At 68.5% G+C, this 115,343-nt stretch carries 95 protein-coding genes and 4 pseudogenes; 48 read left to right on the top strand and 51 right to left on the bottom strand.

The features are described from left to right. The first annotated feature begins 418 nt into the window (after nt 1-418). The gene (locus WS64_RS29730; protein WP_060968680.1) at nt 419-685 is read left to right on the top strand and encodes a hypothetical protein; all 267 of its coding nucleotides are present in this window, start codon (nt 419-421) and stop codon (nt 683-685) included. Between the two features lie 85 nt (nt 686-770). Continuing rightward, nucleotides 771-2,258 carry a carbohydrate porin gene (locus tag WS64_RS29725; protein WP_060968679.1) on the top strand — a complete coding sequence of 496 codons (1,488 nt, stop codon included), beginning with the start codon at nt 771-773 and terminating at the stop codon, nt 2,256-2,258. Between the two features lie 103 nt (nt 2,259-2,361). On the opposite strand, the gene treA is transcribed toward WS64_RS29725, so the two are convergent. Further along, nucleotides 2,362-4,080: an alpha,alpha-trehalase TreA gene (gene treA, locus WS64_RS29720; protein WP_059584696.1), complete on the bottom strand. Its 1,719-nt coding sequence runs from the start codon at nt 4,078-4,080 to the stop codon at nt 2,362-2,364. Nucleotides 4,081-4,215: 135 nt separating this feature from the next. After that, nucleotides 4,216-4,845 carry a TetR/AcrR family transcriptional regulator gene (locus WS64_RS29715; RefSeq protein ID WP_060968678.1) on the bottom strand — a complete coding sequence of 210 codons (630 nt, stop codon included), beginning with the start codon at nt 4,843-4,845 and terminating at the stop codon, nt 4,216-4,218. A gap of 381 nt (nt 4,846-5,226) precedes the next feature. Here WS64_RS29715 and WS64_RS29710 point away from each other — a divergent pair, with 381 nt between their 5' ends. After that, nucleotides 5,227-6,615 carry an MFS transporter gene (locus tag WS64_RS29710; protein WP_059584688.1) on the top strand — a complete coding sequence of 463 codons (1,389 nt, stop codon included), beginning with the start codon at nt 5,227-5,229 and terminating at the stop codon, nt 6,613-6,615. 87 nt (nt 6,616-6,702) lie between these two features. Here WS64_RS29710 and WS64_RS34750 read toward each other — a convergent pair whose 3' ends face one another. Then, entirely contained in the window at nt 6,703-6,960 is a 258-nt protein-coding gene (locus tag WS64_RS34750; RefSeq protein WP_155720517.1) for a hypothetical protein, read from the bottom strand. 51 nt (nt 6,961-7,011) lie between these two features. On the opposite strand from WS64_RS34750, the gene uppS reads away from it, so the two are divergent. From uppS to WS64_RS29695, 3 genes are all read left to right on the top strand, one after another. Beyond that, nucleotides 7,012-7,782, top strand: a complete 771-nt coding sequence (gene uppS, locus WS64_RS29705; RefSeq protein ID WP_060968677.1) for a polyprenyl diphosphate synthase — start codon at nt 7,012-7,014, stop codon at nt 7,780-7,782. A gap of 53 nt (nt 7,783-7,835) precedes the next feature. Continuing rightward, nucleotides 7,836-8,915, top strand: a complete 1,080-nt coding sequence (locus WS64_RS29700) for a terpene synthase family protein (RefSeq protein WP_060968676.1) — start codon at nt 7,836-7,838, stop codon at nt 8,913-8,915. A gap of 335 nt (nt 8,916-9,250) precedes the next feature. Then, a complete protein-coding gene (locus WS64_RS29695) occupies nt 9,251-10,462 on the top strand; it encodes a winged helix-turn-helix domain-containing protein (RefSeq protein ID WP_060968675.1) in 1,212 nt (403 codons plus the stop codon). Between the two features lie 21 nt (nt 10,463-10,483). Here the strand turns inward: WS64_RS29695 and fabI are convergent, their stop codons facing one another. The 4 genes and pseudogenes from fabI to WS64_RS29675 form a co-directional block, all read right to left on the bottom strand. After that, a complete protein-coding gene (gene fabI, locus WS64_RS29690) occupies nt 10,484-11,245 on the bottom strand; it encodes an enoyl-ACP reductase FabI (RefSeq protein ID WP_060968674.1) in 762 nt (253 codons plus the stop codon). Between the two features lie 28 nt (nt 11,246-11,273). Continuing rightward, nucleotides 11,274-12,395, bottom strand: a complete 1,122-nt coding sequence (locus tag WS64_RS29685; protein WP_060968673.1) for an alpha/beta fold hydrolase — start codon at nt 12,393-12,395, stop codon at nt 11,274-11,276. A gap of 8 nt (nt 12,396-12,403) precedes the next feature. Next, nucleotides 12,404-13,612 carry an acetate/propionate family kinase gene (locus tag WS64_RS29680; RefSeq protein WP_060968942.1) on the bottom strand — a complete coding sequence of 403 codons (1,209 nt, stop codon included), beginning with the start codon at nt 13,610-13,612 and terminating at the stop codon, nt 12,404-12,406. Nucleotides 13,613-13,622: 10 nt separating this feature from the next. After that, a pseudogene (locus tag WS64_RS29675) lies at nt 13,623-14,621 on the bottom strand (phosphate acetyltransferase); the annotation flags it as partial. 119 nt (nt 14,622-14,740) lie between these two features. Between WS64_RS29675 and atpG the strand changes: the two are divergent. Both atpG and atpC read left to right on the top strand, forming a co-directional pair. Then, complete coding sequence (gene atpG, locus WS64_RS29670; RefSeq protein WP_060968672.1) at nt 14,741-15,610, top strand: ATP synthase F1 subunit gamma; 870 nt, start codon at nt 14,741-14,743, stop codon at nt 15,608-15,610. A 10-nt stretch (nt 15,611-15,620) separates the two neighbouring features. Then, nucleotides 15,621-16,079, top strand: a complete 459-nt coding sequence (gene atpC, locus WS64_RS29665) for an ATP synthase F1 subunit epsilon (RefSeq protein WP_060968671.1) — start codon at nt 15,621-15,623, stop codon at nt 16,077-16,079. Nucleotides 16,080-16,106: 27 nt separating this feature from the next. Here the strand turns inward: atpC and WS64_RS29660 are convergent, their stop codons facing one another. Further along, nucleotides 16,107-16,325, bottom strand: coding sequence for a DUF1653 domain-containing protein (locus WS64_RS29660; RefSeq protein WP_006480837.1), 219 nt, complete (start codon nt 16,323-16,325; stop codon nt 16,107-16,109). A gap of 57 nt (nt 16,326-16,382) precedes the next feature. Then, entirely contained in the window at nt 16,383-16,826 is a 444-nt protein-coding gene (locus WS64_RS29655; protein WP_060968670.1) for a GNAT family N-acetyltransferase, read from the bottom strand. Between the two features lie 201 nt (nt 16,827-17,027). Here WS64_RS29655 and WS64_RS29650 point away from each other — a divergent pair, with 201 nt between their 5' ends. The 4 genes from WS64_RS29650 (at nt 17,028) to WS64_RS29635 (ending at nt 19,187) form a co-directional block, all read left to right on the top strand. After that, a complete protein-coding gene (locus WS64_RS29650; protein WP_060968669.1) occupies nt 17,028-17,288 on the top strand; it encodes a type II toxin-antitoxin system Phd/YefM family antitoxin in 261 nt (86 codons plus the stop codon). Beyond that, complete coding sequence (locus WS64_RS29645) at nt 17,285-17,551, top strand: Txe/YoeB family addiction module toxin (RefSeq protein ID WP_060968668.1); 267 nt, start codon at nt 17,285-17,287, stop codon at nt 17,549-17,551. Before WS64_RS29650 ends, WS64_RS29645 begins: the two co-directional genes overlap by 4 nt. 48 nt (nt 17,552-17,599) lie before the next feature. Next, nucleotides 17,600-18,223, top strand: a complete 624-nt coding sequence (locus tag WS64_RS29640) for an HAD hydrolase-like protein (RefSeq protein WP_060968667.1) — start codon at nt 17,600-17,602, stop codon at nt 18,221-18,223. Between the two features lie 385 nt (nt 18,224-18,608). Beyond that, entirely contained in the window at nt 18,609-19,187 is a 579-nt protein-coding gene (locus WS64_RS29635; protein WP_060968666.1) for a DUF4142 domain-containing protein, read from the top strand. Nucleotides 19,188-19,298: 111 nt separating this feature from the next. Here the strand turns inward: WS64_RS29635 and WS64_RS29630 are convergent, their stop codons facing one another. Both WS64_RS29630 and WS64_RS29625 read right to left on the bottom strand, forming a co-directional pair. Further along, the gene (locus WS64_RS29630) at nt 19,299-19,898 is read right to left on the bottom strand and encodes a GNAT family N-acetyltransferase (RefSeq protein ID WP_060968665.1); all 600 of its coding nucleotides are present in this window, start codon (nt 19,896-19,898) and stop codon (nt 19,299-19,301) included. Nucleotides 19,899-19,958: 60 nt separating this feature from the next. Then, a complete protein-coding gene (locus WS64_RS29625; protein ID WP_059639790.1) occupies nt 19,959-20,873 on the bottom strand; it encodes a LysR family transcriptional regulator in 915 nt (304 codons plus the stop codon). A 108-nt stretch (nt 20,874-20,981) separates the two neighbouring features. Between WS64_RS29625 and lysA the strand changes: the two genes are divergently transcribed. After that, on the top strand, nt 20,982-22,235 hold the full coding sequence (gene lysA, locus WS64_RS29620; protein WP_060968664.1) for a diaminopimelate decarboxylase: 1,254 nt from the start codon (nt 20,982-20,984) through the stop codon (nt 22,233-22,235). 182 nt (nt 22,236-22,417) lie between these two features. Here the strand turns inward: lysA and WS64_RS29615 are convergent, their stop codons facing one another. Continuing rightward, nucleotides 22,418-23,305 (bottom strand): DMT family transporter, encoded by an 888-nt coding sequence (locus tag WS64_RS29615; protein WP_059639792.1) that lies wholly within the window; start codon nt 23,303-23,305, stop codon nt 22,418-22,420. 123 nt (nt 23,306-23,428) lie between these two features. On the opposite strand from WS64_RS29615, the gene WS64_RS29610 reads away from it, so the two are divergent. Continuing rightward, a complete protein-coding gene (locus tag WS64_RS29610) occupies nt 23,429-24,892 on the top strand; it encodes an aminotransferase-like domain-containing protein (RefSeq protein WP_060968663.1) in 1,464 nt (487 codons plus the stop codon). Between the two features lie 42 nt (nt 24,893-24,934). Here the strand turns inward: WS64_RS29610 and WS64_RS29605 are convergent, their stop codons facing one another. Both WS64_RS29605 and WS64_RS29600 read right to left on the bottom strand, forming a co-directional pair. Next, entirely contained in the window at nt 24,935-26,368 is a 1,434-nt protein-coding gene (locus tag WS64_RS29605; protein WP_060968662.1) for a nicotinate phosphoribosyltransferase, read from the bottom strand. Nucleotides 26,369-26,440: 72 nt separating this feature from the next. Further along, nucleotides 26,441-27,481, bottom strand: a complete 1,041-nt coding sequence (locus WS64_RS29600; protein ID WP_027789549.1) for a bifunctional nicotinamide-nucleotide adenylyltransferase/Nudix hydroxylase — start codon at nt 27,479-27,481, stop codon at nt 26,441-26,443. A gap of 191 nt (nt 27,482-27,672) precedes the next feature. On the opposite strand from WS64_RS29600, the gene WS64_RS29595 reads away from it, so the two are divergent. Next, entirely contained in the window at nt 27,673-28,125 is a 453-nt protein-coding gene (locus WS64_RS29595; RefSeq protein ID WP_059584660.1) for an SRPBCC family protein, read from the top strand. On the opposite strand, the gene speD is transcribed toward WS64_RS29595, so the two are convergent. The 5 genes from speD to WS64_RS29575 are packed head-to-tail and all read right to left on the bottom strand — an operon-like array spanning nt 28,088 to nt 31,625. After that, the gene (speD, locus tag WS64_RS29590) at nt 28,088-28,504 is read right to left on the bottom strand and encodes an adenosylmethionine decarboxylase (RefSeq protein WP_059639796.1); all 417 of its coding nucleotides are present in this window, start codon (nt 28,502-28,504) and stop codon (nt 28,088-28,090) included. The genes WS64_RS29595 and speD overlap by 38 nt on opposite strands. Next, entirely contained in the window at nt 28,501-28,650 is a 150-nt protein-coding gene (locus tag WS64_RS34745; protein ID WP_155634559.1) for a hypothetical protein, read from the bottom strand. The genes speD and WS64_RS34745 overlap by 4 nt, the downstream gene beginning before the upstream one ends. After that, on the bottom strand, nt 28,647-30,161 hold the full coding sequence (locus WS64_RS29585) for a DUF4178 domain-containing protein (protein WP_060968661.1): 1,515 nt from the start codon (nt 30,159-30,161) through the stop codon (nt 28,647-28,649). The genes WS64_RS34745 and WS64_RS29585 overlap by 4 nt, the downstream gene beginning before the upstream one ends. Before the next feature lie 9 nt (nt 30,162-30,170). Continuing rightward, on the bottom strand, nt 30,171-31,211 hold the full coding sequence (locus WS64_RS29580; protein ID WP_060968660.1) for an SPFH domain-containing protein: 1,041 nt from the start codon (nt 31,209-31,211) through the stop codon (nt 30,171-30,173). A 27-nt stretch (nt 31,212-31,238) separates the two neighbouring features. Further along, entirely contained in the window at nt 31,239-31,625 is a 387-nt protein-coding gene (locus WS64_RS29575; RefSeq protein WP_059584653.1) for a DUF350 domain-containing protein, read from the bottom strand. Nucleotides 31,626-31,746: 121 nt separating this feature from the next. Here WS64_RS29575 and WS64_RS29570 point away from each other — a divergent pair, with 121 nt between their 5' ends. From WS64_RS29570 to WS64_RS29555, 4 genes and pseudogenes are all read left to right on the top strand, one after another. Beyond that, nucleotides 31,747-33,261, top strand: coding sequence for a polyamine aminopropyltransferase (locus WS64_RS29570; protein ID WP_060968659.1), 1,515 nt, complete (start codon nt 31,747-31,749; stop codon nt 33,259-33,261). Continuing rightward, nucleotides 33,261-34,880, top strand: coding sequence for an FAD-dependent oxidoreductase (locus tag WS64_RS29565; RefSeq protein ID WP_059584649.1), 1,620 nt, complete (start codon nt 33,261-33,263; stop codon nt 34,878-34,880). Before WS64_RS29570 ends, WS64_RS29565 begins: the two co-directional genes overlap by 1 nt. Nucleotides 34,881-35,004: 124 nt before the next feature. After that, a pseudogene (locus WS64_RS29560) lies at nt 35,005-35,766 on the top strand (N-acetylmuramoyl-L-alanine amidase family protein); the annotation flags it as partial. Nucleotides 35,767-35,825: 59 nt separating this feature from the next. Further along, the gene (locus tag WS64_RS29555) at nt 35,826-36,215 is read left to right on the top strand and encodes a lysozyme inhibitor LprI family protein (protein ID WP_060968658.1); all 390 of its coding nucleotides are present in this window, start codon (nt 35,826-35,828) and stop codon (nt 36,213-36,215) included. Nucleotides 36,216-36,348: 133 nt separating this feature from the next. Here WS64_RS29555 and WS64_RS29550 read toward each other — a convergent pair whose 3' ends face one another. From WS64_RS29550 to WS64_RS29540, 3 genes are all read right to left on the bottom strand, one after another. Beyond that, nucleotides 36,349-37,695 (bottom strand): glutamine synthetase family protein, encoded by a 1,347-nt coding sequence (locus WS64_RS29550; RefSeq protein ID WP_060968657.1) that lies wholly within the window; start codon nt 37,693-37,695, stop codon nt 36,349-36,351. A gap of 157 nt (nt 37,696-37,852) precedes the next feature. Beyond that, nucleotides 37,853-38,410, bottom strand: coding sequence for a helix-turn-helix domain-containing protein (locus WS64_RS29545; RefSeq protein ID WP_059584641.1), 558 nt, complete (start codon nt 38,408-38,410; stop codon nt 37,853-37,855). 17 nt (nt 38,411-38,427) lie between these two features. Then, entirely contained in the window at nt 38,428-39,717 is a 1,290-nt protein-coding gene (locus WS64_RS29540; protein WP_060968940.1) for an NAD(P)/FAD-dependent oxidoreductase, read from the bottom strand. A gap of 154 nt (nt 39,718-39,871) precedes the next feature. Here WS64_RS29540 and WS64_RS35720 point away from each other — a divergent pair. The 5 genes and pseudogenes from WS64_RS35720 to WS64_RS34725 all read left to right on the top strand — a co-directional run. Continuing rightward, nucleotides 39,872-39,988: pseudogene (locus WS64_RS35720) on the top strand (IS5/IS1182 family transposase); the annotation flags it as partial. Between the two features lie 401 nt (nt 39,989-40,389). Beyond that, on the top strand, nt 40,390-40,713 hold the full coding sequence (locus WS64_RS34740) for a hypothetical protein (protein ID WP_155720516.1): 324 nt from the start codon (nt 40,390-40,392) through the stop codon (nt 40,711-40,713). A 224-nt stretch (nt 40,714-40,937) separates the two neighbouring features. Then, on the top strand, nt 40,938-41,606 hold the full coding sequence (locus WS64_RS34735; RefSeq protein WP_155720515.1) for a hypothetical protein: 669 nt from the start codon (nt 40,938-40,940) through the stop codon (nt 41,604-41,606). Next, nucleotides 41,603-42,250, top strand: coding sequence for a hypothetical protein (locus WS64_RS34730; protein WP_155720514.1), 648 nt, complete (start codon nt 41,603-41,605; stop codon nt 42,248-42,250). Before WS64_RS34735 ends, WS64_RS34730 begins: the two co-directional genes overlap by 4 nt. A 163-nt stretch (nt 42,251-42,413) precedes the next feature. After that, nucleotides 42,414-42,557, top strand: coding sequence for a hypothetical protein (locus tag WS64_RS34725; RefSeq protein ID WP_155720513.1), 144 nt, complete (start codon nt 42,414-42,416; stop codon nt 42,555-42,557). A gap of 16 nt (nt 42,558-42,573) precedes the next feature. Here the strand turns inward: WS64_RS34725 and WS64_RS29530 are convergent, their stop codons facing one another. After that, entirely contained in the window at nt 42,574-44,856 is a 2,283-nt protein-coding gene (locus tag WS64_RS29530; RefSeq protein WP_060968655.1) for a TonB-dependent siderophore receptor, read from the bottom strand. Nucleotides 44,857-45,361: 505 nt separating this feature from the next. Here WS64_RS29530 and WS64_RS29525 point away from each other — a divergent pair. The 5 genes from WS64_RS29525 to WS64_RS29510 all read left to right on the top strand — a co-directional run bounded on the left by WS64_RS29525 (nt 45,362) and on the right by WS64_RS29510 (nt 49,895). Further along, the gene (locus WS64_RS29525; protein WP_059640008.1) at nt 45,362-45,865 is read left to right on the top strand and encodes a sigma-70 family RNA polymerase sigma factor; all 504 of its coding nucleotides are present in this window, start codon (nt 45,362-45,364) and stop codon (nt 45,863-45,865) included. Beyond that, complete coding sequence (locus tag WS64_RS29520) at nt 45,862-46,845, top strand: FecR family protein (protein WP_081103978.1); 984 nt, start codon at nt 45,862-45,864, stop codon at nt 46,843-46,845. Before WS64_RS29525 ends, WS64_RS29520 begins: the two co-directional genes overlap by 4 nt. 277 nt (nt 46,846-47,122) lie before the next feature. Beyond that, the gene (locus WS64_RS29515) at nt 47,123-47,884 is read left to right on the top strand and encodes a response regulator transcription factor (protein WP_059639803.1); all 762 of its coding nucleotides are present in this window, start codon (nt 47,123-47,125) and stop codon (nt 47,882-47,884) included. 965 nt (nt 47,885-48,849) lie between these two features. Further along, nucleotides 48,850-48,996, top strand: coding sequence for a hypothetical protein (locus WS64_RS34710; RefSeq protein WP_155720511.1), 147 nt, complete (start codon nt 48,850-48,852; stop codon nt 48,994-48,996). Nucleotides 48,997-49,142: 146 nt separating this feature from the next. Beyond that, nucleotides 49,143-49,895: a thioesterase II family protein gene (locus WS64_RS29510; RefSeq protein WP_060968654.1), complete on the top strand. Its 753-nt coding sequence runs from the start codon at nt 49,143-49,145 to the stop codon at nt 49,893-49,895. Between the two features lie 8 nt (nt 49,896-49,903). Here the strand turns inward: WS64_RS29510 and WS64_RS34705 are convergent, their stop codons facing one another. Beyond that, nucleotides 49,904-50,065 carry a hypothetical protein gene (locus tag WS64_RS34705; protein WP_155634555.1) on the bottom strand — a complete coding sequence of 54 codons (162 nt, stop codon included), beginning with the start codon at nt 50,063-50,065 and terminating at the stop codon, nt 49,904-49,906. An 89-nt stretch (nt 50,066-50,154) separates the two neighbouring features. Here WS64_RS34705 and WS64_RS29505 point away from each other — a divergent pair, with 89 nt between their 5' ends. Then, nucleotides 50,155-50,817: a helix-turn-helix transcriptional regulator gene (locus tag WS64_RS29505; RefSeq protein ID WP_081059157.1), complete on the top strand. Its 663-nt coding sequence runs from the start codon at nt 50,155-50,157 to the stop codon at nt 50,815-50,817. 44 nt (nt 50,818-50,861) lie between these two features. Here WS64_RS29505 and WS64_RS29500 read toward each other — a convergent pair whose 3' ends face one another. The 3 genes from WS64_RS29500 to WS64_RS29490 form a co-directional block, all read right to left on the bottom strand. Then, nucleotides 50,862-52,118 carry an MFS transporter gene (locus WS64_RS29500; RefSeq protein WP_059639807.1) on the bottom strand — a complete coding sequence of 419 codons (1,257 nt, stop codon included), beginning with the start codon at nt 52,116-52,118 and terminating at the stop codon, nt 50,862-50,864. Beyond that, the gene (locus WS64_RS29495) at nt 52,115-64,693 is read right to left on the bottom strand and encodes a hybrid non-ribosomal peptide synthetase/type I polyketide synthase (RefSeq protein ID WP_060968653.1); all 12,579 of its coding nucleotides are present in this window, start codon (nt 64,691-64,693) and stop codon (nt 52,115-52,117) included. The genes WS64_RS29500 and WS64_RS29495 overlap by 4 nt, the downstream gene beginning before the upstream one ends. A gap of 88 nt (nt 64,694-64,781) precedes the next feature. After that, on the bottom strand, nt 64,782-68,795 hold the full coding sequence (locus tag WS64_RS29490; RefSeq protein ID WP_081103992.1) for a non-ribosomal peptide synthetase: 4,014 nt from the start codon (nt 68,793-68,795) through the stop codon (nt 64,782-64,784). A 218-nt stretch (nt 68,796-69,013) separates the two neighbouring features. Between WS64_RS29490 and gntB the strand changes: the two genes are divergently transcribed. From gntB to WS64_RS29435, 10 genes are all read left to right on the top strand, one after another. Beyond that, nucleotides 69,014-70,021: a guanitoxin biosynthesis L-arginine gamma (S) hydroxylase gene (gene gntB, locus WS64_RS29485; RefSeq protein ID WP_059639809.1), complete on the top strand. Its 1,008-nt coding sequence runs from the start codon at nt 69,014-69,016 to the stop codon at nt 70,019-70,021. Nucleotides 70,022-70,549: 528 nt separating this feature from the next. After that, entirely contained in the window at nt 70,550-71,698 is a 1,149-nt protein-coding gene (locus WS64_RS29475; protein WP_060968651.1) for an acyl-CoA dehydrogenase family protein, read from the top strand. Nucleotides 71,699-71,733: 35 nt separating this feature from the next. Next, nucleotides 71,734-72,138: a thioesterase family protein gene (locus WS64_RS29470; protein ID WP_059584619.1), complete on the top strand. Its 405-nt coding sequence runs from the start codon at nt 71,734-71,736 to the stop codon at nt 72,136-72,138. Nucleotides 72,139-72,155: 17 nt separating this feature from the next. Next, nucleotides 72,156-73,175 (top strand): nitronate monooxygenase, encoded by a 1,020-nt coding sequence (locus tag WS64_RS29465; RefSeq protein ID WP_081103977.1) that lies wholly within the window; start codon nt 72,156-72,158, stop codon nt 73,173-73,175. Further along, complete coding sequence (pheA, locus tag WS64_RS29460; RefSeq protein ID WP_060968650.1) at nt 73,172-74,314, top strand: prephenate dehydratase; 1,143 nt, start codon at nt 73,172-73,174, stop codon at nt 74,312-74,314. Before WS64_RS29465 ends, pheA begins: the two co-directional genes overlap by 4 nt. Beyond that, the gene (locus WS64_RS29455) at nt 74,311-74,982 is read left to right on the top strand and encodes a hypothetical protein (RefSeq protein WP_060968649.1); all 672 of its coding nucleotides are present in this window, start codon (nt 74,311-74,313) and stop codon (nt 74,980-74,982) included. Before pheA ends, WS64_RS29455 begins: the two co-directional genes overlap by 4 nt. After that, entirely contained in the window at nt 74,979-75,503 is a 525-nt protein-coding gene (locus WS64_RS29450) for a shikimate kinase (RefSeq protein WP_244166685.1), read from the top strand. Before WS64_RS29455 ends, WS64_RS29450 begins: the two co-directional genes overlap by 4 nt. Nucleotides 75,504-75,675: 172 nt before the next feature. Next, nucleotides 75,676-77,121, top strand: a complete 1,446-nt coding sequence (locus WS64_RS29445; protein ID WP_060968648.1) for an efflux transporter outer membrane subunit — start codon at nt 75,676-75,678, stop codon at nt 77,119-77,121. Next, nucleotides 77,118-78,317, top strand: a complete 1,200-nt coding sequence (locus WS64_RS29440; protein WP_060968647.1) for an HlyD family secretion protein — start codon at nt 77,118-77,120, stop codon at nt 78,315-78,317. Before WS64_RS29445 ends, WS64_RS29440 begins: the two co-directional genes overlap by 4 nt. A 2-nt stretch (nt 78,318-78,319) precedes the next feature. Then, nucleotides 78,320-79,858, top strand: a complete 1,539-nt coding sequence (locus tag WS64_RS29435; RefSeq protein WP_060968646.1) for a DHA2 family efflux MFS transporter permease subunit — start codon at nt 78,320-78,322, stop codon at nt 79,856-79,858. Between the two features lie 262 nt (nt 79,859-80,120). On the opposite strand, the gene WS64_RS29430 is transcribed toward WS64_RS29435, so the two are convergent. The 5 genes from WS64_RS29430 to WS64_RS29410 are packed head-to-tail and all read right to left on the bottom strand — an operon-like array spanning nt 80,121 to nt 83,715. Further along, on the bottom strand, nt 80,121-80,432 hold the full coding sequence (locus WS64_RS29430) for a DUF1330 domain-containing protein (RefSeq protein ID WP_060011815.1): 312 nt from the start codon (nt 80,430-80,432) through the stop codon (nt 80,121-80,123). Beyond that, the gene (locus tag WS64_RS29425) at nt 80,429-80,791 is read right to left on the bottom strand and encodes a non-heme iron oxygenase ferredoxin subunit (RefSeq protein WP_059640013.1); all 363 of its coding nucleotides are present in this window, start codon (nt 80,789-80,791) and stop codon (nt 80,429-80,431) included. The genes WS64_RS29430 and WS64_RS29425 overlap by 4 nt, the downstream gene beginning before the upstream one ends. Nucleotides 80,792-80,805: 14 nt before the next feature. After that, entirely contained in the window at nt 80,806-81,333 is a 528-nt protein-coding gene (locus WS64_RS29420) for an aromatic-ring-hydroxylating dioxygenase subunit beta (protein ID WP_059584605.1), read from the bottom strand. Beyond that, the gene (locus tag WS64_RS29415; RefSeq protein ID WP_050018149.1) at nt 81,334-82,593 is read right to left on the bottom strand and encodes an aromatic ring-hydroxylating oxygenase subunit alpha; all 1,260 of its coding nucleotides are present in this window, start codon (nt 82,591-82,593) and stop codon (nt 81,334-81,336) included. 15 nt (nt 82,594-82,608) lie between these two features. Beyond that, complete coding sequence (locus WS64_RS29410; RefSeq protein WP_063896793.1) at nt 82,609-83,715, bottom strand: 3-deoxy-7-phosphoheptulonate synthase; 1,107 nt, start codon at nt 83,713-83,715, stop codon at nt 82,609-82,611. Between the two features lie 207 nt (nt 83,716-83,922). Between WS64_RS29410 and WS64_RS29405 the strand changes: the two genes are divergently transcribed. Continuing rightward, nucleotides 83,923-84,363, top strand: a complete 441-nt coding sequence (locus tag WS64_RS29405) for an acyl-CoA thioesterase (protein WP_060011819.1) — start codon at nt 83,923-83,925, stop codon at nt 84,361-84,363. Between the two features lie 41 nt (nt 84,364-84,404). Here the strand turns inward: WS64_RS29405 and WS64_RS29400 are convergent. The 3 genes and pseudogenes from WS64_RS29400 to WS64_RS29390 form a co-directional block, all read right to left on the bottom strand. Next, a pseudogene (locus WS64_RS29400) lies at nt 84,405-84,602 on the bottom strand (LuxR C-terminal-related transcriptional regulator); the annotation flags it as partial. A 306-nt stretch (nt 84,603-84,908) separates the two neighbouring features. After that, the gene (locus WS64_RS29395; RefSeq protein WP_347876647.1) at nt 84,909-86,186 is read right to left on the bottom strand and encodes a LysR family transcriptional regulator; all 1,278 of its coding nucleotides are present in this window, start codon (nt 86,184-86,186) and stop codon (nt 84,909-84,911) included. A gap of 688 nt (nt 86,187-86,874) precedes the next feature. Then, entirely contained in the window at nt 86,875-87,312 is a 438-nt protein-coding gene (locus WS64_RS29390) for a hypothetical protein (RefSeq protein WP_059584599.1), read from the bottom strand. 297 nt (nt 87,313-87,609) lie between these two features. On the opposite strand from WS64_RS29390, the gene WS64_RS29385 reads away from it, so the two are divergent. Next, nucleotides 87,610-88,347, top strand: coding sequence for a sulfite exporter TauE/SafE family protein (locus WS64_RS29385; protein WP_060968645.1), 738 nt, complete (start codon nt 87,610-87,612; stop codon nt 88,345-88,347). 280 nt (nt 88,348-88,627) lie between these two features. On the opposite strand, the gene WS64_RS29380 is transcribed toward WS64_RS29385, so the two are convergent. From WS64_RS29380 to ftrA, 5 genes are all read right to left on the bottom strand, one after another. Then, nucleotides 88,628-89,206: an NnrU family protein gene (locus WS64_RS29380; RefSeq protein WP_060968644.1), complete on the bottom strand. Its 579-nt coding sequence runs from the start codon at nt 89,204-89,206 to the stop codon at nt 88,628-88,630. Nucleotides 89,207-89,507: 301 nt separating this feature from the next. Next, nucleotides 89,508-90,119 carry a TfoX/Sxy family protein gene (locus tag WS64_RS29375; RefSeq protein ID WP_060968643.1) on the bottom strand — a complete coding sequence of 204 codons (612 nt, stop codon included), beginning with the start codon at nt 90,117-90,119 and terminating at the stop codon, nt 89,508-89,510. Then, nucleotides 90,116-91,225 carry a malate/lactate/ureidoglycolate dehydrogenase gene (locus WS64_RS29370; protein ID WP_060968936.1) on the bottom strand — a complete coding sequence of 370 codons (1,110 nt, stop codon included), beginning with the start codon at nt 91,223-91,225 and terminating at the stop codon, nt 90,116-90,118. Before WS64_RS29370 ends, WS64_RS29375 begins: the two co-directional genes overlap by 4 nt. 60 nt (nt 91,226-91,285) lie before the next feature. Next, nucleotides 91,286-92,740: a M20 family metallopeptidase gene (locus WS64_RS29365; RefSeq protein WP_059639823.1), complete on the bottom strand. Its 1,455-nt coding sequence runs from the start codon at nt 92,738-92,740 to the stop codon at nt 91,286-91,288. 269 nt (nt 92,741-93,009) lie between these two features. Beyond that, nucleotides 93,010-93,972: a transcriptional regulator FtrA gene (gene ftrA / locus WS64_RS29355; RefSeq protein WP_059584588.1), complete on the bottom strand. Its 963-nt coding sequence runs from the start codon at nt 93,970-93,972 to the stop codon at nt 93,010-93,012. A 113-nt stretch (nt 93,973-94,085) separates the two neighbouring features. On the opposite strand from ftrA, the gene WS64_RS29350 reads away from it, so the two are divergent. Together WS64_RS29350 and WS64_RS29345 are read left to right on the top strand one after the other, a co-directional pair. Next, on the top strand, nt 94,086-94,505 hold the full coding sequence (locus WS64_RS29350) for a rhodanese-like domain-containing protein (protein ID WP_060968641.1): 420 nt from the start codon (nt 94,086-94,088) through the stop codon (nt 94,503-94,505). A 90-nt stretch (nt 94,506-94,595) separates the two neighbouring features. Beyond that, nucleotides 94,596-94,922 carry a superinfection immunity protein gene (locus WS64_RS29345; protein ID WP_059584586.1) on the top strand — a complete coding sequence of 109 codons (327 nt, stop codon included), beginning with the start codon at nt 94,596-94,598 and terminating at the stop codon, nt 94,920-94,922. Between the two features lie 30 nt (nt 94,923-94,952). Here the strand turns inward: WS64_RS29345 and WS64_RS29340 are convergent, their stop codons facing one another. From WS64_RS29340 to WS64_RS29310, 7 genes are all read right to left on the bottom strand, one after another. Next, the gene (locus tag WS64_RS29340; RefSeq protein ID WP_060968935.1) at nt 94,953-96,113 is read right to left on the bottom strand and encodes a cytochrome P450; all 1,161 of its coding nucleotides are present in this window, start codon (nt 96,111-96,113) and stop codon (nt 94,953-94,955) included. Between the two features lie 115 nt (nt 96,114-96,228). Beyond that, on the bottom strand, nt 96,229-96,495 hold the full coding sequence (locus WS64_RS29335; protein ID WP_059584584.1) for a YodC family protein: 267 nt from the start codon (nt 96,493-96,495) through the stop codon (nt 96,229-96,231). A gap of 344 nt (nt 96,496-96,839) precedes the next feature. Beyond that, complete coding sequence (locus WS64_RS29330) at nt 96,840-97,700, bottom strand: isocitrate lyase/PEP mutase family protein (protein ID WP_060968640.1); 861 nt, start codon at nt 97,698-97,700, stop codon at nt 96,840-96,842. A 144-nt stretch (nt 97,701-97,844) separates the two neighbouring features. Then, entirely contained in the window at nt 97,845-99,512 is a 1,668-nt protein-coding gene (locus tag WS64_RS29325) for an ankyrin repeat domain-containing protein (RefSeq protein WP_060968639.1), read from the bottom strand. Nucleotides 99,513-99,714: 202 nt separating this feature from the next. Then, on the bottom strand, nt 99,715-100,140 hold the full coding sequence (locus tag WS64_RS29320; RefSeq protein WP_060968638.1) for a GNAT family N-acetyltransferase: 426 nt from the start codon (nt 100,138-100,140) through the stop codon (nt 99,715-99,717). Between the two features lie 54 nt (nt 100,141-100,194). Continuing rightward, nucleotides 100,195-101,055 carry a MurR/RpiR family transcriptional regulator gene (locus tag WS64_RS29315; RefSeq protein ID WP_060968637.1) on the bottom strand — a complete coding sequence of 287 codons (861 nt, stop codon included), beginning with the start codon at nt 101,053-101,055 and terminating at the stop codon, nt 100,195-100,197. 55 nt (nt 101,056-101,110) lie between these two features. Beyond that, nucleotides 101,111-101,464, bottom strand: coding sequence for a YgiW/YdeI family stress tolerance OB fold protein (locus tag WS64_RS29310; protein WP_059639828.1), 354 nt, complete (start codon nt 101,462-101,464; stop codon nt 101,111-101,113). A 233-nt stretch (nt 101,465-101,697) separates the two neighbouring features. Here WS64_RS29310 and WS64_RS29305 point away from each other — a divergent pair, with 233 nt between their 5' ends. Genes WS64_RS29305 through WS64_RS35435 form a run of 3 tightly spaced genes read left to right on the top strand, consistent with a single transcriptional unit; the run spans nt 101,698 to nt 103,932 of the window. Continuing rightward, nucleotides 101,698-102,360, top strand: a complete 663-nt coding sequence (locus WS64_RS29305; protein WP_059584573.1) for a response regulator — start codon at nt 101,698-101,700, stop codon at nt 102,358-102,360. After that, a complete protein-coding gene (locus tag WS64_RS29300; RefSeq protein WP_060968636.1) occupies nt 102,357-103,733 on the top strand; it encodes a sensor histidine kinase in 1,377 nt (458 codons plus the stop codon). Before WS64_RS29305 ends, WS64_RS29300 begins: the two co-directional genes overlap by 4 nt. Before the next feature lie 19 nt (nt 103,734-103,752). Further along, nucleotides 103,753-103,932: a hypothetical protein gene (locus tag WS64_RS35435; RefSeq protein ID WP_244166684.1), complete on the top strand. Its 180-nt coding sequence runs from the start codon at nt 103,753-103,755 to the stop codon at nt 103,930-103,932. Between the two features lie 828 nt (nt 103,933-104,760). Here WS64_RS35435 and blaPEN-B read toward each other — a convergent pair. Continuing rightward, nucleotides 104,761-105,699: a PEN-B family class A beta-lactamase gene (gene blaPEN-B / locus WS64_RS29295; protein WP_060968635.1), complete on the bottom strand. Its 939-nt coding sequence runs from the start codon at nt 105,697-105,699 to the stop codon at nt 104,761-104,763. A 137-nt stretch (nt 105,700-105,836) separates the two neighbouring features. Here blaPEN-B and penR point away from each other — a divergent pair, with 137 nt between their 5' ends. Next, the gene (gene penR, locus WS64_RS29290) at nt 105,837-106,727 is read left to right on the top strand and encodes a beta-lactamase transcriptional regulator PenR (protein WP_060968634.1); all 891 of its coding nucleotides are present in this window, start codon (nt 105,837-105,839) and stop codon (nt 106,725-106,727) included. A gap of 484 nt (nt 106,728-107,211) precedes the next feature. Here the strand turns inward: penR and WS64_RS29285 are convergent, their stop codons facing one another. The 3 genes from WS64_RS29285 to WS64_RS29275 form a co-directional block, all read right to left on the bottom strand. After that, nucleotides 107,212-107,463 (bottom strand): hypothetical protein, encoded by a 252-nt coding sequence (locus WS64_RS29285; protein ID WP_006482135.1) that lies wholly within the window; start codon nt 107,461-107,463, stop codon nt 107,212-107,214. Nucleotides 107,464-107,559: 96 nt separating this feature from the next. Then, nucleotides 107,560-109,782: an amylo-alpha-1,6-glucosidase gene (locus tag WS64_RS29280; RefSeq protein WP_059639832.1), complete on the bottom strand. Its 2,223-nt coding sequence runs from the start codon at nt 109,780-109,782 to the stop codon at nt 107,560-107,562. Nucleotides 109,783-109,937: 155 nt separating this feature from the next. Beyond that, nucleotides 109,938-115,343, bottom strand: a 5,406-nt coding sequence (locus tag WS64_RS29275) for an autotransporter domain-containing protein (RefSeq protein WP_060968633.1), incomplete at its 5' end; no start/stop codon positions are given.

Below are 115,343 nucleotides of genomic sequence, written 5' to 3'. Positions count from 1 at the left end.
GGCCCGACCTCCGCCGCGCGCCCTTGTCGCCCTCGCAGAGCGGGTACGTGGCCGCCGCGCGCCGCTGCGACACGCACACCACGCAGCGCAACCGTCATGCGTTTTTTACTTGCGCCGCAGCAAAAGTCGCGACTACAATCCGCCCCAATTCATTACGGGAGTCCCTCCGTGGACGCATGCTCTAGTTGCAGTTCGATGCCGGTCCAGGCCGGCCAAGCCATCGCGAGATAGCAGCCAGACGCATGTCTTTCGCCGCTAGCTCGCACTCGTCGGGTTAGCGCGCCTCCATCCGGGCCGGCCATCGCCGGTTCGTCAGTCGCACGCTTCGCCATGTTCCACCCTCCGATCGCAGGCCGCGTCATGCACCCGCGCTCGATCACGTCGTCCGGCGTTCGCCGGACGGAACGGAGGCAGCGTCATGTTCTTTCAATCGTTCGCGTTCAAGTTCAAGCGCGTCGTGCACGTCGCGCGCGACCGCTCGTTTTCCGGCCGCTCGCCGCTCGCCCGGGCATTCGGCCGCTGGCGTGGCCTGGCCCTCGCCCACGTCCCCGCGGCGCCCCGCCCGCTCGATTGCGTGCTGATTGCCGCGACGGCGGCCGCGGTCGCGCTCGTCGCGCTACTGTGCTCGGCCGCGTCACACGTCGGCTTCGCACAGGTGTGGCGCGTCGGCGGCTGGCTGCCGTAAGTCCTTCCCCATGCGGGCCGTCTCGCCATGCGGCCCGCATCACGTTCCCGTTTCTTCAGCCAACCTGATCAAACTGCCAACCCAAATGAAGAACCCGCTCGCTCCCGTTCCGCGCAAGCTTCGCCTCGACGCGCTCGCCGCGCTGCTGCTGTCGCTCGCCACCGCATCCGCATTCGCGCAAGCCTCGGCTCCCGCCGCCGAACCGGCGGCCGGCACGAACGATGCCGCCGCCCCCGCGCAACCACAGGCCGCCGATGCCGCCGCGCCCGCGCCCACCGGCTTGTGGGAGCGTTCGAACCTCCTAGGCAACATGGGCGGCCTGCGCGACGTGCTCGACGAACACGGCGTCACGCTGAGCCTTCAGGAAACCAGCGAATACCTGTACAACGCGTCCGGCGGCACGGGCCGCGGCGGCGCGTACCAGGGGCTCACGCAATTCGGTTTGAACGTCGATACCGGCAAGGCGATCGGCCTGCCGGGCGGCACGTTCAACGTGTCGGGGCTGCAGATCCACGGCACCAACCTGTCGCAGCGCTACCTGCAAACCTTGCAGACCGCGACCGGCATCGAGGCCAATTCGACCACGCGCCTGTGGGAGCTCTGGTATCAGCAGTCGCTGCTCGACGGCAAGGTCGACGTGAAAGTCGGCCAGCAGAGCGTCGACCAGGAATTCATGGTGAGCGAGAACGCGGCGACGTTCATGAACGCGACGTTCGGCTGGCCCGTGCTGCCGTCCACCGACCTGCCGTCCGGCGGCCCCGCGTATCCGCTGTCGTCGCTCGGCGTGCGGCTGCGCGTGAGGCCGGCCGACGCGTGGACCGCGATGGTCGGCGTGTTCGACGGCAACCCGGCCGGCCGCACCGACGGCGACGCGCAGGTGCTGAACGCGCACGGCACCAACTTCAACCTGCGCAGCGGCGCATTCGTGATCGGCGAAGTGCAGTACGCGCTGAACGCGCCGCCCGCCGACCCGAAGGCGCCGCAGCCGGCCGGCCTGCCCGGCACGTACAAGCTCGGCGTCTGGTATCACTCGCAGCACGCGAACGATCCGCGCTACGGCACCGACGGGCTGTCGCTCGCCGATCCGGCGAGCAACGGCACGCCCGCCACGCATCGCGGCAACTACGGCTTCTATGCGGTCGCGGATCAAATGGTGTGGCGGCCGTCGGCCGACAGCCCGCGCTCGGTCGGCGTGTTCGCGCGCGTGATGGGCTCGCCCGGCGACCGCAATGTCGTCGATTTCGCGGCCAATGCCGGCGTGACGCTGAAGGCGCCGTTCGCCGGACGCGACAACGACGTCGCCGGCATCGCGATCGGCTACGCGAAGATCGGCTCGCATGCGCGCGGCCTCGACGGCGATACCGGCGTGTACACGACGCCCGGCTATCCGGTGCGCCGCGCGGAAACCGTGATCGAGGCGACCTACCAGTATCAGGTCGCGCCGTGGTGGCAGGTGCAGGCCGATCTGCAGCACTTCTTCCGTCCGGGCGGCGGCATCCCGAACCCGAACGCGGTCGGCGCGCGCATCGGCGACGAAACCGTGGTCGGCGTGCGCACGACGATCACGTTCTGATGCGAGCCGCATGAAGACCCGGGCCGGCCGGCCGCTTGCGCGACGGTCCGGCCCGTGCGGTGGCTTGCGGTACGGGCATGCGGCCCCTCCCGCGCACTACACACTATTCGCCGTACAGCCCCAGCAGTTTCAGCGTGACGCCGTTGGTCCAGCCGAAGCCGTCCTGCAACGGGTATTCGCCCCCTCCGCCGCCGCCCGTGCCCGTGCCTTCGACCACGTACTTCTCGACGAGCTTGCCTTCGGTCGCGTACACCTGCTTCACGTCGGCCAGGAAACGCGTGCCGATGTCCTTCGCGAGCGCCGGTTCGCCGTAACGGCGCAGCCCGTCGATCGCGATCCACTGCAGCGGCGCCCAGCCGTTCGGCGCATCCCATTGCTGGCCCGTGTGCTCGGTCGTCGTCACGAGGCCGCCCGGCTGCAGCAGCGTCTTGCGCACTTCACGCGCGGTCGCCTTCGCGCGCTCCGGCCACGCCACGCCCGCGAACAGCGGATACAGCGCGGCCGCCGTCACGCCGTCGCGCGGCTTGCGCAACTGCCAGTCATAGTCGCCGTAATAGCCGCGGCGGTTCCACAGGTAGTGATTGATCGCGGCCGCACGCCGTCCAGCCCGCGCCGAGAAATCGGCCACGCAGCCGATGTCGCGCGTGAGCGCGCAGCCCTTCACGATGGTCGTCTCGAGATGGAACATCAGGCTGTTCAGGTCGACCGGCACGATCGAGGTCGTGCGGATCGTCGCGAGCGTCTTGCCGTCTCCGAACCAGCGCGAGCTGTAGTCCCAGCCGCTTTCGGCGCCCGCGCGCAGGTCGCGGTACACCTCGTTCGCCGGACGGGACGGCACCGATTTCGCGGTCGTCACGTCCTGGAGATACGATTCGTCGCGCGGCGTGTCGCTCGCATCCCAGTAGCGGTTCAGCACCGCGCCGTCGGGCATCGTGACCACGTGGCGCGCGGCCTGCCCGCGCGGCGTCGTGGTTTCGCCCTGCATCCAGTACGCATGCTCCTTGCGTAGCGCCGGCAGGTATTTCTGGTAGACCTTGTCGCCTTCGACCTGCGCGGCGAGCGTGACCATGTACGCGAAGAACGGCGGCTGCGAGCGGCTCGCATAATACGTGCGATTGCCGTTCGGGATGTGCCCGACCGTATCGATCAGGTAGGCGAAGTTGTCGAGCATGTCGTCGACGAGATCCTCGCGCCCCGACACCTGCAGCCCGAGCATCGTGAAATAGGTGTCCCAGTAGTAGCCTTCACGGAAGCGGCCGCCCGGCACGACGTACGGCTTCGGCATCGGAATCAGCGAACTGTACGGGGGCGCCGTGACGCTCGTGCGCGTGAGCTGCGGCCACAGCCAGTCGATGTGCTGGCGCAGCGTCTGGTTCGGCGGCGGCGTCACGCCGCCTGCCGCGGGCGGTGTGAAATGCTGGTCGACGAACGCCTTCAGCGAGAAACCCGGCTGCGATTTCTGTTGCTGATACAACTGCACGATCGTCGCGGGATCGGTGTCGGGCGTGGCGTCGACGAAGGTCTTCTGGTCGGGATAGAGCTGCGCGGTCTGCACCGCGACGAACAGGTCGCCGTAGAGCTGGCTCGGCGGCGGCAGCAGCGTGCCCGACGCGGGCGCGGAAGCGGCCGCGGTGGTGGCCGGCAACGCCGACTGGCTGGCCGCTTGCGCGGCGGCCTGATGCGCATTGTCGGCCTGCGCGGCGCAGCCGGCGACGGCAAGATAGGCGATGGCCAGCGCGGCGGCCCAGCGCAGACGCGGCGCGGGCGGCGACTGACGCGACGAGAAACGAGATGCAAGCGGTGCGGCACGACGTGACGTCATGGCGTGTCCCCTCCTTTCGATGGTGGTGGATCGGCACGAGGTCTCGTTCGCGCGCGCGTTCGTCTCGATGGCCTTCGATCGATACGCGTCATGTTGTGGTGTGAATGGGCCCGACTGTCGCACGAAACATGCGTGTCAAGCAAGTTTCGATTCGCGCGACTCCCGCAGATAACCGCGCACCGCCCGCCACGCGCGCGCTTCGAGCGCATCGGCATCGGTCTCCCCGCGCGCGCCCGCCGCATCGACGATGCCTTTCACGATCGCGAGCAGATCGTGCGCGACCACGTCGGGCGCGGCGACGCGTGGCGCATCGCGCAGCCCGAGCGCATGCAGCAAGGTCGCGTGGACGCGGTCCGCGACGCGAGCGGTGCGCGCGCCGAGCGGCAATCGCGCCTCCTCGAAATCGATCAGCCGCGCGAGCGCCGGCCGGCGCATCTGGTGTGCGACGGCCGCGCGCACCAGCGCGCGCAGCACGTCGTCGCAGGACGACCGCGCGGCTGCGCGGTCGACGTCGTCGAGCAGATGCGCGCTCTCGCGCTCGACGAGCGCGGCCGTCAGCGCATCGCGGTTCGGGAAGTATTGATAGAGGGAGCCGATGCTCACACCGGCCAGCGCGGCCACGGCATTCGTCGTGTAGCCATCGAAGCCGTCGCGCTCCAGAACGCGAGCGGCGGCCTCGACGATCGCATCGACGGTGGCCATCGAGCGGCGCTGGCGCGGCGCCTTGCGGGGCGAAAGCGGGATGCGCGAGGACGATTCCGACATGGCGGGAACGCGAGTTCCGAATATGAGCAAGTGCTCATATTTTAGAAACGCACCGCCGTGCCGTCAAAAGGAATCGACATGGCCGGCCGACGCGCCGCTCGTCGCATTCAAGCGCAAACGCGCGGTCGATTTACCGTGCGACACGCGGTTGGGAAATCACCGCGTCGACATCCTGCCCGATATCGAAAGCGCGCGCGCCCCGCTGCGACGATGCGGATTTGTTCACCGGGCAAGCAGCGCACCGCTCGCGCGCGCGCAGTCATCCCTTCCACGCCACCCGTCAGAAAAGACGACTGTTGCAACATGCGGAACAACTGTTGTCATACGTGACGCAGCGCTCACATTATGGGCATAATGGCGTCTTTACCGCGCGCCCTCCTCATGTCGCCCGTCTTTCTAGCACCGCTCATCGTTGCCTGTGCGTTGTTCATGGAAAGCGTCGACGCGAACATCATCGTCACCGCACTGCCTGCGATGGCGAGGGACTTCGGGCACAACCCCGTCACGCTGAACATCGCGATCACGGCCTACGTGGTCGGTCTCGGCGTGTTCATCCCGATCTGCGGCTGGCTCGCCGACCGCTTCAGCGCCCGCTCCGTGTTCCGCACCGCGATCGGCATCTTCGTCGTCGGCTCGCTGATGTGCGCGGCATCCAACTCCCTCGGCGTGCTCACGTTCGCGCGCTTCATCCAGGGCGTCGGCGGCGCGATGATGGTGCCGGTCGGCCGCATCATCATCTTCCGCGCGGTGCCGCGCGCCGATCTCGTGCGCGCGATGAACTACCTCGCAATTCCCGCGCTGTTCGGGCCCACGGTCGGGCCGCTCGTCGGCGGCTTCATCACGACCTACCTGCACTGGCGGATGATCTTCTTCATCAACGTGCCGATCGGCCTTTACGGAATCTACCTCGCGAGCAAGCACATCGCGAACACGCACGAACCCGATCCGGGCCCGCTCGACTGGTTCGGCTTCCTGCTGTCGGCCAGCGGCGCCGCACTGCTGCTGATGGGCCTCACGCTGATCGACGGCTCGCTCACGTCGCGCTCGAACGCGATCATCATGTGCGCGGCCGGCGCCGCGATGCTCGCGCTGTATGTGCCGTACGCGCGCCGCAAGACACGCCCCGTGCTCGACCTCGGTTTCCTGAAGATCCCGACCTACCACGCGAGCGTCGTCGGCGGGTCGCTGTTCCGCATCGGCCTCGGCGCGGTGCCGTTCCTGCTGCCGCTCGCGCTGCAGGAAGGGCTCGGCATGAGCGCGTTCCACTCGGGGCTCATCACGTGCGCGTCCGCGCTCGGCGGCGCGGTCAGCCGGTCGACGGCCACGCATACGCTGCGCCGCTTCGGCTTTCGCACGGTGCTGATCTACAACGCGGCATTCGCGGGCCTCGCGATCGCCGCATACGGTGTGTTCCATCCCGGCATGGCGACCTGGGCGATCTGGCTGATCGTGCTCGTCGGCGGCATCTTCCCCGCGCTGCAGTTCACTAGCCTGAATTCGATGATCTATGCGGACATCTCGCCGCGCGACGCCGGCCGCGCGACGAGCCTCGGCAGCGTCGTGCAGCAGATGTCGCTCGGCCTGGGCGTCACGGTGGCCGGCCTCGTGCTGCACGTGTCGCATTGGCTCCAGGGCCATCAGGCGATGGTGTGGTCGGATTTCTGGCCCGCGTTCCTGGTGGTCGGGCTGTGCTCGTTCGCGTCGATTCCGATCACGCGGCGGCTGCCGCCCGGCGCCGGCGACGAAATCGCGCGCGGCAAGCGGCAGTAAACGGCCGCCGATCGATTGCGGCGGAAGCGTTTTCGCCGCAATCGATCGCCCGGGTATTACGTCGTTTTTATTTTCCAATTCCGCGATTTATTCAATCGCGCGAAACACACAAACCGCTCGCCGAATCCACATGCCGAAATAACATCGGCTCGAAAATCGATCGCGCATCACCGCTTTCGATATCCGCCGGCGCCGCGCCACGCCTGCGCGGCCGCTTGCGCGCCCGGGCGCCTCGATATCGTGCATGCGAACGACTTGATAATCCGAAATCCATTGATCGATAATGGTCGCTCGCATCGGCGCGAACGGAATCCCCCGCCGGATTGCAGCAGTCGCGATAACCATCCCATCCGCTGTTTCACGTTTCGATCGCTATCTCGCCTCGAAGGAGTCTCCATGACTCGAGAGCTGATTCTGCGCGCGCCGGAAACATTCGCCATCCACTCGCCCGCTGAACCGGATGCGGCCCGGCCGCCGTTGCCGACCCATCTCGCCGTCATTCTCGACGGCAACCGGCGCTGGGCGGAGCGCCTCGGCCTGCCGGCCGCCGACGGCTATCGGGCCGGCGGACGCAACGTGCATGCGCTGCTGTCGTGGTGCGAGGAAGCCGGGATCCCGCTCGTGACGCTGTGGCCGCTGTCCACCGAGAATCTCCAGCGCGACGCCGGGGAATTGCGCGGCCTGCTAGCGGTGATCGCCGACGTCTTCGACGAGCTCGCCGCCAGCGGCCGCTGGCGCCTGCACGTGATCGGCGACCTGACGCAGCTGCCGCCCGCCACGGCCGAGCGCATCGGCGCCGCGCAGCAACGCACGGCCCACGCGCGCGGGCTCGACGTGAACATCGCGGTCGCCTATAGCGGCCGCCTCGACCTGCTGCACGCAGTCCGCTCGCTGATCGCGGAGCACGTCGCGGCCGGCACCGTCGATCAGTTGCTCGCGCAACTCAGCCCGGAGTCGATCGCGAGCCGGCTGTATACGGCCGGCCAGCCTGAGCCGGACCTCGTGATCCGCACGTCGGGCGAACAGCGCCTGTCGAATTTCATGCTGTGGCAAACCGCTTTCTCCGAGTTCTATTTCACGCCGACGTGCTGGCCCGATTTCGGACGCGACGATTTCGAACAGGCCATCGATGCGTACGGCAAGCGCGCGCGCCGGTTCGGCAAGTAGCCCGGCGCGCTCCTCACGACACCTGTTGTCACCCGCCATCCGCGAGGTACGCCATGTCCACCGTCGAAACCGTTGCCGTCGAAGCCGCCGCGCCCACGCTGGTGCTGCCGCATCTGCCCTACCCGTTCGAAACATCCGTGCATTCCGATGCCGAGCGCGCCGAAGCCGACCTTCACGCGTGGATGAACAGCCACGGATTGCTCGACGATCCGCGCTGGGCGCACGGCATCCGTCACGGCAAGGTCGGCGAATACTGCGCGCGCGTCTATGCGCATTCGTCCTTCGACGGACTGTGCACGACCGCCCGCGCTTACGGCTGGATCTTCGCGATCGACGACGGCCTGTGCAGCCTGCACGGCGTCGCGCGCGCCCCGGGCGAGCTCGGTGCGCTCTACTTGTGGCTCTACGAGATGATCGCCGATCCGAGCGGCCATGATCCGGCGCCGCTGCGCGCCGCGCTGGCGGCGCGCCTGCCGCACCTGGCCGCGTTCCTGCCGGCCCTGCAACGCGCGACGCAGGACATATGCGCGCGTATCGCCGCCGTGTCCACGCGCGTGCAGTACGCCCGCTGGGTGGCAGGGATGATGACGTTCCTGTTCTCGACGCTGTGGGAAGCCGGCCGGTTCGCGACCGACGTCGTGCCAGGCGAGGCCGAATACCTGTCCGGCCGCACGTACAACGGCTGCGGCGAGGGTGCGTTCGCGCTGATCGATATCGCCGCAGGCTACGAAGCGCCGGCCGCGTTCTACGCAGACGCAGCGGTCGAGCGCCTGCGCAGGCTGTCCAACGCGATCCTGTGCCTGTGCAACGACATCTTCTCGTATCCGAAGGAAGCCGGCGAATCGAGCAGCAATCTCGTGTGCGTGCTGATACACGAACGCGGGCTCCCGCCGCAGGCCGCGCTCGACGCGGCGGCGGACATTCACAACGGCTATCTGGCGCGTTATCTCGATCTGGAAGAAAAGGTGCGCGCGCGCACCGACGATCGTGCGTCGCTGCGCCTGCTCGACGAGGCCCGGACGTACATTCGCGGCAACTACGATTGGCACTTCGGTTCGCCGCGTTACGGCGCGGCGAAACACTACGACCTGTCCCGCGCGCTGCGGCCCGGACAGACGAGCGCCGCGGCATGACCTGTCGCGGACAATGGAGGAAAAACCGGAAAAACAAAAAAATCAGCGGACATCCACACGGGGCCGGTGCATAGCCGCATGGATGTCCGCTCAGGGCTCCGGGTCTCCCGATGGGGGTTGGGAAACCCGGATTCGCTTCCTGCGTGCCATGGACATATGTGCGTCGGAAGCGGAATCGTTGCGCGCACGTGTCGTCGCGCCATGAACCGCACTATAGGGAAACTTGCGAAACGTATCTGTCAACCATTGTCAGACGCGTTGCAGCCGCACGTCGCACGCGCGCGCCGCTTTCGCGCTAAAGTGGTTCCCGATCGCCACCCTCGACCGTCCTGCCGATGCTCACGCTTTCGTCCGCCGCCGCCCGCGCCCTGCATCTCGCCGCACAGGGCCTGCTCACGCCGCCCCGCCGCAAGGCGACCAAGTCCGACGTGCTCGACACGATCCGCCGGATGGCGCAGTTGCAGATCGATACCATCCACGTGGTCGCGCGCAGCCCGTATCTCGTGCTGTACAGCCGTCTCGGCGATTTCCCGCCGCACTGGCTCGACGAACATCTCGCCGAAGCGCGCCTGTTCGAATACTGGTCGCACGAAGCGTGTTTTCTGCCGATCGAGCAGTTCGGGCTGATGCGCTACAAAATGCTCGACCCGTCGGGAATGGGCTGGAAATACGCGGCCGAATGGCATGAGCAGAATCGTCCCGAGATCGAGCGGCTGCTTGCGCGGATTCGCGAAGAAGGCCCGGTGCGGTCGGCCGATTTCGCACGCGAAAACGGCGTGAAGGGCAACGGCTGGTGGGATCGCAAGCCCGAAAAGCGTCATCTGGAAGTGCTGTTCACGACGGGCGACCTGATGGTGTCGGAGCGCCGCAATTTCCAGCGCGTGTACGACGTGCGCGAACGCGTGCTGCCCGACTGGGACGATGCGCGCGACCTGCCGCCGCGCGAGGCCGTGCTGCCCGCGCTGCTCGACTACACGTGCCGCGCGCTCGGCGTCGTGCGCGCGGACTGGGTGGCCGACTACTACCGGCTGCCCCGCCGCTCGTACCGCGCGGAGCTGGAGCGGCTCGCCGAGGCCGGCGACCTGATTCCGGTGCGGATCGACGACTGGAAGGAGCCGGCCTACGTACACCGCTCGCTCGATGCGCTGCTGCCGGCCGCCGCGGCCGACACGCTGCGCTCGACGGTCACGACGCTGCTGTCGCCGTTCGATCCGGTCGTCTGGGACCGGCGGCGCGCGTCGACGCTGTTCGGGTTCGACTACACGATCGAGTGCTATACGCCCGAGCACAAGCGGCGCTACGGCTATTTCTGCCTGCCCGTGCTCCATCGCGGCCGGCTGGTGGGCCGCGTCGATGCGAAAGCGCATCGCAGGCTCGGCACGTTCGAGCTGAAGGCCGTGCACGTCGAGCCGGGCGTGCGGTTCGGCACCGGGCTCGCGGCCGACGTCGCGAAGGCCGTGAAGAAGCTCGCGGCATGGCACGGCACGCCGGAGGTGACGGTCGCCCACGCGCCGCCGGCCCTCGTGCAGGCATTCGCGCGCACCTGAGCGCCGCGTGCAGCCGGCGCGCTAGCCGAGCATGTGCATGCCGGCGTCGATATAGTGCGTACCGCCCGTGATCGCCCGTGCGCCGTCGCTGGCAAGAAACGCGCAGAACGCGCCGACGTCGTCGATGTCCAGCGCGTGATGCAGCGGCGCCCGGCGCGCGGTGTCGTCGAGCAGCCGGCCGAAGTCCGGCAGGCCCGACGCCGCGCGGGTCGGCAGCACACCCGGCGAAATCGCGTTGACGCGAATGCCCGCGCCGCCGAGTTCGGCCGCCAGGTACCGCACGCTCGCTTCGAGCGCGGCCTTGACCGGCCCCATCACCCCGTAATTCGCGACGACCTGCTCCGCGCCGAGATAGCTCATCGCCATCAGGCTCCCGCCGCGCGTCATCAGCGGCTCGGCGAGCCGCGCCATCCGGATGAACGAATGGCACGAGGTATCCATCGCGAGCGAGAAGCCTTCCGGCGAACTGTCGACCACGCGGCCGTGCAGGTCCGCCTTCGGTGCATACGCGACCGAATGCAGCACGAAGTCGATCTCGCCCCATTGCGCCGTGATCGCGTCGAACACCGCCGCCATCTGGTCCGGCCGCCCGACGTCGAGCGGCATCCGGATCGGCGCGTCGAGTTGCGCGAACAGCGGCTCGACGTGCGGCAAGGTCTTGTCCGACTGCCAGGTCACCGCGAGCGTCGCGCCCGCCCGGCAAAACGCGCGCGCGCATCCCCACGCGATGCTTCGTTCGTTCGCGATGCCGACGACGAGCCCGCGCTTGTGTCGCAACGTCATGTCGCTCTCCGTAACGATCCGCGCCGGCCTAGCGCTGCGCCGCGATCCATTGCGCGATGTCCGGCCACACCGTCTTGAGCGTGCGCGTCCCCATGAACAGGCCGATATGGCCGCCCGGCACGAGCCGGCTCTCGATGCGCGACGCGGGCGTGCCGAGACGATCGCGCGCCCCGAACACCTGCTCCGGCGTCGTGATGTCGTCGGCCTCGCCGGCGAGCAGATAGACCGGGCACGCGACATCCTTCAGGTCGAGCGTGCGCCCGAGCGCGACGAACGTGCCCTTCGCGAGCCGGTTCTCCTTGAAGATCTGCACGATCGCCTGCAGGTACCAGCGCCCCGGCAGGTCGATCGGGCTTTCGTACCAGTTCGCGAACACCTCGCGCTTGCGCAGGTATTCGGGATCGTCGAGATGCTCGTACAGGTCGACGTGCTCGGCGAGATAGTGCTGGTCGGGATGCATGTTCTTCCAGCCGCGCAGCATGAAGCGCCCACGCATCAGCCCGCCGCCCAGCGCGACGAGTTCCTCGTAGAACGACGTCGGATACGTGTGCACCATCTGCCTGATCGGGCCGTCGCCCGCGTCGGTATCGATCGGCGAGCCGGCCAGCACGAGACTCGCGACCTTGTGCGGGAAACGCGCCGCGTACATCGCGGACATCCAGCCGCCCTGACACAGCCCGACGAGATTCACGCGGCCGCCGAGTTCGTCGACGCACACGTTCAGTTCGGCCAGATACTGGTCGATCTCGAGATCCTTCATGTCCTCGGTGGCCGAGCGCCAGTCGGTCAGGTACAGACGCGTCACGCCGTGCTCGCGCAGCGTCTGCATCAGGCTCTGCCCCGGCTGGTAGTCGGCGATCATCGCGCTGTGCCCTGCATACGGCGCATCGACGATCGTCGGCAGCCCGTGTGCCGGCGCGGCCGAATAGTCGCGAAACGTCATCGTGCGCAGTTCCAGCAACGGCCGGTTCGCCGACGCCAGCGCCGGATGCGCTTCGAAATGGAGCTTCTCCTCTTCCGCGAGGAAGCGGAGATTGCGCGCCGCGATCTCGGCGCCGGCCGCGAACATCGCGTTGGCGGCGGCCATCGGCCAGAAAATCGGCAGCGCGAGAGCGCTGGCGGCAGGGGAAAGCGTATCGCGTGCTGTCATCGAAGGTCTCACCGGATCGGATACGGCGTGGAAGGGATCGCATCGTCCAGCACACGGCGCGTGTGCCGCGCGATCATCAGATTCTCGTCGGTCGGGATCACGCGCACCGTCACGCGCGACGCGTCGCCCGAAATCACCGGCAGGCCGGCGGCGTTCGCCGCGTCGTCGAGCACGATGCCGAGCCACGCCGCACGGCTGCAGATCCGTTCACGCACGCGCGGCGCGTGCTCGCCGATGCCCGCCGTGAACACGAGCGTGTCGAGGCCGCCGAGCACGCCGGCCAGCGCGGCGAGTTCGCGCGCCGCGCGATAGGCGAACAGCTCGACCGCATGCGCGGCCGACGGCGCGTCGCTCGCGAGCAGCGTGCGCATGTCGCTCGACACGCCGGACACGCCGAGCAAGCCCGATTCGGCATAGATCAGATGCTCGACTTCGTCGAGCGACCGGCCTGCGTGACGCTGCAGGTACAGGATCACGCCGGGGTCCAGCGCGCCCGTGCGCGTGCCCATCGGCAGCCCGTCGACGGCCGTGAACCCCATCGTCGTCGCGATGCTGCGGCCGTTCGCGAGCGCACACAGGCTCGCGCCGTTGCCGAGATGCGCGATCACCGTCCGGTGCCGCACCCACGATGGATCGAGGGCCGCGAGCGCCGTCGCGATGTACTCGTACGACAGCCCGTGAAACCCGTAGCGCACGACGCCCTGCCCGGTCAACGCGCGCGGCAGCGCGAACTCCCGTTCGAGCGCCGGCACCGTCGAATGGAACGCCGTGTCGAAACACGCGACCTGCGGCAGGTTCGGCGCGACCGCGGCAACCGCGCGAATCGCGTCGACGTGATGCGGCTGGTGCAGCGGCGCGAGCGGCGAAAGCGACGCGATCGCATCGAGCACGCGCGCATCGATCCGCACCGGCGCGGTGAAATACGGGCCGCCATGCACGACCCGGTGCCCGACGCCGTCGAACGCGGCCTCGCGCCCGACATGAGCCGCGAACCACGCGTGCAGCGCCTCGATCGCGCCTTGATGCCCCGGTTGCGCGACGGGGCTGTCGGCGAGCGTCGTGCCGTGCGCGTCGGCCACGAACAGATGCGGCGTGTCATGCAGGTTCTCGACCTGCCCGTGCAGGCCCGCATCGAGCGAACGATCCTCGCGCTTGTCGTAGACCGAGAACTTGAGGCTCGACGAGCCGGCGTTGAGCACGAGGACGGGATGTCGCATCGCGGCCCCGTCAGCGTGCGTCGGCCGCAAGCGCCGGCGCGGCCAAGGGCGCGGCCGTGGCGCGCGCCACCGCCGCGACGAGCGCCGCGACCGCGCAGCTCGCCAGGCGCGTGCGTTCGCTGTCGGCGCGACTCGTCAGGATCACCGGCACGCGCGCGCCGAGCACGATGCCGGCCGCATCGGCATTCGCCAGGAACGTCAACTCCTTCGCGAGCATGTTGCCGGCCTCGAGATCGGGCACGAGCAGGATGTCCGCATCGCCCGCGACCGCGGAACCGAGATGCTTGAGCCGCGCGGCCTCCGGGCTGATCGCGTTGTCGAGCGCGAGCGGCCCGTCGAGCAGCGCGCCGGTGATCTGGCCGCGCTCGGCCATCTTGCACAGCGCGGCCGCGTCGAGCGTCGACGGCAGCTTCGAGCTGACCGTCTCGACCGCCGACAGGATCGCCACCTTCGGCCGGGCGATGCCGAGCGCGTGCGCGAGATCGATCGCGTTCTGCGCGATGTCGGCCTTCTGCTCGAGCGTCGGACGGATATTGACGGCCGCGTCGGTGATGAACAGCGGCTTGTGGTAAGTCGGCACGTCCATGATGAACACGTGGCTCAGCCGCCGCCCGGTGCGCAGCCCCGTATCGGCGCGCACCACTTCCGCCAGCAACTCGTCGGTGTGCAGGCTGCCCTTCATCAGCGCCTGCGCGTCGCCCGCGCGCACCAGTTCGACGGCGCGCGCCGCCGACGCATGGCTGTGCGGCGCATCCACGAGCCGATAGCCGGACAGGTCGACACCGAGCGTCGCGGCGAGCATCGTGATCCGCGCCACCGGGCCGACCAGCACGGGCACGACGATACCGGCCCGAGCGGCGGCGGCCGCCGCGTGCAGCGATACCTCGTCGCAAGGATGCGCGACCGCGACCGTCACCGGGCGCAATGCGCTGCAACGCGCGATCAGCGCTTCGTATTTCTGATGCGTGCGGAACTCGGTCATCGGCTGCCCCTTCGCAAGGATCACGTGAACGGATTCTGGTGCGGGACCGGGCGAAGTCGTTTGATTTCAGTCAATCGTTTCAGGTGAAGTCCCGATAGCATGAAGTCGCACGATGACATCCGGATGGCCGCGACGCCCCCCCTGACATGCACACACGCGAAATCCGCGCGAAGATCGCCAGCACCTCGTCCACGCGCAAGATCACCAAGGCGATGGAGATGATGGCGCGCACCAAGATGGCGAGCGCGCAGCGACGCGCGCGCGAGTTCCGCCCGTACGCGGCGCGCATCGGCGCGATGGCGGAACGCGTGCTGCGCGACCGTCCCGACCACGTATCGGCGCTGATGGCGCGCCGCGATACCGTGCGCCGCGTCGGGCTGATCGTCGTCAGCACCGATCGCGGGCTGTGCGGCCCGCTCAATGCGCGATTGCTCGTCGAATGCGTGAATGCGCTCGAACGCTGGGACCGGGCCGGCGTCGCCTGCGAACTGAGCGTGATCGGCGCGCGCGGGCTTGCGCCGCTGCTGCGCCACGGCGCGACCATCGCGGCCCGTGCGAGCGGCCTGGCCGCCGAGCCGCACTTCGAGCAGTTGCTCGGCGCGCTGCTCGTGCCGCTGACCGCGTTCGTCAACGGCGAGCTCGACGAAGTGCACGTCGCGTACAACCGGCTGACGAGCCCGCTCGCGTACGAGCCGCGCATCGACGCGATGCTGCCGATCGCGGGGCTCGACACCGGCGCGCCGACCGACGGCGCGGCCGCGTCCGATTATCTGTACGAGCCCGCACCCAAACCCGTCGTCGACACGTTGCTGCTGCGCTACGTCGAGGCGACGCTCTATCAGGCCGTCGTCGAAAACTACGCGTGCGAGCAATGCGCGCGGATGTTCAGCATGCAGACCGCGACGGACAACGCCGACCGCGTGTTGCGCGAACTGCGGCACCTGTACCAGAAGACGCGACAGGCGCAGATCACCACCGAGCTGTGCGAAATCGTCGCCGGCGCGGCGGCAGTCTGAAGGAGTACGCATGAAGACGTCGATGCGGCTCGACATCGTGAGCGTGGAAGCGGTGCTGTATGCCGGCGACGCGCATTTCGTCGTCGTCCCGGGGGAAAGTGGAGAACTGGGGATCTACCCGCACCACGCGCCGCTGCTCACGCGGATCCGGCCGGGCGTCGTGATGCTCGTCGATGCGCCGACCGGCGAGCATCGCCGCCTGCTCGTCGCGGGCGGCGTGCTGGAAGTCAGCCGCGAAGGCGTGACGCTGATCGCCGATCACGCGCTGCGCACGCCCGAACTCGACGATCTGCGCGCACGCGAAGCGCGGCATGCGGCCGACGACTGGCGCCGGCGCTACGCGCACGAAAACCGGCGTGCGTTCGATTTCGCGTCGGCCCGCGCGGAACTGATGGAAGAAATCCGGCGCTTCTTTGCGATGGCGCTGCGGCAACAGGCGCCGCACGACAAGCCCGGCGGCGCCGGCTAGACGGCGGCTCAGGCGCCGCCCGCCCGCTCAGTCGCGCAGCTTGCGAAAACGCGGCGTGCCGTCTTCGAGATTGCCGTTGAACATCGCTTCCGGCCGCACCCACAGCCCGCGCGCATGCGGCCACAGATGCTCGTAGACGACCACCGATTCCTCGGTTTCGGAATGGCGGGCAACGCCGATGTAGCGGTACAGGCCGCCCTTGTAGTGGCGGTGCGTCGCGAGCTGTTCGGCTTCCTGTTCGGTCATGGTGTGCTTCTCTTCGGCAAAAACGGAAAGCGCGTATTGTATGCGCTGCGCCGCGCGTCAGCGTTTCGTGTAGATATCGGGGCGGCGAATCTCCATCAGCCGCTCGGGGTTCGCGGACGGACCGAAACCGACCGGCCGGTACAGTCCGTGTGCATCGGTCGTCACGAGCATGATGCGGCGCAGGCGCTGCACCATCTCCTGCGCGAATATATGGTCGATCAGCGCGCGGCCGTAGCCGTTGCCGCGTTCGGCCGGCAGCACGAACACGTCGCACAGGTACGCGAACGTCGCATGATCGGTGACGAGCCGCGCGAAACCGACGAACCGGCCGCCGACATACGCGCCGAAGCACAGCGAGCCCTCGATCGCCCGCTCGACCACGTCGCGCGGAATGCCCTGCGACCAGTACGCATCGCGATGCAGGAAGTCGAAGATCGCGTCGACGTCGAGTTCGCGCTTGTCGGTGGAAAATCTCAGCGTGGCGGAGGTGGCTGCGGGCACGTCGGTTCTCCGGTTCGGTGGCGGAAGGCGGAGCATCGACGATACCGCGCTGTCGGGTGGGGGACAAGGGTATGGCCGCGACGCCGCGGGAGAACAGATGCGCGTCGCCCTGCCGCACGGCGCCCAGACATGTACAACTTCCTGTACATATATTCGGATAGCACTATACTTGTAGCGTTACACGTACAAGTAAGGCGTACCATGCGCACGATTCATTTTTCCGATGCCCGCGGCAATCTGAAGACCGTCATCGACCAGGTCGTCGACGATGCGGACGTGACGCTCATCACGCGCCGCGATGCGCCGAACGCCGTCATCATGTCGCAGGACTATTACGACAGCCTGATGGAGACGGTCCACTTGCTGCGCTCGCCGGCCAACGTCGCTCATCTCGAGCGTTCGATCGCGCAACTGCGCAAGGGCAAGGCGAAGGAACACAAGCTCGCCGCGGATGATGAATGAGCGTACGTCGTGTGCTTTTCACTTCCGATGCATGGGACGACTATGTCTACTGGCAACGGCAGGATCGCAAGACGCTCGAGCGCATCAACCAGCTCATTCGCGAAACCCGGCCAACGCCGTTCGAAGGCATCGGCAAGCCCGAACCACTGAAGGCCCATCTCTCCGGTTTCTGGTCGCGCCGTATCGACGATACGAACCGTCTGGTCTACGAGGCTGACGACCTTCAGATCAGCATCGTGTCCTGCCGCTACCATTACGAGTAGCACGGCGCCAACTACCTTCGTCACGTTCAGCCTCCGATGCCTCGCCTGATGACCTACCGCCTCATCGCCTTCGACTTCGACGGCACGCTCGCCGATTCGCTCGACAGTTTTCTCGCCGCGCTGTCGGAAGCGTCACGCCTGCACGGCTTTCGCGACGCCACGCCCGAACTGCGTCCGGCGCTGCGCGGCATGTCGGCGCGCGAGATCATCCGCGCGCTCGACGTGCCGATGTGGAAAGTGCCGCGCGTGACGATCGACATACGCCGCCTGATGCGGCCGCGCGCCGCGCACGTGCGGCTCTTTCCCGGCGTCGACGCAACGTTCGACGCGCTCGCCGCGCGCGGCATCCGCATCGCGATCGCCACGTCGAATAGCGAGGAAATCGTGCGCGACCGGCTCGGCCCGCATGCCGGCGCGCGCGTCGACCATTTCGCATGCGGCATTCCGCTATTCGGCAAGGCGCGCCGGCTGCGCGCGCTCGTTCGCGAGGCCGGTGTGCGCGCCGACGAAGTGCTGTACGTCGGCGACGAAATCCGCGATGCCGACGCGGCACGGCGCGCACGTATCGCGTTCCAGGGCGTCGCGTGGGGTTACACGGCGCCCGACGCGTTGCAGGCGCATTGCGCGATGCCGTTGCTGCCGCGCCTCGATGCGCTGCTCGAGCGCGTATAGCGCTTTCACGCACGCCACGCACCGACGCAACCCACTCGCGCGACGCCATCGCGCCGATCACATGCCGATGACACGCACGCGCATCTCATGCATTGCATGCGCCACGCGCACGCAAAAATTGCCGCCGCGGCATGCGCATCAGGTACGCGCTACCTGCCTGCGCGCATGCCGACCGAATCGTCTTACCAACCGTTACACAAGCCACAGCACGGTTGCACCTGCTACCCGACCGCTCTCCTAGAATCAGTCGGGCCGGGAAACACTTCGACCGACGCCGCGGCAGAGCGGCGGTCGATTCCGGTCCGGGCGCGCCCGGTCTCTCTCGCACAGCGACGGATCGCACGATCCGTTTTTCAACCAGAGCCCCGATCGAAAGGAGGTCCCCATGAACCGCTTCCCCCACATTTCGCGCGTTGCCTTGTCTGCCGCCGGCCTGCTTCTCGTCGCCGTGACGGCGACCGCGCAAACCGCGCAGCCGGCGGCCGGCGCATCGGCCGCACCGGCCGCGACCGCGACGCGCATCCACGAAGCCGACCAGACCTTCATCACCGACGGCACGAAGACGGTGTCGACGCAGCACGACGCCGCGCGCATCGCCGATTCGCGCACGTCGGACAGCCAGGTCAAGGCATTCGCGCAACGCGTGTCGGCCGACGATGCGAAGATCATCCAGGCGATGCGCGCGGCGAGCCCTCGCGGCGTCGACGTGCCGGCCAACGACCCCGACACGACCGTGCTGAACAGCATCAAGAGCCTGCGCGGCGCCGAGTTCGACAAGGCGTATATCGAACAGGTCGCGCTCGCCGGCCAGCAGAAGACGATCTCGGCATTCCAGGCCGAAATCGCGTCGGGCCGCGACACCAAGCTGAAGGAAGTCGCCCGCCAGGCGCTGCCGATCCTGCAGGCGCACTACGCGGACGCGCAAAAGCTCGCGCAGCGTCATCACCTCGCATCGGCGCAGTAACTCCCGCGATGCCGCGCCGCGCCACGTGCGCGGCGCACCGTTTCCCCCGCCGTCGCGCCGCCGCCTCCCCTGCCGGCAGCGCGATGCACGTCAAGCATCAAGCGTCCCGCGTTACGTCGCCAGCTTCGCCTCGAGCCGTGCCCGCACTTCCGGCCATTCGTCGTCGATGATGCTGAAGCGCACCGAGTTGCGCTTGCGGCCATCCGGCATGATCCGTTCGTGACGCACGATGCCCTCCTGTTTCGCACCGAGCCTCAGGATCGCCGCGCGCGATCGCTCGTTCAGCTCATCCGTCGTGAACTGCACGCGCACGCATTGCAGCGTGTCGAACGCATAAGCCAGCAGCAACCACTTCGCTTCGGTATTCGCACGCGTACGCTGCGCCGATTCGCTCAGCCACGTATGGCCGATCTCGAGCTTGCGGTTCTTGCGATCGATCTTCCAGAAGCGTGTGCTGCCGATCGCGCGGCCCGATGCGCGATCGACGATCACGAACGGCATCACGGTGCCGGCCGCCCGCCCCTGCAACGCCGTATCGATGTAGGCGTCGACCGTCTGCACACCCGGCACGACCGTGACCTTCAGGTTCCACAACGCGCCGTCGGCCGCGGCGTCCAGCAGCGCCTGCCGATCGGATGCGTCGAGCGGGCGCAGGACGACACGTTTGCCGGTGAGGGTCGGTTGTTCGAGGAAAGACGATGCGTCGGTCATGACGGGATTCCGGAGAAATGACGGCGATGGCGGTGAAGCGCCCATCATACGGCGATGCCGCTAGCCGAGGTGCGCGGCGAGCCGGCGGCGGATCGCCTTCGCTTCGCCGCGCAGTGCATCGGCGAACGCGTCGACGAGCAGGTTCTTCGGCCGGTGCTCGGGCACGATCAGGCTGACGCGGTACGGAAACGAACGCGTCAGCGGCCGCACGTGCAGGTCGCGACCGACGAAATCGAGCGCCGTGAGCGGGTTGACGATCGCGGCCCCGAGCCCTTGCCGCACGAACGCGCATACCGACACGGCCGACGGCGTGTCCACCACCGAGCGCGGCGCGACGCCGAGCTGCGCGAACGCCTCGTCGATCAGGATGCGGTACGGATCGTTCAGCGACAGGCTCACGAACGGACGGTCGGCGAGATCGAGCAGGTCGATCGCGTCCTGCGCGAGCAACGGATGACCGTCGGGCAGCACGCACACCTCGTCGACTTCCAGCAGCGGCGTGAGCACGGTGCCGGCCGGCGCGACGTCGTGCTCGGTCAGCCCGAGGTCGTAACGCTGCGCGGTCAACCACTCCTCCAGCACCGGCGATTCCTGCGTCGCGACCGACACGCTGACGCCCGCATGCGCGTCGTGAAAGCGCCGGCACGCACCGGGCAGGATCGCATGCGAGAACGCGGGCAGCGCGATCACCGACAATTGCCCGTCGCGAAACTCGCGCAGGCGCGCGGCCGTCGCCGCGACGCGTTCGAGCCCCACATACGCGAGCCGCACGTCGTCGAACAGCGTGAGCGCGGCCATCGTCGGGCGCAACCGGCCGTGCGCGCGCTCGAACAGCGCAAAGCCGACGACCTGCTCCATCCGCGCGAGTTCGCGGCTGATCGTCGGTTGCGACGTGTACAGCATCTCGGCCGCCCGCGTCGTGCTGCCGGTGACCATCAGCGCGCGGAAAACCTCGATATGACGGTGCGTCAGCATGATCGTATATATCAGAAATGAATCGAGTATTGATATATAGGCATTTTACTGTATAGCCGATCAGGCGCATCATCCGGCTATCCGTTCATTCGATCCGATTCATCCGCCATGTCCCTCGATTCCCGCCAGCTCGCAGCGCTCGCGCAGCAATACGGCACCCCGCTGTGGGTGTACGACGCCGACGTCATCCGCGACCGCATCGCCCAACTGCGCCAGTTCGACGTGATCCGCTATGCGCAGAAGGCGAACTCGAACGTCCATATCCTGAAGCTGATGCGCGAGGAAGGCGCGTGCGTCGACGCCGTGTCGCTCGGCGAGATCGAGCGCAGCCTCGCGGCGGGGTTCAGTCCGGCAGGCGATCCTGCGGCAGGCGAGCCGGAAGGCGTCGTGTTCACGGCCGACCTGATCGACCGTCCGACGCTCGCGGCGGTGCTCAAGCACGGCGTGACCGTGAACGCCGGTTCGCTCGACATGCTCGCGCGCATCGGCGAGCACGCGCCCGGCCACCGCGTGTGGCTGCGCGTCAACCCGGGCTTCGGCCACGGCCACAGCAACAAGACCAACACCGGCGGCCCGCAGAGCAAGCACGGCATCTGGATCGACGACGTACCGCGCGCGATCGAGATCGTGCGCCAGTACGGGCTGAAGCTGGTCGGCATCCACATGCACATCGGTTCGGGCGTCGACTACGGCCACCTGTCGCAGGTGTGCGATGCGATGGTCGATCTCGTCACGTCGCTCGGCCACGACATCGATGCGATCTCGGCCGGCGGCGGCCTGTCGATTCCGTATCGCGACGGCGAGCCGCGCGTCGACGTCGGCCACTACTTCAGCCAGTGGGACGCCGCGCGCAAGCGCATTGAACGGCATCTCGGCCACCCGGTGCGCATCGAGATCGAACCGGGCCGCTTTCTCGTTGCCGAAGCCGGCACGCTCGTCACCGAAGTGCAGGCCGTCAACCGTCGGCCGAAACACGATTTCGTGCTGATCGACGCGGGCTTCAACGATCTGATGCGCCCGTCGATGTACGGCAGCTACCACGCGGTGTCGGTGCACGCGCACGATGGCGCGCTGCCCGCCGGCCGGCCGCTCGTCGACCTCGCGATCGCCGGGCCGCTGTGCGAATCGGGCGACGTGTTCACGCAGGATGCGGGCGGCGTGGTCACGCACCGCAAGCTCGCGCAGCCGCAAATCGGCGACCTGCTGTTCCTGCACGACGCGGGCGCGTACGGCGCGTCGATGTCGTCGAACTACAACAGCCGGCCGCTCGCGCCGGAAGTGCTCGTCGATCGCGGTACGCCACGGCTGATCCGCCGCCGGCAGACGATCGGCGAATTGCTCGCGCTCGAAACGTTCGAGTAACCCGCGTCCGGCGTGGCGAACGCCCACGGCCAGGCTTGCCGCGACCGGCAGCCTCGCCGTTTTGCGTCGGATCGCCGCCGTCGGCCTCACGATCGCGATCGTGCGCATCGGCGGCAACCGGCTTACCGCCAGCCACGCACCGGGTGACGTCGGCCCGATGCGCGGCGCGCCGCGGTGCCGCGTCACCCCGCGCGCTGCACGGGCGCCATCTTCGAGAAATACTTCGCGCCCGCGACGCAGCCCACCACCACGACCGTCACGACGACCATCGACGGCGGCACCGTCTCGTGCAGCAGCCCGGCCGCGAGCAGGAAACCGAAGAACGGCTGCAGCAACTGCAGCTGGCCGACGCCCGCGATGCCGCCGAGCGCGAGCCCGCGATACCAGAACACGAAGCCGATCAACATGCTGAACAGCGACACGTACGCGAGACCCCACAGCGCGGCGGCATCGACGCCGTCGAACGACGCGGGCCAGGTCAGCCACGTGAGCGGCAGCATCAGCGGCAACGACAGCACGAGCGCCCACGAGATCACCTGCCAGCCGCCGAGCTCGCGCGACAGGCGCGCGCCCTCCGCATAACCGAGCCCGCACGCGACGATCGCGGCCAGCATCAGCGCATCGCCGACCACCGACGCCTGCCCGCCGTTGCGCAGCGCAAATGCGGCCACCGCGCCGCTGCCGACGATCGAGAAGATCCAGAACGGCAGCCGCGGCCGTTCGCCGCCGCGCCACACGCCGAACAGCGCGGTCGCGAGCGGCAGCAGCCCGACGAACACGATCGCATGCGCCGACGTCACGTGCTTCAGCGCAAGCGCCGTCAGCAATGGAAAACCGACCACGACACCGAGCGCGACGATGGCCAGCGACACGGCCTCGGCACGCGACGGCCGCTTCTGCTTCAGCACGACGAGCAGCAGCAGGCCGAGCGCGCCGGCGATCGTCGCGCGGGCGAACGTGAGGAACAGCGGGTCGAGCCCTTGCACCGCGACGCGCGTCGCGGGCAGCGAGCCACTGAAGATGATGACGCCCAGCAGGCCGCTGAGCCATCCGTCGGTCGTTTTCTGCACGGTCGATCCTGATGGGAAAGGGATGACCGATGATCCGCCGCCGGCCAAAACGGCGTAAGCTACAGCCCAATACAATTCAGACAAACTGTACTGGACAACCGGCCGTACAGTTCATCGTTCGCCATGCGCCATTCCGCCCCGCTTCCCGTCCCGATTCCCGCTCCGCCCGCACCGTCGCGCACGCGCGTGGAAACCGTCATGGACACGCTGCGCGCGCGGATCGCAAGCCGCGCGCTGATGCCCGGCGCGCGCGTGCCGTCGATCCGGATGATGGCCGACGCGCTCGGCGTATCGAAATCGACGGTCGTCGATGCGTACGAGCGGCTCGCGAGCGAAGGCGTGCTCGTCGCCCGGCGCGGCTCGGGCTTCTACGTGTCGGGCCACGCCCCGCCGCTCGCGCTCGCGGAGCTCGGCCCGCGCCTCGATCGCGAGCTCGATCCGCTGTGGCTGTCGCGCCAGTCGCTCGAAGCAGGGCCGACGTCGGTGAAGCCCGGCTGCGGATGGTTGCCGTCGTCGTGGCTGCCCGACGAAAGCCTGCGTCGCGCGCTGCGCGCCGTGTCGCGCGACGAATCCGACGCGCTGACCGACTATGCGACGCCGCTCGGCCTGCCCGCGCTGCGCCAGCAGCTCACGTGGCGGCTCGCGCAGCACGGCGTCCACGCGGAACCCGCGCAGATCATGCTGACCGACGGCGGCACGCACGCGCTCGACCTCGTGTGCCGCCTGCTGCTGGAGCCCGGCGATACGGTCGTGCTCGACGATCCGTGCTACTTCAACTTCCAGGCGCTGCTGCGCGCGCACCGCGCACGGATCGTCAGCGTGCCGTTCACGCCGACCGGCCCCGATCTCGTGCGCTTCGAACAGGTGCTCGCCGAGCACCGGCCGCGCCTGTACATCACCAACGCCGCGCTGCACAACCCGACCGGCGCGACGCTCGCGCCGCCCGTCGCGCACCGGCTGCTGACGCTCGCGGCCGAGCACGGGCTGCTGATCGTCGAGGACGATATCTTCGCGGATTTCGAGAGCACGCCCGCGCCGCGCCTCGCGGCGTTCGACGGGCTGTCGCGGGTCGTGTCGATCGGCAGCTTCTCGAAGACGCTGTCGGCCGCGATCCGCTGCGGCTATGTCGCCGCGCGCCCGGAATGGATCGACGCGCTCGTCGACCTGAAGCTCGCGACGTCGTTCGGCAACGCGCAAATCGGCGCGAACGTCGTGCACCGGCTGCTGATCGACGGTACGTACCGGCGCCATCTCGACAGCCTGCGCACGCGTCTCGCGGATGCGATGGGTGAGACGATCCGGCGCCTCGCGCGAGCCGGGCTCGAAATCTGGACCGAGCCGCGCGGCGGGTTGTTCGTGTGGGCGCAATTGCCGGACGGGCTCGACGCCGCGCGCGTCGCGCGTCACGCGCTGAACCACGACGTAGTGCTCGCGCCGGGCGACGTGTTCAGCGCGTCGCGCAGCGCGACGTCGTACATGCGCTTCAACGTGTCGCGCTGCAAGGGGCCGGCGGTATTCGATGCACTGGCGCGCGCGATGGAGGCGGCGCGAGTGGTGGCGCGCGGCGACGTGCCGGCCGGCAATTGACGCAAGCCGGCGGCGCAGCGGCGGGAGACCCCGCCGCCCGCGTCACACCTCGCCTGCGTGCGCCCTCGCCCGCACCTCGGCGAACGACGTATCGACGAGCAGACGGCCGGTGTCGAACACCGTCTCGAGCGCGTCGTCCCATTCGCCTTCCAGCGTGCGATCGTCCCACGCAACCGGCAGCGTCACGGTTCGATAGTCGCCGGTGCGGCGATTGCGCAGCAGCGTGAGCCGCCCCTTCTTCGAGCGCTTGCCCTGATCGGTGGCCGGGTCCTTCCGGACGTCATGCCATACGTCGCCACGCCGGATCGCCGAGCACTTCATCGCGAAGCGCTGCGTATCGCGGTTCACGCGCTGCAACAACGCGCCGCCCATGCCGAACACCACGTTGCCGGCCGCGTAGCCGGCCTCGTCGAGCGCGACGAGGATCGCCTCGATCGACTGCTCGTCGACCCCATCGCCCTGGAGCACGCGCACGCGGTTCAGCACGCGCCGCCCCCTGCCGTTCACGGTCGAGCCGAACGACGCGTCGAGCGCACGCATGGTCTGCAGCACGATCGTCACCGGGTCGCCGGAATCGGGACGCACGACGAGCGTCGCGCCCGAATCGAGCACCGCCTGGCGCAGCGGGCCGCCCCACATCTCGAGCGCGGCGAACAGATCGTAGGAGTCCGACACGACCGATACGATCGCGCCCGGCAAACCGAAGCGGCCGATCATGTTGCGGTACGCATCGGCCTCGCCTTCGCGCCCCCACGACGTGATCGTGCTGTGCTCGGCCGCCGGCACCGAGTACGCGGCCATCGGCTCGCGATAGAAGCGGTTCGCGGCCAGCACGCCGAGCACCGTGTCCGAACCCATGAAGCTCACGAGGTGCGCGGCGCCGCCGATTGCGGCCGATTCCGCGCTCGACACGCCGCGCGCGCCGAAGTCGTGCAGCTTGAACGGCAATTGCGCGAGATCGTCGTCGGTCTTGTCGAGGAAGCGGCGAATCGTCTGCCGCAGGTGCCAGCTGCGGGTCGCCACCGTCACCGGATACCAGACGCGCAACAGCATCGTCTCGAGATACGACGCGAGCCAGAACACCTGCGGATCGTCGCATTCGACCGTCATCAGCACGTTGTGCACCGGCACGATCGAACCCTCCGGCACCGCGCGGATCTTCACCGGCAGGTAGCCGTCGTGGCGTTCGACGATATGGCGCCATCCGGCTTCGTTGAACGGCTCGCCGTGCACCGTGAAGAAATCGCGCGCCTCGTCGATCATCGCGTGCGTGACCGGCCTGCACAGGTACGCCTTCAGCAGCATCTGCAGGCCGAAGAACAGCGTGCGGTCGTAGCGTCCGCCGCGCGATTCGATGTACGAGAACATCGCCGATGCATCCGGCGGATATTGCAGGAAGTGGGAAGCCTTGTACGAATCCGTGTTGAGAATCGGATTGGCGAGAACCGCGGCAAAGCCGCCGGGAACGTTTTGCATGGCTAGAGCTCCTCTAGGCCGTTGAAGTGCCGCCGCGTCTGTCGCGGCGGACCGATGCGGGGAATCAGCGCGTCACAGCTTCCCCAGGAAGTGATACGCGATGTCGAAGTGATCCTCGAACATCACGTTGCGCATCTGCGCGAATTCGTTGAGCGGGACCCAGCGCGCCTTGTCGGCGTCGTCGCTACCCTTCACGCGCGGCAGCTCGCCGGTCGGAAAGTTGAACAGGCACGCATGCGTGATCGTGCGGCCGCGCAGCGAGCGCGTCGGGTGATCGAACACCTGGCGATCCTTGATCGAGCCGCGCAGCACCGGCTCCGGCAGCTTGAGGCCGGTTTCCTCGCGCAATTCGCGGATGCAGGCCGCATCGAGCCGTTCGTCCTGGTTCACGAAACCGCCCGGCAGCGCCCACAGGCCGCGGCCCGGTTCGCTGCGGCGGCGCACGAGCAGGATATGCCCCGAGTGCACGACCACCGCGTCGACCGTCACGAACGTGACGGGATACGGCGCGGCCGCCCACGCCTTGCGATACGCGGCGATGAATTCGGCTTCCGACTTCAGTTGCGCGAATTCCGGCTGCGTGCGGAACCGCTCGAGCCAGCCGAACACGGGTTCCGGCACGGCCCACTGCACGAAGCTGTTGGTTCGTTCGGCGAAATACTGGTCGCGGATTTCGGTCGCGGAAATGTCTTCCGTCGCGTCGACGTCGACGAGCTCCCATTGCGGGAACATCCGCAGGTAGTACGACGTGGCGTCCTTTTCGTGGCCGATCAGCCCGACCTTGCGCTGCGCGACGTCGCCGAGCGCGGAGGCAACCGCGTCCTGCACCCAGCGTACCCAGTCGCCGTCGTTGTAGGTCGAATCCTGCAGCGGCGCGATCGTCACGCGGTCGCGCTCGGACGCGTCGAGCAGCGAAGCCAGCATCTGCCGGCGCTCGTCGAACGAGAACGGATCCTTGATGGTGCGGGGCTTGTCGGTCGACCCGATCAGCACGCACACGCGCTCGGCCCGGCTCAATGCCGACTTCAGCACGTTCAGGTGACCACGATGCGGAGGCTGGAAACGACCAATGAAAACGAGCGCGTCGAAGCGCCGGTTCTGTTGCGTACTCATGAGGCTCCCTCAAGAGATTGAAACGCTCCGGGTCTGTCCCGAAGGGTTGAAACGAATCCTAGGGGAAATCCCGGGGTGCGTCAATCGAGCAGCGTCGAGCGTGTGCTCGACTTGACGAAGTCTGACGAAACACCGTTTATTGGCGCGTTACACTCGATTGCATCCCAATCCGCACCCTGGCGCCCACCCTCATGAGGATCTCAGTCAGCCGGACCGTCGACGTCGATCGCAGGCGCCTCTTCACGTGGTCGCAGGACTACGGCCGGCGGCTCGTGTGGGACAACTTCCTGATCGACGCCTATCTGCCCGACGGAACGACCGCCGACGTCGGCGTCGACGCGTTCTGCCGCAGCCGGTCGGGCGCGACGATGGTGTCGCGCTACATCTCGTACCGTCCGCCGCAGGTCGCCGCCGTCGAAATGGTCGAAGGGCCGAAGGTGCTCGAACGTTTCAGCGGCAGCTGGAACTTCACCGAGCACACGCCCGGGTCGACCGAGGTGAAGTTCACGTACCACTTCCGGGCGCAGCCGTCCTGGCTGCGCTGGCTGCTCGAACCGCTGATCGGCGCGTTCTATCTCGTGCAGACGCGTCGGCGTCTCGATTCGTTCAAGCGCTGGGCCGAAGCCGAAGCGCTGCCGCGCTGACCGGCGCACCCCCGCGCGCCACCTGCTGCCGAACCTGCGCATGCGTGCCGAGCGCCGTGGCGATCGCATCGACCGCGTCGGCCGCGCGCGCCGCGCCGCACATGAACGCGTCGACGGCCGCGAAACGATGCTCGGGCCACGTATGGATCGTGATGTGCGACTCCGCCAGCAGCACGACGCCCGTCACGCCATGCTCGCCGCCGAAATGGTGGAAGTGCGCGCCGATCACGCGCGCGCCGGCCCGTTGCGCCGCATCGGTGAGGATCGCCTCGAGCCGCGCGGCGTCGCGCAGCAGCGCCGCGTCGATGCCGGCCAGGTCGGCCAGCACGTGCGAGCCGAGCACCGCGCAGGGCGGCGCGATCCCGTCGCGCGCGGTCATTTGTGCGACCCGTACGACGAGTAGCCGCTGCGCGCGGAGGAACTGCCCCACCCGCCGCCGCCCGAACCGCCGCCGCCGATCGACGCGCAACTGAACAGCGTGACGACGATCAGGCCGTAGATGCCGTAAAGGATGTACCGGATCACGCGTTGCCCCCGTCCGACGCAAAACGCGCCCACAGCCATTCCGGCAGCCACAGCACCAGCAGGCCGACCAGCACGTAGACGGCGCGTCCGGTGAACGAGAACAGCGAACCCAGGTTGAAGATCACGAGCAACGCGCTGAACATGAACGGCAGCGGCGCGAAACTGTGCGGCCCCTTCCTGCCGAACAGGCCCGTCGATTCGGTGGCGCCCGCGGCAGCCGCGGTGGCTGTCGCAAGCGCCGGCGTGCCGAAACGCTCGGCAAGCGCGCTGCCCGACAGCGGCCGCGCACGCGACCAGACGATCTCCTCGTCACTGCGCTCGCGCGTCAGCTTGTCCTTCTGCCAGCCGTAGTCGATGATCGACGTGCGGTCGCCCGCCTGCACGCGCCAGTTGAATGCCCCGACCACGTAGACGACCTCCGATTCGTATTCCTCGCGCAAACGATAGGTCTTGCCGCCATCCGTCACGCTGGATTCGCCGCCGATCGTCGGCCAATGGTCGAGCACCTGCACGCGCTCCCAGCGCCCTTCGCTCTGCACCAGCCACAGGAAGCCGCGCTTCGGGTTCAGCAGCAGGTATTCGTCCCATGTCTCGGCGTCGCCCGGCACGCGGCAGCGCATCATGCCAATCACCGTGTACTTCACGCCGTCGAACGTACCGATCGCGCCGAGTTCGAGCGCGCCCTTCACCGATTCGAGCTTGCGCTGCGCCGCGAACACGGTCTGCTGCTCGGCCGTGCACTGCACACCCGCATGGCAGTTGCCGCACACGACGTAGTCGGCCACGTTCGGCGCATAGGACAGTGGCGCACCGCAGCTCGGGCACGCGAACGGCACCATCTCCGCGCCGCGTTTCTCGCGCGTATCGTTTTCGGTATCGCGCAAGCCCGTGAACGCAAGCGCATCGAATTCCAGCGCCTCGCCCGAATAGACGGCCGGAATGCCGCCGTTCGACTCGGCGTCGGAATAGTCGTAGGTCGCGAATGCATTGCCGGTGCGCAGGTCGACGACGCGCGCTTCCCACCCGGCATCGACGCGGAACGGCAGCTCGCCGTCGCCGCCCGTGCAGCGTGCGGTACGCCGGTCGGACACCAGATACGCGCGGCCGCCGTGGTCGATCCGCATGCCCGGTTCGAGCGTGCCGAATGCGGGCCACGCTCGGCCTGCCGCATCGTCGGGTTCGCGCACCGTGATCGCGTACTGGCCCGACGCATCCGACAGCCATCCGAACGCGCCGTCGTCGAACACGACGTACCATTCGCTCCACGCACCGGCGTCGTAGGTCATCTGGAGGCGGCCAAGCACCGTGAACACGCGGTTACCGTAGCGCCCGGCCGTGCCGATCTGGATCGGCGATGCATCGTCGAGCACCGTGGCCAGTTCGCCGATACGCTCGACGTCGGCGCCGCGCTTGAGCAGCGTGCTGCGGCAGAACGCGCAGACGGCCATCACCGCCGCGGCCGAGCGAAACTCGACCGGCGCGCCGCATTGGGGGCACGAGGTACGGAACATGCGCGACGCTTACCGCGTGAGCTTCGCGAGGATCTCGGCCTTCGCGCGCGAATATTCGTCTTCGGTCACGAGGCCCTTGTCGAGCAGCGCCTTCAACTGCTCGAGCCGCTGCACGTAATCGGTGCCCTCGGCCGCTGCCGCGGCTACCGGCGCCGCAACGGGCGCGGGCGGCGCAGCCTGTGCCGGTTGCGCGGCGCCCGCGATCTGGCCGGCCATCGCCTGGCCGATCACTGCACCGGCGGCCAGCCCCGCGCCGACCCCGGCGATGCCGCCCGGGTTTTGCGCGGCGAGCGGAATCGCCTGCGCGGTCTGGTATTGCGTGGCGCGCGCGAGATCGCCGGCCATCCCCGCTCCGATCCGCAGATCGAGGGCCTTTTGCAGCTCGGCCGGCAGCGACACGCTCTCGACCGCGAACGCGTCGAGCGCGAGCCCGTAGCGCGTGAACACCGGCACCAGCGCGTCGGCGACACGCTGCGACAGCAGCGACTGGTTCGCGGCCATGTCGACGAACGGCACGTCGGCCGAGCCGAACGTCGTGCTCATCGCGGTGACGACCAGATTGCGCAGTTGCTGCTCGAGATCGTCGACCGTATAGGCCGCGCGCGTGCCGCTGACCTCGCGATGGAACGCGGCCGCATCGACGATCCGGTACGAGTAGATGCCGAACGCGCGCAGTTGCACGAAGCCGAATTCGCGATCGCGGATCGTCACCGGCTGCGCGGTGCCCCACCGCCGGCCAAGCTGCAATCGCGTGCTGAAGAAGTAGACGTCCGACTTGAAAGGCGACTGAAAGAATTTGTCCCAGTTCTTCAGGTTCGTGAGCACCGGCAGCGTGCGCGTTTCCAGCGTATAGAGCCCCGGCTGGAACACGTCGGCAACCTTGCCCTCGTTGACGAAGATCGCGACCTGCGTTTCGCGCACGGTCAGCTTGCCGCCGTACTGGATTTCCTGGTCTTCCATCGGATAGCGCCAGGCCAGCACGCCGTCGGTGTCTTCCGTCCATTGCAGGACGTCGATGAACTGCTTGCGGATGAATGAACCCAGACTCATGTCGGTCTCCTCGAAGCGCGTGGCGCGTCAGGTCAGGCAGGCGGCATTGATGATGCCGACGACGAGCGACGCGGTGCCCATCAGGCCGCCCATCGCGACGTTGCGATCCTCGATCGCGTGATTCATGCCGGGCAGCACGCGCGTCAGCACCGCATAGGTGATCAGTTGCACGATCATCGCGCCGACGGCCCAGATCACGACTTCGCCGAGCGTGGAATTGTGCGCGATGCTGGACGCGAGCGTCAGGCAGAAACCGATCAGCGCGCCGCCGAACGACAGCGTCGCGGCCGCGTTGCCGTCGCGGATCAGCGCGAGTTCGTCGAACGGGGTGACCTTCAGGTACACTGCCGCGAACACGAGAAGCAGCACGAACGCCGACAGTAAATGAACCGCATAAAGATAGGCACTATTCATTCTTTTCCTCGGATTTTGTGCTCGGTTCGCCGCCCCGTCGCCGGTCGGCCCGCGCGGGGCCGCCAGACGAAAATCCGCGCCAGTATATCCACATTGCCGAACACTGCACAACGGATGCGCGATGCTGCATAAGCGTGCGCTCGTCCTGTCGATCCTCGTGCTCGCGTCGTGCGGGCTCGGCTACGAACTGATCAGCAGCGCGCTGTCGAGCTACCTGCTCGGCGATTCGATCCTGCAGTTCTCGTCGGTGATCGGCTGCTACCTGTTCGCGATGGGGATCGGCTCGTGGCTCGCGAAGTTCGTCGAAGACGACGACGTGCTCGACCGCTTCGTCGACATCGAGCTGCTCGTCGGCCTGCTCGGCGGCGTATCGGCCGCGCTGCTGTTCGTCGTGTTCGCCTGGCTCGCCGCACCGTTTCGCGCGGCGCTTTACGCACTGGTGCTCGCGCTCGGCCTGCTGATCGGGATGGAAATTCCGCTCGTGATGCGCGCGTTCCAGCAGCGGCGCCAGGCGTTCCGCCATACCGTCAGCGAGGTGCTGACCTTCGACTATCTCGGCTCGCTCGCCGTGTCGCTGATCTTCCCGCTCGTGCTCGCGCCACGTCTCGGCCTGCTGCGTACGAGCTTCCTGTTCGGCCTCTTGAACGCATTCGTCGCACTGTGGACGACCCACCTGTTCCGCGACGAAATCCGCAACGTGCGCGGCAAGCTGATGCGCGCGTCGCTCGTGATCGGGCTGCTGATCGCCGGGTTCGCGCTGTCGGAGCGCATCACGCACTGGGCCGAGCACGGCGTATACGGCGACGAGACGATCTATTCGGAAACGACGCCGTACCAGCGCATCGTGCTCACGCAGTGGCACGACGACATGCGGCTGTACCTGAACGGCAACCTGCAATTCTCGTCGCGCGACGAGCACCGCTATCACGAAGCGCTGATCCATCCGGCCATCGAGGCGCTGCCGTGGGCCAAGCGCGTGCTCGTGCTGGGCGGCGGCGACGGCCTCGCGGTGCGCGAACTGCTCAAGCACCGCAATCTCGAACGCATCACGCTCGTCGATCTCGATCCCGCGATGACGAAGCTGTTCTCGACGTCCGCGCCGCTCGTCAAGTTGAACCAGGGCGCGCTGAAGAATCCGCGCGTGCAGGTGATCAACGACGACGCGGTGCGCTGGCTCGAATCGAATGCCGACGTGTACGACGCGATCGTCGTCGACTTCCCCGATCCGACCAACTTCGGGCTCGGCCGCCTGTATTCGGTGCCCGTATTCCGGCTGCTCGCGCGGCACCTGTCGGAGAACGGCTACACGGTGATCCAGTCGACGTCGCCGTATTTCGCGCCGCATGCGTACTGGACCATCATCGCGACGCTGCGCGAAGCCGGGTTCAACACGTGGCCGTACCACTGCTACGTGCCGTCGTTCGGCGACTGGGGCTTCGTGATCGGCGGCAAGCGCCGCGATTTCACGGTGCCGGCGCACTACTCGGTGCCGACGCGCTGGCTCGATCCGCAAACGGCCGCCGAGATGTTCCACTTTCCGGCCGACATGCCGGCGCTGCCGATGTCGCCGAACGAACTCAACGACCAGCCGCTCGTGCGCCGCTTCGACGACGACTGGAAGCACGTGCTGCGCTGATGGACCGTCGCACGTTCCTCGTCGCGTCGGCGGCCGCGTCGCTCGCCGCCTGCGGCCGCACCGGCTGGATCGAGACGACGCCGCGCATCGACTACCCCGGCATGCGCGAAGGCCACGCACTGCGCGACCATGCCACGCTACCGCCGCCGTCCGGCACGATCGAGACGGACGTCGCGATTCTCGGCGCCGGCGCGGCCGGGCTGTCGTGCGCATGGCAGCTCGCGCGCGCCGGCCATACGCGCTTCACGGTGCTCGCCGGCCCCGAATTCGGCGGCAACGCGGCCGGCGGCCGCTTCGGCGAGCTCGGCTATCCGAAGGGCGCGCACTACCTGCCGCTGCCGTCGCTCGAATCCGTGCATCTGCGCGACATGCTCGCCGATCTCGGCGTGATCGAATCCGCGCCGTTCTCCGCGCGCCCGGTGTATGACGAGCGTGCCCTCGTCCACGCACCGGACGAACGGCTGTTCATCGGCGGGCAGTGGCAGGACGGCATCGTGCCGACCGCCGGCCTCGACGCCGACGCACTCGCGCAGCAGGCGCGCTTCTTCGCGTACACGGACGGGCTGCGCACCGCGCGCGGCACCGACGGCCGCAAGGTGTTCTGCATCCCGATCGCGGAATCGTCGCGCGACCCGCGCTGGCGCGCACTCGACCGGCGCTCGTTTCGCCAGTGGCTGCGCGACGAGGGCTACACCGCGAAGGCGCTGCACTGGTATCTGGACTATTGCTGCCGCGACGACTACGGCGCCGGTTACGAGCACGTCTCCGCATGGGCCGGGCTGCACTATTTCTCGTCGCGCGGCGGCCATGCGGGCGACGCGGGCGACGGCGCGGTGCTGACCTGGCCCGACGGGCTGCACACGATGGTGACGAAGCTGGGCGATTCGATCGCCGCACGCACCGGCTCGAACGCATGGTCGCGGGACGGCTTCGCGGTGCGCGCGACCGAACGTGCGGGCGGCGTCGACGTGCTGTGCGCCCGCGTCGGCCACGACGGCGCGCTGTCGACGTTCATGCTGAAGGCGCGCCGGGTCGTTTCCGCGATGCCGCTGTTCGTCGCGGCGCGCGTGTTTCCGCAGATGCCCGCATACGGCTTCGATCCCGCGCGCGATCTGCCGCCGCGCGCGCCGTGGCTCGTGTCCAATTTCCTGCTCGACGGCATGCCGGCCGAGGAAGCCGGCGTACCGCTCGCGTGGGACAACGTCGTCTACGACAGCGTGGGGCTCGGCTATGTCGTGTCGACGCACCAGTTGATCCGGATGTCGCCGCCGACGCGCTCCGTCTTCTCCGCTTATCAGGCATTGAGCACGCAAACGCCGGACGATACGCGCCGCTGGCTCGCGCAGGCGAAGCCCGACGCGTTGCGCGAGCAGGCGGCAATCGACCTGCAGGCCGTGTACGGACGCGAGCTGTGGAAGCATGCGACCGCACTCGAGATCACCGTGCGCGGCCATGCGATGGCGACACCCGACGTCGGCTTCCTGAGCCGACCGGGGCTGCTCGCGCTGCGCGATGCCGACGGCCCCGTCGTGTTCGCGCATGCCGACCTGTCCGGGCTGTCGCTGTTCGAGGAAGCGTCGTACTGGGGCATGCTGGCGGCCCGGCGCGTGCTGGCCTGACAACCGCCGTTCGTCATTGCGGCGTCGCCGCCACCCGCTATAATCGCGCGACATTCCGACTGCATTGAGCAGGCCGACGGTGGCGCGCCGTTCGACGCACCGCACGCCCTTCTCGACAACAACAATGACGAACCGAACCCTCCGACGCCTTCGCCCGCTCGTGCGCGCCGCCGCGCGCGTGCTCGCGTGCGCTCCGCTGCTCGGCGCGCCACTGGCGCTGCATGCGGCCGACGCCGCCGGCACGACCGCTGCCGTGCCCGCGTCCGGGCGCTACATCGTCGTCGACACCGGCCATACGCCCGCGCATCCGGGCTCCACCGGCGCCAGCGGCCGCGTCGAATACCTGTACAACCTCGACCTGTCCGGCGCGGTCGCCGACACACTCGCCGCGCACGGCGATCGCGTGCTGCGCACGTCGGCGGACGGCCGCGAGATCGCGCTCGATCGGCGCTCGACGCAAGCGCCCGACGCGAACCTGTTCGTATCGATCCATCACGACTCGATGCAGCAACAGTTCATCGACGCGGGCCGGCAGCGCGAATTCCGCGGCTTCTCGGTGTTCGTGTCGGCGCGCAACCCGCACTATGCGGAAAGCCTGCGTTGCGCGAAGGCGATCGCCGAACGGCTGGTCGCGGCCGGCGAACGGCCGTCGCTCTATCACGCGCAGCCGATCAAGGGCGAGAACCGCCCGCTGATCGACCCACCACTCGGCATCCATCGCTTCGACGATCTCGTCGTGCTGCGCACCGCGCCGATTCCCGCCGTGCTCGTCGAGGCTGGCGTGATCGTCAATCCGGACGAAGAGGCGCGGCTCGCGCGCCGCGAGACGATCCAGCGCCTGTCCGCCGCGATCGCGGGCGGCATCGACGCGTGTACGACGCCCCGGATAAACGACGGTATCGCCCGCCCGGTTCACCGGTTTTCACCCCAGTCAGGAGACTCACCATGAAGAAAAAGAATCTGCTCGCGTCCTGCGCGTTGCTCGCCCTTGCCGTTCCGTTCGCCGCGCATGCGGCCGGCTGCGGGAAGCCGCGCAGCGCGTTCGACCAGGTGTATTGCACGAGCACGCAGTTCTCGCAATCCGACCGCGATCTCAACGACGAGTACGGCCGGCTGCGCAAGCAACTGAGCGGCGACCAGCAGGCAGCGCTGAAGTCCGGGCAGCTCGCGTGGCTGAAACAACGCGATGCGCAGTGCAGCGAGACGCGCGGCAGCAGCTACCTCATCGATATCCAGTGCGCGAACGACATGACGCAGGCGCGGCTGTCGTTCCTGCGCGAGCGTGAGCGCGAATGCTCGAGCACCGGGTGCGTGACGTCGAAGCTCGGGGAGTAAGGGCGCGACGCATGCGATGCCGCGACGCGTTTCGCGGCATTGCACCCCGAAAGGAATCACACGAGGGCGCTTGACGTCGAACACGACGACGATCGCCCCCTTCCCTGATCGACTTTTCCGACGCGCGCGGCAATCACAGAAACCACCGATACTCCCGCGCGCCGATCTCGTTGCGGAAATCCAGCTCGTCCTGCCGCTTGTTCTCGCAATACACCATCACGAACTCGCTGCCAAGCCCTTCGCGCACGGCCGGATGATCCCGCATCGCGGCGACCGCCGACAGCATCTCCTTCGGAAAATCGATGCCGCTGCCGCGATCGTCGTTGAGCGGCGCGATCGGCTCGAGCCGTGCATCGAGCCCGTGCTCCATCCCGCTCAGGATCGCCGCCAGCACCAGGTACGGGTTCGCATCCGCGCTCGCGAGCCGGTGCTCGATCCGCAGGTTGCGTGTGTCCGACGCCGGAATCCGGATGCACGCGTCGCGATCCTCGAAGCCCCAGCTCGCGCGGCTCGCCGCGTTCACCATCGACCCGTAGCGGCGAAACGCGTTGTGATTCGGCGCGAACACCGGCATGCAATGCGGCAGCAGCGCGAGGCAGCCGGCCACCGCGTGCCGCAACGGCCGCTGCCCGTCTGCCGCAAGCACGTTGCGTCCCGCATCGTCATACAGGCTCACGTGCACATGCATCCCGCTGCCCGGCGCATGCAGATACGGCTTGCCCATGAAGCTCGCGCGATAGCCATGCCGCAACGCGACGCCGCGGGTACTGCGGCAGAACAGCGCCGACCAGTCTGCTGCGCGCAGCGCGTCGTCGGTATGCCCGAAATTGATCTCGAACTGGCCGGGCCCGAGCTCGGCGGTGATCACCGTCGCATCGACGCCCTGTTCGCACGCGGCGTCGACCATCTCGTGCAACACCTCGGAGAAGCGCGACAGGCGCTCGATATGCATGTTCGGCTGATCGTCGCGGTCGTCGCTGAGACGATCGCGCGGATACTGCGGCATGCCTTCCACAAGCTGCGCGGCGAACAGGTAGAACTCGAGCTCGAATGCGACGACCGGCCGGATGCCGCGCGCCGCGAACCGCCGCAGCACGCGCGCGAGCACCTCGCGCGGCTCGAATTCGATCGGCGAATCGGTACCGTCGGAGCTGATCAGCATCTGCGCGAGCGGCTGCCGCTCCCACCGCACAGGCTTCAGCGTGCCGGGGATCAGGCGGCGCGGCGCGTCGGGATCGCCGTCGTTGAAACAGTAATCGCCGATCTTGTAGAGGCCACCCTGCGTGCCGAGCAGCACGCAGTTCTGCGGCAGCTTCAGCAGCGAGCCGGACGCGACTTTCTCGAGCGCGTCGATCGGATAGCGCTTGCCGTAGAAATGCCCAGGCAGGTCGAGGCAGATCAGGTCGACATAACGGATCTCGGGGTGCGCCTGCCGGAATGCGCGGACTTCACCGACCAGCGCGGGAACGACGTCAGTCATGTCTCATCCTTTCCATGTCTTGTAGGGCGGTGCCGCAACGCGGCGACCCGGATTCATGCGGCGCACGGCGCAACGCATGCCGCATGTCGATCAGTACTACAAACAGGCCGTGTGGCGCGACGGACTGCGGAGGCGCCCGCCCCGCTGACCATTCAGCTCAGGTAAATACCCAGATCACGCGCGTCGGCGCGTCGGTCAGGTTCGCATACCGGAAGCGCTTGTGCGCGGGAAGCTGGAATGCATCGTTCGGGCCGAGCGTGACGGGCGTGTCGTCGCCGTCGATCCAGATCGTCAGCGCTCCCTCGAGCACGAAGCCGCCCTGCTCGTCGCTGTCGTCGACCGGCCGCTCGCCGCTGCTCGCGCCCGGCGCGAGATGGCTTTCGAGGATCGAGAAGCGCGAACGCATGTTCGGCGACACGAGAATGTCGGTAATGCCGGCTGCGTAATGCACGGTGCGGCGTTCGTCGGGCCGCGTGACCCACGGCACGCTGCGCGGCTTGCTCAGGCTGTAAAAATACGTGGTCGGCACGCCGAGCACCTCGCCGATCGCGGTGAGATCCGCGACCGTCGGACGCGACAGCCCGCGCTCGACCTGCGACAGAAAGCCGACCGAGCGGCCGATCCGTTCGGCGAGATCGCTCAGCGTGACCTTGCGATGCTTGCGCAGGTCGCGGATCAGGATCGCCAGACTTTCTATCTCTTCCTGTTCGTTCATAAAGGATTCCGATGCAATCAAACGGTATCGCGCAGGCGGTACCAGACCTTGCCGATCGCCTCCAGCGGCGCGGCCAGCCGGTCGCCGCCGGGAAAGCGCGGGTTGCGAATGCGCTGATACTGCGCGAGCAGGTGCGCGTCGCCGAGCACGGCATCGGCCACCGCGCGCGCGCCGGCGAGCGTCGGCAGCACGCCATGCCCCGAAAAGCCCTGCAGCCAGAAGCGCTGCCCGTGGCGGCCGATGTCCGGCGTGCGGCGCATGCTGATGTCGATGTGACCGCCCCACGCGTAGTCGAGCGGCACGCCGGCCAGTTGCGGGAACACGCGTTCGAGGCGCGGGCGCGTCGCCGCCGCGATATCGGCCGGAATGCCGCCGAGATACGTGCAGCCGCCGCCAAACAGCAGCCGGTTGTCGGGGCTCAGGCGGAAATAGTCGGGCACGAACTGGTTGTCGATCACGCAACTGTTGCGCGGCAATAGCGCCCGCGCGACGTCGGGTGCGAGCGGCGCGGTTGCGACCTGGTACGTGCCGACCGGCAGCAGCCTGCGCGCAAGGTCGCGATCGAGCCGGTCGACGTATGCGTTACACGCGAGCACCAGCACGTCCGCGCGCACTTCGCCGCGCGCCGTGCGGGCGACGTGGCCGCCGGCCGTCTCGCGACAGTCGAGCACGCGGCTCTGTTCGAAGATGCGGCCGCCCGCGCGCTCGATCGTTCGCGCGAGGCCGAGTGCGAGCTTGAGCGGATTCAGGTGGCCGGCCTCCGGATCGTGAAGCGCCGCGAGATAGCGCGTGCCGCCGATCCATTCGGGCATCTCGTCACGGCCTATCATGCGCAACCGGTCGTAGCCCCAGCGCTCGGCGGCCTCGTCGCGCGCCTGCGCCAGCATCGCGACGCGCCGCGGCCGCACCGCGGCCCACAGGCTGCCGGGCCGGTAGTCGATGTCGAAACCGTGTCGCGCCGGCAGTTCGCGCACTTCGGCCGCCGCCCAGCGCATGCTGTCCCAGAGCAACCGGGCGCCGTCGCGGCCGAGCGCATCCTCGAGCGGCTGCATGTCGCACGACCAGCCGAGCAGCGCCTGTCCGCCGTTGCGGCCCGACGCGGCCCACGCGACGCGGCTCGCTTCGAGCATGACGACGCGCCTGCCGGCGAGCGCGAGCCGCAGCGCCGTATGCAGCCCGCTGAAGCCCGCGCCGACGACCAGCACGTCGGCGTCGACACGTTCGTCCAGCGCCGGCCGATGCGGGATCGGCGCCGGGTAGGTACCGGCGTAGTAGCTTGCGACGTGACGGTCGGACTGCACGAACATGCGAGCTTCCGTGAAAATTTTGCTGCGAAATTTCATGAAAAACTAGCACGACAATTTCACGGAAGCAAGCCAAGAAATTCCAACAAAATAAATTGCGAAGGCCACTAACCCGTCGCGCGTTCCGTTAACCGCTTCGTTGTTTCGCCGAGAGGCCATGGCCAAACCGATACTCGATGACGAATCGTGGTCACTCACCCAACCGCTGTTGTCACCACCGAAGCGGCGTCCGACGCGATACCCCGGACGCAAGCGTCTCGACGATCGCGGCGTCGCCCTCCATTCATACAGTGGGATCGGGTCGAAAGCAGGACCCAATCCCACTGCGTATCCGGTTCGAACGCCTCGCCACCATACATGAGGCGTTCATGAAAATCGCCGTCTGAATCATCTGCTGGAGGCACGTTCAAAAATCGTTCTGTTAGCGTTCCTTAGCGGATGGGATCGCAACCAACCGGAGCAACGAAACATTCGCTCCGGTCAAGGCTTCGCACGCACTTCCTTGTGAGCATTTTTGAGAATCCACAGTTTCTACACCTATATATTTTCACCACGCGTTCGATAACAAGGCGGGTTCGCCGTCCCCGGCATACGCGCGCAAGCGAAAACGTTTGCCGCCGCCGCGCGAGAGTTTCGTCTCCGCGTGGCCAACATTACGGACGTAACGATACGAACATGAGCGATACGAAACATCGACTTGAAGCGAGTGCTGGCCTTTCCCGTCGCACGTTCCTCTACAGCCTCGGCGCACTCGCGCTTTCGGCGTGCGGCAGCGGCCCGGATACGAGCGAGGCGGCCGCCGCCGGCCGCGCGACAGGCACGGCAGCCGCAGCGGCGGGCAATCGCGCGCTTGCGCGCGTCGCGACCGGCACCGACGCCGTCATGACGAGCCAGGCCTTCGTAACCGCCACCAACCGAATATTTTTACGCCCAGGATGTGGGCCGACGTCAATCGAAAGAACATTCCTATATTTTTCAGAAACGAAAGATGCCATCTAGCCCGGCGTTATTCCGCTTTCGAATGTTCGATTTTATTCGATATCGCATTACCTCCGAGCGAAGTCACGCTCTTTAAATATTTATCATTTAAAAATCGCATGCCACGGATCCGAATGGCGGATACTTTACCAAGACCCCATCCAAATCGTCCAACATAAAAAGACATGACATTTTGCATTTCATAGCATCAATTCCAGGCGAAGCAAATTACCGAACCATCGGCCATGACATTTTTTGAGGATCGAATGTTAAATACCACATATATTTCAGGTTTGATTCTGCTTGTTTCTTCTATTTTGCAGGGATGCTCCGGCGGCGACGCCTTGCCGTCAAAGCCTGCTCAGAACTCAACAGATCAAAGCTTGAATCAGCAAAATGTCGCGCAAAATCTGCACTCTACGCCCCCGCCTCCGGGCAACACGGTACTCGTAGCCAGCGGGTCGATGCCTCAGCAGAAAGTCCGAAATCTGGGATCGGGGACGGGGTTCGTCGCGTCGGCATTGTCTGAGAAACTCCCGCCGGGAACGGCTGACGACTACGATGTTCTGGTCGTTTCCAGCGACCAGACTGCAAATCCGGGCGTAATGAAGGAAATTGTCGACGGCCTGGGAAATGGCAAAGAGATAGTCATCGATTCCGCCGGTAGCGGAAAGCCCGGGGGCGCGACCGTCAATTCCGCCGTAGAACAAATTGTCGGCCCGGGAACCGCGGTTGCCGGCGACGCAGTCCGAATTCAACGAGGCCCGAACGGCGACGGCTATCTGATCACCCCGATATTCAACACCGGCGGGGGAAATACCAACGGAGGACCCGACCAGAAGGTTTCAGGCATCGATGCGACACAAAACAACGTCGCGAATATTTTTCAAACCAATGATGGGGGTAACAAGTGAAGTCGAAATCGCTTTTCAATTCCGCGATTGCGGGCGTCGTTTGCCTGTTTCAGGTCGGCCATGCCGTTGCCGGGACGACGTGCCTGCTCGATAGCCAAACCAACCAGGCAAATCTGGTGGGAAACAGCTCGTCCTGGTCGATTCCTATTCAGCAAGCAACCAGTACGTGGCAAGACTGGATATGGAGAGGTGATACCTTCCTGTGCAATGGCGTCCGCAATGTAGCTGCCCCGTGTACGTATACATGGACGAAAACCCGTTCCAATGGATACACCGTCAGCGGCAGTGCCAGTTTGAATCCGGAAAGTATTCCGATCGTGGGAGGCATCTTGAATCTGCTTCACGTTGACGCCTCGTATGGGCGCACCGTGACTAATACGGAATCGACTGGCTGGAGTCAACAGGTTCCGGCGGGGAAATATGCCACGTTCGTCGAGGTTGTCGTGCGTCGCTGGAAGCAAGGCGTGTTTCAAGGGGCGTATCAAATCACAAGCAAGCGATGCACGATCGACGAAATTGGGGATGGGCATTTCGCGTGGGGGCATGTGTATTCCTGGAATGGATCGGCCAGATACGGAAACTGGACGGCGAACCAGGCGGTCAATGGTTCCAATTCCGCGTACGGCATGGTCTGGATTCACTGACTTTGTTGCAAGGGTCGTCCGTGATACGCCAAGCCTCAACCGAGGAACGGCTTCAATTCCCGGAAGGAGAGCCGGTTTTTCGTTAACACCCAAGACAGGTCATCACGGCGGCCCGAAATTCGCTCTTTTCGGGCACTTTTGCGCCTCCTGACCGGGCTCGATATTGTCGAGTCATCCTGATTATTCCGCGCTGAAGCTGCGCGGCGCGCGGATGATCGTCACCGGCACGGCCGACGCCGAGCCCGGCTTCGCGCTCGAAGGCCTCGGCCACCGGCCAATCGAATGCGTGTACGGCACGCAGCCGTGAGCGCGGCGCAAGATATTCAGCCCGGCGAGAACGTCGTCGTCAGCAAGAACGTGCGCCCGGGCAGCACGGGGATGAAGTTCGGGTAAAGCGCGGCGCCGTAAAGCTTCCGGTCGAACACGTTCTTCACGCCAAGCTGCACGGCCCACTTCTGCGCGCGGTAGAACACCGTCGCATCGACGCGCGCATCGCCGGGCACGACGTAGCCGGGTGCGCCTGTCGCCCGCTGCGAGCGGAAGAACACGCCGCTGCCGACGCCCCAGCCGCGCCACGCCGGCGCCTGCAGCGCGTAGGTCATCCACAGACTGCCGGCGCGCGCCGGCGTGCCCGGCGCCCGGACCTGCGTACCACGCGGGTCGACCGCCACGCCCGAATCGGACACCGTCAGCGAGCCAATCACGTCCAGTCCCGTCAGAACCTTCCCGGCCAAGTCGAACTCGACGCCGCGGTTGTGCTCGCCCGGCACGCGTGCGTAAAAGCCCGGATGCGTCGGATCGCCGATGATCTTGCCATCGTCGCGCAGCTGGTACGCGGCGGCGGTCGCGGTCAGCGCATCGCCGAAGAGCGTGAACTTGATGCCGGTCTCGATCTGCTCGGTGCGGGTGGCCTGCAGGGTCTTGCCGTCCCACGACACGGTGTCGAGCGACGGCCGAAAACCGCGCATCCAGTTTGCATAGATGCTGACCGACGGCGTGATCGCGTAGCTGGCGGCGACGCTCGGCGACCAGACGGAATTGCGCACCAACGGCGAGCTTAGCGATTTGTCCAGCAGCGCGTTCGTGTGCCGCAGCGATGCGAGCACCGTCACCCGATCTGCGATCAGCGCCTGGAGCTGCACGTAACCGCTCAATTGCCGCATCGCCGAATCGGATTCGCGCGCGAGCGGACCGGACGGAATCGACGGCAGCGGATGCGGCGCATACAGGTTCTGGACGGCGGACGCGTACGGTGCGATGTCGGCCGTCGACGACAGCCGCCAGTGCTCGACGCCCGCGAGCATGGTGCCGGACACACCGCCCGCGCGGAACGTGCGCAGCAGTTCCGCCGCCACATCCGATTCATGCCGCCGCTCGACGGAATGCAGGCCGTAGAGTGCGATGTCGCCGGAGCCGTCCAGCAGCGCGTAGGGCACGTGCCAATGCGACACGGTTTCGTATTTCAGCCAGACCGCGCGCACGCGCGCCTGCCAGCCGTCGCCGAACGCGCGCTCGGCGTTCAGCGACGCGCGCAGCGAATCGGTGCCCATGTGGTCGTCGCGCGCGCCGGCGGGCTCGAGCGACGTTTGCGGTAACGGATTGCCGTCATCGCCGCCGACCGAATACGGCAGGACCGGCACGCGCTGCCGGTAATGCTCGAGACGCAGCGTCACATCGGTGTCGGCGTCCCGGTAGCGCACCGACGGCGCGACGAAAAAGCCGCGCTGCCCATCGTAGCCGCCATAGCTGCGTCCGTTCAGGTTGCCGCTCGCTACGAACCGGTAGCCGACCTGCGCGTCGCTCGACACGTCACTCATGTCGAGCATGCTCTCGCGCCGCCCGCGCGACGACAGCGTCGTCTGCAGCGTCGCATGGCGCGCGAACTGCGGCCGCTTCGTGACCAGGTTGACGATGCCGCCGTTTGGCGCGCCTCCGACGAGCGCCGTCGCCGGGCCCTTGACGACCTCGATGCGTTCGATGCCCGCGAGCGGCGGGTAATCGGCGGATTCGACGACGCTCCCGTCGACGAGCAGCGCCTGCGCGGTATAGCCGCGTATCCCGATGCCGTAGTTCGCGTTGTTTTCGTCGAACACCGACGTCGCGCCGCTGACGTTCGCGATCGCGTCCGCGACCGATTCCGCCTGCTGGCTCGTCAGCACGGCATGGCTCACGACGCCGACCGACTGCGGCGTGTCGACGAGCGGCAGGTCGAGCCGAGCCGCGGCCGACGAGCGCGTCTCGGCGAAGCCGCCGTCCGCGCCAACCCGAGCGCGCATGCGAATGGGCGGCAACATGATGGTCGCCGCGCCGGCATCCGGTGTACGGGTGCGCTGCAGCGTCCACGTGCCGCCCGCGACGCTGGTCGGTTCGAGCGGCGTGCCCGCCAGCGCGCAGGCGAGCGCGTCGCGCGCGGTCATCGTGCCATCGACCGGCCCGGCCCAGCGGCCGGCCGTCAGTGCGCTGTCGAACGACAGCACGACGTGCGCCTGCCGCGCAACCTCGAGCAACACGGCATCGAGCGCGCCGCCCGGTACGTGAAAGGTGACGACGCCCTCGTCGGCGCAGGCGGCGGCCGTCGCCGCGCCCCACCAGACGCCCGCCAGCATCGCTCGTCCGACGACGTCGTTTATTTCGAATCGACTAAACACACTAAACATGCTTACTTCTCTGTCAGGTCGGAGCGCGAGCATACAGGGTCCGCGTGAACGTCAAAAAAAGCGGTGGCCGGCATGCATTCACGGCAATAGGATGTGTAGCATCACGAAGAACAGCGGCGGTGCACCGCAGAGCGATTGCGAAGCCGTGCCGGATTCGCAGCCTGCGACACGCAGGCTCCGGCCCTCGGGCACGCACGCCTGGGGGGCGCTCCCGCTCGACGCGATACGCCCGTGGACGGGCTGTACGGGCCGGCCGATAACCCGACACGCGCAGCCATGCGGCCGCCGCGCGACCGTCACGGCAACGTCGCCACACCGCAGCGAATTCGTCTTGCGCGAATCGCGGGTAAAAATGGGCACCGGCATCGAGGTTGAGTGCTCGTATATTCTTTGCTAGCCTGCGTTCAAGGCGCTCCTGGCCGCTCCAACCGTTCGATGCAACATGGAATTCAGCATGACGACGCTTGCCGCTGTCCCACCCGTCGAAGCAATCTTCCGCAACGACTACCCCTGGCTGCTCGGCCGTCTGCGCTACAAGCTCGGCTGTGCGTTTACGGCTGAAGACATCGCTTCCGAAACGTTCGTGCAACTGATCGCGCAAGCCGGCACATCGTCCGTGCGGGAGCCGCGCGCGTTGCTGACGACAATCGCCCACCGCCTCGTCTACGACTTCTGGCGCCGCCGTGACCTCGAGCGCGCATACCTCGCCGTGCTCGCCGCACGCCCGGAAAGCGTCGCACCGTCCGAGGAGGAGCGCGCGCTTGTCGTCGAAACGCTGCATGCGATCGACCGGATGCTGGCCGGGCTGTCCGCGAAGGCGCGCAACGCGTTCATCTACAGCCAGTTCCACGGGCTCACGCATGCCGAAATCGCCGACCGGCTCGGCGTATCGAAGCGCACCGTGCGCGACTATCTCGCGCAGGCGCTGCGCGCGTGCTATCTCGCGTCTTTGCAGTGAATCTGGCCGATCAACCGAAAGCGGTCGACGCGATCGACCCGCGCGTACTCGACGATGCGATCCGGTGGATGGTGCTGCTGCGCTCGGGCGACGCGACCGGGCGCGACCGCGCGCGCTTCGATGCGTGGCTGCGCGCCGATCCCGCACACGCGCGCGCGGTCGCGCGGCTCGACGCATCGCTCGGCGCGCTGACGCCGCCGGCAACGCACGGCCTCGCGCCGAGCGCGCTCGGCGATGCGCTACTGGCCGTACCCGCACGCCGGCGCGTCGTGCGCGGCGTGCTGTCGTTCGGCGCGCTCGTCGCCGGCGCGGGCGCGCTCGCCGATCGCTTCTCCCCCATCGCCGAGTGGTCGGCCGACCTGCAGACGAACACCGGCGAGCAGCGCACCGCGACGCTTGCCGACGGCTCGTCGCTGATGCTCGCCGCGCGCAGCGCGGTCGACGTCGACTACCGGGCGGACGAGCGCGGCGTGCGATTGCGCGCGGGCGCGCTGCTCGTGCGCGCGGCGGCGAACACGCGCCCGTTCGTGGTCCGGCATGCCGAGCGCATGGTGCGCGCGCGCGCCGGCAGGTTCGCGGTTCGCGTGGAGGGCCCGTGGCTGCACGTCGCCGCACTCGATGCGTCGGTCGGAATCGCGGTGCCGGGTGGCGCGACGCTGTCGCTGCGGCCCGGACTCACCGCGCGCGCCGGCGTCGACCTCATCGAGCCACTCGCCGCCAACGCGACGGACGAAGCCGCATGGACCGGCGGCCAGCTGGTCATACACACCGAGCCGCTCGGCGCGGTGATTGCGCGGCTGCGTCCGTACTACCCCGGCGTGATCCGCGTGACCGACGCCGCCGCCGCGCTGCCCGTCACCGGCGTGTTCCGACTCGACGATCCGCCGCGCACCCTCGCCGCGCTCGCCGCGACGCTACCGCTGGAGGTCCGGCGCTATGCGGGATGCGTTGTGCTCGTTTCGCTCGCGTCGCAAGCCTGACGCGCACCGGGAGCGCGGCGCGATTGCCCGGGTGATCGCCCGATTGCCCGTGGTAACCCATCCAACGCCAGACAGCAAAAATTTTTTGCGGAAGGCACGTCACTTTTCGTCACTCGTCGCACAAGCAATCTGAAACACCGCGAAGTCGCGACACCGCAGGCGAACGGCAAAACCGTCCCGTGCGTGCAGGCACGGCCCGTCCCGGCGAACTGCCGGGCGCCGCCGCGCGACGACGGGCGCGGACGCCGATATTCCGTTTCGATTTGAAGAGGTCACTTTGGACTATGCCCTCCTGACCCGCGACCTGCGTCTGGCCGACCGCATCGCGGACAGCCTCGGGCGCGGCGCGCACTGCGGCGAGCGCCGCGGCGACCGGTTCGCCGACGAGCTGACGATGCTGCGCGCATTGCGCCACCGGCCGTACGACCTGATCGTGTTCGACGCGCGCTGCGTCAATGCTACCCACAATCCGGTGCTGTCGTGGCGCGCGTGCCACGCGGACAGCCGCGCGCCGGTCGTGGTGGTCGGCTCGTTCGACGGGCCCGCCGAGATGTTCCTCTGGTACGACCTCGGCGCGGCCGACGTGTTGACGCTGCCGTTCGATCCCAACGAGCTGTACGTACGCGCGACGCTCGCCCGGCGCGGGCAGGCCCGCGCCGCCTCGGCCCCGGCCCGCCTGTCGGTCGGTCCGTATGCGCTCGATCGCGATACGGGCACGGTCAAGCTGCACGGCGGCGCGATCGCGCTGACGTCGCGCGAGTTCGCGATGGCCTGGCTGTTCTTCTCGAACCCCGGCACCTGCTTCAATCGCGGCCAGGTCGCAAAATCGATCTGGGGCAACTACCGCGACTGCGCGGACCGGACGATCGAGCAACACATCTACAAGCTGCGCAAGAAGCTCTCGCTCGGCATTGCGAACGACGTCGCGCTGCGCACCGTGTATGGCTTTGGCTACAAGCTCGAAGTCGGGTCGTGCAGCGACGCGCATGAGCCGGAATTCGCGGCGCCGACAGCAGCCGGCCCGCACCCGGCCGCGTGAGGTAGGCTGTCGAACGCGTGCGCGGCGGCAGGTTCGTCGCGCATCGCGTCCGGCCGCCCGCCGTCACCGCGAACCGGTGGCGGCGGCCGCTGCCCGCAGGCGCGACCGGTCCGCGACGCGCCGCGAAGAACGCGATGCCTTGGTCTATCGCGCACACATAGCCGACGCGGGACGCGAGCCGGTTGTCCGTAGGCGGCGAAAACGGACCGGCCGAAAACGCGACGGTCTGGCCGGGCTTCACCCGACAGCGGATGAACCTCCAGACCGGCCACCCCGACTCATCGACCATTGCGGGCTCGTCGGCGAAGCTCAGCGTGCCGTCCGGCGTGATCCGCTACGCGTTGATTCGCGGCCCGCCGCATGTCGAGCCCGGCGCGGTTGCCGTGCCGGCCGGCGCGCATTTCGACAGATCGCCCTTGAAGGACACGCCCGCGCGCTGGTTCAGCGTGTTTTCCACTTCGCTCGGACCGGACAACCGTATCGTCGGCCCTTGTGGGCGGAAAGGCATGGCGCGTCCGCGGCCCCTCGCCGCGCAGTCGCCCGGCGACTCGCTTGACAGCTCACCACGAAAGTCAACATTCTCGATGAGTGTTTTTGAAATCGTCTCTTAGCAAAAATCCAACTATCCATATCAATTCAGTTAGCCGTATATCTAAAAATTTTTCAATTTTTTGTGCTTATTTGGTGCTTTTTAAGCGATTTTCATCCATATAATCCGGACATCGGTCGTCCATCGAAATTCGGATGACCAGGAATTCCGCCGCGATTACGACAACACTTGATGCCTTCCATGAGATTTTTTGAGAATTCCGGCGCGATTCACCTTATATATTTTCGTCCTGCGTTCGTTAACCCGACGAACTCGCCGTTCTCCGCATACGCTCGCAAGCGCAAACGTTTGCCGCCGTTGCGCGAATCGCTTATCGCTGCATGAATCAAGTTATGGACGACAGAACGATACGAACATGACCGACACGAAACATCGACTCGAAACGAATGCCGACCTCTTCCGACGCACGTTTCTTCACAGTCTCGGTGCGATCGACAGGTTCCGCCTCCATCACGACGCGCCGCCCGCCGAACACGCCGCGGTGCTCGCCTGCGGGATCTGATGCGTCCTCGCGACGGCTCACTCGCCATCCCGACGTCACGCTCACGTCGGTATGGGGCGATTCCGCCTCCTCTCGAAATGCGCGTCCCGTGCCCTCTACACACGCTGTCCGCCTGCGCTGCGCCGTGATTTTCACTCCGAATCCGCATGCTCATCAATCACACACCCTGGTTCGTCCTGCATCGCCCGCGTCCCCGGGCAACGCACCGGCTTTTCTGCTTCCCGTATGCCGGCGGCGGATCGCTGCTGTACCGGAGCTGGGCGTTTGACCTGCCAGACTGGCTCGAAGTCGTCGCCATCGAACCACCGGGGCGCCAAACCCGCTTCGCGGAAGCGGCGCTCACGTCGCTCGACACAATGTGCACCGCGCTCGCGACGGCGGCGGCCGGCCTGCTCGACAAGCCGTTCGGCACGTTCGGCTACAGCTTGGGCAGCGTCGTCAGCATCGAATGGACAAGGGAACTCGCTCGGCGCGGCCTTCCCCCCCCTTCGCACGCATTCAGCGCCGCACACCGCGCGCCGCACGTGGCGCCAAGCGGGCCGCCGGCCCATCGGCTATCCGATCCGGAACTGATCGAGTGGCTGAAAGCGATGGGCGGAACGCCGGCTGCCTTGCTGTCGGAGCCCGAATGGCTAGGGCACTTCCTGACGTCGCTGCGTGCCGATCTCGCACTCGCCGACGGGTACCGGGTGGATACGCCATTCGTGTTGCCGTGCGGGCTGACGGTGTTCGGTGGTCTGCGCGATCCCCATGTCGCGAGCGATGCATTGGCCGAGTGGGCCCGCTACAGCGGGGGGCCATTCGCGCTGCACCGGTTCGACGGCGGGCACTTCTTTCTCCAGGTATGGGAACAGGAGATTCGGAACCGCGTCGTCGCCGCGCTGACCGACCCGACGTAGCAGTCCCGTCAAATCGGCACCAGCATGCCGCGGGGAAATCTGCCGGCCAGGGTACGCCCGGTGCCGCGCACCGGTCGCACCTGCCGGCATTTGCGGCATTGCATGCCGACATCGGGATTGAACAGGAGAACGACCTCGATCGACACAATCAGTATGAGTTGAAAGTCCATAACGATGAATAAGCAAGCGCTATCGGTCAGCGGGAGACACCTTCAGTAACACGGGCCGAATTTATTCAAATTTCATCGGGTATCGAACCATGACGACTCAATGGCATGAAATTTACTTGGGCATAGAGAATGCGAAGACCATGTCCGATCTTGCCGATACAGCCTCGCGCGCTGTATCGAGGATCGGCTTTTCCAACTGGCTTTTCGAAGTCAAATCCACATGCTCCGGCAACGACTCGGAATTCTTCTCCGACCGCGGGCAATACGAAAGCTGGATCAAGTATTACAAGGATGCGGATTTCCTTCCGGGTGGCAGTCCCGTCTATGCCGCACTCCGAACCAAAGGCCTGGCAGAATGGAGCGACGGCGCACGCTTCGTTCTTACCCAGTGCAGCTGGATCGGTGCCGATTTACCCGCCCTGTTTTCGGTCGGACGAGAAATCACACCTGTAAGAGTCGAGGAAAAGGCGACGAATGCTCCGTACATCGCGTGGCTCGCCGGCGCGATCCATGCGAAGTTCATCGCGCTGTCGGCGCCGACGCCGAAAACGGGCGACGTGTGCAGTCTTACGGACCGCGAACGGGAACTGCTGCGGTGGACCGCGCTCGGCAAGACGGCCGGCGAAGTCGCGTCTATCGTCGGGCTCACGACACGCACCGTCTATTTCCACCTGAAAAACGCGATGCTCAAGATGAATGCGACGAATACGCTGCAAGCGGTCGTGAAGGCGATGGTACTCGGCCTGATCTGAGGCCGTACCATGCCGCGCGACATGCGCCGCGCGGCATGGCCCGCTCAGCGAGCAGCGGCGCGCCCCGCCGGCGCACGCGCCACGATGGCAAGCGCGCACGCGTACGACGCCACGCCCAGCGCGAACGGCCATCCCGCCGCGGCCGCGCCACCGCCCGTGCGCGCGGCCGCGGCGAGCGCGGCCGACCCGACGAGCGGCGCGATCGCCCCGACCAGACTGACGAGCGACGCGAGACCGCCCTGCAGTTCGCCTTGATGCCGGTCGGACGCATGACGCGACAACTCGGCGCGCAGCGCGGGGTCGGCCACGAGTCCCAGTGCCTGGGCCATCATCCCCGCGTACGTGAGCCATGGAGACGAAGCAGCGAAATAGCACAGATACGCGACCGCACAACAGCCGTAACCCAGTGCGAGGATCGCTCGGTTGTCGACGCGCGCGGTCAACCGCCGCACGAGATAGCGTTGCGACAGGGCCATCCCGACAGCGAGCGCGGCGAGCGCCCGCGACGCATCGATCACGCTCCATCCGTAACGCGCCTGGTTCGCGAGCACGAAGCAGCTCTGGAACACGCCGTATGCGGCCCAGGTCAGCAGTAACGCCAGCAGGTACGGACGCAGCGTTTGGTTGCCGAACAGCGCGCGCAGGCTGCCCAAAGGCTGCGCACGGCGCCAGTCGAACGTTCGCCGGTGCGCGGCCGGCAGGCTTTCCGGCAGCCACGATGCGACGTACGCCGCATTCAGCGCGGCCAGCGCGCCGGCGATCGCGAACGGCAGGTACGGGTCGAACGACGCGAGCCAGCCGCCAGCGACCGGGCCAGCCACGAGTCCGACCGCGATGACCCCGCCCGCGCTGCCGTACAGATGCGTGCGGCGCTCGCCGTCGCTGACATCGGCCAGATACGCCATCACGGTCGACACGTTCGCGGCGGCGGCACCGCCGAGCGCGCGGCCGATCAGCAGCGACGCCAGACCGCCACCGAACGCGACGGTCCAGTGGCTCGCCGCGATGCCGACGAGCGCGGCCAGCAGCACCGGGCGGCGTCCGTACCGGTCGCTGAGCGCGCCCAGCATCGGTGCGCACAGGAACTGCATTGCCGAGTAGGACGCGATCGCCGCGCCCAGCACGAGCGAAACGCGCGCGGGCGACAGGCCCGCGAGCCCCGCGACGAGCGTCGGCAGCACCGGCATCGCCAGCCCCGTGCCGAGAACGTCGAGCGCGAGGATCGCGAGCACCACGCGCACCGCGCGCGTGCCGCCGTGCCCGGCAGGCGGCGCGCCGTTGACGTGCGGTTGCGCGCTCATCGCTCGAACGCCTGCAGGCGATCGGCCAGCGGCAGCGCGATCGCATGAGCGTGCACGTCGGACAGGCACGTGAAGTGATCGCCCGGCACGTCAATGCATTCGACCGGTGCGCGACTGAATGCCTCCCAACCCCACGCGGGCGTCTGCCGGATCTCCGGCAGATTGATGCCCGACGGCATCGAATCGACCGCCCGGAACAGCACGAACGACCAGTCCGACGGTTGCTTCGGCGGGTCGTAAGCCATTCCGAACGCCGCGGCCGCGCGATAGACGTTGAAGATGCCGCCGATGCTGCCGTCGTCGGCGCGCGCGTCGATCAACCCGTGAGCCTGGAGCTGCGTCTTCAGGAAGCGCAGGCGTTCTTCGTGCGATGCGGCTTCGAGACGCGCCAGCATATCGCGCGTCACGTCGACTGGCTTGCCCGAGTAGCGTCCGAAAATGCCCAGCAGCGAGCCGACTACCTGGGCATCGGTCGGCGTCGTCATGCGCAGGTACGGCGGCGCAGCGGAGTCGAACAACGCGATCAGGCCGGGGGGCTCCCCTTCGGCGTCGAGCCGTCGCGCCATCTCGAGCGCGACCTTGCCGCCGAGCGAATGGCCGCCCAGCAGATACGGCCCGTGAGGCTGAACGGTGCGGATGCAGCGCACGTAGTGCTCGGCCATCGCCTCCACGCTATCGTGCGGTTCGGCCTTGCCGTCGAGCCCGAGGCACTGCAGACCGTAGAACGGCCGCGCCGCGCCCATCGCGCGTGCGAGCGGCAACACCTGGGTAACGTTGCCGCCCATGCCCGGTACGCAGAAGAACGGCGTCCCGGCACCGGTACGCTGCACGGGCACGAGGCAGTAGCGCACGTGCGCGTCATCCTCGCTGCGGGTCGTATCGGCCGCGTCCGGCGCACCGAGCGACCGCGCCATCCGTTCGATCGTAGGCTCGTCCAGAAACTCGGCAAGCGTCAGGCAATTCGCAAAGCGCTCCCGCACGCGCGATATCAGCTGCGCGCCGAGCAACGAGTGCCCGCCCAGCGTGAAAAAATTGTCGGTCACGCCCGGCAGTTCGCCGCCCAGCAGCTCGCGCCAGAGTTGCGCCAGCTCGCGCTCAAGGTCGTTGCGCGGTGCGATCCGCTCGTCGACGGCCGGCGCCGCATGCGCGCCGCCGCGCTCGCCGCGCGCATCGGTCCCGCCCGCGAGGCGGCGCAGCCACACCTCGACGTCCTCGGCCTTGCTCACCGCGATTTGCGCGCCATCGTGCGCGAGCGCGATGTCGAACACGCGGCAGCCCTCGTCGTTCAGCAGACCGTGGGCCGCGTCGATCGACGTCTGGTTCGGATGAGCACGATCGTATGCGACCCGCATGCCGACCTCGGCCCAGGCATCCCAGTTGATCGAGACGACCGGCAGCCCGTCGTGGCGCGCCGCATGCGCGACCGCGTCGAGATACGCGTTCGCCGCCGCGTAGTCGGCCTGGCCGAGACCGCCGACGAGCGCCGCCAGCGACGAACACAGCAGCACGAAATCCGGCCGGTGCGCACGCAGCGCATCGAGCAACGCGTCCGTGCCGAGCGTCTTCGGCGCCAGCACGCGCGCCCATGCTGCCGGCTCGCCGAGCTGGACAGGCCCGCTGGCCTCGATCCCCGCCGCGTGGATCGCTCCGTCGATGCGGCCGCAGCGTGCGGCGATATCCGCCAGCGCCGCGGCCCACGCGCGAGGTTCGCCGCAGTCGGCCTGCACGAGCGTCACGTCGGCGCCGAGCGCACGCAGCGCGGCAGTCGCCGCCGCGACGTCCGGCCGCGACGCATCGACCGTGCGCGATACCAGGAACAGGCGCGGCGCGGCGACTCGGCGCGCGATATGCTCGGCAAACGTCAACCCCATGCCGCCCAGGCCGCCCGTGATCACGTACGCGCCACCGTCGACCAGCACAGGCGTCGCGTCCACGTCGGGCAGCGCCCGGAAGCCCGGCTCGTGGAACGTGCCGTCGCGCAGCGCGAGCGTCGGCACGAGCGGCGCCGGCGAGCCGGCGTCGGCGCGCGCAAGCAGCCCGCGCAGCGCCGCATGATCGGCATCGCCCGGCTCGGCCGGAAGATCGACGTGGCGACAGCGCAGATGCGCGAACTCCCGGCTCGCTGCACGCAGTGCGCCGACCAGCGCGGCTTGCACGCCGCTCGGCCGTTCGCCGGCACGCACGGCGCAGGCGCCCGTGGTGACGAGCGTCAGAACCGTGCCGGATGCGGCTTGCGGGGCGAACGTCTGCAACAGGCGCATCAGATCGTCGAAGCGCTCCACCGCCGAACCGCGATCGTCGGCGCCGACGCAATACAGGATCTGCGCCGGCCGGGAATTCCGTTCGAACGCGCGCGCATGGCCGTAACCGTCGCCGGCCTCGGGCGCGTGCGTGCCGCGCGCATCCTCGTCGACCAGGATGCTGCCGTGCGGTGCATGCGTCGCGATCGCGTCGCGCATCGACTTGCCGCGTGCGACGATCGTCCAGGCCGCATCGGGCAACGCATCGCCGCGCGGCGGCAGTGCGGGCCGCCATGCGGGGCGCGAGCACCATGCGGCCGGCGACGAGCGGTCGGCCGCCGCCGCGGGCGCACGCTCGTCGCGCAGCGTGAAGCCCTCCACCTCGACGAGCGCGGGCCCGACGCCTCCCGCCTCGTCGAGCGCGAACAGCGTCACATCGAAGACGTTCTCGCGCACGCGGCGCGCATGGCTGAACAGCCGCGCGGTCAACGGTGCATGGAGCGACAGCCTGCGATAGTGGAACGGCAGCCGCGCGCCGCGGTTTTCCAGCGTCGACAGGAAACCGGTGGCCATGTCGAGCAACGCCGGATGCAGCGGGGCATTCTCCAGGTCGGCCGCGAACGCGGGATCGAGCTCGAGCTGCGCGACCCCTTCGTCGTCGGCGAGCCACAACGCGCGGAAACAATGCCAGCGCGGGCCGAACAGCGCGAGCCGGTCGTCGAGCGCGGCGCGCGCGGCGGGACTCGCGAGCGTGTCCGCACGCTGCGCGCGCACGTGCTCGAACCGGGCCGGCGGAGCCGGCATCTGGTCGGCATCGGCGATCGTGCCTTGCGCGTGCACGGTCCACGCCTCCGCATCGTCCGCGGCGGCGGAAGTGACTGCGAAGTCCTGAACACCGCCGTCCGCGCCGCCGAAGCTCACGCGCACGATACGTGCGCCGTGCGCGTCGTCGAGCACGAGCGGCGCCGGGAAATAGACGTCGCTCAATGCAATCCGCGGCCCGTGCCCCATCCGCTCGAATGCGCCTCGCACGAGCTCGAGACAGCCGGTGCCGGGCAGCACCGGCTTGCCGTCGAACACGCGATGCTCGTCGACGACCCACCACGACGGCGGCAATGCAAGCTCGTACGTGCGCCGCCCGCCGGCAACACGCCGCCAGTGACGGTAAAGCGCAGGCGGCCCGCTTCGCTCGACCGGCGCGTCGATCCAGTGTCGTGTGCGCGCGAACGGATAAGCCGGCAGCGGCACGCGCCGCGCGGCGTTGCTGCCGCACGCGCGGCGCCAGTCGACGCGTGCACCCAGCCGCCACAATGTGGCGATCGCATGCGCGAAGGTCGACACGTCGTCCGAACGATCGCGCGGATGACGGCCGCAGCCGAGCACATCGTATGCCCGGCCGTCCGCTTCCAGCGCGGTGCGCAGTGTCCGCCCCGGGCCTACTTCGACGAGCAGCGGCGCATCGAACGCGTCGTGCAACGTCGCGATCCCGTCGGCGAAACGCACCGTGTCGCGCAGGTGCGATGCCCAATAGCCGGCGTGGTTGGAGGCGTCGAGCGACAACCAGGCGCCGGTGCGGTTCGATATGACGGGCACCGTGCTCGCCTGCACCGGAATCCGGGCGACGAAGGCCTCGAGCGCCTGCGCGGCCGCCGCCATCCGGTGCGAATGAAATGCGTGCGACGTCGCAAGCGGCTGGCTCTGCACGCCTGCCTCGGCAAGCGCTTGCCGCAGCCGCTCGATCGCCTCGGTCCCGCCGGCCAGCACGCACTGGTTGCGACCGTTGACGGCCGCCAGCTCCACGTCCGCGTCGAGCCAGCGCGCGCATGCGTGCTCGTCCAGCGCGACGGCAAGCATCGCGCCGCGATCGGCGGCCTGCATGAGGCGTCCGCGCGTCGCGACGATTGCGAGCGCATCCGCCAGCGTGTAGTAGCCGCCGACGCACGCGGCGACCAGCTCGCCGAGACTGTGGCCGATCAGCGCGTCCGGCTCGACACCGCGAGCGCGCAGCAGCATCGCGCACGAATAGTCGACGGCGAACAGCGCCGGTTGCGCGATACCCGTCTCGCGCAGCCCGGCGGACGCATCGGTCTCCCTGCCGGGGTCCGGGTACATGGCCGCGAGGATGTCGAGCCCGTGCTGTGTGCGCAGCAGCGTCGCGCATTCGTCCAGCGCGTCGCGGAACGCCGGTTCGCGTTCATAGAGCCCCTTCAGCATCCCGATATGCTGCGCCCCCTGACCGGGGAACATGAACACGACCGGGCGATTCTCCCGCGGCTCACCCGCAGGCGCATCCCACGGCGCGTCCAGCGCCGTGCATGCGGCCTCGCGCGTCGCGCACACGATCGTGTCGCGCACCGGCAATCGCGCACGGCCCGCGCCGAGCGAGAACGCGACGTCTGACAGCCGCGCGGACGACGCGCGCAGGTGCGCGGCCAGGCGGCGACGCATGCGTCGAAGCGCGGCCGGCGTGCGGGCCGACAGCGGCAGAACCTGCACGCCAGCATCGGATGCGTCGGACGACGGCGACGGCCGCGGCGGCGGCGCCTCGACGATCACGTGCGCATTGGTGCCGCCGATCCCGAACGAGCTGACGCCCGCGCGACGTGGCCAGGGTGCATCGGGCCACGTGTACCGCTCGGTGTTGATATGAAACGGGCTGCCCTCGAGATCGATCTCGGGATTCGGTTTCTTGAAATACGGCATCGGCGGCACCTCGCCGTGCTCGACGGCGAGAACGGCCTTCACGAAGCCGACGATCCCTGCCGCCGCATCGAGATGCCCGAGGTTCGCCTTAAGCGAGCCGAGCGCGCACCGGCGGCCGGCCGGCCATGCGCCGTTCGGGGCATAGGCCTGCGTGAGCGCGCGGAATTCGACCGGATCGCCAAGCCGCGTGCCGGTACCGTGCGCTTCCACGTACCCGACCGTGTCGGCCGGCACGTCGGCATCCCGCAGCGCGGCCGCGATGACGCCGGCCTGCCCGGCGACGCTTGGCGCGGTGTAGCTCACCTTGCCGGCGCCGTCGTTGTTGATCGCCGAGCCCCGGATCACCGCATGCACGTGATCGCCGTCCTCCAGCGCCTTCGCGAGCGGCTTGAGCATGACGACCGCGCAGCCGCTGCCGCCCGTCGTGCCGGACGCATCGGCGTCGAACGGCCGGCACCGGCCGTCCGTCGAGATGATGCTGTCCGGCATGGGTCGATAACCGTAATACTCGGCCTCGAGCGACACGCCGCCGACGAGCGCCATCTCGCAGTCGCCCGCGCGCAGGCTCGCGCAAGCGGCATGCACTGCCACGAGCGAGGACGAGCAGGCGGTCTCGACGGTCACGGCCGGGCCGGCCAGGCCCAGCTTGTACGCGACGCGGGTGGCGAGGAAGTCGCGGCCGTTGCCGAGCAGCCACTGGATGTTCTCGAGCTTCAGTTCGCGTCTGCGCGGATAGACGTTGTCGAGCAGATAGTGGCTCGTGCCGGCGCTCGCGAACACGCCCACCCGGGCGCCGCGCGCGGCACCATAGCCGGCCGCCTCGGCAGCCTCCCACGCACACTCGAGAAACAGTCGCTGCTGCGGGTCCATCAGCGCCGCTTCGCGAGCGGAGTAGCCGAAGAACTCGGCGTCGAAGCCGTCCACGTCCTCGAGCCGGTTGCCGAGCCCGACGAAGTCCGGTTGCGCGCGCGTCTGTGCATCGACGCCGTGTTCGGCGAGCAGTTCGTCGCTGAAGTGCAGCGTCGACTCGACGCCGTCGAGCAGGTTGTCCCAGAAGGTCTGCAGATCGGGAGCGCCGCAGAAGCGGCCCGCCATCCCGATCACCGCGATCGCGCGATCGCTTGCCGGCGGCACGGCGGCCGGCGCATCGGCCGCGGCCGGAGCCTGCGCCGGCGCATCGTCGGCCTCTTCGGCTTCGGCCACGCTCACGCGGTTGCGCTCCAGGTGCGCGACCAGTGCGCGCAACGTCGGATGCTCGAACAGGTCGGCAATCGCGATCCGAGTCGCAAACGCGTCCTCGAGGCGCTTGCGCATCTCGACGATCCGCAGCGAATGCCCGCCGAGATCGAAGAAGTTGCTGTCGGGCTCGACGTCGTCGCGTTCGAGCACGGCTTGCCAGATCGCTTTCACGTGCGCGAGGAGCCGGCGGCCGCCGGTCGGCACACGTTCGCCCTGCACCTCGGCAGCAGCTGCCGGTGGCGCCGAAGCATCGCCGGCCGGTGCGTCCACGACGGGCGCGACAGGCGCGGCCGCCTGGGCGGCGAGCGCGTTGCGGTCCACCTTGCCGGTACGCGCGCGCGGCAGATCGGGCAGCCTCACGAGGCGCTCCGGAACAAGATGGGCCGGCAATTGCTGCGCAAGCCGCGTGCGCACCTCGCCTTCCGCGGGTTCGCCCACGTAGTAGCCGACCAGGATCCGATGCCCGTTCGCATCGAACGGCGCGAGCACGACGCCCTGCGTGATCCCAGGCAGCGCGTTCAGGCGCGCCTCCACCTCGCCCGGTTCGACCCGGAAGCCGCGGATCTTGACCTGCGCGTCCGCGCGTCCGACGTACGTCAGGCTGCCGTCCGGCTGGCGGATCACGTAGTCGCCGGTCCGGTAGCGGCGCGCGCCGGGCTCGCTTGAACGCGGATCCGGCACGAAGCGGCGCGCGGTCTCCTCGTCGAGGTTCAGGTAGCCGGCCGCCACGCCCTCGCCGCCGATGTACAGCTCACCGGGCACGCCGCACGGCAACGGATGGCCGTAGCGATCGAGCACCTCGAACGTCACGTTCGCCAGCGGTCGCAACACCAGCGCGCCGCGGGCATCCCAATAGTCGGTCGCCGATGCGTAGATCGTCGTCTCGGTCGGCCCATAACCATTGATGAAGCGCCGGCCTTGCGCCCACTCCCGCGCGATGTTCGCCGGACAGGCCTCGCCCGCGGCCACGATCGTCGCAAGCTCCGGCAACTCGGCGTACGGCAGCAGGCGTAGCGCGGTCGGCGTGATCTGCAGATGCGTGATCCGCTCGGCGCGCAGCAGCCCGAGCAGCTCGGGCCCCGGCAGCAGCCGGGCGGCGGGCGCGAACACGAGCGTCGCGCCCGACACGAGCACCGGAAACACTTCGCCGCACACGCCGTCGAAGACGGGCGAAAAATACTGCAGCTGGCGCGCGCCCGGATGCAGCCCGACGGACGCTGCGAATGCGTGCGCGGTATTGAGCAGGTTGCGCCGCGTCACCATCACGCCTTTCGGACGTCCGGTCGAACCCGACGTGTAAAGCACGTACGCGAGATCGGTCGGCGCGTGCACGAGACCCGGCGCGCGCACGGCCGGCGCGCGGTCGTCGTCGATATCGTCGGCGATCAGTGTCGTCACGCCGAGCGCGGCGCAGCGCGACGCGAGGTCGCGCTGGGCGACGACCAGCCGCACGCCGGCGTCGGCCACCGTGTAGCCGAGACCTCCGTCGACCGTGTCGTCGGGATTCAGCGGCACGAACGCGCAGCGCGCCTTCAGCGCGCCGAGCATGCCTGCAACGAGATAGGGATGGCGTCCGGTGAACAGCCCGACATGCGTGCCGGGCGTCGCGCCGTGCGCGCGCAGCGCGCCGGCGATCCGGTTCGCGAGCTGGTCGAGCTGCGCGTAGGTCCAGCGCCGGGCGTCGAACTCCAGCGCAATCGCGTCCGGCGTCGCCGCCGCGTGCGCTTCCAGTTGCGCGATCACGTCACCCGTCGCGCCGAAATCGCGCCGCGTCCCACGGCACGCGTCCGTCAATGCCGCGTATTCGTCGGCCGGCAGCATCATCACGTCCGACACGGTCTGGCCGGCATCGGCCAGCAGATTGCGCAGCAATTCGCCGAAATGGCGCGCGAGCCCGCCCACAAATGCGCGCGCGTAGCGTGACGTACGGTACTTGAAGCTGCCGCCGAGCGATGCGCCGTCGAATGCGCGCACTTCGACCATCAGGTCGAGCTTGACGTCGGCGGGCGCGACCGCGAGCTCGTCCACCGCCAGCCCCGCCAGGTCGAGCGCCTCGGGCGCCGCACTCTGCACCACCAGCCCGATCTGGAAGAACGGGTGCCGACCCGGCGCGCGAGCCGGATTCAGCGTTTCGACGAGATGATCGAGCGGCACCGACTGTCCGGCGTCGGCCTCGAGCAGCATGCGCCGACTTGCTGCGATAACGTCCGCGAGTCGCATCGGCGCGTCCAACTGCAACCGTATCGGCAACAGATTGACGAAGAACCCCATCAACGCTTCGGCATCCGGATGATCTCGTCCCGCGAACGGGATGCCGATCACGATATCGTCCTGCCCGGTGTAGCGATGCAGCAGGACCGCGAGCGCCGCGTGCATCACCATCGTCGGCGTGCAGTTCAGCCGCTCGCACAGCCGCTTCAGCTGCGGTGCGCACGATGCGGGCAACGCGAAATCGACGTAATCGGCGCCCGGTGCGCCGGCGCCCGGCGCGTCGGTCCGCTCCGGCAGCGGCAGCGCGGACGGCAGATCGCTCAGGCGCTCCCGCCATGCGGCGACGGATTCCGCAAAACCGCTCGTCGCCGTCCGTGCGCGCTGCCACGCCGCGTAGTCCTGATACTGCAACGCGGGCTCGCTCGACACGAGCGCCTCGCCTGCGGCGCATGCCCGATAGGCTTGCGCCAGCTCGCGGCGCAACAGCCCGCTCGACCAGCCGTCGTACGCGATGTGATGCAGCACGATGCACAGCACGTGTTCGTCCGGCAAGACGCGCAGCAGCAATGCGCGGATCGGCCACTCGCGGTCCAGCTCGAACGGACGCGCCGCTTCGCGCGCGAGTCGCTCGTTCACGCGCCCCGGCTCGATCTGCTCGACGACGAACGGCACCGGCGCCGGGGCGTCGATCTGCGCCAGCGGCTCGCGGCGCGGATGGCCGGCATCGTCCACCCACGCCTGCACGTCCGCGGTGAAGCGCGTTCGCAGCACCTCGTGGCGCCCGACCACGCGGTTCAGCGCCGCTTCGAGCGCGTCTCGATCCAGGCGGCCGCGCACACGGAACACTTCCGGCATGTTGTACGCCGCGCCCGGCTCCGCCTGCCGGGCGAACCACATACGCCGCTGCGCGAACGACAGGCGCCGGCGCTCGTGGCCGTCCGCGCGCGGAATCGGCGCATCCGCGCGAGCGGCCACGCCTTCCCGGGCAGCCGACATCATTTGCTCCATCACGCGCTCGGCAAGCTGCTCGATCGTGGGCCGCTCGAACACGTCGGCCACCTTCAATTTCACGCCGAACGCATCGTGGACGCGCGTCAGCGCCTGCGTGACGAGCAGCGAATGGCCGCCTCGCTCGAAGAAATTGTCGTGCACGCCGATGCGCGTCGTGCGCAGCAGCGCCTCCCAGTCCTGCGCAAGCCGCGCCTCGAGCGGGTTTCGCGGCGCGACGTACGCATGCGCGAGCGCATCCCAGTCCGGATCGGGCAAGCGCTTGCGGTCGATCTTGCCGTTCGGCGACAGCGGCAGCGCCGGCAGCAGGACCAGCGCACGCGGCACCATGTGCTCGGGCAGCCGCGCGCGCAGATGCTCGAACAACGCTTCCCGGGTTGCCCCCGCATCGGCATAACCGACCAGTTCGAGCTCGCCGCCCGGCGCCCCGCGCGCCACGACCGCGCATTCGCGCACGCCCGGATGCTCCGCGAGCACGCTTTCGATCTCGCCGAGCTCGATCCGGAAGCCGCGAACCTTGACCTGGTTGTCGAGCCGGCCGATGAACTCGATCGTGCCGTCCGCAAGATGCCGGCAAAGATCGCCGGTGCGGTAGAAGCGGCGGCCGCCCGGATCGGACACGAAGCGCCCGTCGGCATCGAACCCGCCGACCGGGAAACGTTCGCGGGTCAGCTCCGGCCGATTCAGGTAACCCGACGCGACGGCGCCGCCGCCGATCAGCAGTTCACCGGGCACGCCGAGCGGAACGAGATTCAGTGCGTCGTCGACCACGTACATCGACGTGTTCGGCAACGGCGTGCCGATCGGCATGCTGCGTTCGGACTCGTACCACGCGTCGCGCGGTTCGAAGGTCGCGCTTTCGCACGTGGCTTCCGTCACGCCATACACGCTGAGCACGCGGGTATCCGGCGCGCACAGCGCGCGCAGCTTGCGGTACTCGTGGACGAACCAGACGTCCGCACCGCACGTGACCGCCTGCACCCCGTCCAGGCGCTTGCCGCTGCGTTCGAGATATTCGATCATCTGGCGCACGACGGCCGGCACGAATTCCATCACGGTCGCACGCTCGCGCTCGATCAGCGCATGCAGCGCCTGCGCATCGGTCAGGCTCTCCCTCGGGCACATGATCAGCCGCCCTCCCCCGCCGAGGCCGCGAATCACGTCGCTCATGAACACGTCGAACGTATGGTTCGCCATCTGCAGCACGGCCGTCACACCCGGCTGCGTGCGGCCGTAAGCTGCCTCGAATGCATGAAACAGCGACATCCAGCTCCCGTGCGAAACCTCGACGCCTTTCGGGCGACCGGTGGAGCCCGACGTGAAAATCACGTAGGCGATGTCGTCGGCGGTCGTCATCGCTCTGTCCGGATCGAAGCCCGCGAGCGGTGCGCCCGGCTCGCACACAAGCGCTTCCATCGCGATCGCGGTGCAATCGAACCCTGCGCCATCGCACGGATGTTCGACGACGATCGCCGCCGGCGCCACGTCGGCGATCAGTGCATCGCGTCTCGCATCGTCGGGCGACACCGGCACGAACACGGCGCCGGCCTTGTGGATCGCGAGCAGCGCGACGACCACGTCCGGACCATAGCGCCGCAACACGACGACGCGATCGCCGCGCCGCACGCCCGACGCCTGCAATTGCGCGGCCAGCGCCGTCGCTCGCGCGTCGACGTCCGCGTAGGTGGCGCGCCGCTCGCCGTATACCAGCGCCAGCGCACCGCCGTCACGCTGCGCCGCCTGCTCGAACGCGCGGTGAAACGGCACGAATGGGCGGCCCGGGTCTCGCGTGCCGTCGTTCGCGAGCGCCAGCATCGCGGCCGCGGCCTCGCGCGACAGCAGCGGCGCCGCGTCGATACGCGCGTCGGGGTCGGTCACCAGGCAACGCAGGATGCGCACGAGGCTGTCGGTCATCTGCTCGACGAGCGCGCCGCCGAGCAGGTCGCAGTCGTACTCGAACGCTGCGCGCATGCCGTCGCCGGTGAGTGCAAGCGTGAGGCTGAGATCGTACTTCGCGGTGCAGGAGTCCAGCGTATGCATCCGCGCTTCGATTCCGGCGCCGAAGTCCACCTCGAACCCTTCGGCCGCGAAATCGAACAGCACCTGGAATATCGGCGCATGAGCCAACGAACGCGGCGGCTGGACGGCTTCGACGATCTTCTCGAACGGTACGTATGCGTGCTCGAGCGTGTCCAGCACCGTCGCACGCACGCGTTCGAGCACGTCGGAAAAAGTCGGCGTGCCCGATACGTCGACCCGGTTGGGCAGTGTGTTCACGAAATAGCCGATCACGTCGTCGCGCTCGAGCGCATAGCGATTCGAAATCGGGGATCCGATCACGATGTCGCCCTCGTGCGTATAGCGGCGAAGCAGCACCGCGAACGCCGCGAGCCCGACCATGTACATCGACAGGCCGCGCGCCCGCGCGACCTCCTTGAGCCCGTTGGCCACATCGAGCGGCACATCGAATTCGATCCGGCGCCCGTTGAAGCGCCGCGCGGCCGGCCGCGGATGATCGAGCGGCAGCGGCAGCACGGCAGGCGCGCCCGACAGCCGGGCCTGCCAATGCGCGAGGCCGGCGGCGAGATCCGCGGATGCGGCGTTCGCATCGGCATGCAGGCCGTCGTCGAGCGGCGCGGCGTCCGGTTCGCGGCCGTGCGCGAGTTCGGCATACGCCCGCGCGAGTTCATCGAGGAACAGCTGCAGTGAACGGCCATCGAACACGATGTGATGCACGGTCGCGACGAGACGGTAGTCGTCGTCGGCCACGCGCGCGAGCGTCGCACGCAACGGAGCATCGCGCTCGAGGTCGAACGGCGCGCGTGCCTGCTCGCTCTCGAGTTCGGCCACGCTCGCCGCAGGATCAGGCAGGCTCGAGAAGTCGACGCGCGTCAGTGCGGCCGGCGCGTCGACGATCTGCACGACCGGCTGGCCGCCGCGGCTCGGAAACCGGCAGCGCAGCGCGGGATGCCGCCGCTGCACGACGTCAAGCGCGCGCGCGAGCGCATCGGGGTCGACACGGCCGGACAGGCGCAACGAGAACGGGACGTTGTAGGTCACCCCGCCACGTTCGAACTGATTCAGGAACCACAGGCTCTGCTGAGCCGCGGACATGCCGGTCGGGCCGGCGGCGATGGACTGGACGGACGTTTCCGCCGGACTTGCGAGATCCATGCATTGCTCCAGGATGGAAGGCGCGCGCCGGTCGGCGCGCGCGGAGGTGCTTCGAGGATGGGAAAGGTTCAGCCGGGCCGGCCGCGGGTCAGACGGCCTGGCCGGCCGCCACGGCGGCGGCCGGCGTCGCATGGGCCGGGCTGTCGGACAGCGCGCCGGCGAACGACGCGACCGTCGGGAAGCGGAACAGCGTGTCGAGCGACACGCGCCGGCCGAGCGTCTTGCCGAGGCGCGATACGATCCGCATGCCGGCGAGCGAGTGGCCGCCGATCGAGAAGAAGTCCTGCTCGCGCTCGATCACGTCGAGTTTCAGCACGTCGGCCCAGACCGCGGCAATCGCCTCTTCCAGCGCACCGGTCGGCGCGGTGCGGCGCACATCCTCCCGGGCGCCCGCGTCCGTTTCCACGGGCGCGAGTGCGTCGCGCAGCGCGCGCTTGTCCAGCTTGCCGCTGGCCGTCATCGGCAGGCGCTCCACGACGTGGACGCGCGCGGGCACCATGTAGTCGGGCAGGATATCGACCAGTGCGTCGCGCAGCGCGGCCGCAGAGGGCGTCGCGCCGCGCGTGGCCGTGACGAACGCCTCGATCCGCTTGTCCGCCCCTTGCGCGGCCACCACCACCGCGCACTGGGCGACGCCGTCCAGTGCCCGCATGGCCTGCTCGATTTCGCCCGTCTCGATCCGAAACCCGCGAATCTTGATCTGGCTGTCGCGCCGGCCCAGGAACTCGACGCAACCTTCGGCGGTCCAGCGGCCGATGTCGCCGGATCGGAACAGCGTGCGCCCACTCAACCACGGCAGGGTGACAAAGCGTTGCGCCGTCAGGTCGGGCCGCTTCAGATAGCCGTCCGTCACGCCGCCGCCCACATACAGTTCACCGGGCACGCCTGGCGCGGCCAGATTGCCAAACACGTCGATCACGTACAGGTCGCGATGCGAAATCGGCCGACCGATCAGCGCGCGCGCATCGATATCCTCCGGGCGTTCGAGCGTATATGCCGTCGTGAACACGGTGCCTTCGGTCGGCCCGTAGCACACCGTGAGCGCCCGCCCGCCTGCCGCGAAGAAACCGCGCATCGCGTCGGTCGACACGACGTCGCCGCCGGTCAGCACCTGCCGCGCGTGCCGCAGCGCTTGCGGATGCTGCGCGACCATCTCCTGGAACAACGCGGAAGTGAGCCATATCACGCTCGCCTGCGACGACACGAGCGTATCGGCAAGATCCTCGAGGCTCGCATGCGTGCCAGGCTGCACGATCAGTTGCGCGCCGTTGAGCAGCGCGCCCCAGATCTCGAACGTCGACGCGTCGAACGCGAGCGGCGCGAACATCAGCACGCGGTCGTCCTGCCCGATCTTCACGCAGCTGTCGCTCGTCAGGAAATTCACCACGTCGCGATGGCGGCTCGGCGTCGCCTTCGGCTCGCCGGTCGAACCGGACGTGAACATGTAGTAGCACGGCGCGTCGATACCTGCGTCGGGCCTGCCGGCATCGCGGATCCCGGCGTACGATCCGAGCGGCACGCGATCGACGCAGTGGGTCGCGACACCGTCGGCGAACGGCGGCGCGTCCGCGTCGACCAACACATGCGCGACTCCGGCCGCACTGACCTGCCAGTCGCGACGCGCGGCCGGCAGTGCCGCATCGAGCGACAAATAGCAGGCCCCCGCTTTCAGGATGCCGAGCAGCGCACCCACCTGCGCCGGCGAGCGGGCCATGCTGACGCCTACCACATCCCCAGGCCGCACGCCGCACGCGATCAGGTGCGCGGCGACCTCGCTTCCTTTCGCATCGAGTTCCGCATAGGTCCATACGGTCTCGCCGCACCGCACCGCGGGCGCATCGGGCCGTTCGGCCGCCCAGCGCTCGACGAGCGCATGCAGCGTCGCTTCCCGGTACGGCGGCCGCGCGCCTTCCGCCTGCCGGCGCAGTGCGGCGCTCTCGCCCGGCTCGCCCACAGCGTCGGCGGCGCCGATGCGCATGTCGAGCGACAGCGCGGCCGCATCGACCAACCGTTCGACCGCCCGCGCGAACGACGCGACAGTATGCGACGACAACCCTTCGGAGGTATAAACCGGGGTCGGCGTCGTGCCGCCTGGCGTAACGCACAGCAGCGCGTCGATGCGGGTGCGACCGCCCTGCGTCGCGGCGTGCGACGCGGGCGAGTCGTACGTCACGGCGAACGTCGACTGGAAGCCCGGCGCCGTTGCATGGCCCGTACCCGCGCGCCATTCGGCCGTCGCGACATCCAACGCCTGCGGTGCGCGTGCATGACGCTCAACCGCCTGCCGCCACGCGCGCCCGGCCATTCCGGACAATTCGGCGAATGAGGCGGACGGGTCGACGTGCAGCGCGACCGGCAGCGGCACGGGCAGTGTGCGGCCGTCGATGTCCGATGCAAGCCCGATCACGACATCGAGACTGCCGCTGAAGCGCGCGAGGGCCGCCGCATGCAGCGCGAGCGACGCAGCGGCCGGCGCGATCCCGCTCGCGTCGCATGCCGCGTCCAACTGCATGAGCGACTCGGCGCCGCTGGCCGGGTCCTGCCGCCCGGTGTAGAACTCGACGGGCGGTGTCCCGGCGGGCGCATCCGCGATCAGCTCGCCCACCTCCGTGTCGAGTTGCGCGCGCCAGAACGCGACGTCCGCGTCGCCGGCCACGGGCTGCGCATCGTCCGCGCCACCGGCCGGCGCGCCCGCAAGCGCGCCGAGACGGCGATCGGGATCGTCGAGCCAGGCATTCGCGGTCGCGAAGAACGCGTTCATCAGCGCGAGCACATCCGCCTCGGCCGCCGCGGACGTCGAATATTCGAGCATGAAGCGCCCACCGGCTTCGGGGCGCGTCTCGTCGTCGAACACGACTATCACGTTCAGATCGAACTTGGCCGAACCATTGCTGAGCCCTTCGAGGATGTCGACGTCCAGCCCGTCGAATTCGAGCTTGCGCGTCATCGAATTATGGAAACTGAACGCGACCTGAATGTACGGCAGCAGATTCGTCGCGCGTTCGGGCTGAAGATCGGCGACCATGCTCGAGAACGGCACGTGCGAATGCGAGCATCCGGCGCGGATCTCGTCCTTCACGCGGTCGATCAGGGCAGGCCATTGCATGTCGGGCGACAGTTCGACGCATACCGGCAACATGTTCACGAGCATGCCGATCGTGTTCTGAATCCCCTGGACGTCTCGATTGGCGACGGCCGTGCCGACGATCTGGCGTGTATTGCCCGAGCGCGCGGCAACCACGGATGCAAACACCGAGAACATCGTCTCGAACAGCGTTGCCTTGCGCTGCGCCGCGTAATGCTTCAGGCGCGTGGCCAGCGCGGCGGGGAACGGCACCGATACCGAACTGCCGACGAAATCGAGATTCGCGACCGGCGCGCCGGCGCGCGGGAACGGCGAATGGCCGTAAGGTGACCATGTCCGCAGGCGTTCCCGCCAGTACGCGCGTCCCGCGAGGCCGGCCGTCGATTCGAGCCACGCACGTTCGAACTCGCAATAGTCGATGAACTGAATGACCGGCTCGAGCGGCGCAAGGTCCTGCCTGCCACGCTCCGCGTTGTAGAAATGACTCAATTCGCGCAGGAACAGACGAAACGACCAGCCATCGTGAATCAGGTGGTGCTCGATGTGCAGCAGCGCATGATCATGCTCGCTGCGCTTGAACAGAACCCAACGCACCAGCGGCAGCGTGCCGACGTCGATCTTGGCGCCCGTTTCTACCCTGATCAGCGATTCGATGTACGCGTCGCGCGCGTGCTCGGCCGTCTTCGACATGTCGACGACGGGCACCGTGACGGGCCATGCGGGTTCGACGCGCTGCACCGGCTCGCCGTCGTGCTCGACGAATACCGTCGACAGGCTCTGATGGCGCTGAACGAGCCGCCCGAGCGCACGCTCGAGCGCGCCGATGTCGAGAGCGCCGCGCAGGTTGAGGACCGCCTGAAAGTTGTACGCGATGCTGTCCGGCACCAGCATCTCGAGAAACCACGCCTGCTCCTGCGACATCGACAGCCGCGCCTCCGTTCCCGCCGGGTAGCTGCGGCCCGCGGATTCGCTCAACCGATCAAGGACATTGCCCGTCTCATCGAAATGTTTGCTCACGACCACTCCCTTGTTTTCTCGTTGCTGAAAATTGGCATGCGACCGTACTCGATCGACATGCCTGAAAGTCCGAATCACAATGGAAGAAGAACACGGGACATGGCCGTCTCACAACCTGCGAAATTTCACTGTCAATTTCCACAGCGAAATTTCACAGATGCTGTGCAAAACACGTTCGTATAACTTGGTTCGCATTTCAAAACAGGCAAGGAATCGATATGCGCGAACAGAATACGGGCGTGTTGAGGAAGTTCCGGATAAGCGCCGTACTCAAGGCCGATCTCGACCCGCTGTACCGGAAGAACAACTGGCGCGGGCTGCTGGGCTGGATGGGCGACCTTGCGACGATCGCCGGCGCGATCTGGATGACAAGGCTGACGCCGTACGCGTATCCGCTGACCGTGCTGATCGTCGGATCCCGCCAGCGCGCACTCGCGTCGCTATTGCACGAAGCGGCGCATCTGACACTCGCACGCAATGGCCGCTTGAATCGTTTCATCGGCGAATATCTTTCCGGCCTCCCGGTTTTTCAGGATTTCGAATCGTATCGCCAGTCTCACGTCATGTCGCATCACCGGTTTCTCGGCGATCCGACGCGCGATCCGGACTACATCTACTATATCGACTCGGGCCTTCAGCGCGCCGAGGATCGATTCGAGTTCTGCTTCGGCCACGTGCTTCGTACCCTGATGTTGCTGAACGTGTTCAGCTACGCCAACTACCTCGTCCGTCATCGCGTTGCGTCGCTGCTCAAATCGCGGCGTGGCGCGATAAAGCTGATCCTGGTCCATGCGTTCCTGTTCGCAGTCCTTGGCATTGCCACGAACCCCGCAGGGTACCTGCTCTTCTGGCTGATTCCGTACCTGACGTCGTTCCAGGTCATCGGGTGGCTATCCGAGGTATCCGAGCACTTCGGCCTGTTCGGCAGGGAAACCGACGAATTGCTGATGACCCGCAACCGATTTCCGTCATGGTGGGAACGCTGGTTCATCGGCATGCATGGCGACAATCTGCACCTCACGCATCATCTTCTCGCGGCCATCCCGTACTGGAACCTGCCTGCAGCTCACCGAATCCTGATGCGGGACGAACACTATGCGCGCGCCAACGCCCGCACCGGCGGAATCGTGTCGCGCGGAAGCCACCCGCTGTCGGTAATGGAACAGATCCTCGAAGGCTACAAGGCACCGGCCACCCCGTCTCACGCACCGCAGTCGAACTCATGAGCGTACGTGCAATCGTCCTCATCGCCCGCATCGCCGCGGCCATGTCCACGCGGTCCTGCCGACAGGATCGACCGATCATGGCGGCACGCATGCGATCCCGTCGTGGTTTGCGCGCGCGGCAGCGTCGTTAGTCGAGAAGTCCGTCGGGCACCCGGCACGCGATTTCAGTCGCGATGCGGCACGAACACGGTGCCGTGTCGGCACCGCACGCTCGGCGAGCGGCTCGCGCCGCGAGTATCGGATCGACCACGTACGCCCGCCGGCGGCGCATCACGTCGGCCTGCGCGAGGTCGGCCATCCGGTGCCCGGCGGGCGTTTCAAAACAAAGAGGCAATCCGCGAGCGCCGATGTACGCGACGGGCGTCAAGATCCCCTCCGGCAATCGCGCTCCGCCGCCCATCGCCTCGCCGATCACGCTCGCTTCACTCCCCGCTGCGCGCCGCATCGAAGTGCAATAACTGACAGTTTCTCGTCCGGGCGCTTTTCATTAGATTGGCGACACGATCCCTGCAAAGCCCGCGCCCCGACATGACTCTCATCGCCAGCGAAGCACAGCACACGACGACCGCCGCGTACCGGGACATCGCCGGACGCCATGCGCGGTCCGCCCCTTGCGGCGCCTTCCATCGCGACGCATGGGATGCCTTGTCGGACGCGGGACTGTGGCGCCTGCCGGTACCGCGCGAACTCGGCGGCGCGGGCGGCACGTGGCACGACTTCGTCGATGCCTTCGAAGCGGTCGCCGCGGCGCTGCGCTCCGTCGGCTTCGCGATGGCGCTGGCCAATCAGGCGACGCTGATTCGCGCGATCGTCGCATACGGTTCCGACGCGCAGCGCACACGGCATCTGCCGTCGCTGCTGTCCGGCGCCATCGGCGCCACGGCGATCTCCGAGAAAGGTACCGGCACCGAAGTGCGCGCGCTCGAAACGTGCCTCGTTCGCGACGGCGACCACTACCGGCTCGACGGCCACAAGTACAACATCAGCCACGCGCCCGAAGCACGCCTGATGATGATCGTCGCGACGCTGACCGGCGACGGCAAGCCGGCCACCGCGCTGGTGCTGATCGATCCCGAACGCGCGGGCGTGCGGCGCAGCGCCCCGCAGGCGACGTTCGGCGTCGCGGATCTTCCGATCGGCGATCTCGCGCTGTCCGGCGTGCGCGTCGACGCCGACGAACTGCTCGGCACGCCCGGCGACGGGCTGCGCCTGCTGATGGACATCGCGTCGATGAATCGCGCGCTGTTCGGCCTGCTGTGCGCGAACGTCACCCAGCCGTTTCTCGCCGACGCGCTCGCGCATGCCAGCGGCCGCAAGACGCTCGGCGTCGCGCTGGACGCCCATCAGCACGTGCAGCGCAGGCTGGTGGACGTCCAGGTCGGCATCGAACGCACGCGCTGGACGGCACGCGCGGCACTCGATCAACTCGTCGGGCAACGTCCCGAGGCGCTCGCGAACTGTTCGATCGCGAAGCTCGCGGGCGCGCGCGATCTCGCGCAGGCCGCGCTGCACCTGCTCGCGATTCACGGCAGCGACGGCTACCGGCGCGGCCCGCTCGCCACCTTCGTCGCCGACGCGCTCGCGATGGGCTCGGCCGGCGGCACCGAGGAAATGCATTACCGCAACATCTTCAGCCAGATGCAACGACGCGCGGCCGCCACGGCGCGCGCGGCGTGAGCGTTCACCCTTCCATCCCCCTTCAGGAGCTGCCCTTGACTATCCAGACTGGCCTGCGTGCCCGCGCCACCCACCGCGTCGACACGATTTCGCTCGCCGATCAATGGGGAGGCGAAGCGCACGCGCTCGCGAGCCCGATCATGATCATCTTCATCGAACAGACCTGCATGCAGGCGACCGACCATCTGCTGCCGGCCGGGCAAATGACGGTCGGCTACAACTTCGAGATCAAGCATCTCGCACCGACGCCGCCCGAATGGGAAGTGACGGTCGACGCCGAACTGATCGAGGTCGACGGCCGCATGATGACGTACCGGGTCGAGGTGCGCGACGCGGTGGGCGTCGTCGGCGAAGGCGTGCATACGCGCTGCGCGGTCAGCCGCGACGGCTTCCATCGCCGCCTGGACGAGCGGCGCGACAGCGCGGCGCTCGTGCGCTGACGAGCCGGAGCCCGACCATGATTCCGCTTCCGCTGCAGGGTCTCCGGCTGCCGGTGATTGCGTCTCCGATGCTGATCGCGAGCTATCCCGAGATGGTGCTCGCCCAGTGCAGGAGCGGGATCGTCGGCGCATTTCCGGCACTCAACGCGCGGCTCAGCGCGCAGCTCGGCGACTGGATCGACACGATCGACGGCACGCTGCGCGCGTACCGGGAGGCCCATCCCGATGCGCCGGTGGGCCCGTACGCGGTCAACCATATCTGCCATCCGTCGAATCCGCGCGTCGAACAGGACCTGCGCATCTGCATCGAGCGCCGCGTGCCGCTGATGATCACGAGCCTGCGCGCGCCGTCGCGCGACGTCGTCGACGCGATCCACGCCTACGGCGGGATCGTGCTGCACGACGTCACGACGGTGCGACATGCGCAGAAGGCGCTGGAAGCCGGCGTCGACGGACTCGTCCTCGTCGCGGCCGGTGCGGGCGGCCACGCCGGCACGCTGTCGCCGTTCGCGCTGGTCACGGAAGTGCGGCGCTTCTACGACGGCTTCATCGCGCTGTCCGGCGCGATCGCGACGGGCGACGCGATCGCCGCCGCGCGCGCGCTCGGCGCCGACTTCGCGTACATCGGCACGCGCTTCCTGGCGTCGCACGAAGCCAACGTGGTGCAGCGCTACAAGGACACGATCGTCGAAGCCAGCGCTGCCGACATCGTCTACACCGACGCATTCACCGGCGTCCACGGCAACTACCTGCGCCAGAGCATCGAGGCGGCCGGGCTCGACGCGCGCCGGCTCGCACGGGTCGACGGCGCGCAGCTCGATTTCTCGCCGGACGGCGGCGCGAAGCAGTGGCGCGACATCTGGGGGGCCGGCCAGGGCGTCGGCGCGATGGACGCGGTGCTCAGCGTGGCCGACATCGTCGAACGCCTCGCGGCCGAATACGAGCGCGCCGTCGCACGCATGCAGCCGGGCGCGGCCGCGCACGTCGCCGCGCATCGGCCGGCCGTTTCCTCCGCTTCACGGATCGACACGCCATGACGCCCACCGAACTTGCCGCCCCGTCGTCCGTCGACGATGCGATCGCGCGACGCCGCGCGCGGATCGACGTGATCGACGACCAGCTTCTCGAACTGATCGGCCAGCGCATCGCTCACGCAACCGAGATCGGTCATCTCAAGCGGCATGCGGGGCTCGCGGTGCGGCAGCCCGCCCGCGAAGCGTCGATCGTGGCCGAGCTGTGCACGCGCGCGCCGTGGGGGCTGCGCGACCGCGACCTGCGCGCCATCTGGCAGACGCTGTTCAGCGCGAGCCGTGACGCGCAAGCGCTGCCGTCCGTCGCGTTCCTCGGCCCGTCGGGCACCTACACCGAAACCGCGATGCTCCGTCATTTCGGCGAGTTCGCCCGCGGGCAGGCGCACGAGACGATCGACGCCGTATTCGACGCGCTCGCGCGCGGCGACGCGGAATGCGCGGTCGTGCCGATCGAGAATTCGTCCGAAGGCGCCGTGACCCGCACGCTCGACCTGCTGATCGCGCAGGCGGCGAGCGTCACGGGCGAGATCGAACTGCCGGTCGCGCACTGCCTGCTGAGCGCCAGCGGATCGCTCGCCGGCGTCGACAGCGTGGTCGGCCATCCGCAGGCGCTCGCGCAATGCCGCGCGTGGCTCGACGCGCATGCGCCCGGCCTGCGCCGCATCCCGGTGTCCAGCAACGCGGTGGCCGCGCGCGAGGCCGCGCACCTGTATGACTGCGCGGCGATCGCCGGTGAGCCCGCGGCCGCTCTTTACGGACTGCGAATCATTGCCAGCGCGATCCAGGATCACCCGGACAACCACACGCGCTTCGTGATCGTCGGTGGCCAGGCGCCCGCGCCGACCGGCCACGACCGCACGAGCATCGTGCTGCGGCCGACCGACGCGCCCGACGCGCTCGCGCGCGTATTCGACGCGCTCGCCCGACACCGCGCCCCGCTGCTGTGGGTCGGCGTGCGCCCGGCACGCGGCGCCGGCCATGCGTATCGGTACTGCATCGATTTCGGCGGGCACCTGCTCGATCCGAACGTGCGCGCGGCGCTCGACGAGATGGCGCCCGCCGCGTCCGAGCTGCGCGTTCTCGGCGCCTATCCGCGAGCCGCGGGTTGTCCCGACCGGCACGCCGACGGCCCGGCCGCATCATGACGACGGCGCCCGCTTCGTCCCGCGTCGCCGCCCGGCTGCTCGCGATTCGCGACGGTCGCGACGATCGCCTGCTCGTGCTGTGCGGCATCGCCGCGGCGGACTGCCTGTCGCTCGCCGCCGGGCGATGGCTGCGCGCGTTGCGCGCCGAATACGACGACGAACTGGAGCTGCTGCCGTTCGTGCGCGGCACACCCGACGCCGCCGGCACCGCGTGCCTGCTGCGGCGCTGCGAGCGCCTCCGGCTTCCCGCGGTGGCGATCGGCGACAGCCTGGCGACCGCCTATGGCCGCTGGCGCGCATGCCTGCCCGCGGCGCCGCTGACCTGGCGAGTGCTCGAGACATCCGCCGCACGGGCCGCGACGCCGCTGCCCGGCGGCCTGCTGGCGCGCTGGCCGGTACGCCCGGCCGAGCCGGTCGACTGGCCGCGCTCGCGCCGCGTCGTCGCAGATCTCGGCGTGGCGTCGCCGGCGCTCGGCGCACGAATCGGCGCGCTCGCCGACGCACTGTGCGACGGCACGCTCGTCGTCGCCGGCATTGCGCTGGACACGGCTCCGGGCGCGCCGCACACCTTCGTCACCGATGCGCTGGACCCGCTCGCCAACTACGTCCGGATGCAGCGCATCGCCGCCGTGACCCGCCGCGCGCCGTCGCTGCGGAGCCGCCTGTGAGCCCGCGCCCGCAAGCCGGCCCGATGCGCATCGCGCTCGTCGGCATGCCCGGCGCCGGCAAGACGACCGTCGGCAGCGCACTGGCCCGCGCACTCGCGCTGCCGTTCGTCGACGTCGACCGCGAACTCGAACGCCGCTTCGGCGCGCCCGTCGCCGCGCAATTCCATGCGGCCGACTTCCGCGCACGCGAGGCCGACGTCATCGACGCGCTGACCCGCGGGCCGGCGCTCGTGCTCGCGACCGGCGGCGGCGCCGTGCTGCGCGACGACACGCGCGTCCGGCTCGGCCAGCGCTGTTTCGTGATCCATCTCGCGAGCGATCTCGACACCCTGTGGCACCGCACGCGCGGCGACGCGTCCCGCCCGCTGCTGAACGTCGCCGACCCGCGCGCGGCGCTCGCCGCGCTGCACGACGCGCGCGAATCGCTGTACCGCGCGTGCGCGCACTGCCGCATCGATACCTCCGGCCAGTCCGTCGCACAAACGCTCGCGGCCGCGCTCGACGCACTCGCCATCGCGTAACCCGCGCGCCTCTGTCCTTCCCCTTCCGCTTTTCGACGATGCCGGCCGCCGGTGCGGCCGGTGCGGCCGGTGCGGCCGACTGCCATTTCTACCAGTTGCCGTCCGTCTAATAATATCTAAAGATATATTTTTAGATACAGATCGTTCGCCTTCACGCGACAGGAAACCGACCATGCCCCTCCTCATCGACCGAGCGTGCGGCGCCCGCCGCCTAGTTCCCGCGCTCGCCGCGCTCGCGATCGCCGGCTGCGCCCCGTTCGGCCCGCAACGCCCGGCGGCGCGGATCACGCCCGTCGAGCAACTCGATGCGGGCGCCGCGATTCGCTCCGCCGGCACCGGCTCGCCGACGATCGCCGAACGCTGGTGGACCGCGTTCGGCGACGCGCAGCTGGATCGCCTCGTCGACGATGCGCTGGCCGGCGCACCGACGCTGCAGGCGCAGCGCGAACGTGTCGCGCAGGCGCTGGCCGACGCCGACGTCGAAAACGCCGCGCTGCTACCGCAGCTCGGCGCGACGGCGAGCGCGGTGCCGACGCGCCTGCCGGGCAGCTATCGGACGCCGCCGCCCGCGGCCGGACACTGGCAGGTCGACGCGCAGGCCCTCCTCGGCGCGTCGTGGGATCTCGACATCGCCGGCCGGCAGCACGCGCTGGCGCGCGCCGCCGCGCTGCGCGCGGATCAGCAGCGCGCGCTCGAGCATGCGGCCGCCGTGTCGCTGCAGGCGGCGATCGTCGAAACGTACCTGCAGCTCGCGCTCGAACAGCAACTGCTCGCGATCGCGCGCGATACGCTCCAGCAGCACAGCTATCTGCTGCGCCTCACGTCGCAACGCGCCGACGCCGGCCTCGACATGCAGGTGGCCGTGCTCAGGGCGAGCGAACCCATTCCGCACGCGCAGGCCGACATCGACACGCATGCGGCCGCCTCGGCCCGGCTGCGCCACCGGCTCGCCGCGCTCGTCGGCCGGGGGCCCGGTTACGCCGACGCGCTGACACCCGCCGCGCCGCCGGCGGCGGCGTTGTCGATGCCGGCCGTCCTGCCCGCGGCGCTGATCGGCCGCCGGCCGGACGTCCTGGCCGCGCGCTACCGGGTCGAAGCCGAAGCGGCGAACATCGACGCCGCGCGCGCCGCGTTCTACCCGGATGTCAATCTGCTGGCCTTCGCCGGCGTGCAGAGCTTCGGGTTCCGCGCGCTGTTCCACGGCAACAGCGGCACGCTCGGCGCCGGCCCCGCGATCACGCTGCCGATTTTCGAGGGCGGGCGCCTGCGCGCCGGCCTGCGCGCGCAAACCGCCGCCTACAACGCCGCCGTCGCGACGTACGACGACACGGTCGTCAACGCGCTCGCGCAGGTCAGCGACACCCTCGTCCAGATCGACACGCTCGGCCGGCAGCGGGCGCTTCAGCGCGAGGCGCTGGCGCGCGCGCAACGGACCTACACCATCGAAACGCAGCGCTACCGCAAAGGCATTTCCGGCTACCTCGACGTCCTGCTCGCCGAAGGCCGGCTGCTCGAGGATCGCGAATCGGTCGCCCGCGCGGACGCATCGTTCGCGATCGAGCACGCCCGCCTGATCACCGCGCTCGGCGGCGCCACTTCCACTGGAGTCACACAATGAACCGTCCCGAATCCCCCGCCGCCGGGCCCTCGCTGCAACGCGCGCGCCGGCGCTACTTCCGCTGGTTCTTCATCGCGCTCGCCGGCGCGGCCGGCCTCGCCGCCGCCGCGTGGGCCACCACGCGCGGCACCGAGACCACCGACGACGCGTACGTGTCCGGCGACGTCGTGCAGATCTCGCCGCAGATCGGCGGCACCGTCGACGCCGTGCGCGTGCAGAACGCCGACTGGGTGCGCCCCGGCGATCTGCTGTTCAGCGTCGACAAGACCGATGCGCGGCTCGCGCTGGACGAAGCGGTCGCGCAACTCGCGCACGCGGTGCGCCAATACCGCACCGCGCATGCGGACGTGGTGCGCGAGGAAGCGCAGATCCGGGTGCGGCGCACCGAATGGGCCAAGGCGAACGACGACCTGCAGCGCCGGCTGAGCCTCGCGCAAGATGGCGGCGTGTCGCGCGAGGATCTTCGCCATGCGCGGGACGCGATGGACGGCGCGGCAGCCGCGCTGAACGCGCAGCAGGCCGCCTACGACGCGACGCTCGCGCGCACCGACGGCACGTCGATCGACACGAATCCGCTCGTGCGCGCGGCGGCCGCCCGCGTCCGCAGCGCGGCGCTCGCGCTGCGCCGCACCGAAATACACGCGCCGCTCGGCGGGCTCGTCACGCGCCGGGTCGTGCAGGTCGGCCAGCACGTGTCGCCCGGCACGCCGTCGCTGGCGCTCGTGCCGCTCGATCACGTGTGGGTCGAGGCCAACTTCAAGGAATCGCAACTGCGCGGCATGCGCGCCGGGCAGCCGGTCGAGCTGTTCTCGGACCTGTACGGCAGCGACGTGGTGTTCCACGGGCGCGTCGTCGGGCTCGAAGCCGGCACCGGCGCCGCCTTCGCGGCCGTGCCCGCGCAGAACGCGACCGGCAACTGGATCAAGGTCGTCCAGCGCGTGCCGGTCAGGATCGCGCTCGATCCGGCCGAGCTGCGCGCGCACCCGCTGCGTATCGGCCTGTCGATGACGGCATCGGTGCCGGTCGATCGCGGCGCCGGCACCGCGTCGGCGTCGCCGCCCGCCCGTGCTCCGGAAGCACGCCGGTCGATCGACGCCACGTCGATCTATCGTGAGGATGACGAAGCGGGCGACGCGCTCGTCGCCGAGACGATTCGCGCGAACAGCGGCGTCCGTCCGCTCGCGCCGGGAGCCTGACGATGCGCTTATTCTCCCGGAACGCGGCGCCGAAACTGCCGCTGGAGCCACTCGCCGGCGTGCCGCTGGCGCTCGTCGCGATCGCGGTCAGCGTCGCGAATTTCATGCAGACGCTCGACCTGACGATCGCGAACGTCGCCGTCCCGACCATCGCGGGCGATCTCGGCGTCGCACCGGACATGGGCACGTGGATGCTGACCTCGTTCGCGACGCCGCTCGCGATCACGCTGCCGCTCACCGGCTGGCTCACGCAGCGCTTCGGCCAGGTGCGGCTGTTCCGCGTGTCGGTGCTGCTGTTCGTGGTCACGTCGATCCTGTGCGGGATGGCGCCGAACTTCGAGTCGCTGCTGGTGTTTCGCGCGCTACAGGGCGCCGCGTCGGGCCCGATCACCGCGCTGTCGCAGGCGCTGCTGATGGCGGTGTTCCCGTCGACGCGCCGCCACGTCGCGCTGGCCGTGTGGCAGACCACGACGTTCGTCGCGCCGGTGCTCGGGCCGATCGCCGGCGGCTGGATCACCGACAACCTGAGCTGGCCGTACATCTTCTACGTGAACGTGCCGCCGGGCGTGCTCGTGCTCGGCGTGCTCGCGCGGCTGCTGAAGGGGCGCGACAACGCGACGCGGCGGCTGCCGGTCGACGTCGTCGGGCTGCTGCTGCTCACCGCCGCGTTCGGTTCGTTCCAGTTGCTGCTCGATCGCGGCCAGAACCTCGACTGGTTCGCCTCCGACGAAATTCGCATGCTGGCGGTCGTGGGCATCGCGTCGTTCGTCGCGCTGGTCCTCTGGGAGCTGACCGACGACCATCCGATCGTCGACTTGCGGCTGTTCGCGGACCGCAACTTCACGACGAGCACGCTCGCGATCACGGTCGGCTTCGGGCTCTACTTCGGCGCGCTGGTGCTCGTGCCGCTGTGGCTGCAGACCCAGCAGGGATACACGGCCACCTGGGCCGGCATCGCCACCGCGCCGCTCGGCGTCGCGGGGATCGTGATCGCGCCGCTGCTCGGCCGCTTCCAGGGCCGCACCGATCCGCGCCTGCTCGCGACCGTCGCGCTCGTCGGCTGGGGCGCCGCGTCGTTCTGGCGCATGCATTTCAACAGCGACGTGACCCTCGGCGACATCGCCGCCAATTCGCTGCTGATGGGCGCCGCCACCGCGTTCTTCATCACGCCGCTCGTGTCGCTTTCGCTCGCCGGGCTGCCCCGCGAGCGGCTGCCCGCGGCATCCGGGCTGCAGAACGCGCTGCGCCGGATCGGCACGAGTGTCGCGACCTCGGTCGCGCCGACCTACTTCGAGCGCCGTTCCCGCGTGCACAACACCTATCTCGTCGACCACATCACGCCGTACGATTTCGCGTCCGCCGACTGGTTCGCTCGGCTCGATCATGCGGGGCTGTCGCCGTCCGGTGCGCTCGCGTCGGTCTCGCATGCGATCGACGTCGAAGCGCACATGCTCGCGCTGAACGATTTCTCGTTCGGCTGCCTGCTGCTGTTCGGCGCGACGCTGCTGGCGGTCTGGTCGATCCGCTCCCGCCACGCGTGACGCGCGACGGAAAACATCCGGAAGCCGTCTCGTCCGGCAGGAGCGACTGACCGGCTAGCCGGGCGGCGGGCGGCGGGCGGCGGGCGGCGGGCGGCGGGCGGCGGGCGGCGGGCGGCGGGCGGCGGAAGTCTCTGCCGAATCGCATCGCCGTCATCGGTGAATCGGCCTGGCGGGCCGCGCTCGACGGCACCGCGAATGAAAAAAGGGCTGCGCGCCGATCGACACGGCGCGCAGCCCCTTCAACTGCGCCGCTTAACGCGGATTAACGCGGATCGCCGGGCGCCGGCACGTAGCCGTCGGCAAGGATGCCGATCGTCCGCGCGGCCGGCTCGCGCAGGCGCTTGGCCGCCTGATAACCCTCCGACCGATACCACTCGCGGGCGCGCTCCGCCGACTCGAATTCGAGCACGACGACGCGCTTGGGCGCCCAGTCTCCTTCCAGCGTCTCGACTTCGGCGCCGCGCACGAGGAAGCGCCCGCCGTACTCGGCCACCGTCGGCGCGCCGAGCCGGCGGTACGCCTGGTAAGCGTCGACGTCGTGCACGTCGATGTCGAACACCACGTACGCGCTCATGATCGCGCCTCCGCAGGCGCGGACGCCGGCGCCGCCGCGTCGGCCGGCGCGAGCTGCACGAACACGCGGCCGTTCTCGATCTTCACCGGGTAGGTGTGCACGCACGTCGTCAACGGCGCGCACAGCGCCATGCCGGTCCGCACGCTGAAGCGCCCCTGGTGCAGCGGGCATTCGATCTCGTCGTCGAGCAGGAAGCCGTCGCTCAATCGCGCATCGCCATGCGTGCACTGGTTCTCGGTCGCGAAGATCTCGTCGCCGACGGCATACAGCGCGATGTCGCGGCCGCCCACCCAGACGCCGAGTATTCCGTCCGCGCGCACCGTTTCCGGCGCGACTGCATCGATCCATTCCGTAGTCACGTTCGGCACCTCGTTCAGATCGGGTAAATCAGCGAGTTCGGAATCATCTCGCTGTCGTAGACGCAGATGCGCGACTCGAAACGCAGCCCGTGCGGCGTACGCAGGATGCGGTCCAGGTAGCGCCCGGTGTTGTACACGTCGCTCATCTGCTCGGTCTTCGTGCGCAGCACCGCGTAGTTCGTCTCCGCCTCGATCACCGTGTCGTCGAGATACGTGACGAGCGGCAGCCCGATCACGTGGCGCTGATAGTACGGATCGAAGAACAGCGTCTCCTTGATCCCGTAGACGCGATCCTTCAGCATGCCCTTGCTCTCGAAATCCATCACCGCCAGCGGCAGGTTGCGCTCGTGGTTCTCGCGCGGCACCACCGTGTACCGGCATTGCTCGATGAAGAATTCCGGCCACGCGTCCCAGTCGCCGCCGTCGAGCACGGCCGCATATCTCGCGTTGAGCTGGACGAGCGAATAGAAATCCTCGAAGGTCGCGCCGCCCGCGTGCGGCTCGGCGGCCGGCCGGGCCGTTCTTGTCGTGATCGTGCTCATTCAGGCCTCCATCACTTGGCGCCAGTACTGGTACATGCCGCGCACCAGCGTTTCGCTGACCATGTGTTCGGTCTGCTCGTCGATCTGCCGGCCGCCGAGCTCGTTGTAAACGTTGCCGTGCTGGATCTGCTCGAAGCTCTGCTGCACGCATTCGATGACCTCGCCGTCGTCCGCCGACACGAAACCGGCCGGCCCGAACAGATTGGCCTGGCGCAGACGGCGCCGCGTCATCTCCTCGGTGTCGGTCTCGAAACCGAAATGCGTCCACACGTAGTCGAACACGCCCGGGCCGATCGGCCGGATGCGCCGCGTCGACAGCGCATTGACCTGCTGCTGGATGATGACGCTCGGCATCAGCGTGAGCATCACGACGGTCGGATCGCCCCACCACGGTTCGTGCACGACGTCGAGGAAGCGGTCGTCGTGCAGCGTCATGCGCTCCTTGAAGCTCGTCACGTTGTGGGTCACTTCTCCGCCGCCGCCGCCGCTGCGGATCGACACCATCGCGCCGTGCCGGTGATGCGCATCGGTCACGAGCCGGGCGGGATTGTCCGCGCGCCACAGGCCGAAGTTGACGAACCAGGTGTGCAGCAGCCCCGCGTGATACGGATCCTTGATGTTCTCGACCATCAGCTTCCAGTTGCTCGGCACGCGCTGCCGCGTATAGCCGAGCACGGTCAGCTTCGGGCCGTGGAACAGGCGGTCGTAGTAAGGCAGGATGCGCGGGCCGAGGAAATCCTCGAACGATTCGACGTTCTCGTCGAACGACGCGAACACGGCGCCGCCGCGCGTCGACACGCGCAGGCGCCGCAGCGCATGCTTGCCCGGCTCGAAATCCGCCGGCATGCCGCCGTTGATCGTGCCGCCCTGACGCACGCCGCGCCGGAACGGCACGCCGATCAGGTTGCCCTTCAGGTCGTAGTTCCACTGGTGATACGGGCAGTGGAAATCCTTCGCCTTGCCCGAGCGCTCGCGGCAGAACTGCATGCCGCGGTGCGCGCACGCGTTTTCGAAGACGACGATCTCGCCATCCTCCGTGCGCGTCATCACGACGGATCGCTCGCCGACTTCCGTGCGCTGGAAATCGCCGGGAGACGGCACTTCGGCTTCGAGGCCGATGTAGCACCAGTGATTCGCATAGAACAGGCGCTCGAGTTCCCGCTGGTACAGCGCTTCACTCGTATACGCCTCGTATGGCGTGCGGCTGGCGCCGTCGCCTTTCCAGTCGAGCGCGCGGGCGATGTCGATGGGTGAGTTCAAGAGAGCTCCTTTCATTCAGTAAGAAACGGCCTGCCTCGCGACGGCGGCACCGTGCGCGATGAAGCCGGCTGGCGAACGCCGCCGCGCAACCGCCGCGGCAGCCAACTGCTCGATGAGTTCGGCCGTGTGATCCCAGCCGAGACATGCGTCGGTAATGCTTTGGCCGAACACCGGCGGCGTGCCCGGCACCAGGTCCTGCCGCCCCTCGACGAGGAACGACTCGATCATCACGCCCACGATCGCGCGCTCCCCGCGATGCAGTTGCGCGGCGAGGTTGCCGCAGACGTCGATCTGCGCGCGGGTCTGCTTGCCGCTGTTGCCATGGCTCGCGTCGATCACGACGTACGGGGGAAGATGCGCGTCGCGCAGCGCGGCGCAGGCGGCCGCGACGCTGGCGGCGTCGTAGTTCGGGGTCTTGCCGCCGCGCAGGACGATATGCGTGTCGGGATTGCCGGACGTGGTCGCGATTTCCACGCTGCCGGAAACGGAGGGCCTCAGGTAACTGTGCGACACGCGCGACGCGCGGATCGCGTCGATCGCGACCTTCACGTTGCCGTCGGTGCCGTTCTTGAAACCGATCGGCAGGTCGAGCCCCGAGGCCGCCTGGCGATGGATCTGCGATTCGGTCGTCCGCGCGCCGATCGCGCCCCAGGACACGAGGTCGTCGAGATACGGCGCGGTCATCGGATCGAGAAATTCGGTCGCGGCCGGCAAGCCCAGCGCATTGATGCCGAGCAGCACCTTGCGCGCGACGCGCAGGCCGTCCTCGATCCGGAAGCTGCCGTCGAGATACGGGTCGTTCACGAGCCCTTTCCAGCCGACCGTGGTGCGCGGCTTTTCGAAATAGACGCGCATCACGATCTCGAGCACATCGGCGTACCGCTCGCGCAGTGGCGCGAGCCGGCGCGCGAACGCCAGCGCGGCGTCCGCATCGTGGATCGAACACGGGCCGACGATCAGCGCAAGCCGGTCGTCCTCGCCCGCGATGATGCGCGCCAATGCGCGCCGCGCATCGCCGATCGACCGTGCCAGGCCGGGATCGCACGGCAACTCGGTGCGCAACCGCTGCGCACTGATCACCGCCACGCCTTGCGTCAACGCTGCCTCAACGGGTTTTTCCATTTAACGCTCCACTCTCGCTGATCGGATGCCGATTTACGGAGGCAATTAGAGCGCGGTCAAATCCCCGGTGATACTGTCATTTATCTCAGAAGCATTTCACATGGTGGATATCTGTGATTTCCGACAGTATTCCGATATGCGGATCACGTCTAACTTAACTCCTGACAAAACACGTTCTCACCTGCTGTTCTGCCAAGGAGCCTCGTAATGACAAGAAAATATTTTGAAACGCGAATCGACGTGAAGTATCGGGAAACGGACGCGATGGGCCATGTGAGCAGCCCCGTCTATTACGACTATCTGCAGCACGCGTACCTGACCTACATGCACGATCTGCTCGAGCTGCCCTATTCGGAAAAGCTGCCGCACATCATGGTCAAGACCTCGTGCGAATATCTGAAGCCCGCGCAGTACGGCGATACGATCACGGTCCGCAGCAGCGTCACGCGCTTCGGATCGAAGAGCTTCGAACTGGAATACCTGATGGTGCGCGACGGGCAGGCGGACGCCGACGATTCGGCCGACGATCATGCAGTGGTTGCGCGGGCCGTATCCACGCACGTGATGTTCGACTACGGCAGCAAGACCACGGTGCCGGTGCCGGAAGAGTTCAGGACGCGCGTGCTGTCGTTCCAGGGCGCGATCTGATGCCGCAGCCGGGGGTCCACGGACGGACACCCCGGCGCCATTCAAGCAAACACGATCAGGCCCATCAACACGGCTTTCACGACCGCATTGGTCTTGTTGGACGCGTTGAGCTTGACGATCGATCTCGAGATGTGGAAATTGATCGTCCGCTCGGTCAGGCCGAGAATGATGCCGATCTCATACGCGGTCTTCCCCTCCGCCGCCCATCGCAATACCTCGCATTCGCGCATGCTCAACGCGACATCCACGGGAGCCTCTATATTCGCCGCACACTGAATCATTCGTTTCTCCATCCAGAATAAGACGCCAATGTTTCAGATTCATTTCCGCCGCTCATCTCGATTCACATGCCCCTCGGATTGGATGTTTATTATTTAAAGGCGTCACGAATATTCGGCGAATTCAAAAGCAACGATCTTCCCACCCATTATCTCCGGTGTTGTCACAATGGAATCGAGCATACCGAATCGATTTACGCTTCGGAAGATGCACGAGACGCAATGTATCAATGACGTTGACGCACGCCACCAGAGTTGCACGACACGTCATATCGAAACGGCCGCACGACTGGCGGGCGCGATCGCATCGGCCACGCGCGGCGCGCAGATACTGCGCACGCAATCGCGCAGCCAGCGATGCGCGGGGTCGCGATCGAAACGCGGGTGCCAGATCTGCGAGACGGTCAGGTCCGCGATCGGCAACGGCAGCGTGAAGCTGTACATGCCGGCGCGGGACCGCTCGGTCTGCCGCTCCGGCACGCTGGCGACGAAGTCCGAGCTGCGCGCGAGCGACAGCGCGGTCGGGAAGCTCGACACGACGGTGGTCACCGAGCGCACGATGCCGAGGGAATCGAGCAGCGTATCGATCGGGCCGTTGAACTGCCCGCGGCGCGACACGCCCACTTGCGGGAACGACGCGAAGCGTTGCGGCGTGATTTCGCCGGTCGCCAGCGGATGATCCGCGCGGACCACGCCGATGAAGCGGTCGCGAAACAGCGCCTGCACGCGCAGTTCCGGGCCGGCCTGGCCGATCACGCCGACTTCGAGATCGATGTCGCCGTTGCGCAGCGCATCGACATGCTTGTTGGGTTTCGGCGCGAAGCGCAGCCGCACGTCGGGCGCGACGCGCGACGCGTGTTCGAGCAGCGCCGGCGCGAAGGTCTCGACGAAGGCCTCGTTCGCGCGAATCGAGAACGTGCGCTTGAGCGTACGCATGTCGACCCGCTCGCACGGGCACATGACCGAATGCGCCTCCACGACGAGCGCATGCACCCTGTCGCGCAACTCGAGCGCACGCGGGGTCGGCACGAGATCGCGCCCGGCCCGCACCAGCAACGGATCGCCCGTCATCACCCGCAGCCGCGCGAGCGAGCGGCTGAGTGCGGACGGACTGAGGCCGAGCGCGTTGGCCGCGCCCACGACGCTGTTCTCGGACAACAACGCGTCCAGAACGACGAGAAGATTGAGGTCGATGGAAGTCGCCATGTTGCGCTCTTGCTGTACTGTCGGGACCGGCCGGCCGATGGGCCAGCGGCATCGTGCCTCGGGCGTATCTGCTCCGTGATTCGCGATAGACCGGAAATCGGCAGTCGCGCCGCCGAGCCCGACGCACGATCGTGCGTCCGCCGAAATGGCGGGCAGTGAATGGCGGGGAGTATTCGTGCCGCTGAGAAAAATCCGCTGCGGATTTATTGCACTTGTGAACGATTGTGCACCGCGTTGCAATAAATCGCAACCCGACACGATGCGTATCAGGTTTAAATGAAACGATGAACGCGAATGAACAATAAAACAAAACCGATTCGATTGCGTCGCGCCGCGCATCGCGCACGCAAGCCGGCAGGTGAAGCAGGGCCTGCCGCAGCAGAGCCCGCGCGAGCCTCGGCAGGCGCTGCGCGGCCGGCCGGCACTGCGTGCGCGCAAAGCACCGCACGGTCCGCTCATCGAGATCGAATAACAGAACTTTTAGACTCTTCTATTGACTTTCTCGTCAATATTCCGTCTTGGCTCGCATACGTTTCACGAAACAAATCCCGATCAACCGATTTTGCGAAAATCTTCCGGCGATTCGAGAAAACCGGCTGGAGTGTCCGCCGCGCCCGTTTTGCGACTCGATCGGCATTTCACCGGGGTTCGGTGATGTTTCGTCCGACTCGCCCGGCTGGAATGTCCACCGTTGTCAAAACCGCGCTTCAATCTGCTCGGTCCGGCCGCGTATGCAATCGGCGCCGCACTCGCCCAACCTTGCTGCTGCAGCTTGCCCGTGCGCTCACCCGCGAACCGTCCGCCCCAGGGTGAACGATTCCGCTGTGGCTTCACCCGCGCCGCAAACAACAGGAATCCTCATGAAATGCGTCGACGCCGGATTACCCGGCGTCCGTCGCGATTCATGCTCGGCGATCACGGAGGCTTGCCCGGCCACCCGGCGCCATCGGCGCTTGCCGGCGGACGTGCGAAACGACGTCGCGACGATGTGCGCTCGACCCATCGCCGCTCGCGGGCGAACCGCCGGTCAGTCGTCGTGCTTGTGGCGCTTTTTGTTCTTGTGCTTGTTGCCGTGGTAATGATCGCTGGAACGCGAGTTGTTGCGCGACACGTGGCCGCCCAGCGCCGCACCCGCGCCGCCGCCCACGGCGGCGCCGACGAGGCTGCCGGCCGTGCCGCCCATCGCGTTGCCCGCAGCGGCGCCGGCGCCGCCGCCCAGAGCGCCGCCGACGACCGCGCCCGTGCGTTCCCGCTTGTTCGACGTCACCGCACCGCCTGCGCCACCGCCCACGGCCCCGCCGATGATCGCCCCCGTGCTCCCGCCGACCGCGTTGCCGACCGCCGCGCCTGCGACGCCACCCAGCGCGCCGCCCAGCGCGTTGTTCGTGTCGCCTGCCACGGCAGGCAGCGACGCCACCGCAGTCGCACCGACCACCACTGCCATCCCGGCCAATTTCTTCAGCATTTTTTTGCCCCTTCCGCTTGATGAGATATCGGTGCGCGAATCTAGCACCTTTCCGGTAAGCCCATCGTAATGAAGCGTTAAATCGGGTGTTTTTTCTGACCGGGATCGCCGCGGCGGCGCATCCCGTCGGCACGTTCGCCCCCTGCCACGACGCGACGGACGCTTCGTATCGCAGCCCCGGCCTCTCCCGCCGCGTCGGTCCTTCCCGCGCCCACGATCCTGCATTACCATCGTGCGTCCGCCGCGCCTGCCCGCTTCCGGCTAGCGAGTCCAGCCACCTCCCCGTTCCCGCAACCGATGCTTGCCCTCATCATCCTCGCCGGCCTCTGGGCCGGCCTCCAGAACGCCCTCGCGGGCGGCGGCTCGTTCATCACGCTGCCCGCGCTGATCGTGTCGGGAATGTCACCGCTCGCGGCCAACATCACGTCGACGGTCGCGCTGTTTCCCGGCCAGGTCACGATGGGCTGGGCGAGCCGGAACATGGTGAGCGGCGTCGGCAGGCTGCCGTTTCGCGCACTGTTCGCGATCAGCGTGGCCGGCGGCGCGCTCGGCGGCCTGCTGCTGCTCAAGACGCCGTCGTCGATCTTCTCGCACCTGGTGCCGTGGCTCGTGCTGTTCGCGACGGTCGTGTTCGCGTGGGGCAGTTTCTTCCGCAAACCGGGCGCGGGCGCGCAACATCTCGGCCCCGTCGCGGCCGGGGTCTCGCAGTTCCTGATCGCGGTCTACGGCGGCTACTTCGGCGGCGGCATCGGGTTCCTGATGATGGCCGCGCTGACGATGGCCGGCCTGCCGCCGCGCCACGCGATGTCGACGAAGAATGCGCTCGCGGGCGTGATGAACGCATCGGCCGTCGTGCTGTTCGTGACGTCGCCCGAACTGCACTGGCGCGCGGCGATCGCGCTCGGTGCGGGCGCGATCGTCGGCGGCCTGCTCGGCGCGTGGGCGCTGCATCGCGTGAACGAACGCGTGCTGCGCATCGCGATCGTCTGCATCGGCGCGCTGCTGACCGTCGGGTTGTTCGTCAAACCGATCTGACGCACGCCCGTTGCCGCCTCGATCGCGGCAATCGACGCGCAAACCGCAACACGTCTTTCGCGATCCGGTGCCGAACCGGGTCGCGCTGCCAGCGCTTGTCGCCGTGCCGGAGTCGCAGGCGTTCAACCCGGATTCGCGCGTCCCGTGTCGGTTCGCGGTCCTGACGGCGCGCGCGAACGTCGCGGCGCATTGCTTGCGGCGAAGGCAGCCGTCGTTCGGGCCGGCCGCCGGCGTGAAGGATCGCAGGCCGGCGCAAGGCCGACCGGCGTTCGCACTCCGTTCAGCCGAACGGCCGCACGCCGATCAGCGGGCCGTGCAGGAACCGTGCGAACACGGCCCAGGCGACGAGTCCGGCCACAACGGCCGCGACGTCGCCGGCCAGCCCGCCGGCCGGATAGCGGACACCGTCGCGGCGATCCCGCGCACGCGACACGACGAAATCGACGATCGACCACACGAAGAACGCGCCGAACAGCACGACTGCGTGCACGGTGCCGTTCACCAGCAGGTGCGCCACCGCCCAGACCATCACGCCGGCCAGCATCGGATGGCCGACGAGCGTCTTGATCCGGTTGCGCGGCACGTACGACGCGGCGATCAGCACGAACGCGACCGCGGTGAGCATGCCCGTCAGGTGGCGCACGCCGACCGGCGACACCCACAGCAGCGTCGCGCCCGCCCGGGCGATCCCGTACCCCCAGATGATCAGCGCGAAACCGACGATCGACGCGATCGCGTAACCGCCCTTCCAGCCCTTCTCGCCGATCCGCTCGATCGTCGCGGACCGCCAGCCGTCGGCGACGATCCGGATCGAGTGCACACCGAGGAAGATCGCTAAACCGAGAATCAGGACGAGCATCGGCTGTCTCCGTCTGGGATGGTGAGTGGGGAAGCGTTCCGCGCGGCGTACGGTGCGCCGTTCGCGGGGCCGGCGGCGAGGCCGGTGCGGGTCGCCAGGCACGGGCGCAACCCGCGCCGATCATAAACGCCGGGGCGGCCGTTGTGAAGCGTGCAGGAGGTGCGGTGCGCCAAGCTCGATGCATTCGTGCACCGGATCGTGCGGGCGAGTCGGCACGCGCAGCGTGCGGGTGGGCCGCGACGGGCGCACCTCAAAGTCAGGAAAGCGAAAATCGCGACGCCGTCGCTTCTCGTAACCGGTACTACGCCTGCTTGCGCTTCGCCGCAGGTTTCGGTGCCGGCGCGGGCGATGATTTCGATGCCGGTTTCGCTTTCTGAGCCGACACCGGTTTCGATGCGGATTTCGCCGCCGGCTTCGTTTTCTGTGCCGACGCGGGTTTCGTTGCCGGTTTCGTTGCCGATTTCGTTGCCGGTTTCGCCGCCGGTTTCGCTGCTGGCTTCGACGCAGTCTTCGCAGCAGCCTTCGCAGCAGCTTTCGGCGCGGCCTTCGACGCCGCCCTCGCCTTGCGCTTCGGCGGCCCGGCGAGCAGCGCCGCGCGGTACGCGCCGCGGCACCAGTCGAACAGCGCGCCCGCATCCTCGAGCACGTCGGCCGGCGTTTCGTAATAGCCCTCGAGCGCGACGGTGCGCGTGGGCCGCGCATACGAGAACGGCCCCATCCCCGCCGCGACGAACGCCGGCCGGTTCACGTCGTCCACACGCAGAAACAGCGACCCGCGCGACAGGAAGCCGAACATCACGCCGTCGAGCCGCAACGCCGCACCGCTGAAGAACCGCGCAACGGTGACCGTGCCGAGCGGCGCAAGCCGATACGCGATTTCCTCACCGTGCGCCTTCTCCGCCTGCCAGCTCATGCGGACACCTCGCAGCGCCGCGTCCACGCATCGAACTCCGCCGCGTCGACACCCACGGCCGCCGCGCTCTCGCGAATCTGCCGCCACGTCGCGCGGTCGACCGGAATGCCGGCCGTGCCGCGTGCGGCGCGGCTCGCTTCTTCAGGTTCTCCAGGCATCCGCACCGGCGTATCGCCGGCCTGCGGCGACGCCTTCGCCCACGCGACGAATGCATCGGCTTCGCGTTCGGCGTCGGCTGCGTCGAACGCTTTCGGATCGATCAGCACCGACAGCATCCCGTTGACGATCGCACTCGTCTTCTGCAGCGTATCGCCGTACGTCGTATGCCCGCCCACCAGCGCACCGCCGAAGATCTCGCACATCGCCGCGAGTGCATAGCCCTTGTGCAGCCCGAACGGCAGCAGCGCGCCGAACGGCTGCTCGTGCATCACGGCCGGATCGTCGGTCGGCTGGCCGCGATGGTCGATCAGCGAGCCGGCCGGCACGCGCTTGCCCTGGTTGTAGGCGACGCGCGTCTTGCCGTACGCGATCGCGCTCGTCGCGAAATCGAGCAGCAGCGGCGGCTTGCCCGCTCGCGGATACGCGGCGCAGAACGGGTTCGTGCCGAAGCGCGGATCGGTGCCGTGCAGCGGCGCGACCAGCAGGTCGCCCGGCACGTTGACGAAATGGAACGACACGAGCCCCGCGCGCGCGCACTGTTCGGCCCAATGGCCGATGCGGCCGAGGTGGTGAACGTCGCGCAGCCCGATCGCGCAGATGCCCATGCGTCGCGCGCGCTCGATCCCTTCGACCATCGCCTCGAACGCGATCACCTGGCCGAAGCCGCGCCCGCCGTCGATCGTCAGCACCGCGCCGCCGTCGCGGACGATCGACGCGTGCCCGTTCAGCTGCAACTGCCCTTCCCGCCACGACGCGACGTAATTCGGGATCATCCCGATCCCGTGCGAATCGTGGCCGGCGAGATTCGCGCCCACCAGATGATCGGCGACGAGCGTCGCCTCGCGCGGGTGGCTGCCGGCCCGTTCCCAAAGTGCCGCGACGAATGCATGCAGCGGTTCGGCGCGCATGCGCAGCGGTTCGGTATCGGGCGTCGGCAGTGCGGTCATCGGCAACACTCCATCGAGTCGGTTCGGGTCGGGCAACCGGTACGTCGAACGTCGCGACGATCAGCGCGCGGTCGCGATCACGTCGGCCACCGCCGCCGTGAGCTTCTTCGCGTACGGCACGTGCAGGAACTCGTTCGGGCCGTGCGCGTTCGACTTCGGCCCGAGCACGCCGCACACCATGAACTGCGCCGCGGGAAAGCCTTCCTGCAGCACGTTCATCAGCGGAATCGTGCCGCCGAGGCCCATGTACGCGCAGTCGGCGCCGAAGTGGCGGCGCGACGCGGCGTCGAGCGACGACGCGAGCCACGGCGCGAGATCCGGCGCGCTCCAGCCGGTCGCGGCGCCCGCGTCAGGCTTGAACGTGACCTTCGCGTTGTACGGCGGATCGAGTTCGAGCAACGCCTTCAGTTGCTGCACGGCCTGCGCGGCGTCGACGAGCGGCGGCAGCCGCAGCGACAGCTTGAACGCCGTGCGCGGACGCAGCACGTTGCCCGCATCGGCGAGCGCCGGCATGCCGGCCGCGCCGGTGACCGACAGCGACGGACGCCACGTCGAATTCAGCAGCGCCTCGCGCGGGTCGGTCGTGGTCGGCAGCACGGGCTTGCCGTCCTGGCCGCACGCCCACGGCAGCCCCTTCCACACCGTGTCGCCGAGAATCGCGGCGGCGGCCTCGGCTTCGCGCACGCGGCTGGCCGGAATCTCGCAATGGAACGCGCCCGGCAGCAGATTGCCGTTCTTCGCGTCCTCGAGGCGTTCGAACAACTGGCGCATCACGCGGAAGCTCGACGGCGCGATGCCGCCGTAGACGCCCGAGTGGATGCCTTCCTCGAGTACCTCGACCTGCAGGTCGCCGGACACGAGGCCGCGCAGCGACGTGGTGAGCCACATCTGGTCGTAGTTGCCGGCGCCCGAATCGAGGCACACGACGAGCGACACCTGGCCGAGCCGGTCGCGCAACGCGTCGACGTACGGCAGCAGGTCGTAGCTGCCCGACTCTTCGCAGGTCTCGATCAGGCCCACGCAGCGCGGCCGCTCGATGCCCTGCTCGTCGAGCGCGCCGAGCGCCGCGAGGCTCGCGTAGATCGCGTAGCCGTCGTCCGCGCCGCCGCGGCCGTACAGCTTGCCGTTCTCGAACTTCGGCGTCCACGGGCCGAGGTCCGCGCGCCAGCCGTCGAATTCGGGCTGCTTGTCGAGGTGGCCGTACAGCAGGATCGTATCGGTGCTGCCCGAGCGCGTGGCCGGCGACTCGAAGAAGATCACCGGCGTGCGGCCCGGCAGACGCACGATTTCGAGCTTCAGGCCCTTCACCGGCTGCCGTTCGGCCCACTGCGCGGCGTCGGTGACGACGCGCTCGAGATAGCCGCGCTTCGCCCAGTCGGGGTCGAATGCGGGGCTCTTCGCGGGAATCGCGATGTAGTCGGTCAGCGCGTGGAGGATTTCATCGTTCCACTTGCGCTCGATGAAGGTCACGAGCTTGTCATGGTCGAGGACGCGGGTAGTGTCGACGGATGTCATGGTGGGGGTGCCTGGATCGGGCTGACGAAAACCCAGATCATACGCCGATGCTCCTCCGCCGGCGCCCCCTTCCCGGCCGTTCGGACCGCCTTCGGCAACGCGTCGCGCAGCCCGGCCGCGCAGGCGAGCGCGTCGCGCCACAGGCGCCGCATCGGTTCACCCGCATCCGTCTTCGCGTGCGGGACGGCATCGTTGTTCGGAATGAGCGGCCGCCGCCACATGAGTCGCGCTTTTCATCGTCGCGCACGCGCGGCCCTGCCCGGCGCGCGCTACGTGCCGCCGCGATCCATCCCGCGCCGGTACGCAGCCGGGCTCGTCGCCGCGACGCGCCGGAAATGCCGGCGCAGCGATTCCTCGGAACCGAACCCCGCGCGCGCCGCGATCTGCGCAAGCGACAACGCGGGCTGCGCTTCGAGCATGTCCTTCGCGACGTTCACGCGTTCGCGGATCAGCCACGCGAGCGGCGACATCCCCGTCGCATCCGCGAACTGCCGCTGCAGCGTGCGCGTGCTCATCGCCGCCTGCGCGGCGAGCGATGCGAGCGTGTGCGGCTCGGCCGCATGCGCGCGCATCCAGTCGATCAGCTTCGCGAGCCGGTCGGTGCCGCCCGGTGCGACCGGACGCGGCACGAACTGCGCCTGCCCGCCGTCGCGATGCGGCGGCAGCACGAGGCGCTGCGCGACGCGGTTCGCGATCGCGCCGCCATGATCGCGGCGCACCAGATGCAGCAGCATGTCGAGCCCCGCCGCCGAGCCGGCCGACGTGACGATCCGCCCTTCGTCGACGTACAGCGCATCCGGATTCACGCGCAGCGCCGGATAACGCGCCTGCAGACGTTCCGCATACCGCCAGTGAGTCGTCACGGTCAGGCCGTCGAGCACGCCGGCCGCCGCCAGCACGAACACGCCCGAACAGATCGAGCAGAGCCGCGCGCCGCGCCGGTGCGCGGCCCGCAGCTTCTTCAGCAACGGCTCGGGCGGGCGTTCGTCCGGATCGCGCCAGCCGGGAATCACGATGGTGTCCGCGCGATCGAGCATCGCGAGCCGGTAGGGCGCGGCAACGGTAATGCCGCCTGCCGCGCGCACGGGCCCCGGCTCGCTCGCGCACACCGCGAAGCGATACCAGTCGACGCCGAGTTCCGGGCGCTCGAGCGCGAACAGTTCGACCACGCAGCCGAATTCGAACGTGCAGAGGCGATCGTAGGCGAGCGCGACGACGAGATGATTGTGCATGGCGCGATGTTACCGGAACTTGTCGATCGCGCCACTGCCGCGAAACCGGCCGAACCGCGATACTGCCCTCATTGCGGCGCGTTTCGCGCCCGTTCAACCCGGAGAGCCCGACCATGTCCCACGTCACCGACATCCCCGCCGCCGACAGCCCGGCCGCCCTCGCGCATTTCGAGGCATCGCTGCGCTTCGAGACCGACTGCTGGGACGTACACGATGCCCTCGCGTCGGGCACGCCCGATTTCGTGCTGCTCGACGTGCGCGGCCCCGACCTGTTCGCCGCCGGCCACGTGCCCGGCGCGCGCAACCTGCCGCACCGCAAGATCATTGAAAGCAAGCTCGCCGGTTACCCGGCCGACACGCTGTTCGTCGTCTACTGCGCGGGGCCGCACTGCAACGGCGCCGCGCGCGCGGCGGTCCGGCTCGCGCGCCTGGGCCGCCCGGTCAAGCTGATGATCGGCGGCGTGACGGGCTGGCTCGACGAAGGTTTCGCGCTGAGCAACAACGTCCTGCCGGCGGACGCCGAAGCCGCCTGATCGTCACTAAAAGCGCAACAATCAATTGCCTGCACATGAACGGAAAAAGCGCGACAATCAGCCTCATTGCAGTTCGGACGGAGCAGCACCATGCATGATGCAGTCCTGATTCAAGTGGCCGGTTCAGTCGCGGCGATCGCGCTCTATTTCCTGCCGGCCGTCATTGCCGACCGGCGCGGCCGGCACGACAAGCTGACGATCGCGATGTTCAACGCACTGTTCGCATGGACGGGCATCGGCTGGCTGATGACGCTGTACTGGGCGTGCCAGCCGAACCCGCGCACCGACGTCGCGCAGGCGATCCTCGCGAAGCGCCGCGGCGTCAGCATGCGGACCTTCTCGACCGGCCTCGTCGAACGCGTGCAACGCCGCGTCGCCGCGCAGGAGCAATGGGCGGAAAAGCAAGGCTGCCGTTAATCTCCTGCCGTCAAGCCGCTCTTCCCCGCTTCACCGTATCGCGTCGAACTTCGGCATCCTGACGTTGGTCGACGCGCGGTAATCCCACTTCAGCGCGTCGCGCGGCGGCCAGCCGCCCGCGCGCAGCCGCGCCGCGAACGCCCCCGCCGTCACCGCCCGTGCGATCCGCTCGCCCGGACACCCATGCGGCCCCGTGCCGAAGCCGAAATTCGACCCCGCCGCGCGGCCCGGCATCAGCCGGTGCGGATCGCGATGCACGGCCGGATCGCGGTTCGCCGCGGCAAGCACGACGAGGATGGCGTCGCCGGCTTCGACGCGCACGCCTTCGATCGTCGTGCGCGCCGCGACGAAGCGGCGCGTGTTCTGCACCGGCGCATCGAAACGTCCGACTTCGGCGACGAATGCGTCGAGCGCGGCGGCATCCGGCACCCTGTCCGCTTCGCCGTTCCATGCCACGAGTGCATTGCCGAGCCATGCGGCCGTCGCCTCGCACGTCTGCGACAGCAACCCGACGAGATTCGCGACGAGCGCGCTGCTCGCGTGCCAGCCCGACGCACGGGCCGCCTGCTGTACCGCGGCGACCAGCGTGCCGTCGCGCGCATGCGACCGCGCGACGCGTTCCGTCATCCGGTCGAGCAGGTGCCGCGCCGCGTCGCTCGCGCGCGCCAGCGCCGCGGCATCCGACAGCGGCGACAGCGCGGCGACGAACTCGACGACCCGAGCGGCAATGTCGTCGAGCTGCGTTTCGTCGAAGCCGAGCAGATCGGCAACCGCGCACACGGGCACCGTCATGCACCACGCGTTCAGCGCATCGGCATCGCCGGGCGCCGGTAACCGCCGCGCGGCAAGCACGTCGGCGCGATCGCGCAGCGCATCCGTATCGATCGGCGCGAACGCCGCGCGCAACGCCTGCTTCGGTACGTCGTGTCGCGACGGGCCATCGTTCATGCGCACCAGCTCGCCGAACAGCGCGCCGGCCGTCGTGCCGCGCAACGCGGGCGGCACCGGCGCGTCCAGCGGCCGCACGCGGCAGGCCGGATGGCCGAGCACGGCCGTCACGGCGGCCGCGCGGCTCGCGACCCACAGGCCGAGCGTGGCGTCGAACGCGAGCGGCGGCCCGTCGACGAGCGCTGCGTAATAGGGATAGGGATCGCGGTGCGTGACCGCGGCAACAGGATCGGTCGGGTTCATGCGCTCAGTATCGGCGCCGCGCGCCGCCGCATGTTTCGGGATGGCGCGAAATGTCGTCGCACGGGCGCCGCGCGCCACGCGTGACACGTCGCGGCATCGCGGCGGCCGGCCGGTGTCAGGCCGCCGACCGCGAGCGGAGCGACTGCATGCGCAGCCGGACCCGTCCGGCCGAAATCGCGCGCGGCTCGGGCACCACCGTGTCGTGATGGAACATTTCCTGCCGGAACTCGCCGCTTTCGTCGAACCACTGGCAGATCAGCCAGTCGCCGTCGTCGAACACGACCGGCCCGGCATACGTGACGGTCATGCGCGGCCCGCCCGTTTTCAGCGTCACGACATCGCCCACGCGAAATCCGACGCGGTGATTTTCTCGGATCGTCATCGCTCTCTCAGCTTTTTATATATTGAATATATTGATATTCCCGGCAGGCACTCGCCGATCATTGGAACGTGCCGCAGATTATCAATCAAAAAATCATCCCGCAACTCCCACGCACTGAAACGTTCTGAACTGGAAGCTGCAACAATGCGCGGTATCGTCGCGTATGAAGGCCCGCCAAGCCTCAGATCCGGCGCGGTTTGCGCGCCGGCGGCAGCCGATCGGAGCGGAATGCGGAGAATAAACGACGATTTTCGCGTCAGCGCCGGCGATTAATGCGGACGCGAAACCGATTGATTATTGTCAACCAATGCTTAAGTGGAAACGATTCCGGATTTTATTGGGGATCATTCATCGAACAAAATCGGCGAATTATCCGGCGCCGCAAACCAGCGGTTGATATCGCGCCCCGGCACGGCTGCCCGGCTGAAGGTGAACGTGCCGTCGCGCCGCATCTCCGTCGCCGCGCGCAGGAACGCACCGAACGCGGCCCGCGCCAGCGCGCCGCCGACGCTGACACGCTTCACGCCGAGCGCCGCCAGCGCGTCGAGGCTCAGCAACCCGCCCTGCAGACCCATGACGACATTGACGGGCGCGCCGACCGCCCGCGTCACGGCCGCGATTTCGTCGGGATCCGTGATGCCGGGCGCATACAGCACGTCCGCGCCGGCGTCGCGATAGGCGACGAGCCGCGCGATCGTGTCGTCGAGGTCGCGGCGGCCGTGCAGGTAATTTTCGCAGCGGGCGGTCAGCGTGAACGGAAACGGCAGCGCGCGCGCCGCGTCGACGGCCGCCGCGATGCGCTCGACCGACGCGTCGCGCGCATAAATCGGCGTATCGGCGCGGCCGGTCGCGTCCTCGATCGAGCCGCCGACCGCGCCCGCCTCGGCCGCCAGCCGGATCGTTTCGGCCACCGTGTCGGGCGCGTCGCCGAAGCCGTTCTCCAGATCGGCGCTCACCGGCAAGCCGCCCGCGGCGACGAGCTCGGCGATATGAGCGAGCATCGCGTCGCGCTCGATCGCGTTGTCGGGGCGCCCTTTCGAAAACGCGTAGCCGGCGCTCGTCGTGGCGAGCGCCTCGAAGCCGGCCATCGCGAGCAGGCGCGCGGTGCCGGCATCCCACGGGTTCGGGATGATGAACGCGCCGGGGCGCGTGTGCAGCACACGGAAAGCTTCGGCGTGGCGGGCTTGCAGGTCGGAACGGGTCATCGCGAACTCCCGGGAAGGTGTTGACGGATGAGCTTACGCCGGTCGCGCACGCGACGTTTCAGCTTTCGCCGAAATGTCGTCGCGCAACAGGAAAGACGCTGGCGTCCGAGCTGCCGGCCACTACGCCGGGCCGCCCGCGTCGGTTCACGTCGATGCGGGCGGCCCGCCGCCGATGCCGAGCAACACGTCGGTGACGGCCTCGGAGAACCGCATCGCGCGACCGTCGATCAGCACGCCCTCCGGATTCGACGGATCGCGTACCGCTTGCGGCACGCCGTACGCGATCAGCACGCGCGCGCACGCTTCCCAGTCGGGATCGCCGACGCCCTCCGGTTCGTTGACGGACGCCCAGGACAGCGTACCGAGCGCGTCGCTGCCGAATCCGTGCATCTCGCGCCAGCTTGCGCCGTGCGCGAGCAGGAACGCCAGCAGTTCGGCATCGCCGCGGAACACCGCGTGATTCAGCGCGCTCGCGTCCCAGTCGCCGCCTCGCGCGGCGATCGGCCAACCGAGTTCGACCATCGCCTTCACCGCGTCGCGCGAACCCCATGCGGCGGCGTCGGGCAGCAGCCGCAGCCGATCGTCGGGCAGCGCGCCGGGCAATTCGGGATGCTTCGCCTGAATACGCCGTGCGTCGTCGGCATCGGCGCGCGCGCAGGCCGCGACGAACGCGTCTTGCGCATCGAGCGCCTCCTGCGCGCCGGCCGCGCGCAACAGCGCCGCGACCTCGGACAACCCGGTCTGCATCGCGAACCGATACGCGCTGACGCCCGCGGCGGTCCGCGCGCCGGGATCGGCGCCGGCCGCCAGCAGCGCGGCGACGTGGCGCGCCGGGCAACGCACGGCGATCGCGCGCAGCAACGGCGCGCCCCACGTCTTCGTCGGCCCTTCGCCGGCCGGCTCGTTCGGGTCGCCGCCATGCGCGAGCAGCAGCTCGAGCGCGGCCGCGTCCGGCATGTCGAGCGCGCGCCGCAACGCATTGGTCCCGCCCACCCGGGCGCCGTGCTCGAGCAGCAGGCGCGTGCATGCCGGGTTCTCCACCGAGTGATACAGCGATTCGCCGTCGTTCGGATCGGCGCCGGCTTCCAGCAGCATCGCGGTGAGCGCGGGATCGCGATTGACGCCGGCGGCGCCATACAGCGCCGACAGCGGCGCCGACTCGTCGGGCTCGGCGAGCGAGGCCGGCGGATACCGGTTGCCGATCCGCTGGTTCGGATCGGCGCCCGCGTCGAGCAGATGGCGCGCGCACGCACGCAACCTGGCCGCGAATTCGGGAAGCTGCCCCAGCCGCGAATGCGTGACGGCGACGAGCGGCGGCAGCTTCAGCACACCGCCGGCGCGCGCGATCCAGCCGGGATCGGCGGCCAGCGCCGCCTTCACCGCGGCGAGATCGCCCGCCGCGCATGCGATCGCCGGGTCCGCCGACACGAGATCGGGATGGTCGAGCAGCAATTGCGCGGCCACGCGCGGCCGGGCCGCGTCGACGCCGCCGGTCACCTCCGCGCCGTACGCGTGGTCGAGCCAGCGCCGCATCAGCAGCGACCGCGCTTGCCGCGCGAGCGCATGCGTTTCGACGAACGCGCCGAGATCGGCCCAAGAAGCAAAACCGTACTCGCGCGCGATGCACGACTGCGCGTCGTGCAGACGAAGCCCCAGCGCGAGCGTTTCGTCATGCGTGCGGTTCGCGGCGGCGGGCAGGAATGCGACGAAGCGTGCGACGGCATCGGCATCGCCCTGCCGGTACAGGCGCAACAACGCCTTGGCCTGCTTTTTCAGATGATCGGGATGGGCGTCGGGAGGCAGCTTTTTCATGCGGATCCTTGTGCATGGATGGCCGAAGGTCCGCAATACCGCCAGCACGAAGGATGGGGAAAGACCGGGTTTGCCGCGACAGGTGGGTTGAACCCTTTCCGCGGACCCGGAAGCGACCTGCATCGCTGCCCGGTATCGTAGGCGACGGCCGTCGGCATCGTCAATCGCGCGGCATCGCGCATGCGCGCAGCAGCGATGCCGTTCAGCCCGCGAGTTTCTTCGTCAGGAAGATGCGCGTGTGCCCGACCGGATAATCGGGCAGCTCGCCGAAGCGGACATAGCCGCGCTTCTCGTAGAACGGCCGCGCCTGGAAGTCGAACGTGTCGAGCCATGCGCTGTGACAGCCGCGCGCGACGGTCTCCTGTTCGGCCAGATCCATGATGCGCGTGCCGGCGCCCTGCCCGCGCGCGGCCTCGGGCACCACGAGCAGGTCGACATGCAGCCAGCCGAACGCCGTGCCGCCCCACAGGCCGCCGACCACCGCGCCGGCCGCGTCGGTCGCGATCACGGCCAGCGGCCGGAAGTCGACCGGGCCGGCCTGGCTTTCGTTGAAGCGAATGAGCGGCGCGACGATCTGCTTGCGCACGTCCGCGTCGCCCGCGTCGGTCACTGCATAGGTCAACGTCATCGATTGCGTCGGGTCATCAATGAAGGTTCGCTGAAACCGCACATCCCGCGCCCGTCAAACGACGTACGCGCCCTTCGCGTGCAGTTGCGCCTCGGTCCGCTCGAGCGCGGCGATCGCATCGCTGCCTTCGAGCGCCAGCAACTGCGCGACCAGCGCCTCGGCCATCGCGTGCGCGGCCACCAGCGACGGAAAGAACGACGGGCTGTCGTGCGTGAAGATCAGTTGCGCGTCCGCGTGCAGCGCGATCGGCGACACCGCGCTGTCGGTGATCGCGACGATCCGGCTGCCCTGCGCCTTCGCGGCCTGCGCAACGCGCGTCGCCTCGGCCGAATACGGCGCGAAGCTGACGATCACGGTCACGCTCTGCTTCGCGATCGTCCGCAACTCCATTTCGAGCGAACCGGCGACGCCGTTGAGCAGCGACACGGTCGGACGGAACAGCCGGTAGCCGTAGACGAAACCGAACGCGACCGGATAGCACGAGCGAAACCCCGCCACGTGCACGTGCGATGCCTTGCGGATCAGCCTCGCCGCATCCGCGAGCGCGTGGTCGTTCTGCGCGGCGGTCGCCGACAGGTTGTGCTGCTGCGCGGCGAGCAGATCGTGCGCGAGCGACGCCTTCGCGTCGGGCCGCACGAGCGAGCGCGCGCGCTGCGTGAGCGGCTCGGGCCGCGTGCGCACGCGCGCGACGCACAGGTCGCGCAGCTCGTTCCAGCCGGGAAAGCCGAATTGCTGCGCGAGCCGCACGAGCGACGCGGGCTGCACCTGCGCACGCTGCGCGACCTTGCGCATCGACGACGTGGCGACTTCGTCGGGATGATCGAGCAGGAAGGCGGCGCCCGCCTGGAATTGCGGGCTCAGCTCGGAAAATTGCGCCCGGATCCGGGACGCGAGTTCGTCGAAATTGGCGGCCATCTTGGTGGGAACGGGAACCGGTCGTCCATGGTATCACCGGCCCCGCGCCCACCGGTCAGCGCAGCACTTCGACGTGATCGGCGTCGACCTTCACGCTGCCCGACCATTTGCGCTCGAATTCGCCGGTCACCTTCACTTCGTTCTTGTCGCTGACGGGCTGGCCGGCTGCCCACAGCTTGTGGTCGATCTCGACGCGGATCGTGCCGGTGGCGTCGGCGAATTCGTAATCCTCGCCGCCGACGTGCTTGACGATGCGCCCCTGCAACTGCACGTGCTGGTCGTCCTTGCCATTCGCGAGCAGTTCCTTCACGGTCGTCGTGGTCAGCGCGGACGGCCCCGTGTATTGCGCATGGACGGCGGCAGGCAGCGCGACGAGCGCGACCGCCAGGATTCTGGCCAGGTGTTTCATGATCTCGTTCCTCTTCTTCGATGTGGCGCCGCGCTTCGTTGAACGCGACGGCGCCAGATTACGGACCGTAAGATTAAGCAAACCTGAAGGGCATGCCGAAGTGACACGGCGCCGCATCGGACGAGTACGAAACGAGGCCACGCACCGCGCGCATTTAAGCCAGACCTAAGATGCGCGCGCTTATCATGGGAACCCCGGGCGCCGCGGCGCCCCCGTTGAAGAGACACGAATCCATGCGCGTACTGCTCGTCGAGGACGATCCGCTGATCGGCAGCGGGCTCGAACAGGGCCTCAAACAGGAAGGCTTCGCGGTCGACTGGGTGAAGGACGGCGACGCCGCGTCGCTCGCGCTGCGCACGACCGGCTACGGGCTGCTGCTGCTCGATCTCGGGTTGCCGAACCGCGACGGCCTGTCGGTGCTCGCCGCGCTGCGCCGCCGCGACGAAAACCTCCCCGCGATCATCATCACCGCGCGCGACGGCGTGCCCGACCGCATCGCGGGCCTCGACAGCGGCGCGGACGACTATCTCGTCAAGCCGTTCGAGCTCGACGAATTGCTCGCCCGCATCCGCGCGGTCAACCGCCGCCATGCGGGCCGCGCGCAGACGACGCTCGCGATCGGCCCGCTGCGGCTCGATCCCGTCAAGCACCTCGTCTGGCTCGACGACGACGAAGTGCCGCTGTCGCCGAAGGAATTCGTGCTGCTGCACGAGCTGATGCGCGAACCGGGCGCGGTGATTTCGCGCGAACAGTTCGAGGAACGGCTGTATAGCTGGGGCGAGGAAATCGAGAGCAACGCGGTGCAGGTGCATATCCACAACCTGCGCAAGAAGCTCGGGCACGACGTGATCCGCACGGTGCGCGGCGTCGGCTACCGGATCGGTGACGGCACGTGACGCGCGTGCAACGCGCTATCGCGCGCTGGCGCAACGCATCGCTGCGGCGGCGCCTGCTGACGTGGCTGATGCCGGCCGCCTGCGTGATCGGCCTGGTCGCGAGCGCCGGCACCTACTGGGGCGCGCTGCGCGAACTCGACGACCTGCTCGACGACCAGATGCGCAGCATGTCGAAACAGATCGTCGTCGGCCCGAACGGCGAGCTGTCGTTCAGCAACCGCGCCAGAGGCAAGCACGGCTTCGAGGCGAGCGACCCCGATGCGGTGCTGCTGCAGGTGTGGCGCAACGGCACGCTCGTGTATTCGACCGACCGCGACTCGAAGCTGCCGCCACCCGCGCAGCAGGGCATCGCGAGCGTCGACGTCGGCGGCCAGCCGTGGCGCACCTATGTGACGGAGCGCGGCGGCACGACGATCCGGCTCGCGCAGGCGCGGCATGCGCGCTGGGAAGCGATCGCGGGCATCGCCGTCCATCTGCTGTGGCCGGTGTTCTCGATGCTGCCGCTGCTCGCGCTGGGCCTGTGGTTCGGCATCGGCGCGGGGCTGCAGCCGCTGCGGGCGATCGCGGCGGGCCTGAAACGCAGGAATGCGAACAATCTCGAGCCGGTCGACGTCGCATCGATGCCGAACGAGGTCCGTCCGCTCGCCGAGGCGATCAACGACCTGCTCGCGCGCCTCGACCGCTCGTTCACGCTGCAGCGGCACTTCATCGCCGATGCCGCGCACGAGCTGCGCACGCCGATCATGGGGCTGTCGATCCAATCTGAACTGCTGCGGCGCGCGGCGACCGCGGAGGAGCGCGAGCGCATCCTCGCGCAGATCCACGCGGGCACGACGCGCCTCGGCCACCTCGCCGAGCAGTTGCTGACGCTCGCGCGCCTCGAACCCGATGCGCAGGCGGCCGTCGCCGCGTCGGCGCCGGTCGATCTCGCCGCGCTGTGCCGCTCGGTGGTGTCGGACCGCGCGCGCGTCGCCGACGCGCACCGCATCGATCTCGGCGCGATCGTCGACGCACCGGTGATGGCCGCGGGCAATGCCGACACGCTGCGCGTGCTGCTGAACAATCTCGTCGACAACGCGATCCGCTATGCAGGCGAAGGCGCGCGCGTCGACGTGTCCGCGCGCATCGACGGCGCGACGCCCGTGCTCGAGGTGGCCGACGACGGCCCCGGCATTCCGGAGGCCGAACGCACCGACGTGTGGGAGCGCTTCTATCGCGGCGAAGGCGCGCAGGCAGTCACGTCGTCGGGCAGCGGGCTCGGGTTGTCGATCGTCAAGCGGATCGCCGAACAGCATCGCGCGACCGTCGCGCTCGCGACCTCGCGCGGCGGGCGCGGGCTGACCGTCACGGTGCGCTTCCCGCGGCCGGCCTGATGCGCGGGCGGCGGGCGGCTTGTCCACAGATTATGTTGGCAAGCTTGTGGACAACCCCTCCATTAACGGCATCAAGCCCTTGATCGGAAAGGGTTTGTCATCGGTGCGCGGCAAACGCGCCGGACTGCGGCAAGCACGCGTTCACATCGGCCGCTTCACGCAGGCGGCCGCCGACGAAGCCGACTTGCTCGTCGTCTGAAGGCCGACGCGGCGTTCATGAATCGGCAGCCGGGATTCATCTCGACGCAGCTTCATCCAGAAGATCGGCGTGGCCGATATCTGCACGGCGGGAGTCCGCGTGTGCGACGTGTGGCGGCGCGTGACATCGGCCGAATCGCGACCGCCGACTTCTCCACAGAAAATGTTGGCAAGCTTGTGGATATCCTGCGCACCGCGACGCTAAACCCTTGATCCGATGGACTTTGGCACGCGTGATGCAGACGCGGCGCACGTGATGGCCGGTGCGCGCACCCTTCGCCGCACATCGCGTCACGACGCCGCGACAACGGACGCCCGATCCCCGTCATGACCGCTGCACGCGGACCGAACCTGCATCGCCCACTTACCCACAAATTTTGTTGGCAAGCATGTGGATAGCCTGCGCATACCGCGATCAAGCATTTGATCCGAAAGACTTTGTTCGCGCCGCCTAGAAACGGCACACGGGCGGCCAAGCGCCGGTTGCATGCCGCTCCGATACGTGATGCGCCAGCCGCCGCGCCGGCTGCGGTGCTTGTCCACAGATTGTGTTGGCAAGCGTGTGGATAGCCTGCGCATACCGCGGCCAAGCGCTTGATCCGAAAGACTTTGTCCGCGGTGCTTCAAACGCGGCACGACGGCGCGCGCCGCGCGGCGCGCCCGCTACGCGCGGGCTTGTCCACACTTTTTGTTGGCAAGCATGTGGATATCCTGAGCATGCGCGAGCTAAGTCGTTGATCGCACAACGTTTGATCGCGCAGGTCACGGCTGCGGCACGATGCGCCCGCAGCGTGCGCGATGCCTGTCGCGCCCTGCCGTGCCGCGCCGCTCAGCCGAACGTCCGCGCGACGATGCGTGCGACCGACGCGATCACGTCGTCCTTCGCCCGCGCATCGGCTCGCGTCTGCGTGTAGTACACGGCCAGCACGATCGGCGCGCGCGACGTCGGCCAGATGACGCCCGCGTCGTTCGTCGTCCCGTAGTCGCCAGTGCCGGTCTTGTCGCCGACCGTCCACCCGGCCGGCACGCCCGCGCGGATCCGCTTGTCGCCGACCTTGTTGCCGCGCAGCCAGGCGACGAGCTGCTCACGCTGCGCGGCCGGCAACGCGTCGCCGAGCGTCAGCACGCGCAGACTGGCGGCCATCGCGGCCGGCGTCGTCGTGTCGCGCGGGTCGCCCGGCAACGCGGTATTCAGTTCGGTCTCCCATCGATCGAGACGGAACGTGTCGTCGCCGATCGAGCGCGCGTAGGCCGTGACCGCCGACGGGCCGCCGATCAGCTTCATCAGCAGGTTTGCGGCCGAGTTGTCGCTGTACTGGATCGTGGCCTCGCACAGCGCGGCGACCGTCATGCCCGCGCCGACGTGCTTCTCCGATACCGGCGAATAGTTGACGAGATCGGCCTTGGTGTAGGTCACGCGCTGTTGCAGCAAGCCCGGTCGCTCGACGCTCCGCGCGAGCACCGCGGCGCTCAGCATCGCCTTGAACGTGCTGCAGAACGGGAAGCGCTCGCCCGCGCGATGCTCGATGACCCGGCCGCTCGCCGTGTCGATCGCGCACACGCCGAGACGGCCGCCCGCGTCGCGTTCGAGATCGGCCAGCGTCGTCGCAGCAGCAACAGGCGCAATGGCGTCCGCGGCAGCCGCCGCTGCCGCCGTGGCGGCGTCCGGCGCAGCGGCCTGTCGCGACGCGCATGCGGTGACGGTGAGAACGAGCGGCGCCGTCGCGGCGGCCAGCAACAGGGATCGACGTTTCGATGAGTAGGTCATGTCGGTTGTCTCGTGGTGGAATGGCGGCGAAACGTGGTTGGCGCGTTGAAAACGCGCCGGCCGCCGAGGCAGCACTATCGGCACTTTACGGTTGCCTGACAAGCAACGATAATTGAGCGCTGACAAAAGAAATTCTTATGACGAAGCTTCGCCCTCATCTTCCGCTCAATGCGTTGCGCGCGTTCGAATCGTCGGCGCGCCACCTGAACTTCACGCGCGCCGGCCTCGAGCTGAGCGTGACCCAGGCCGCCGTCAGCCAGCAGGTGCGCTCGCTCGAGGAGCGGCTCGGCTGCACGCTGTTTACGCGGCTGCCGCGCGGCCTCGGGCTGACCGACGAGGGGCGCGCGCTGCTGCCGGTGCTGAGCGACGCGTTCAGCCGCATCGAGACGGTGCTCAAGCAGTTCGACGGCGGGCGTTTCCACGAGGTGCTGACGCTCGGCGTCGTCGGCACCTTTGCCCTAGGCTGGCTAATGCCGCGGCTGAAGCAGTTCGGCGACACGCACCCGTTCGTCGAGCTGCGGCTGCGGACCAACAACAACGTCGTCGACCTCGCCGCCGAGGGCCTCGATTTCGCGATCCGCTTCGGTGAAGGCAACTGGCCGGCCACGCGCAACGAGCGGCTGCTCGATGCGCCGCTCACCGCGCTGTGCTCGCCGGACATCGCGCGGCGCGTCGCGCGTCCGGCCGATCTCGCGAACGAAACGCTGCTGCGCTCGTATCGCACCGACGAATGGCACGGCTGGTTCGACGCCGCGCGACTCGAACCGTGGGCCGTCAACGGGCCCGTGTTCGATTCGTCCCGGCTGATGGTCGAGGCCGCGATGCAGGGTGCGGGCGTCGCGCTCGCGCCCGCGTGCATGTTCTCGCGCGAACTGCAGCTCGGCCAGCTCGCGCGGCCTTTCGACATCGACGTGCGCGCGGGCGGCTACTGGCTCACGTCGCTGAAGTCGAAGCCGCTGACGCCGGCGATGACGCTCTTTCGCGACTGGATCGTGGCGGAAGCGGCCGGCACGGCGCCGGCCGACTGACGCGGCCGCGCTTGTCCACAGATTTTGTTGGCAAGGATGTGGATATCCTGGGTACGCGGCGCCTAACCCCTTGATCGCGCACGCATTCGCGCGCCGACGCACGGCGCGGGCAGCCTTTGCACGCGGGCTTCGCGCCCCGCTCGCATTCGGGCCGGATCCTCAACCCGTGCGACGCAATCGATTGCGAGTTGTCCACAGATTTTGTTGGCAAGCCTGTGGATATCCGCCGGATCGGACGCGTAACATCTTGATACACAAGGGGATTCGATTCACGGACCTTGACCGGTCAATGGCGTGGCACCGGAATGATTGTGGAACCGCGCGCCGCGCATGCGTGGCGCGCCCGGCCGAGGGCCGGGGCGGTTCTCCACAGATTGTGTTGGCAAGCGTGTGGATATCCTGCGTATCGGGCACCTAACTGATTGAGCGCACGGGGTTTTTGCCGCGTGCGCAGAATCGGGCAGCGCCTGCGCCACCCCGTACGTCAATGGCGGTCGAGCCCGCCGCGCAATTCGCTCGCCTTGTCGCGCAACGCTTCGTAGCCCGAACGCGCATGCTCGGGCAGGTCGGGATCGCCGATCAACGCGCCGAGCGTTTCGATCAGGCTGAACAGAATGCCCTTCGCCGCGCCGACCGCGATGCTCTGCGATTCGATCGACTTGTGCAGGTGGTCGACCGCCGCTTCCAGATTCTCGAGCTTGTGCTCGCCGTCGTCGGGCCGGTTGTCGGTCGTCATCGTCTACCTCCGCCATCGTTCAAGGGTCATGTCACGATTCTATGCCGCCGCGCGCGAACGTGGCGCGACATCGCGCAACGTTCGCGCGGCGCCCCGCTACAGCACCGCGACCACCTGTACGCGGCCCGGCCGCTCCGCCGCCGCGACGACCTGCCCGTCGACCCGGCGGAACGTCAGCGACACGGTTTCGTCGCCGACGCGCAGCGCATCGATCCGCAACCAGTCGACGCCTTCCGGCAATGCCGGGCGTTCGACGCGCACCTCGTGGCGCGACGCGTCGATGCTCACGCCGAGGCACGCCTGCAGCATCATGAACGGCGCGCCGGCCGCCCACGCCTGCGGCAGGCAGGCCACCGGATACGCGGTCGGCGGTTCGCCGCGCCGGCGCGGGAACCCGCAGAACAGTTCCGGCAGGCGCATCTCGAAGCTCACCGCCGCCTCGAACAGCGCACGCAGCAGGTTCACCGCGGCCGTCTTGTCGCCGTAGCGCGCCAGGCCGCGCGCGATGAGCGCATTGTCGTGCGGCCACACCGAACCGTTGTGATAGGCCATCGGGTTGAAGCGCGGCTGGCCGGCCGCCAGCGTGCGGATGCCCCAGCCCGTCTGGAACAGCGCCGAGCCGAGCACGCCGGCGACCGCCGCGCCGCGCTCGGCGTCGGGCAGCCCGAACGCAAGCAGATGGCCCGCGTTCGATGCGAACACGCGGCACAGCTCGCCATGCCCGTCGAGCGCGATCCCGTAGAAATCGCCTTCCGGCATCCAGAACAGCGCGTCGACCTGGTCGCGCAGCGTCTTCGCGCGCAACGCGTAGCGCGCCGCGTCGGCCGCATGGCCGCGCCGGTGCGCGCACGCCGACATCGCGTCGAGCGCCGCGCACGCGTAGGCCTGCACCTCCACGAGCGCGATCGGCCCGTCCGGGAAGCGGCCGTCCGCATGGAACACCGAATCGTGGCTGTCCTTCCAGCCCTGGTTCGCGAGGCCGCGCTCCGACGTGCGCTGGTAGTCGAGCAGTCCGTACGGATTGCGGTCGCACTTGTCGATCACCCATTGCACGGCGCGCTCGAGCGCGGGCCACAGCTCGTCGATCAGCGCATCGTCGCCGGTGCGCTCGGCATAGGCGCCCGCGAGCACGATGAACAGCGGTGTCGTATCGACGCCGCCGTAGTACAGCGCGAACGGCACCTCGCCCGTCGCGGCCATCTCGCTGCGGCGGAACTCGTGCATGATCTTGCCGGGCTCCGCGTCGCGGAACGCGGAGGTCTCGCGCGCCTGATGCTCGGCGAGAAAGCGCAGCACGCCGCGCGCGAGCGATGGCTGCAGCCACAGCATCTGCAGCGACGTGATGATCGCGTCGCGGCCGAACGGCGTCGAGAACCACGGAATGCCCGCATACGGGTACGGCCCCGTGTCGAGCTGCGTCGTGAGCAGCCCGAGATCCGCGAGCGAACGATCGAGCCACGCGTCGAACAGTGGATTGCCGGTGTTCACGCGCGCCATCGACTCGCGCCGTGCCCGCATCTCGCGATGCACGCCGACAAGCGCCGTGCGCAGCGCGACGCGGCCGCACCCGGGCCCTTCGCCCTGCGCGGGCCCGAGCGTCGCATCGACGGTCAGGTAGATCGACACGCACGCCTGCGCGGCGATCGTCAGCGTGTAGTCGGCACGATCGACCGACAGCGCGTCGGGCGCCGGCGAAAAATGCACGGTCACGTTGCGCTCCACGCCGTCGAGGCCGTCGTAACGCAGCCGCACCGCGCCCGCGTCGACGCGCGGCGCGCCCACCGTGCCGCGCTTGGGCCGCCGCGTGCCGCGCACTTCGAACATGTCCTTGAAATCCGCCGCGAACGACAGCGACAGCGGCACCTCGGCTTCGCTCGCGCCGTAGTTCGTCAGCGTCAGCGCTTCGTGCAGCACGTCGCCCGCGAGCACGCGCATGCGCTCGATATGGATCACGCCCTCGGGCGTCTCGTGGCCGCCGAGCGGCGGCAGCGGGCGGTTCGTCAGGTGCGCGGTGAACGACGCGTTGTCGGCGCTCGTCGCGCCCGACAGCAGCGACGGCGCGCGGCCGCCGAACGTCAGGCGCCACGTCGACAGCACGCGCATGTCGTCGACGAACAGGCCGTCGTCATGGCCGGCGATGTCGCCGAGCGCGTCGCTGACCACGAACGCGTCGCCGGATTTCAGCACGTACTGGTTGTTGCGCGCGAGGACCTGCGGATCGGCTTCGGGCGCGATGAAAGCGGGACCCGACGCGGTGGCCGGGGGAATCGGCGCGACTTGCGGCGCCTGCGTCGTCGTGGCTTCGGCGTGATTCGGCATCGATGCTCCTGTGTCGAGGCGCAACGCGCGGCGCGCGTCGCGTGTTTCGCACAGGATAGGCCAGAACGGCGAACGTGCGCAGCGACGAAACGGCCGCGGCGCCACACGACGTTGCTTCGTCGCATGGCGCCGCGTACGGGCACGTCAGTCGCCGGTCAGAATTTCCACAGGATGTTGCCGAGGATCGCGTTGTCGCGCACGCCGCTGCCGTATTGGCCGCTGTACGTGAGGCCGAGCGTCAGGCGCTTCGTGATGTTCGCGTCGATGCCGGCTTCGAGCACCGCGCTGTCGCGAGCAATCGGCACGCCCGATACCTGGAACGACGTGCCGCCGTTCGCGAACGTGAACGCCGACGACGGCCGCACGTTGCCGAACGCATGCCGCCAGCCGACCGTCCCGCGCGCGGTGAACGTGCCGCTCGCGATCGAGCCGAGCTGCGACGCCGCACGCAGGCCGAGCGTCGAGAAGCCGACGTGGGTCGTCTCGCCGCCGGCGCGCAGCGCGGCCGCGCCGCCGGTTTCCGTATAGCCGTCGGTATGCAGGTTCACGTACGCGAGGCCCGCGAACGGTTCGATCGCGACCGGGCCGACCGGCAGCGCGTAACCGACTTCGCCGAACACCTGCGCCGAATGCGCGTTGTAGCCGCCCGAGTCGTGATCCGAGAAGCCCGCGAAGCCCGGATAGCGGTCGCTGTTGATGCGATACCACGTGTACGACGCGCCGCCGCGCACGCCGAGCGCGCCGTACTGCGCGCCGCCGTACAGCGACAGGTAGTAGCTGTTCACCGCCGCCGACGAACTCTGGTCGTTGTCGAGCGAGCTGTGCGTGACGCCCGCGGCCAGACCCGCACGCCACTTGTCGTTGAACGCCATGTCGGCGCCGGCGATGAAGCCCGTCATGCTGCGGTTGATCGACGATGCGTTGCCGTCGCCGGCGAGCCGGCTGCGGCCGCCGAACGCCTGCCCCCACACGACCGGCTGATAAGGCGTCCCGCCATAGCACCCGTCGCGCGAACCGATCCGGCGCTCCGGCGGCAGCGTCGGGTCGGCCACGCCGGCCGTGTTGTCGCCGCACAGCGCGGCGCCGCCCGACGACAGCGCCGCGAGCGGGCCCGATCCGGGCGCGAGCCCCTGACGGACGCGATCGGTCACCGCGTCGCGCACATAGCGGCTGTCGAGCAGCAGCATGCTCTTCAGGCTCGCCTGCAGTTCGCCGCCGAGCAGCCCGTACGCGCGGCGCGCGGTCGGCGCGTCGGCCGTCAGCACCGTGTCGTACAGCGGATTGCCGGTGCCGAGCGCGGCCACCGCGGTCGCGACCGAGCGCTGGTTCGGCGTGGTGGCGACGTCGGGCAGCGACGTGCCGTTCTGAGCCAGTTGCAGATACACGTGACCCGGATCGTAGCTGAGGGTCGGCGTGAGGAACGCATAGTTCGCGCTCACCTGGGTGAACGCGCCCTGCACGCCCGACGACGCGCTGAGGATCGTGTACGTCGTGCCCGGCTGATAGGTGCTCTGGTTCGCGAGCACCTGCACGGTGCCGCCGTTCAGCGTCGCCGTGCCGCTCGCCGCGAGGCTGCCGCTTTGCTGCGGCGTCGCGGCGACCTGGAACGTCGAACCCGGCTGGAACGTGACGTTGCCGCCCACGTTCAGCGCCGCGCCCGGCTGCGTGGCGGCCGCCGTCGCGCCACCTTGCACCACGAGGCCGCCGATCGTGCCGGTGCCCGTCAGCGTCGCGCCGTTCTGCACGGTGACGGTCGACTGGCCGAGCGAACCGTTGACGGCGAGCGTGCCCGCGGCGACCGTGGTCGGGCCGCTCAGCGTGTTCGTGCCGGTCAGCGTGAGCTGCCCGCTGCCGGCCTGGGTCAGCGAACCAGTGCCGGACAGCACGCTCGCGATCGTCACGTTGCCCGATTGATTGACGATCAGCGCACCGTTGTCGACGACGTCGCCGGCCACGCTGCCCGACGTGCCGCCGTTGCCGAGTTGCAGCGTGCCGCCGGCTGCGATCGTGGTGCCGCCCGTGTACGTGTTGGCGCCGGTCAGCACCTGCGTGCCGCTCGCCACCGTCACGCCGCCCGAGCCGCCGATCGTGCCGCCGAAGGTATTGCTGCCGCTGCCGTTCAGCGCCAGCGCGTTCGCACCGAGATTCACGTTCGTGCCGGCCGCACCCGACAGCGCACCGATCGTTTGCGTGCCGGTCGCGCCGCTCACGTCGAACGTCGCACCCGTGCCCGCGAGATTCACCGCGCCCGTCGATGCGAGGCTGCCGCCCGCGCCGAGCGCGAGCGTGCTGCCGCCGGCGATCGTCGTGCCGCCGGTGTATGTGTTCGCGCCGGTCAGCGTCTGCGTCCCGCTGCCGGCCAGCGTCAGGCCGCCGGTGCCGCCGATCGCGCCGCCGAACGTGTTGCTGCCGCTGCCGCTCAGCGTCAGCCCGTTGCCGCCGAGGTTCACGCTCGTGCCTGCCGCGCCGGTCAGCGTGCCGAGCGTTTGCGAGGCCGTCGCGCCGCTCAAGTCGAACGTCGCCCCCGCGCCCGCGAGGTTCAGCGCACTGCCGGACGCAAGGCTGCCGCCCGCGCCGAGCGCCAGCGTGCTGCCGCCGGCGATCGTCGTGCCGCCCATGTAGGTGTTCGCGCCGGACAGCGTCTGCGTGCCGGTACCCGACAACGTGAGGCTGCCCGTGCCGCCGATCACCCCACCGAACGTGCCGCTCGCCGTGCCGCCCAGCGTCAGCGCGTTGGCGCCGAGGTTCACGTTCGTTCCCGCGACGCCCGATAGCGCGCCGAGCGTCTGCCCGCCTGTCGCACCGCTCAGATCCAGCGCCGCGCCGGCACCGGCGAGATTCATCGTGCCCGTCGACGCGAGGCTGCCGCCTGCACCCAGCGCCAGCGTCCCCGCGTTGATCGTCGTGCCGCCCGTATACGTGTTCGTGCCGGTCAGCGTCGTCGTCGCCGCGCCGTTCTTCACGAGGCCGCCGCTTCCGTTGATCGCGCCGGTCAGCCCGAGATCGTTGCTGCCGCCGAGCGTCAGCGTCGAGCCGGTCGCGAGATTGACCGTGTTGCCGACCGACAAGGCCGCATTCGTATCGAGCGTGGCCGCGCCGCCGACGGTCAGCGCGCCGGCGCCCAGTGCCCCGGCGTTGCCGAGCACGAGGCTGCCGCTATTGAGGTTCGTGCCGCCGCTGTAGGTATTGACGCCGTTCAGCGTCTGCGTGCCGGTGCCCGACAACGTGAGGCTGCCCGTGCCGCCGATCACCCCGCTAAACGTGCCGCTCGCCGTGCCCCCGAGCGTCAGTGCATTGGCGCCGAGGTTAACGTTTGTTCCCGAGACACCCGACAGCGCGCCCAGCGTCTGCCCGCCCGTCGCACTGCTCAGATCCAGCGTCGCGCCGGCGCCCGCGAGGTTCATCGCGCCGGTCGATGCAAGGCTGCCGCCCGCGCCGATCGCCAACGTGCCCGCGTTGATCGTCGTGCCGCCCGTATAGGTGTTCGCGCCGGTCAGCGTCGTAGTCGCCGCGCCGTCCTTCACGAGGCTGCCCGTGCCGGCAATCGTGCCCCCCAGCGTAAGGCTGTTGCTGCCGCCCAGTGTGAGTGCGGCGCCCGTGCCCAGATTGACCGCATTGCCGACCGACAAAGCTGCATTCGTATCGAGCGTGGCCGCGCCGCCGACGTTCAGCGCGCCGGCGCCCAGCGCCCCGCTGTTGCCGAGCACGAGACTGCCGCTATTGAGGTTCGTGCCGCCGCTGTAGGTATTGGCGCCGTTCAGCGTCTGCGTGCCGGTACCCGACAACGTGAGACTGCCGGTACCGCCGATCACCCCGCCGAACGTGCCGCTCGCCGTGCCGCCGAGCGTCAGCGCGTTGGCGCCGAGGTTCACGTTCGTTCCCGCGACGCCCGACAGCGCGCCGAGCGTCTGCCCGCCCGTCGCACCGCTCAGATCCAGCGTCGCGCCCGCGCCCGCCAGATTCATCGCGCCGGTCGATGCAAGGCTGCCGCCCGCGCCGAGCGCCAACGTGCCCGCGTTGATCGTCGTGCCGCCGGTGTACGTGTTCGTGCCGGTCAGCGTCGTCGTCGCGGCGCCGTCCTTCACGAGGCTGCCCGCGCCGGCAATCGTGCCCCCCAGCGTAAGGCTGTTGCTGCCGCCCAGTGTGAGTGCGGCGCTCGCGTCGAGATTGATCGCATTGCCGACCGACAGGTTCGTGGTCGTATCGAGCGTCGCCGCGCCGCCGACGGTCAGCGCGCCGGTACCGAGCGCCGAGGCGTTGCCGAGTACCAGTCCGCCGGCGTTCAGCGTCGTGCCACCCGCATAGTTGTTCGCGCCCGACAGCGTGAGCGCCGCCGCGCCGTTCTTCACGAGACCGCCGCCGCCGGAAATCACGCCGCCGAGGCCGAGATCGGTGCTGCCGCCGACCGTCAGCGTCGTGCCCGTCGCGATGTTGACGCCGTTCGCGAGCGACACGTTGGCAGTCGCATCGAGCGTCGACGAACCGTTGATATTCACCGCACCGAGGCCGAGCGACGTATTGCTGCCGACGACGAGGTTGCCGCCGTTCAGGTTGGTGCCGCCCGTGTACGTGTTCGCGCCCGTCAGCGATTGCGTGCCGGTACCCGACAGCGTCACGCTGCCCGAACCGCCGATCGTGCCGGCATAGGTGGCATTGATGCTGCCGCCGAGCGTCAGCGAATTGGCACCGAGGTTCACGCTCGTTCCCGCGACACCCGACAGCGCGCCGAGCGTCTGCCCGCCCGCCGCACCGCCCAGATCCAGCGTCGCGCCGGCGCCGGCCAGGTTCATCGTGCCCGTCGACGCGAGGCTGCCGCCCGCGCCGAGTGCAAGTGTGCCCGCATTGATCGTCGTGCCGCCCGTGTACGTGTTCGCGCCGGTCAGCGTCGTCGTCGCCGCGCCGTTCTTCACGAGGCCGCCGCTTCCGCCGATCGCGCCGGTCAGCCCGAGATCGTTGCTGCCGCCGAGCGTCAGCGTCGAGCCGGTCGCGAGATTGACCGTGTTGCCGAGCGTCACGTTCGCGCTCGTGTCGAGCGATGCCGACGCGTTGACGTTCAGCGCGCCGGTGCCGAGCGACGAATTGTTGCCGACCACCAGGCCGCCGCCATTCAGGTTCGTGCCGCCCGTGTAGCCGTTCGCGCCGGACAGCGTCAGCGTGCCGCCATCGTTCTTCGTCAGCGCGCCGCCGCCCGACACCGTGCCGGACAGCGTCAGACCGGTCGCGCCCTGCACCGTCAGGCCGCCCGCGCCGAGCGACACGTTGTTGGACACGTCGAGCCCCGCCGTGCCTGCCTGCAACACACCGCCGTTGCCCGTGACGGTCCCGGTGCCGAGCGACGCGTTGTCGTTGATGATCGCCACGCCGCCCGTCAGCGTCGCGTCCTGCGCGGTGGACGCACCGTTGATGGTCCAGTTGCCGCTCGTGACGTCGAGGTGATTGAAGTTGATGTAGTTGTTGACCGCGATCGTGCCGTTCGCCGCGGCGCCCTGCTGCAGGTTGAGCGTATTGTTGCCGCCCGCGCCGCCGTCGACGACGCCGGTTGCGGCCACGCCGAGCGTGAC

It is taken from the genome of Burkholderia anthina (assembly GCF_001547525.1).
Taxonomy (GTDB): Bacteria; Pseudomonadota; Gammaproteobacteria; order Burkholderiales; family Burkholderiaceae; genus Burkholderia; species Burkholderia semiarida.
The sequence above is the reverse complement of the archived record's forward strand: the minus strand, read 5'-3'. Positions and strand labels throughout refer to the sequence as shown.

What these genes read in the sequence shown, in the direction of transcription:
- WS64_RS29730 (WP_060968680.1), top strand. Translation starts at nt 419, where the DNA reads ATGTTCTTTCAATCGTTCGCGTTCAAGTTCAAGCGCGTCGTGCACGTC.
- WS64_RS29725 (WP_060968679.1), top strand. Translation starts at nt 771, where the DNA reads ATGAAGAACCCGCTCGCTCCCGTTCCGCGCAAGCTTCGCCTCGACGCG.
- treA (WP_059584696.1), bottom strand. Translation starts at nt 4,080, where the DNA reads ATGACGTCACGTCGTGCCGCACCGCTTGCATCTCGTTTCTCGTCGCGT.
- WS64_RS29715 (WP_060968678.1), bottom strand. Translation starts at nt 4,845, where the DNA reads ATGTCGGAATCGTCCTCGCGCATCCCGCTTTCGCCCCGCAAGGCGCCG.
- WS64_RS29710 (WP_059584688.1), top strand. Translation starts at nt 5,227, where the DNA reads ATGTCGCCCGTCTTTCTAGCACCGCTCATCGTTGCCTGTGCGTTGTTC.
- WS64_RS34750 (WP_155720517.1), bottom strand. Translation starts at nt 6,960, where the DNA reads ATGGTTATCGCGACTGCTGCAATCCGGCGGGGGATTCCGTTCGCGCCG.
- uppS (WP_060968677.1), top strand. Translation starts at nt 7,012, where the DNA reads ATGACTCGAGAGCTGATTCTGCGCGCGCCGGAAACATTCGCCATCCAC.
- WS64_RS29700 (WP_060968676.1), top strand. Translation starts at nt 7,836, where the DNA reads ATGTCCACCGTCGAAACCGTTGCCGTCGAAGCCGCCGCGCCCACGCTG.
- WS64_RS29695 (WP_060968675.1), top strand. Translation starts at nt 9,251, where the DNA reads ATGCTCACGCTTTCGTCCGCCGCCGCCCGCGCCCTGCATCTCGCCGCA.
- fabI (WP_060968674.1), bottom strand. Translation starts at nt 11,245, where the DNA reads ATGACGTTGCGACACAAGCGCGGGCTCGTCGTCGGCATCGCGAACGAA.
- WS64_RS29685 (WP_060968673.1), bottom strand. Translation starts at nt 12,395, where the DNA reads ATGACAGCACGCGATACGCTTTCCCCTGCCGCCAGCGCTCTCGCGCTG.
- WS64_RS29680 (WP_060968942.1), bottom strand. Translation starts at nt 13,612, where the DNA reads ATGCGACATCCCGTCCTCGTGCTCAACGCCGGCTCGTCGAGCCTCAAG.
- atpG (WP_060968672.1), top strand. Translation starts at nt 14,741, where the DNA reads ATGCACACACGCGAAATCCGCGCGAAGATCGCCAGCACCTCGTCCACG.
- atpC (WP_060968671.1), top strand. Translation starts at nt 15,621, where the DNA reads ATGAAGACGTCGATGCGGCTCGACATCGTGAGCGTGGAAGCGGTGCTG.
- WS64_RS29660 (WP_006480837.1), bottom strand. Translation starts at nt 16,325, where the DNA reads ATGACCGAACAGGAAGCCGAACAGCTCGCGACGCACCGCCACTACAAG.
- WS64_RS29650 (WP_060968669.1), top strand. Translation starts at nt 17,028, where the DNA reads ATGCGCACGATTCATTTTTCCGATGCCCGCGGCAATCTGAAGACCGTC.
- WS64_RS29645 (WP_060968668.1), top strand. Translation starts at nt 17,285, where the DNA reads ATGAGCGTACGTCGTGTGCTTTTCACTTCCGATGCATGGGACGACTAT.
- WS64_RS29640 (WP_060968667.1), top strand. Translation starts at nt 17,600, where the DNA reads ATGACCTACCGCCTCATCGCCTTCGACTTCGACGGCACGCTCGCCGAT.
- WS64_RS29635 (WP_060968666.1), top strand. Translation starts at nt 18,609, where the DNA reads ATGAACCGCTTCCCCCACATTTCGCGCGTTGCCTTGTCTGCCGCCGGC.
- WS64_RS29630 (WP_060968665.1), bottom strand. Translation starts at nt 19,898, where the DNA reads ATGACCGACGCATCGTCTTTCCTCGAACAACCGACCCTCACCGGCAAA.
- WS64_RS29625 (WP_059639790.1), bottom strand. Translation starts at nt 20,873, where the DNA reads ATGCTGACGCACCGTCATATCGAGGTTTTCCGCGCGCTGATGGTCACC.
- lysA (WP_060968664.1), top strand. Translation starts at nt 20,982, where the DNA reads ATGTCCCTCGATTCCCGCCAGCTCGCAGCGCTCGCGCAGCAATACGGC.
- WS64_RS29610 (WP_060968663.1), top strand. Translation starts at nt 23,429, where the DNA reads ATGCGCCATTCCGCCCCGCTTCCCGTCCCGATTCCCGCTCCGCCCGCA.
- WS64_RS29605 (WP_060968662.1), bottom strand. Translation starts at nt 26,368, where the DNA reads ATGCAAAACGTTCCCGGCGGCTTTGCCGCGGTTCTCGCCAATCCGATT.
- WS64_RS29600 (WP_027789549.1), bottom strand. Translation starts at nt 27,481, where the DNA reads ATGAGTACGCAACAGAACCGGCGCTTCGACGCGCTCGTTTTCATTGGT.
- WS64_RS29595 (WP_059584660.1), top strand. Translation starts at nt 27,673, where the DNA reads ATGAGGATCTCAGTCAGCCGGACCGTCGACGTCGATCGCAGGCGCCTC.
- speD (WP_059639796.1), bottom strand. Translation starts at nt 28,504, where the DNA reads ATGACCGCGCGCGACGGGATCGCGCCGCCCTGCGCGGTGCTCGGCTCG.
- WS64_RS29585 (WP_060968661.1), bottom strand. Translation starts at nt 30,161, where the DNA reads ATGTTCCGTACCTCGTGCCCCCAATGCGGCGCGCCGGTCGAGTTTCGC.
- WS64_RS29580 (WP_060968660.1), bottom strand. Translation starts at nt 31,211, where the DNA reads ATGAGTCTGGGTTCATTCATCCGCAAGCAGTTCATCGACGTCCTGCAA.
- WS64_RS29575 (WP_059584653.1), bottom strand. Translation starts at nt 31,625, where the DNA reads ATGAATAGTGCCTATCTTTATGCGGTTCATTTACTGTCGGCGTTCGTG.
- WS64_RS29570 (WP_060968659.1), top strand. Translation starts at nt 31,747, where the DNA reads ATGCTGCATAAGCGTGCGCTCGTCCTGTCGATCCTCGTGCTCGCGTCG.
- WS64_RS29565 (WP_059584649.1), top strand. Translation starts at nt 33,261, where the DNA reads ATGGACCGTCGCACGTTCCTCGTCGCGTCGGCGGCCGCGTCGCTCGCC.
- WS64_RS29555 (WP_060968658.1), top strand. Translation starts at nt 35,826, where the DNA reads ATGAAGAAAAAGAATCTGCTCGCGTCCTGCGCGTTGCTCGCCCTTGCC.
- WS64_RS29550 (WP_060968657.1), bottom strand. Translation starts at nt 37,695, where the DNA reads ATGACTGACGTCGTTCCCGCGCTGGTCGGTGAAGTCCGCGCATTCCGG.
- WS64_RS29545 (WP_059584641.1), bottom strand. Translation starts at nt 38,410, where the DNA reads ATGAACGAACAGGAAGAGATAGAAAGTCTGGCGATCCTGATCCGCGAC.
- WS64_RS29540 (WP_060968940.1), bottom strand. Translation starts at nt 39,717, where the DNA reads ATGTTCGTGCAGTCCGACCGTCACGTCGCAAGCTACTACGCCGGTACC.
- WS64_RS34740 (WP_155720516.1), top strand. Translation starts at nt 40,390, where the DNA reads ATGAGCGATACGAAACATCGACTTGAAGCGAGTGCTGGCCTTTCCCGT.
- WS64_RS34735 (WP_155720515.1), top strand. Translation starts at nt 40,938, where the DNA reads ATGACATTTTTTGAGGATCGAATGTTAAATACCACATATATTTCAGGT.
- WS64_RS29530 (WP_060968655.1), bottom strand. Translation starts at nt 44,856, where the DNA reads ATGCTGGCGGGCGTCTGGTGGGGCGCGGCGACGGCCGCCGCCTGCGCC.
- WS64_RS29525 (WP_059640008.1), top strand. Translation starts at nt 45,362, where the DNA reads ATGACGACGCTTGCCGCTGTCCCACCCGTCGAAGCAATCTTCCGCAAC.
- WS64_RS34710 (WP_155720511.1), top strand. Translation starts at nt 48,850, where the DNA reads ATGACCGACACGAAACATCGACTCGAAACGAATGCCGACCTCTTCCGA.
- WS64_RS29510 (WP_060968654.1), top strand. Translation starts at nt 49,143, where the DNA reads ATGCTCATCAATCACACACCCTGGTTCGTCCTGCATCGCCCGCGTCCC.
- WS64_RS34705 (WP_155634555.1), bottom strand. Translation starts at nt 50,065, where the DNA reads ATGGACTTTCAACTCATACTGATTGTGTCGATCGAGGTCGTTCTCCTG.
- WS64_RS29505 (WP_081059157.1), top strand. Translation starts at nt 50,155, where the DNA reads ATGACGACTCAATGGCATGAAATTTACTTGGGCATAGAGAATGCGAAG.
- WS64_RS29500 (WP_059639807.1), bottom strand. Translation starts at nt 52,118, where the DNA reads ATGAGCGCGCAACCGCACGTCAACGGCGCGCCGCCTGCCGGGCACGGC.
- WS64_RS29495 (WP_060968653.1), bottom strand. Translation starts at nt 64,693, where the DNA reads ATGGATCTCGCAAGTCCGGCGGAAACGTCCGTCCAGTCCATCGCCGCC.
- gntB (WP_059639809.1), top strand. Translation starts at nt 69,014, where the DNA reads ATGCGCGAACAGAATACGGGCGTGTTGAGGAAGTTCCGGATAAGCGCC.
- WS64_RS29475 (WP_060968651.1), top strand. Translation starts at nt 70,550, where the DNA reads ATGACTCTCATCGCCAGCGAAGCACAGCACACGACGACCGCCGCGTAC.
- WS64_RS29465 (WP_081103977.1), top strand. Translation starts at nt 72,156, where the DNA reads ATGATTCCGCTTCCGCTGCAGGGTCTCCGGCTGCCGGTGATTGCGTCT.
- pheA (WP_060968650.1), top strand. Translation starts at nt 73,172, where the DNA reads ATGACGCCCACCGAACTTGCCGCCCCGTCGTCCGTCGACGATGCGATC.
- WS64_RS29455 (WP_060968649.1), top strand. Translation starts at nt 74,311, where the DNA reads ATGACGACGGCGCCCGCTTCGTCCCGCGTCGCCGCCCGGCTGCTCGCG.
- WS64_RS29445 (WP_060968648.1), top strand. Translation starts at nt 75,676, where the DNA reads ATGCCCCTCCTCATCGACCGAGCGTGCGGCGCCCGCCGCCTAGTTCCC.
- WS64_RS29440 (WP_060968647.1), top strand. Translation starts at nt 77,118, where the DNA reads ATGAACCGTCCCGAATCCCCCGCCGCCGGGCCCTCGCTGCAACGCGCG.
- WS64_RS29435 (WP_060968646.1), top strand. Translation starts at nt 78,320, where the DNA reads ATGCGCTTATTCTCCCGGAACGCGGCGCCGAAACTGCCGCTGGAGCCA.
- WS64_RS29430 (WP_060011815.1), bottom strand. Translation starts at nt 80,432, where the DNA reads ATGAGCGCGTACGTGGTGTTCGACATCGACGTGCACGACGTCGACGCT.
- WS64_RS29420 (WP_059584605.1), bottom strand. Translation starts at nt 81,333, where the DNA reads ATGAGCACGATCACGACAAGAACGGCCCGGCCGGCCGCCGAGCCGCAC.
- WS64_RS29410 (WP_063896793.1), bottom strand. Translation starts at nt 83,715, where the DNA reads ATGGAAAAACCCGTTGAGGCAGCGTTGACGCAAGGCGTGGCGGTGATC.
- WS64_RS29405 (WP_060011819.1), top strand. Translation starts at nt 83,923, where the DNA reads ATGACAAGAAAATATTTTGAAACGCGAATCGACGTGAAGTATCGGGAA.
- WS64_RS29395 (WP_347876647.1), bottom strand. Translation starts at nt 86,186, where the DNA reads ATGCGCGGCGCGACGCAATCGAATCGGTTTTGTTTTATTGTTCATTCG.
- WS64_RS29390 (WP_059584599.1), bottom strand. Translation starts at nt 87,312, where the DNA reads ATGCTGAAGAAATTGGCCGGGATGGCAGTGGTGGTCGGTGCGACTGCG.
- WS64_RS29385 (WP_060968645.1), top strand. Translation starts at nt 87,610, where the DNA reads ATGCTTGCCCTCATCATCCTCGCCGGCCTCTGGGCCGGCCTCCAGAAC.
- WS64_RS29380 (WP_060968644.1), bottom strand. Translation starts at nt 89,206, where the DNA reads ATGCTCGTCCTGATTCTCGGTTTAGCGATCTTCCTCGGTGTGCACTCG.
- WS64_RS29375 (WP_060968643.1), bottom strand. Translation starts at nt 90,119, where the DNA reads ATGAGCTGGCAGGCGGAGAAGGCGCACGGTGAGGAAATCGCGTATCGG.
- WS64_RS29370 (WP_060968936.1), bottom strand. Translation starts at nt 91,225, where the DNA reads ATGACCGCACTGCCGACGCCCGATACCGAACCGCTGCGCATGCGCGCC.
- WS64_RS29365 (WP_059639823.1), bottom strand. Translation starts at nt 92,740, where the DNA reads ATGACATCCGTCGACACTACCCGCGTCCTCGACCATGACAAGCTCGTG.
- ftrA (WP_059584588.1), bottom strand. Translation starts at nt 93,972, where the DNA reads ATGCACAATCATCTCGTCGTCGCGCTCGCCTACGATCGCCTCTGCACG.
- WS64_RS29350 (WP_060968641.1), top strand. Translation starts at nt 94,086, where the DNA reads ATGTCCCACGTCACCGACATCCCCGCCGCCGACAGCCCGGCCGCCCTC.
- WS64_RS29345 (WP_059584586.1), top strand. Translation starts at nt 94,596, where the DNA reads ATGCATGATGCAGTCCTGATTCAAGTGGCCGGTTCAGTCGCGGCGATC.
- WS64_RS29340 (WP_060968935.1), bottom strand. Translation starts at nt 96,113, where the DNA reads ATGAACCCGACCGATCCTGTTGCCGCGGTCACGCACCGCGATCCCTAT.
- WS64_RS29335 (WP_059584584.1), bottom strand. Translation starts at nt 96,495, where the DNA reads ATGACGATCCGAGAAAATCACCGCGTCGGATTTCGCGTGGGCGATGTC.
- WS64_RS29330 (WP_060968640.1), bottom strand. Translation starts at nt 97,700, where the DNA reads ATGACCCGTTCCGACCTGCAAGCCCGCCACGCCGAAGCTTTCCGTGTG.
- WS64_RS29325 (WP_060968639.1), bottom strand. Translation starts at nt 99,512, where the DNA reads ATGAAAAAGCTGCCTCCCGACGCCCATCCCGATCATCTGAAAAAGCAG.
- WS64_RS29320 (WP_060968638.1), bottom strand. Translation starts at nt 100,140, where the DNA reads ATGACGTTGACCTATGCAGTGACCGACGCGGGCGACGCGGACGTGCGC.
- WS64_RS29315 (WP_060968637.1), bottom strand. Translation starts at nt 101,055, where the DNA reads ATGGCCGCCAATTTCGACGAACTCGCGTCCCGGATCCGGGCGCAATTT.
- WS64_RS29310 (WP_059639828.1), bottom strand. Translation starts at nt 101,464, where the DNA reads ATGAAACACCTGGCCAGAATCCTGGCGGTCGCGCTCGTCGCGCTGCCT.
- WS64_RS29305 (WP_059584573.1), top strand. Translation starts at nt 101,698, where the DNA reads ATGCGCGTACTGCTCGTCGAGGACGATCCGCTGATCGGCAGCGGGCTC.
- blaPEN-B (WP_060968635.1), bottom strand. Translation starts at nt 105,699, where the DNA reads ATGACCTACTCATCGAAACGTCGATCCCTGTTGCTGGCCGCCGCGACG.
- penR (WP_060968634.1), top strand. Translation starts at nt 105,837, where the DNA reads ATGACGAAGCTTCGCCCTCATCTTCCGCTCAATGCGTTGCGCGCGTTC.
- WS64_RS29285 (WP_006482135.1), bottom strand. Translation starts at nt 107,463, where the DNA reads ATGACGACCGACAACCGGCCCGACGACGGCGAGCACAAGCTCGAGAAT.
- WS64_RS29280 (WP_059639832.1), bottom strand. Translation starts at nt 109,782, where the DNA reads ATGCCGAATCACGCCGAAGCCACGACGACGCAGGCGCCGCAAGTCGCG.